At 70.1% G+C, this 115,343-nt stretch carries 86 protein-coding genes and 2 tRNA genes; 43 read left to right on the forward strand and 45 right to left on the reverse strand.

Annotated features, from left to right (window positions below; all coding sequences use genetic code 11):
* The 3 genes from K8556_RS20235 to K8556_RS20245 all read left to right on the forward strand — a co-directional run.
* On the forward strand, positions 1 to 756 hold a 756-nt coding region (locus K8556_RS20235), incomplete at its 5' end, for a hypothetical protein (RefSeq protein WP_223741719.1).
* Positions 757 to 758: 2 nt separating this feature from the next.
* Entirely contained in the window at positions 759 to 998 is a 240-nt protein-coding gene (locus tag K8556_RS20240) for a hypothetical protein (protein WP_223741720.1), read from the forward strand.
* Positions 995 to 1,330: a hypothetical protein gene (locus K8556_RS20245; protein WP_223741721.1), complete on the forward strand. Its 336-nt coding sequence runs from the start codon at positions 995 to 997 to the stop codon at positions 1,328 to 1,330. The genes K8556_RS20240 and K8556_RS20245 overlap by 4 nt, the downstream gene beginning before the upstream one ends.
* A 2-nt stretch (positions 1,331 to 1,332) precedes the next feature.
* Here K8556_RS20245 and K8556_RS20250 read toward each other — a convergent pair.
* Positions 1,333 to 1,418, reverse strand: a tRNA-Leu gene (locus tag K8556_RS20250).
* A 143-nt stretch (positions 1,419 to 1,561) separates the two neighbouring features.
* On the opposite strand from K8556_RS20250, the gene pabB reads away from it, so the two are divergent.
* The 3 genes from pabB to K8556_RS20265 all read left to right on the forward strand — a co-directional run bounded on the left by pabB (position 1,562) and on the right by K8556_RS20265 (position 7,782).
* Positions 1,562 to 3,676 (forward strand): aminodeoxychorismate synthase component I, encoded by a 2,115-nt coding sequence (gene pabB / locus K8556_RS20255; protein WP_223741722.1) that lies wholly within the window; start codon positions 1,562 to 1,564, stop codon positions 3,674 to 3,676.
* Between the two features lie 154 nt (positions 3,677 to 3,830).
* Positions 3,831 to 5,477 (forward strand): signal recognition particle protein, encoded by a 1,647-nt coding sequence (gene ffh, locus K8556_RS20260; RefSeq protein WP_223741723.1) that lies wholly within the window; start codon positions 3,831 to 3,833, stop codon positions 5,475 to 5,477.
* Between the two features lie 175 nt (positions 5,478 to 5,652).
* Positions 5,653 to 7,782 (forward strand): Ig-like domain-containing protein, encoded by a 2,130-nt coding sequence (locus K8556_RS20265; protein WP_223741724.1) that lies wholly within the window; start codon positions 5,653 to 5,655, stop codon positions 7,780 to 7,782.
* Between the two features lie 63 nt (positions 7,783 to 7,845).
* Here K8556_RS20265 and K8556_RS20270 read toward each other — a convergent pair whose 3' ends face one another.
* From K8556_RS20270 to K8556_RS20320, 11 genes are all read right to left on the reverse strand, one after another.
* The gene (locus tag K8556_RS20270) at positions 7,846 to 8,946 is read right to left on the reverse strand and encodes a TIGR04552 family protein (protein ID WP_223741725.1); all 1,101 of its coding nucleotides are present in this window, start codon (positions 8,944 to 8,946) and stop codon (positions 7,846 to 7,848) included.
* Between the two features lie 102 nt (positions 8,947 to 9,048).
* Positions 9,049 to 9,531, reverse strand: a complete 483-nt coding sequence (locus K8556_RS20275; protein WP_223741726.1) for a toxin-antitoxin system YwqK family antitoxin — start codon at positions 9,529 to 9,531, stop codon at positions 9,049 to 9,051.
* Between the two features lie 229 nt (positions 9,532 to 9,760).
* Complete coding sequence (locus tag K8556_RS20280) at positions 9,761 to 10,645, reverse strand: hypothetical protein (protein ID WP_223741727.1); 885 nt, start codon at positions 10,643 to 10,645, stop codon at positions 9,761 to 9,763.
* 237 nt (positions 10,646 to 10,882) lie between these two features.
* The gene (gene gltJ, locus K8556_RS20285) at positions 10,883 to 13,024 is read right to left on the reverse strand and encodes an adventurous gliding motility protein GltJ (RefSeq protein WP_223741728.1); all 2,142 of its coding nucleotides are present in this window, start codon (positions 13,022 to 13,024) and stop codon (positions 10,883 to 10,885) included.
* Between the two features lie 136 nt (positions 13,025 to 13,160).
* The gene (locus tag K8556_RS20290; protein ID WP_223741729.1) at positions 13,161 to 25,436 is read right to left on the reverse strand and encodes a tetratricopeptide repeat protein; all 12,276 of its coding nucleotides are present in this window, start codon (positions 25,434 to 25,436) and stop codon (positions 13,161 to 13,163) included.
* 106 nt (positions 25,437 to 25,542) lie between these two features.
* Entirely contained in the window at positions 25,543 to 27,276 is a 1,734-nt protein-coding gene (locus K8556_RS20295) for a DEAD/DEAH box helicase (protein WP_223741730.1), read from the reverse strand.
* Between the two features lie 198 nt (positions 27,277 to 27,474).
* Entirely contained in the window at positions 27,475 to 28,113 is a 639-nt protein-coding gene (gene cglE, locus K8556_RS20300) for an adventurous gliding motility protein CglE (RefSeq protein WP_223741731.1), read from the reverse strand.
* Between the two features lie 114 nt (positions 28,114 to 28,227).
* On the reverse strand, positions 28,228 to 30,207 hold the full coding sequence (gene gltG / locus K8556_RS20305) for an adventurous gliding motility protein GltG (protein WP_223741732.1): 1,980 nt from the start codon (positions 30,205 to 30,207) through the stop codon (positions 28,228 to 28,230).
* Between the two features lie 85 nt (positions 30,208 to 30,292).
* Positions 30,293 to 30,559, reverse strand: a complete 267-nt coding sequence (gene cglF / locus K8556_RS20310) for an adventurous gliding motility protein CglF (RefSeq protein ID WP_223741733.1) — start codon at positions 30,557 to 30,559, stop codon at positions 30,293 to 30,295.
* Between the two features lie 142 nt (positions 30,560 to 30,701).
* Positions 30,702 to 32,141, reverse strand: a complete 1,440-nt coding sequence (gltE, locus tag K8556_RS20315; RefSeq protein ID WP_223741734.1) for an adventurous gliding motility TPR repeat lipoprotein GltE — start codon at positions 32,139 to 32,141, stop codon at positions 30,702 to 30,704.
* Positions 32,141 to 35,734 carry a tetratricopeptide repeat protein gene (locus tag K8556_RS20320; protein ID WP_223741735.1) on the reverse strand — a complete coding sequence of 1,198 codons (3,594 nt, stop codon included), beginning with the start codon at positions 35,732 to 35,734 and terminating at the stop codon, positions 32,141 to 32,143. The genes gltE and K8556_RS20320 overlap by 1 nt, the downstream gene beginning before the upstream one ends.
* A 294-nt stretch (positions 35,735 to 36,028) precedes the next feature.
* Here K8556_RS20320 and K8556_RS20325 point away from each other — a divergent pair, with 294 nt between their 5' ends.
* On the forward strand, positions 36,029 to 36,682 hold the full coding sequence (locus K8556_RS20325; RefSeq protein WP_223741736.1) for a hypothetical protein: 654 nt from the start codon (positions 36,029 to 36,031) through the stop codon (positions 36,680 to 36,682).
* 80 nt (positions 36,683 to 36,762) lie between these two features.
* Positions 36,763 to 37,704 (forward strand): ATP-binding protein, encoded by a 942-nt coding sequence (locus tag K8556_RS20330; RefSeq protein ID WP_223741737.1) that lies wholly within the window; start codon positions 36,763 to 36,765, stop codon positions 37,702 to 37,704.
* Here K8556_RS20330 and K8556_RS20335 read toward each other — a convergent pair whose 3' ends face one another.
* Together K8556_RS20335 and K8556_RS20340 are read right to left on the reverse strand one after the other, a co-directional pair.
* The gene (locus K8556_RS20335) at positions 37,705 to 40,290 is read right to left on the reverse strand and encodes a N,N-dimethylformamidase beta subunit family domain-containing protein (RefSeq protein WP_223741738.1); all 2,586 of its coding nucleotides are present in this window, start codon (positions 40,288 to 40,290) and stop codon (positions 37,705 to 37,707) included.
* Between the two features lie 164 nt (positions 40,291 to 40,454).
* A complete protein-coding gene (locus tag K8556_RS20340) occupies positions 40,455 to 41,648 on the reverse strand; it encodes an aspartate kinase (protein WP_223741739.1) in 1,194 nt (397 codons plus the stop codon).
* Between the two features lie 42 nt (positions 41,649 to 41,690).
* Between K8556_RS20340 and K8556_RS20345 the strand changes: the two genes are divergently transcribed.
* Genes K8556_RS20345 through K8556_RS20360 form a run of 4 tightly spaced genes read left to right on the forward strand, consistent with a single transcriptional unit; the run spans position 41,691 to position 46,268 of the window.
* Positions 41,691 to 42,434, forward strand: a complete 744-nt coding sequence (locus K8556_RS20345; protein WP_223741740.1) for an ABC transporter ATP-binding protein — start codon at positions 41,691 to 41,693, stop codon at positions 42,432 to 42,434.
* 17 nt (positions 42,435 to 42,451) lie between these two features.
* Positions 42,452 to 43,255, forward strand: a complete 804-nt coding sequence (locus K8556_RS20350) for an ABC transporter permease (protein WP_223741741.1) — start codon at positions 42,452 to 42,454, stop codon at positions 43,253 to 43,255.
* 2 nt (positions 43,256 to 43,257) lie between these two features.
* Complete coding sequence (locus tag K8556_RS20355; protein ID WP_223741885.1) at positions 43,258 to 44,811, forward strand: GldG family protein; 1,554 nt, start codon at positions 43,258 to 43,260, stop codon at positions 44,809 to 44,811.
* Positions 44,808 to 46,268 (forward strand): DUF4340 domain-containing protein, encoded by a 1,461-nt coding sequence (locus K8556_RS20360; RefSeq protein ID WP_223741742.1) that lies wholly within the window; start codon positions 44,808 to 44,810, stop codon positions 46,266 to 46,268. Before K8556_RS20355 ends, K8556_RS20360 begins: the two co-directional genes overlap by 4 nt.
* 7 nt (positions 46,269 to 46,275) lie before the next feature.
* On the opposite strand, the gene K8556_RS20365 is transcribed toward K8556_RS20360, so the two are convergent.
* Together K8556_RS20365 and K8556_RS20370 are read right to left on the reverse strand one after the other, a co-directional pair.
* Positions 46,276 to 46,980 (reverse strand): metallophosphoesterase, encoded by a 705-nt coding sequence (locus tag K8556_RS20365; protein WP_223741886.1) that lies wholly within the window; start codon positions 46,978 to 46,980, stop codon positions 46,276 to 46,278.
* The gene (locus tag K8556_RS20370; protein ID WP_223741743.1) at positions 46,964 to 47,788 is read right to left on the reverse strand and encodes a nucleotidyltransferase; all 825 of its coding nucleotides are present in this window, start codon (positions 47,786 to 47,788) and stop codon (positions 46,964 to 46,966) included. Before K8556_RS20370 ends, K8556_RS20365 begins: the two co-directional genes overlap by 17 nt.
* Positions 47,789 to 48,031: 243 nt before the next feature.
* Here K8556_RS20370 and K8556_RS20375 point away from each other — a divergent pair, with 243 nt between their 5' ends.
* The 8 genes from K8556_RS20375 (at position 48,032) to K8556_RS20410 (ending at position 56,683) form a co-directional block, all read left to right on the forward strand.
* Complete coding sequence (locus K8556_RS20375) at positions 48,032 to 49,027, forward strand: hypothetical protein (protein ID WP_223741744.1); 996 nt, start codon at positions 48,032 to 48,034, stop codon at positions 49,025 to 49,027.
* A gap of 28 nt (positions 49,028 to 49,055) precedes the next feature.
* Positions 49,056 to 49,598, forward strand: coding sequence for a sigma-70 family RNA polymerase sigma factor (locus tag K8556_RS20380; protein ID WP_223741745.1), 543 nt, complete (start codon positions 49,056 to 49,058; stop codon positions 49,596 to 49,598).
* The gene (locus K8556_RS20385; protein WP_223741746.1) at positions 49,595 to 50,383 is read left to right on the forward strand and encodes a zf-HC2 domain-containing protein; all 789 of its coding nucleotides are present in this window, start codon (positions 49,595 to 49,597) and stop codon (positions 50,381 to 50,383) included. The genes K8556_RS20380 and K8556_RS20385 overlap by 4 nt, the downstream gene beginning before the upstream one ends.
* A gap of 176 nt (positions 50,384 to 50,559) precedes the next feature.
* Positions 50,560 to 52,110 carry a caspase domain-containing protein gene (locus K8556_RS20390; protein ID WP_370639951.1) on the forward strand — a complete coding sequence of 517 codons (1,551 nt, stop codon included), beginning with the start codon at positions 50,560 to 50,562 and terminating at the stop codon, positions 52,108 to 52,110.
* A gap of 11 nt (positions 52,111 to 52,121) precedes the next feature.
* Positions 52,122 to 53,087, forward strand: coding sequence for a hypothetical protein (locus K8556_RS20395; protein WP_223741748.1), 966 nt, complete (start codon positions 52,122 to 52,124; stop codon positions 53,085 to 53,087).
* A 112-nt stretch (positions 53,088 to 53,199) separates the two neighbouring features.
* Positions 53,200 to 54,489, forward strand: a complete 1,290-nt coding sequence (locus K8556_RS20400) for an MFS transporter (protein ID WP_223741749.1) — start codon at positions 53,200 to 53,202, stop codon at positions 54,487 to 54,489.
* Between the two features lie 142 nt (positions 54,490 to 54,631).
* Positions 54,632 to 56,269: a phosphoglucomutase (alpha-D-glucose-1,6-bisphosphate-dependent) gene (gene pgm / locus K8556_RS20405; RefSeq protein WP_223741750.1), complete on the forward strand. Its 1,638-nt coding sequence runs from the start codon at positions 54,632 to 54,634 to the stop codon at positions 56,267 to 56,269.
* 57 nt (positions 56,270 to 56,326) lie between these two features.
* Positions 56,327 to 56,683 carry a DoxX family protein gene (locus tag K8556_RS20410; RefSeq protein ID WP_223741751.1) on the forward strand — a complete coding sequence of 119 codons (357 nt, stop codon included), beginning with the start codon at positions 56,327 to 56,329 and terminating at the stop codon, positions 56,681 to 56,683.
* 6 nt (positions 56,684 to 56,689) lie between these two features.
* On the opposite strand, the gene K8556_RS20415 is transcribed toward K8556_RS20410, so the two are convergent.
* Positions 56,690 to 57,565 carry an SDR family oxidoreductase gene (locus K8556_RS20415; protein ID WP_223741752.1) on the reverse strand — a complete coding sequence of 292 codons (876 nt, stop codon included), beginning with the start codon at positions 57,563 to 57,565 and terminating at the stop codon, positions 56,690 to 56,692.
* Between the two features lie 362 nt (positions 57,566 to 57,927).
* Here K8556_RS20415 and rpoZ point away from each other — a divergent pair, with 362 nt between their 5' ends.
* Positions 57,928 to 58,167, forward strand: a complete 240-nt coding sequence (gene rpoZ / locus K8556_RS20420) for a DNA-directed RNA polymerase subunit omega (RefSeq protein ID WP_014395366.1) — start codon at positions 57,928 to 57,930, stop codon at positions 58,165 to 58,167.
* Between the two features lie 7 nt (positions 58,168 to 58,174).
* On the opposite strand, the gene K8556_RS20425 is transcribed toward rpoZ, so the two are convergent.
* The 3 genes from K8556_RS20425 to K8556_RS20435 are packed head-to-tail and all read right to left on the reverse strand — an operon-like array spanning position 58,175 to position 59,951.
* Complete coding sequence (locus tag K8556_RS20425; protein ID WP_223741753.1) at positions 58,175 to 58,651, reverse strand: NUDIX hydrolase; 477 nt, start codon at positions 58,649 to 58,651, stop codon at positions 58,175 to 58,177.
* Positions 58,652 to 58,690: 39 nt separating this feature from the next.
* Positions 58,691 to 59,362, reverse strand: a complete 672-nt coding sequence (locus K8556_RS20430; protein WP_223741754.1) for a hypothetical protein — start codon at positions 59,360 to 59,362, stop codon at positions 58,691 to 58,693.
* Positions 59,352 to 59,951, reverse strand: coding sequence for a hypothetical protein (locus K8556_RS20435; protein ID WP_223741755.1), 600 nt, complete (start codon positions 59,949 to 59,951; stop codon positions 59,352 to 59,354). The genes K8556_RS20430 and K8556_RS20435 overlap by 11 nt, the downstream gene beginning before the upstream one ends.
* Before the next feature lie 440 nt (positions 59,952 to 60,391).
* On the opposite strand from K8556_RS20435, the gene groES reads away from it, so the two are divergent.
* From groES to K8556_RS20465, 6 genes are all read left to right on the forward strand, one after another.
* Positions 60,392 to 60,682 carry a co-chaperone GroES gene (gene groES / locus K8556_RS20440; protein ID WP_014395362.1) on the forward strand — a complete coding sequence of 97 codons (291 nt, stop codon included), beginning with the start codon at positions 60,392 to 60,394 and terminating at the stop codon, positions 60,680 to 60,682.
* A gap of 47 nt (positions 60,683 to 60,729) precedes the next feature.
* Positions 60,730 to 62,382 carry a chaperonin GroEL gene (groL, locus tag K8556_RS20445; protein WP_120591818.1) on the forward strand — a complete coding sequence of 551 codons (1,653 nt, stop codon included), beginning with the start codon at positions 60,730 to 60,732 and terminating at the stop codon, positions 62,380 to 62,382.
* Positions 62,383 to 62,549: 167 nt separating this feature from the next.
* Positions 62,550 to 62,807 (forward strand): glutaredoxin 3, encoded by a 258-nt coding sequence (gene grxC / locus K8556_RS20450; protein WP_223741756.1) that lies wholly within the window; start codon positions 62,550 to 62,552, stop codon positions 62,805 to 62,807.
* Between the two features lie 98 nt (positions 62,808 to 62,905).
* A complete protein-coding gene (locus K8556_RS20455; protein ID WP_223741757.1) occupies positions 62,906 to 63,331 on the forward strand; it encodes a hypothetical protein in 426 nt (141 codons plus the stop codon).
* 201 nt (positions 63,332 to 63,532) lie between these two features.
* The gene (locus K8556_RS20460; protein WP_223741758.1) at positions 63,533 to 64,915 is read left to right on the forward strand and encodes a sigma 54-interacting transcriptional regulator; all 1,383 of its coding nucleotides are present in this window, start codon (positions 63,533 to 63,535) and stop codon (positions 64,913 to 64,915) included.
* A gap of 44 nt (positions 64,916 to 64,959) precedes the next feature.
* The gene (locus K8556_RS20465) at positions 64,960 to 66,168 is read left to right on the forward strand and encodes a hypothetical protein (RefSeq protein ID WP_223741759.1); all 1,209 of its coding nucleotides are present in this window, start codon (positions 64,960 to 64,962) and stop codon (positions 66,166 to 66,168) included.
* A 94-nt stretch (positions 66,169 to 66,262) separates the two neighbouring features.
* On the opposite strand, the gene smc is transcribed toward K8556_RS20465, so the two are convergent.
* The gene (gene smc / locus K8556_RS20470; protein ID WP_223741760.1) at positions 66,263 to 69,871 is read right to left on the reverse strand and encodes a chromosome segregation protein SMC; all 3,609 of its coding nucleotides are present in this window, start codon (positions 69,869 to 69,871) and stop codon (positions 66,263 to 66,265) included.
* Between the two features lie 312 nt (positions 69,872 to 70,183).
* Between smc and K8556_RS20475 the strand changes: the two genes are divergently transcribed.
* On the forward strand, positions 70,184 to 70,888 hold the full coding sequence (locus tag K8556_RS20475; RefSeq protein WP_223741761.1) for a hypothetical protein: 705 nt from the start codon (positions 70,184 to 70,186) through the stop codon (positions 70,886 to 70,888).
* A gap of 4 nt (positions 70,889 to 70,892) precedes the next feature.
* On the opposite strand, the gene K8556_RS20480 is transcribed toward K8556_RS20475, so the two are convergent.
* The gene (locus K8556_RS20480) at positions 70,893 to 72,269 is read right to left on the reverse strand and encodes a hemolysin family protein (protein ID WP_223741762.1); all 1,377 of its coding nucleotides are present in this window, start codon (positions 72,267 to 72,269) and stop codon (positions 70,893 to 70,895) included.
* A gap of 11 nt (positions 72,270 to 72,280) precedes the next feature.
* Positions 72,281 to 73,096: a lipopolysaccharide assembly protein LapB gene (locus K8556_RS20485; RefSeq protein ID WP_120552107.1), complete on the reverse strand. Its 816-nt coding sequence runs from the start codon at positions 73,094 to 73,096 to the stop codon at positions 72,281 to 72,283.
* A 61-nt stretch (positions 73,097 to 73,157) separates the two neighbouring features.
* Here K8556_RS20485 and K8556_RS20490 point away from each other — a divergent pair, with 61 nt between their 5' ends.
* From K8556_RS20490 to K8556_RS20510, 5 genes are all read left to right on the forward strand, one after another.
* On the forward strand, positions 73,158 to 74,414 hold the full coding sequence (locus K8556_RS20490; RefSeq protein ID WP_223741763.1) for a CapA family protein: 1,257 nt from the start codon (positions 73,158 to 73,160) through the stop codon (positions 74,412 to 74,414).
* A gap of 284 nt (positions 74,415 to 74,698) precedes the next feature.
* Positions 74,699 to 75,790 (forward strand): peptide chain release factor 1, encoded by a 1,092-nt coding sequence (prfA, locus tag K8556_RS20495; protein WP_206798041.1) that lies wholly within the window; start codon positions 74,699 to 74,701, stop codon positions 75,788 to 75,790.
* Entirely contained in the window at positions 75,787 to 76,650 is an 864-nt protein-coding gene (gene prmC / locus K8556_RS20500; RefSeq protein ID WP_223741764.1) for a peptide chain release factor N(5)-glutamine methyltransferase, read from the forward strand. Before prfA ends, prmC begins: the two co-directional genes overlap by 4 nt.
* 51 nt (positions 76,651 to 76,701) lie before the next feature.
* The gene (gene murA / locus K8556_RS20505) at positions 76,702 to 77,973 is read left to right on the forward strand and encodes a UDP-N-acetylglucosamine 1-carboxyvinyltransferase (protein ID WP_223741765.1); all 1,272 of its coding nucleotides are present in this window, start codon (positions 76,702 to 76,704) and stop codon (positions 77,971 to 77,973) included.
* Between the two features lie 162 nt (positions 77,974 to 78,135).
* Positions 78,136 to 78,528 carry a zf-TFIIB domain-containing protein gene (locus K8556_RS20510; RefSeq protein ID WP_223741766.1) on the forward strand — a complete coding sequence of 131 codons (393 nt, stop codon included), beginning with the start codon at positions 78,136 to 78,138 and terminating at the stop codon, positions 78,526 to 78,528.
* A gap of 54 nt (positions 78,529 to 78,582) precedes the next feature.
* Here the strand turns inward: K8556_RS20510 and K8556_RS20515 are convergent, their stop codons facing one another.
* Positions 78,583 to 79,428, reverse strand: a complete 846-nt coding sequence (locus K8556_RS20515; RefSeq protein WP_223741767.1) for a discoidin domain-containing protein — start codon at positions 79,426 to 79,428, stop codon at positions 78,583 to 78,585.
* Positions 79,429 to 79,618: 190 nt separating this feature from the next.
* Between K8556_RS20515 and K8556_RS20520 the strand changes: the two genes are divergently transcribed.
* From K8556_RS20520 to K8556_RS20535, 4 genes are all read left to right on the forward strand, one after another.
* Complete coding sequence (locus K8556_RS20520) at positions 79,619 to 81,580, forward strand: ABC transporter substrate-binding protein (protein ID WP_223741887.1); 1,962 nt, start codon at positions 79,619 to 79,621, stop codon at positions 81,578 to 81,580.
* A gap of 65 nt (positions 81,581 to 81,645) precedes the next feature.
* Positions 81,646 to 81,718 (forward strand) — tRNA-Gly (locus K8556_RS20525).
* Between the two features lie 47 nt (positions 81,719 to 81,765).
* Positions 81,766 to 82,311, forward strand: a complete 546-nt coding sequence (locus tag K8556_RS20530; RefSeq protein ID WP_223741768.1) for a hypothetical protein — start codon at positions 81,766 to 81,768, stop codon at positions 82,309 to 82,311.
* A gap of 143 nt (positions 82,312 to 82,454) precedes the next feature.
* A complete protein-coding gene (locus K8556_RS20535; RefSeq protein WP_223741769.1) occupies positions 82,455 to 84,113 on the forward strand; it encodes a type 2 lantipeptide synthetase LanM in 1,659 nt (552 codons plus the stop codon).
* A 6-nt stretch (positions 84,114 to 84,119) separates the two neighbouring features.
* On the opposite strand, the gene K8556_RS20540 is transcribed toward K8556_RS20535, so the two are convergent.
* Positions 84,120 to 85,331 (reverse strand): hypothetical protein, encoded by a 1,212-nt coding sequence (locus K8556_RS20540; RefSeq protein ID WP_223741770.1) that lies wholly within the window; start codon positions 85,329 to 85,331, stop codon positions 84,120 to 84,122.
* 689 nt (positions 85,332 to 86,020) lie between these two features.
* A complete protein-coding gene (locus tag K8556_RS20545; RefSeq protein WP_223741771.1) occupies positions 86,021 to 87,370 on the reverse strand; it encodes a hypothetical protein in 1,350 nt (449 codons plus the stop codon).
* A 244-nt stretch (positions 87,371 to 87,614) separates the two neighbouring features.
* Between K8556_RS20545 and K8556_RS20550 the strand changes: the two genes are divergently transcribed.
* Positions 87,615 to 88,649 carry a PA0069 family radical SAM protein gene (locus tag K8556_RS20550; RefSeq protein ID WP_223741772.1) on the forward strand — a complete coding sequence of 345 codons (1,035 nt, stop codon included), beginning with the start codon at positions 87,615 to 87,617 and terminating at the stop codon, positions 88,647 to 88,649.
* Between the two features lie 28 nt (positions 88,650 to 88,677).
* Here the strand turns inward: K8556_RS20550 and K8556_RS20555 are convergent, their stop codons facing one another.
* From K8556_RS20555 to K8556_RS20595, 9 genes are all read right to left on the reverse strand, one after another.
* On the reverse strand, positions 88,678 to 88,926 hold the full coding sequence (locus K8556_RS20555; protein WP_223741773.1) for a GlsB/YeaQ/YmgE family stress response membrane protein: 249 nt from the start codon (positions 88,924 to 88,926) through the stop codon (positions 88,678 to 88,680).
* Positions 88,927 to 88,955: 29 nt separating this feature from the next.
* A complete protein-coding gene (locus K8556_RS20560; protein ID WP_223741774.1) occupies positions 88,956 to 91,091 on the reverse strand; it encodes a M13 family metallopeptidase in 2,136 nt (711 codons plus the stop codon).
* A 229-nt stretch (positions 91,092 to 91,320) separates the two neighbouring features.
* Positions 91,321 to 91,884 (reverse strand): chalcone isomerase family protein, encoded by a 564-nt coding sequence (locus K8556_RS20565; protein ID WP_223741775.1) that lies wholly within the window; start codon positions 91,882 to 91,884, stop codon positions 91,321 to 91,323.
* A gap of 131 nt (positions 91,885 to 92,015) precedes the next feature.
* Complete coding sequence (locus K8556_RS20570; protein WP_223741776.1) at positions 92,016 to 92,753, reverse strand: DUF2063 domain-containing protein; 738 nt, start codon at positions 92,751 to 92,753, stop codon at positions 92,016 to 92,018.
* Positions 92,750 to 93,598 carry a DUF692 domain-containing protein gene (locus tag K8556_RS20575; RefSeq protein WP_223741777.1) on the reverse strand — a complete coding sequence of 283 codons (849 nt, stop codon included), beginning with the start codon at positions 93,596 to 93,598 and terminating at the stop codon, positions 92,750 to 92,752. The genes K8556_RS20570 and K8556_RS20575 overlap by 4 nt, the downstream gene beginning before the upstream one ends.
* 106 nt (positions 93,599 to 93,704) lie before the next feature.
* Positions 93,705 to 93,971: a hypothetical protein gene (locus K8556_RS20580; protein WP_128796035.1), complete on the reverse strand. Its 267-nt coding sequence runs from the start codon at positions 93,969 to 93,971 to the stop codon at positions 93,705 to 93,707.
* Between the two features lie 60 nt (positions 93,972 to 94,031).
* Complete coding sequence (locus tag K8556_RS20585; RefSeq protein WP_223741778.1) at positions 94,032 to 94,655, reverse strand: YceI family protein; 624 nt, start codon at positions 94,653 to 94,655, stop codon at positions 94,032 to 94,034.
* Between the two features lie 94 nt (positions 94,656 to 94,749).
* Positions 94,750 to 96,156, reverse strand: a complete 1,407-nt coding sequence (locus tag K8556_RS20590; RefSeq protein ID WP_223741779.1) for a hypothetical protein — start codon at positions 96,154 to 96,156, stop codon at positions 94,750 to 94,752.
* Between the two features lie 116 nt (positions 96,157 to 96,272).
* Entirely contained in the window at positions 96,273 to 97,001 is a 729-nt protein-coding gene (locus tag K8556_RS20595) for a TetR/AcrR family transcriptional regulator (RefSeq protein ID WP_223741780.1), read from the reverse strand.
* Between the two features lie 109 nt (positions 97,002 to 97,110).
* On the opposite strand from K8556_RS20595, the gene fabF reads away from it, so the two are divergent.
* From fabF to K8556_RS20610, 3 genes are all read left to right on the forward strand, one after another.
* Positions 97,111 to 98,361: a beta-ketoacyl-ACP synthase II gene (gene fabF, locus K8556_RS20600; protein WP_223741781.1), complete on the forward strand. Its 1,251-nt coding sequence runs from the start codon at positions 97,111 to 97,113 to the stop codon at positions 98,359 to 98,361.
* Between the two features lie 315 nt (positions 98,362 to 98,676).
* Positions 98,677 to 100,284, forward strand: a complete 1,608-nt coding sequence (locus K8556_RS20605; protein ID WP_223741782.1) for a short-chain fatty acyl-CoA regulator family protein — start codon at positions 98,677 to 98,679, stop codon at positions 100,282 to 100,284.
* Between the two features lies 1 nt (position 100,285).
* On the forward strand, positions 100,286 to 101,155 hold the full coding sequence (locus K8556_RS20610; RefSeq protein WP_223741783.1) for a tetratricopeptide repeat protein: 870 nt from the start codon (positions 100,286 to 100,288) through the stop codon (positions 101,153 to 101,155).
* Between the two features lie 24 nt (positions 101,156 to 101,179).
* Here the strand turns inward: K8556_RS20610 and K8556_RS20615 are convergent, their stop codons facing one another.
* The 3 genes from K8556_RS20615 to K8556_RS20625 all read right to left on the reverse strand — a co-directional run bounded on the left by K8556_RS20615 (position 101,180) and on the right by K8556_RS20625 (position 103,463).
* Positions 101,180 to 101,617: a hypothetical protein gene (locus K8556_RS20615; RefSeq protein WP_223741888.1), complete on the reverse strand. Its 438-nt coding sequence runs from the start codon at positions 101,615 to 101,617 to the stop codon at positions 101,180 to 101,182.
* Positions 101,618 to 101,655: 38 nt separating this feature from the next.
* On the reverse strand, positions 101,656 to 102,438 hold the full coding sequence (locus K8556_RS20620) for a sulfite exporter TauE/SafE family protein (protein WP_223741784.1): 783 nt from the start codon (positions 102,436 to 102,438) through the stop codon (positions 101,656 to 101,658).
* A gap of 128 nt (positions 102,439 to 102,566) precedes the next feature.
* Positions 102,567 to 103,463 (reverse strand): hypothetical protein, encoded by an 897-nt coding sequence (locus K8556_RS20625; protein ID WP_223741785.1) that lies wholly within the window; start codon positions 103,461 to 103,463, stop codon positions 102,567 to 102,569.
* 138 nt (positions 103,464 to 103,601) lie between these two features.
* Between K8556_RS20625 and K8556_RS20630 the strand changes: the two genes are divergently transcribed.
* The gene (locus K8556_RS20630) at positions 103,602 to 105,218 is read left to right on the forward strand and encodes a leucyl aminopeptidase (RefSeq protein WP_223741786.1); all 1,617 of its coding nucleotides are present in this window, start codon (positions 103,602 to 103,604) and stop codon (positions 105,216 to 105,218) included.
* 85 nt (positions 105,219 to 105,303) lie between these two features.
* Here the strand turns inward: K8556_RS20630 and K8556_RS20635 are convergent, their stop codons facing one another.
* The 6 genes from K8556_RS20635 to ruvB all read right to left on the reverse strand — a co-directional run bounded on the left by K8556_RS20635 (position 105,304) and on the right by ruvB (position 112,397).
* Positions 105,304 to 105,921, reverse strand: a complete 618-nt coding sequence (locus K8556_RS20635) for a hypothetical protein (protein ID WP_223741889.1) — start codon at positions 105,919 to 105,921, stop codon at positions 105,304 to 105,306.
* A gap of 124 nt (positions 105,922 to 106,045) precedes the next feature.
* The gene (locus K8556_RS20640) at positions 106,046 to 107,284 is read right to left on the reverse strand and encodes a DUF4388 domain-containing protein (RefSeq protein WP_223741787.1); all 1,239 of its coding nucleotides are present in this window, start codon (positions 107,282 to 107,284) and stop codon (positions 106,046 to 106,048) included.
* Positions 107,285 to 107,312: 28 nt separating this feature from the next.
* Positions 107,313 to 108,407, reverse strand: a complete 1,095-nt coding sequence (locus tag K8556_RS20645) for a thioredoxin domain-containing protein (protein ID WP_223741788.1) — start codon at positions 108,405 to 108,407, stop codon at positions 107,313 to 107,315.
* A gap of 56 nt (positions 108,408 to 108,463) precedes the next feature.
* Positions 108,464 to 109,408 carry a UDP-3-O-acyl-N-acetylglucosamine deacetylase gene (gene lpxC / locus K8556_RS20650; RefSeq protein WP_223741789.1) on the reverse strand — a complete coding sequence of 315 codons (945 nt, stop codon included), beginning with the start codon at positions 109,406 to 109,408 and terminating at the stop codon, positions 108,464 to 108,466.
* Positions 109,409 to 109,856: 448 nt separating this feature from the next.
* Complete coding sequence (locus K8556_RS20655; protein ID WP_223741790.1) at positions 109,857 to 111,341, reverse strand: hypothetical protein; 1,485 nt, start codon at positions 111,339 to 111,341, stop codon at positions 109,857 to 109,859.
* Positions 111,342 to 111,359: 18 nt separating this feature from the next.
* Positions 111,360 to 112,397: a Holliday junction branch migration DNA helicase RuvB gene (gene ruvB / locus K8556_RS20660; protein WP_223741791.1), complete on the reverse strand. Its 1,038-nt coding sequence runs from the start codon at positions 112,395 to 112,397 to the stop codon at positions 111,360 to 111,362.
* A gap of 119 nt (positions 112,398 to 112,516) precedes the next feature.
* Between ruvB and K8556_RS20665 the strand changes: the two genes are divergently transcribed.
* Positions 112,517 to 113,602, forward strand: a complete 1,086-nt coding sequence (locus tag K8556_RS20665; protein WP_223741792.1) for a hypothetical protein — start codon at positions 112,517 to 112,519, stop codon at positions 113,600 to 113,602.
* 9 nt (positions 113,603 to 113,611) lie between these two features.
* Here K8556_RS20665 and K8556_RS20670 read toward each other — a convergent pair whose 3' ends face one another.
* Complete coding sequence (locus tag K8556_RS20670; protein ID WP_223741793.1) at positions 113,612 to 115,096, reverse strand: ELWxxDGT repeat protein; 1,485 nt, start codon at positions 115,094 to 115,096, stop codon at positions 113,612 to 113,614.
* Positions 115,097 to 115,343: the final 247 nt, after the last annotated feature.

Consider the following 115,343-nt stretch of genomic DNA (forward strand, 5'->3'; position numbering starts at 1 on the left):
CCCGGCCTCGTTTCGGTGGTGCTCACCGGGGATCGTTACGTCGCCTTTCTCGTTTCCACACCCTCTGTGACTACCTCACGTCCCGCGGCCGATGGCGTTGCCCGCTTGGTAACCGGGGCCGTCCAATCAGCCGACATTCATTTCTGGCCGCGCGTCCGCACGCGGGAACTGGATGTGCTGGTCCTGCTGCGCGGACAGCAGGGGCTGCATGTCATCGGAATTGAGTGCAAGTACGCAGAGGGCAAGAGCAATAGGCCCGGGGACGCCGCAGAAGACGATGAGCACGACACCAAGGGGAGTAGCGACCAGCTTGCCTATTACATGGACGCGCTCGCGGCGGATGCCCTGCCATCCAGGCCCTACCGGCCCAAGGAGGTCCATCGTCGCAGTCTCGTCTACCTGACGGCGCATGCCGCGATGCCGCGAGAAGACCTGGAAGCCAGTTTGAGGGCACGTCGCGAGCACGCTGCCATCGAATTGCATTGGTTGCCCTGGCGAGAGCTGACACCGCTGTTGCCTCAGGACAGCCGGGCTCCTGGCCTGCCGCGCCTGCTCGCGGAGCTCCGGCAGGTGCTCGAGCGTCGCGGGCTTGCCACCTTCACGGGCTGGACAGACACCTCGCCCCAGTGGAGCCGTCCCGCGCATGCGCAATTCTTCCGCTCCCCCAGGAAGCGGACCTTCTTTGCTGGAATGACAGCCCCAAGCCTGCCGACGGACAAGACTTTCTGGCACAGCCCACTGCAGCGAGGAGCCTGAACGTGGAAGAGAATCTGGGAGAGAAAATCTACGAGGCGTCATGCTTCATCAACGACATCTATCAGCAGGTGCAGATTCTCCTCCTCGCCTGTGATGCCGCCTTCGATCGAGCCGGGCTCGTGCCCGCCAACGGAAACGAAGTCGAACTCCACCGAGCCCGGAATCTCTACGCGGTGGGGGCTTGGAGCCAACGGGCCGTGGGACGCGTCTACGTACCAAGTCAGCACGCCGGAAGGGATTGAACGCATTCGTCGCGGTGGAGGTGCATTTGCGGCCCAGAAGCGCGACGCATGCGCGGTTGGTGCTCGCCTACGCCGAAGCCACCAAGGAAGCCACACCGCAAGCGCTCACCCGGCAATACCGCGATGGAGAGTGGCTGGAAGACCTGCTGGGCCCGCCGTCTCCCGGTCTGAACGAATGGCGAGGCGGACAGGCAGAGCACCCCAGGCACATCCCTCTCGCGGACGAGCTGAAGCTCAAGTCCTGGCCGCTGACAGACATCACGGATGAGAGAGCCATCGAGCAACGTCTCATCTCGCAACTGCGCGAGTGGACATCGCCACAATCCAAGTGAAGTGCACGAGCCGGGGATCGAACCCGGACGACCCTTGCGAGTCAGCGGATTTTAAGTCCGCTGCGTCTGCCAGTTCCGCCACTCGTGCGATGGACGGAAAGATAGCAGACCCGGCAGCTCAAGCGAGGCGCCTGCGCACGCCCCCTTCATCCTTGGACCTCCAGGTACGGTCGCCCGGCAGCCGTGCGCGAACCGTCTCCGTGTCGCGCCTCCCACGGTAAGGTGCGCGCCGTGCGGCAGCGGACGCTCATCATCGACAACCACGACTCGTTCACGTTCAACCTCTTCCAGTTGCTGGCGGAGGTCGGGGGGACAGCGCCCCTCGTCGTGCGCAACGACGAGCGGCCGTGGCGGGAGCTGCGCGAGCTCGCGTTCGACAACATCGTCATCTCCCCGGGTCCCGGGCGTCCCGACCACCCAGCGGACTTCGGCGTCTGCCGCGATGCGCTCCTCGAAGCGGACGTCCCCATCCTCGGCGTATGCCTGGGGCATCAAGGCCTGGGCCACGTCCACGGCGCGCGCATCCAGCACGCACCGGAGGTCATGCACGGGCGGCTGAGCCCGGTGCGCCACACGGGGACGGACCTCTTCCAGGGCCTTCCGCAGGACTTCCAGGTGGTGCGCTACCACTCGCTCTGCCTCACCCGGCCCCTGCCCGAGGACCTGGTGGAGACCGCCTGGGCCCCCGACGGCGTCCTCATGGCCCTGCGACACGCCTCGCTCCCACGCTGGGGCGTCCAGTTCCATCCAGAGTCCATCGCCACCACCCACGGCCGTCAGCTCCTCGCCAACTTCGTCCGCCTGAGCCGCGAGCACCAGGCCCCCCGCCCAAGTCGCCGTCCCGAAGCGCCCCAGCGGAGAACGCCCCTCCCCCCGCCTGGAGTCTTCCAGGTCCATTACCGGAAGCTGCGGCTGGATGCCGACCCGGAGCAGGCCTTCGTCGCGCTCCTCGGAGGCAAGGAGCACGCGTTCTGGTTGGACAGCAGCCGCGTCGAAGCCGGCCTGTCCCGCTTCTCCTTCATGGGGGACGCCACCGGCCCCCACAGCGCCGTCATCCACTACCAGGTGAATCCACGCCGGCTCACCGTGCGCCGGAGCCAGGGAACCGAGGAGCACGCCACCGGGCTGTTCGACTTCCTCCAGCAGGAGCTGGCGCGGCTGCGAGTCCCTCCCTCTGGGCTGCCCTTCGACTTCCAGGGCGGCTTCGTGGGCCACCTCGGCTACGAGCTGAAGCACGACTGCGGCGCGAGCGCCCCGCATGCCTCACCGGCTCCAGACGCCAGCCTCATCCTGGCGGACCGGTTGCTCGCCTGGGACCACCTCGAACGCACGGTCTATCTCGTCGCGCTCGCCCCCGAAGACGAGTCGGCCCAGGTCCAGGCCTGGTTCGACGCCACGGAATCCAGCCTGCGCGCCCTCCCCCCGCTGGCCCCCTTCGAGCCAGGCCCCGGAGCCCCCTTCCCGGTTCGCCTCGCCAGGGACCGCGAGACCTACCTGGCCGACATCCAGCGCTGCCTGGAACAGCTCCACGAAGGCGAGACCTACGAGGTCTGCCTCACCAACAAGCTCCTCGCCCGGACGCAGGTCGAGCCCCTGGACCTGTACCGGAGCCTGCGCAGGCTGAACCCAGCCCCTTACGCCGCCTACCTCCGCATGGGAGCGCTGGGCATCGCCTGCTCCTCCCCCGAGCGCTTCCTGCGCGTGGACGCCGAGCGCTGGGTCGAGTCGAAGCCCATCAAGGGCACCCTGCGCCGCGGCTCCACGCCTGCCGAGGACGAACGCCTGCGCCAGCAACTGGGCTCCCAGGAGAAGGACCGGGCGGAGAACCTGATGATCGTGGACCTCGTGCGCAACGACCTCGGGCGCGTGTGCGAGGTGGGCTCGGTCCACGTCCCCCGGCTCATGCACGTGGAGTCGTATGCCACGGTGCACCAACTGGTGAGCACCATCCGGGGCCACCTGCGCCCGGGGCTCACCGCGGTGGACGCGGTGCGCGCCGCCTTCCCGGGAGGCTCCATGACGGGGGCCCCCAAGGAGCGCACGATGGAGCTCATCGACCGCCTGGAGGGGGAGGCCCGGGGGGTGTACTCGGGCGCCATCGGGTACCTCTCCGCCACCGGCGCCGCGGACCTGAACATCGTCATCCGCACGGCGGTGGTCCGTCCCGGCGAGGTGAGCATCGGTGCGGGCGGAGCCATCGTGGCGCTCTCCGACCCGGCGGCGGAACTGGAGGAGATGCTCCTCAAGTCGCGGGTGGTGCTGAAGGCGCTGTGCACGGCGCTCGGGCGCCCGGACGGACTGCCCGGGCCCGGAGCCGATTCCAGGGCCTGGACGGCGGCGGACTGAGCCCGGGAAGGGGCGAAAAGGGCCTTCCGGGGTGGGGCTCCCGGGGCAGTGGCATCCCGGGTGGTGGGGAAAGCCCCTCGATTCCTCCACTGCTGGACGACCGGGGCTTCCGTGACCGTCGCATCCGGCGGGACGCTGTTATAAAGCGCCCCCCATGCTTGAGACCGTCACCAAGGGCTTCCGGGCCGCCAAGAACCGCCTCGCCGGCAAGAGCGAACTCACCCCCGAGCTGGTGGACGAGTCGCTGCGAGACATCCGCGTCTCCCTGCTGGAGGCCGACGTCGCCTTCGACGTGGTGAAGAAGTTCGTCGCCCGCGTCCGCGAGAAGGCCGTGGGCGAGGTGGTGCAGACGACCGTCACGGACGCGGGGGGCCAGAAGCGCAAGGTCAGCGCGATGGACCACTTCATCAAGATCTGCCACGACGAGCTGGAGGCCCTGATGGGCCCGGTGGACACGAGCCTCCACCTGAAGCCCAAGGGCCAGCTCTCCGGCATCATGATGGTGGGCCTCCAGGGCTCCGGTAAGACGACGACCACGGGCAAGCTCGCCAGCCGGCTCCTCGCGGAGGGGCGCAAGCCGTTGCTGGTCGCGGCGGACATCTACCGCCCGGCCGCCGTGGATCAGCTCAAGGTCCTGGGCGAGCGGCTGAAGGTCCCCGTCTACCACGAGCCCGGCGTGCAGCCGCCCGAGCTGGCGAAGCGGGGCTACGCGGCCGCGCGCGAGCAGAAGTGCGACGTGGTGCTCATCGACACGGCGGGCCGGCTCGCCATCGACGAGACGCTGATGACGGAGCTGGAGTCCATCAAGTCCAACGTGCAGCCGGACACCATCCTGCTGGTGTGCGACGCGATGATCGGCCAGGACTCGGTGCGCACGGCCGCCGAGTTCGACCGGCGCCTGACGCTGGACGGCTTCATCCTGACGAAGCTGGACGGTGACGCGCGCGGCGGCGCGGCGCTGTCCATCAAGGAAGTGACGGGCAAGCCCATCAAGTTCCTCGGCATGGGCGAGTCGATGGACAAGCTGGAGGAGTTCCGCCCGGAGGGCCTCGCGGGCCGCATCCTGGGCTTCGGCGACATCGTCGGCCTGATGAAGGACTTCGAGAAGGTCGTCGACGAGAAGAAGGCCGAGGACGACGCGCGCAAGCTGCTCTCCGGCCAGTTCTCGATGAAGGACTTCGTCGAGCAGATCCGCATGGTCCGCAAGATGGGCCCGCTGAAGGACCTGCTGGAAAAGTTCCCCCTCTTCGGCGACCTCACCGAGCACCTGAACCCGGACGAGAAGGAGCTCACGAAGATCGAGGCGATGTACGACTCGATGACGCAGAAGGAGCGCCTGCGTCCGGACATCATCAACGCCAGCCGCATCAACCGCATCTCCAAGGGCAGTGGCCGCAAGCCGGAGGAGGTGCGCGAGCTCCTGCAGAAGTTCGGGATGATGCAGCAGGTGATGGGCACCATCGGCCAGAACCCGGGCCTGCTGGGCCGCATCCCCGGCTTCAAGCAGTTGGGGCAGTTGGGCCAGATGAAGAACATGGACCTGGGCAGCATGTTCGGGAAGGACCCGAAGGCGCTGGAGAAGGCCATGTCGGCGATGGGCGGAGGCATGGGCGGTATGCCCATGCAACTGCCGCAGATCGCCCCGGGCTACACGCCGCCCATGGGTCAGGCCGCGATGGCCAAGGCCCGCCTGATGGGCTACGCGCCACCGTCCGTGAGCAAGCCGGACGACCGCGACGCCATCAAGGAGCGGCGCAAGAAGGAGAAGGAGAACAAGAAGAAGAACCGCAAGAAGAAGTAGTCAGCGGTCTTCAGCAGTCCCCCCTGCCCGCGCGTCCCCACCTGAAGTCCAGGGGGCGGCGGGCAGTCGTGTTTCCGGGGCCTCCGGATCCGGACGTCTGTCCTGTTCCCCGGACGGGCATGGCAGTGTTCGCCCTCGGGACCGGACCGGTCCTGACCTTGCAGAACGCGCCCCCATGCCCAACCTGAAACACCTGTTGCTGTTGAGCTGCATCGGCCTGAGCCCCGCATGCATCGACGTCCCCCCGCTGGATGACCCGCCCAAGGAGGATCCGCGGTCGACCCCCGACGCGGACTTCACCTTCACGGCGACGCCCGCCCAGGAGCAGGTCCTCCCGGGAGGAACCCTGGACTGCGGCGTCCAGCTCGCCTGGACAGAAGCCGCAGGAGGCGCGGTCACCTGGAGCCTCGTGTCCCCACCCGCGGGCATCGAACTCCAATCGTACACCCTGCCCAAGGGAGAAACGCGAGCCACCCTGAGCATCCGCGTGGGAGCGGGCACGGTGCCCGGGGCCTATACGCTGACGCTTCAGGGCAAGAGCGGCTCGGTCACGAAGCAGGCCACGCTGTCGGTGACGGTCGGAAAGCCCGGTGTCCTGGTGGTGAACTGGGTCGTGCCCACGCCCGGACAGGCGTACACGCGAGGCCCCTTGCTCCTCCAGTTCACGGTGGAAGGAGGCGCGGCGGAGCAGGTGGAGATCCTGAAGAACGCCACGGTGCTCGTGAAGCCCACGGGGAGCCCCTATTCGTTCACCTGGGACACAACCTCGGAGGCGGAGGGCACGTACCAACTGTCCATCCGCGCGACCCGCGGCGGAGCGGTCTTCACCAGCGCGCCGAGGACGGTCATCGTCGACCGGACCGCGCCGACCGTGGCGTCCTTCCTGCCGGCCAAGGACGCGGCCACCGTGGGGGTCCACGACTCCATCCAGGTCACCTTCAGTGAGCCCATGAACCCGCTCTCGGTAACGGAGGCGGCGGTGGGGCTCAAGACGGGCACCGGGGACACCATCGCGAAGTCCGTGGCGCTCTCTGCGGACAGCAAGACGCTGACCGTGACGCCGCTGAGTGCCCTGACGACGCCCAGCACCGTTCAGGTCGACCTCAGTGCTGCTGCGAGCGCCCTCACGGATCTGGCGGGGAATGGGGTGGTGAGTGCTCCGGCGTGGTCCTTCGCCGTGCCCACCTGGCTGCCATTGGGAGGAGCCATCAGCGCAGAGGGCGGAGCAACGCCTGCGAATGAAGTCGTACTCAAGCTCGACCTTGAAGATCAGCCCGTCATTGCCTGGACGGAATCAGATGGCACGGCCCGAAATGTCTATGTCTCACGATGGACGGGGACCTCATGGATCATCTTGGGAGGCGCCCTGAATGGTTTGGGTGCAGCAGGAACCGATGCGGGGCACCCCACCCTGGTCATCGACAGTTCAAATCGACCTATTGTCGCATGGCATGAAAGCGCGGGAAACGGCCAGATCAAAAGCATTTTTTCCCGCAGATGGAATGGCACCACGTGGGAGACACTTCCATCTTTGACTCTTCCTTTTTACGAGGGCTATGAGCAACTGAACTTGCCCACTCTAGGTCTTGAGGGAACAGGCGCGCTGAGCCTGTATGCCAACTACGCCAATGAGGGCGAAGCCACTGTCAGACACTACAGGCTCACGAGCGGTGCTGCTTCCTGGTCACTTTCGACACTACCAACCCCTAGCGGGTATGCCCGGGCGCAATCCCCTACCGCTCTAATTTCAGGCACGCAAACTTTCGCTGCCTATAGCATTTTTGACTTCAACGGCGAAGGCGATGGCATTCGAGGAATCGCCGTCAGCGAAAACGATGGATTTCCCCTCGGCAATCGACTCCTGGGGACAGCCGCAATGTCACCAGCGCTCTCGATCGATGGCAACGGGCGCCCATGGATCGCATGGGTAGAATCACCTTCCAGCCAGCCATCGTCCGATGGACAAGTTTACTGGGCTCGATGGGAAGGCAACGTGTGGAGTGCACCGTCACTCGTCAGCGTTTCTTCTACGGGTAATAGCGCACCGGTCATGAGCATGAAGAAGGGAGTGCCTCACGCGATTGCATGGAGCGGGATCATCGCATCCGAACGATACATCCTTCTCAATCGCTGGATTTCCAATCAGTGGCAGTCAATCGGGTATCCACTGACGGCATTGCCGGGCACCAGTACGCCCGCCACATCACCATCACTGGAACTGCGCGCCACTGGCACTCCGATTGTTGCCTTTATTGAAGAGGCTGCGTCTTCCGCGAGCGTCTACACATTCAGACTCAACGACTGATCTTCGGGCTCCCGCCCCGCGCTTCGCGTCACGACATGTGATGGCCAGTTGCTTCGGGCCGCTTCACCCCTGTCGCTTGGGAACAACAAGGCCTCGACTCAACCGATTGAGGACTCGTCGTTTCTGACGACGCTTGTAGCTTTCGTGAGCGTTATCTCCGAGTTCATTGCGACGCGCGGTCTCCTCATCCGCCATTTGAAACTCGACAAGCGAGAAGGTGACCCGCCCCTTTCGAGGGCGGGTATCACTTTCGGGCGGTGGCAGGTACGAGTCCATCCGCAGGGGCAGGTCCACGACGAAGTTGAGGACCCGGTAGGAATCCCCAGAGAAGGCGTTCCCTGTCCGGTCCTCGCGGTCCTCGAAGTCTCGGTCCAAGTGGAGCTGGGGGATGAACTGCTCGAAGTGAGGGTTCTCCTCCAGGAGCCCCTTGAACGGCAGCAGCGAGTTCTCCGTCTGCCCCGGGACGACGAAGTTGAAGGGGAACAGACGCTGCGTCAGGAAGTAGAGGACCGGTAGCAGGTCCTCCCGCTTGCGGGTGATGACGCGAAAGCGCGTGCGGTCGTAGACCTGCGCCGCCACGGTCTCCTTCTTCGCGATCAGCTTCGTGACCAGGGAGTCCCGCGTCTTGATGGAGTGGGCGAACTCCACGATGGGCAGGCCCATCTCCTTCATCTCACGAGCAACACCCAGCACCTTCTCCGTCACCATCTCCGCCAGTTCGGCCTCGGAGGCAGCCAACCGGAAGAGCAGATCGCGCCCTTCAATGTGCTGGATGACGTGCATCACCTTCAGAACGATGCAGGCGATCCGCCGGTAGCGAGCAAGGCCCTTCGCCCCCGAGGCGAAAAGGAAGAGGTCGTGGAGTTCTTCCGGCTGGGCCACCGCGTCCGCGACCCGATAGTCGAAGGTCTTGCGCAGGTACTCCACGGCATCGGCGAGCACCACCCGGCCCCAGGCATCGTCATAGGGCCGCGACACGTCCAACTGACAGAGGCGCAGGAACCGGTCCACTTCCTCCCGCGTCTGGAAGTGCATGCGCCGCCAGTCAATGACCGAGCCCCCCCTCAGGATGAGCCGGATGCGCTCAAGTTCACGAAGTCCCATCTGCGGCACCGTGCAGACAGGGACAGCGGAGAGGACTGGAACGAGAGAGGGGGGCTTCACAGCGTTGTTCCTATCCGGCTGGAGCCCCAAGGGAAAGCCCCGCAATGCGAAGGGCCCCGGCCTGGAAAGCAGGCTGGGGCCCTCTTGACCACGTCCGCCTGGTTACTTGGCGGCGACTTCCTTGCCCTTCTCGAAGCGGCTCTCACGGACGACCTTGCCGTCCTCGCTCAGCTCCTGAACCACGCCGTCCTTCAGCCCATTCTGGTACTGCTCGATGAAATGGGGCTTGCCGTTGGCGAAGTAGAGCGTCCGGGTGCCGTGGTAGTTGTTCTCGCGGAACTCCGTCTTGCCGTACTGGTTACCGGCCTCGTCGTAGAAGTACCAGGTCCCAGACTTGAAACCGTTCGCGTACTGCCCGACCGCTGCCTTCTTGCCGTTGGCATGAAACGAGCGGTAGGGGCCATCCGCCACGAAGTTCCCACCGACGAGCGCTTGCTTACGGCAGAACAGCCCCTCCGCCTTGGAGCCAGATTGCTTGGTGCCTTCCGGGCAGGTCAGCTCGGCTTTCGCATCGCCAGCGAAGGCGACAGGAGAAGCGAGAGCGAGGCCCAGGGTGAACATCCGCATCAGCTTCTTGGACTGCATGGAGTCTCCTTTTGAAGTCGCCGGAACGCCCGTGCGTGCATCTGACAAGACGGAGCAGGACTGACTGAAATTCATGGGACTTCCCCGGCCAATTGCATGCCCGGCCCAAGGGTCAGACGTCCTGGAGTCATGTGAAACGAAGAGCCCTGCCCCAGGATTCCTCGGGCAGGGCTCCAAACTCGTTCGACTGTAAAGCAGCCCTAAACCTCAGGGCCCCTTCCACCAAGCCTTAGTAGTTGGCCTGGTAGCAGAAGAAGTTGCCGCCCGTGAAGTAGTAGCCCAGGGAGGCCGTGTTGGACGTCGACGCCACGCAGAGGTTGGCAACGATGTCCGCACGCTGACCAGAGACGGTGTAGTTGCCGGAGGACGAACTGATGGACGGAGCCTTCGGGGTGCCGTCGACGACGACATAGAAGAGCCCATTGAGCTCGGCGGACGTAGCAGGCCACGCCGTGTCGGAGTAAGCGGAGATATTGATCTTCACGCGCTTGGGCGTGGCGGCCGTGCAGAAAGTCGTGTCGGTCGTGACGGTGCCGGTCGCGACCTTGAAGATGATCGGGCCCGTGGTGCCCAGCGCGGCCTTGTTGCTGAAGTTCTGGTAGTTCTCGCAGGTCGGGGCCGGGGGCGCCGAGCAGGTGCCGCTGTAGCAGGCCGAGCCGTACGCGCAGGTCGCCTTGCCCTCACCGGTGCAGGTCGTCGCGGCAGGGCTGCACACGCCCGTGGCGGTGTTGCAGGTGTTGCCGGCGCCGCAGTCAGCGTCCTTGGTGCAGGCCGCGGGAGTGGAGCCGGGCTCCTCGCAGCGCTTGGACGTGGTGCCGCAGACCAGGTCCGTGGAGTCACCCGAGTTGCACAACTGGTTGGTCTGGCACTGGCAGACCTTCTGCGTCTTGCCCGAGCCGGCCAGCACGTCGCAGTTCTTCTCGGTGTCCGGGCAGTCAGAGCCGCTCTCGCAGGTGTCCATGCACACGCCAGCGGCCGTGTTGCAGAAACCGGAGGAGCAGTCGGTGTCCGACGTACAGGACTCGACCGTCGTCGCGTCATCGCCACAGGCCGTCAGGGCCAGGCTCATCGAGCTCACCGCGGCGAGCATCACCATCATCTTACGCAGCTGCATTCGGAACATCCTCCTGGATGGGGTACGTCGCCCGGCGTCTCCGGCCACCTGACTCCAGACACCGGGGTTTGAAGTCGAGCGGGCTTTAGTCCTCTCGCTCCAGACGTGTCAACGAGTGTTGACCGACCTTCCCACGGCCCCTCCCCAAGGAAATTCACTGTTCACGAAAGCGCACAATCCGGGTGCGCGTCACAGCGACATCGCCGTCATACGTGACGGCGATGTCGCTGCTGGACTTCAGAACGTGAACGGGAAGTCGATGGGCTCGCCCTGCTTCTGGTGCTTCGGGAACGACCAGCTCTTGATGAGGCCCGTGATGCACGTGGCCATGTAGCTCGAGCGGAACTCGTCCGTGCGGCACGACACGTTGCTCGTCTTGCCGCTCGTCTGGACCGTCCAGCGCATCACCAGCTTGCCGCTGAGCGACGGGTCCTTCTGCTTCTGCTCGTTCACGCACTTCACGATGGCCGGCTTGTTGCTCAGCACCACCTGCATGATGTCCGACTGCTGCAGGCGATCCAGCGTGCCGCCTCCCGGCTCGGGCGGGATGTACGCCGTCGCCGTCGGCTTGCTGGCGGGCTTCGCGGGCGCCGCCTTCTTCGTACCGAACAGCTCGTCGAAGTCGTCATCCCCGCCACCGGAGCTGGACGACGAAGACGACGACGAGGAGGGCTTCGACACGGTGATGGCGTCGCCCTCGTCGTCCTCCCGCGAGGAGCCCCGGCTCCCGCTGGAGCCCGACTTGCGATGGTTGCGCGAATCCACGCGCGCCACCGCCGTGCCCATGTTCGGCGTCGTGGAGGCAGGCTGCACCGCCGCCGGAGGAGGCGTCGGCGTGGCGGCCGGAGCCGTGGCCACGGCGGGCGCGGCGGCGGGCGGCGTTGCCCCCGCGACGGGCGGCGTGCCAGCAGCGGCAGGCGTCCCCGCGGCAGCGGTCGCCGTGCCTTCCGTGGGCGTCGCGGCGGGCGCGGTCGGCGTCGCCGCCGGCTGTACCGCCGCCGGAGGAGGCGTCTGCACCGCCGCGGGAGGCGGCGGCATGGGCGGCAGCTCCGCCTTGGGGGTCGGCGCGGCCGCGACCTGGGCCGGCTGCTCCGCGGGACGCTCGGACGAATTGCCGCGCGCGACGAAGACGACCGCGGAGCCCGCCATCACCAGCACGCCCGCCGTCAGCGCGACCATCATTCCGACGCGGCCCTTGCCGCCCGCCGGTGCCGCCGCGGGCGGAGGATAGGCCGCCGGATACCCCGGAGGCGGATAGCCCTGCGGCTGCTGCCCGTACGGCATCTGGGGCTGCTGCGGCGCATAGGCAGCGGGCGGCTGCTGCGGGTACTGCTGCTGCACCGGCGGCTGCGGCGCGTAGCCCTGCGGCTGCGGCTGCGCGTAGGGCGCGGGCGCGGCCATGCCCGGCGCGGCGGCCATCATGGCCCCGGGCATCGCCGGAGAGGACACCGGCTCCGGCGGCGGCATGGGCACATCCAGCAGGCGCGACTGTGACAGCGGCTCGCGCTCCAGCGACGGCGCCGGACGCGGCGGCGGCTTGCTGAGGGCGTCGTTCTCCTCCTTCACCAGCGAGGCCAGGACGCTCGCGGCCGAGGGCTTCCAGCCCACCGGCTCCTCGGCGACGGCCGAGTTGCCACCCGCGCCCGGACGGGAGGCGCCCGCGCTGAAGGCGGACTCCACCGGACCGGCGGGAAGCGTGGGCGACGACGTGGACACCGGCGCGGGCGCGACGATGACCGGCTTGGCCGGACGCGGCGCCAGCACCGACGCAAGCTCCGCCGTCTCCGACAGGGGAATCCAGTCGCTGAAGCCCGAACGCCAGCAGAGGTTGTCCGGGCCCACCTCGCCACGGTCCCAGGCGTCCTTCACCTTCTCCACCGTCCAGGGCCCCACCTGCTTCTCGTCGATGGCGACGTACCACTCGTGCGACGCGGTGGCGGCCTTCTCCTCCGCGGTCGGCTCGGCGGCTTCGGCCTCGGCGAGCTTGCGCACGGCCTCCGCCTTCGCGGCCTTGGCCTCCGCTTCCGCCTCCGCGGCCTTGAGCTTCTGCGAGCCCGTGCTCAGGACCTGGTCGAAGACGGCGCCAATCTCATCCTCTTCCACGTCCGTGAAGAGGCCCCCCTCCGGCGGCGTGCCCAGCGTGGCGGGCAGCCCCGTGCCGGACGACTCCACGATGCGTGGCGCGTTCGCATCCGCGCTGCTCTTGGTCTCGGTGGACGCGGAGGCCTCCGCCCCGCCCTCCTTCGCCGCCGATGCACCGGCGGGCCTCACCAGAATGGTGTGACCGCACTTCTTGCAACGCAGCTTGACCCCCTTCGGGCCAACCTTGTCGTCGCTGATCATGTACTGCGCGCGGCAGCTGTCGCAGACGAAACGCATCGTTCCCGTAAGCCTCAGAAATGACGGGCGAAATCCCGTCGGAATCGTAGAAGTGGCTACCGGCGGAGATCAAGGACACCCGCCTTGAACGCCCGCCTGCTTTCAACGCGTGAACCCTCGTCGCGGTCTGAGGGCCTTACTTTCGCACCTGGACCTCGACGTGTGTGCCAACGGCCACACGCAGCTCGTGCAGGTCCTCGGAGGTGGCGAACACCAGCAACTCCCGCAGCTTGGTGCGCGGGGCGACGCGGAAGGCGGACCCCGTCTCGCCCTGCACCATGCGGCGCACGGGCTCCAGCTCGCCCGCGGCGAAGAGGCCCGCGCGCGACGCGGTGAGCTCCGCGCCCTCCAGCCACGTGCGCACGTCCTGCGGCGTCGCCGTGGGCAGGTAGGCCCTCGCCACCTTCGCCAGGGCGGCCCGGTCCGGCTCGCTCAGGCTCTTCTGGAGCAACTGCCGCTCCACGTCCACCAGCCGCGGATCCACCGTGTAGCGCACGTTGCCCACCACCAGGCTGAGCGCGGCCTGCACCACGGCCTCCAGCCGCTCGGGTGCGACGCGCTGGCTGAACGCCAGCTCCGGACGCGCCAGCGCCAGGGTGCGACCCAGGAGGTAGTACACCTCCTTCTGTCCCTGCTCCGCGAAGTACTTGCCGCCCACACGCACACACGCGGGATGCGTCTGGAGCAGATCCACGTTCACGAGCGGCTCGGGGGCCGGTTCGTTGGAGCGCTTCGCCAGCCGCTCGCGCGTGGCCACGAGGAAGGGCGAGTACAGCTCCACCGCCTCCATGCCGAAGAGCCGCGCGACGTAGCGGTAGTGGTTGACGTGGTACTCCTGCGCCGTCGCCACGTCGATGCGGTGGCGCTTGGGCACCAGTTGGTACTGCGGGAAGGGCACCGCGTACAGGTGCCCCGCCTTCTCGAAGAGCAGGCCCAGCAGTTCCGACAGCGGCCCGCGCACCTTCGGGTGGAAGAGCGCGGTCTGCCACAGCCGGTCGGTCAGCGGACGCTGCGCCAGCTCCTTCTTCTTCGCGTAGGGCCCCAGCTTGGTGAGGATCTCCTGCTCGTCCTCGCCCGCCTCGCCCAGGAGGCCGGACACCGCCTGCGCGGCGAGCCACGCGGCGTCGTAGTCCTTGCGCACCGCGGACAGGCGCACCAGGTGGCCCACCACCTTGCGCGGGTTCTCCGTGTTCGGCAGCGCGCGGCGCAGCGCCACGATGGCCTCTTCCTCGCGGCCCGGCATCTGGCCCGCGACCTCCGCGAACGTCTCCTGGATGGACGCGTCGTCCGGCAGGCCCTTCGCCGCGACGCCGTAGGCGGCCACCGCGCCTTCCGGGTGCTTGAGCACCTGGAGGTACAGGTCGCCCAGCGCGCGCCACAGCGTCATGCGCGCCGGGTGCGTGTCCGGCGTCTTGGGCAGACGCGCGAGCATGCGCGTGTAGTTCTCCTCCAGCGTCTTCCACTGGCGCGCGCCGCCGAGCATCGCCTCCAGCGCGCTGAAGGCCTCCACGAAGCGGTGGTCCAGGTCGAGCGCGGCGTTGAAGGCCTGCGCCGCGCCCTCCACGTCCTTCAGCTCGTCCCGGCGGATCTCTCCGAGCGCGAACCACACGCGCTTGGCCTTGTGCGGCTCCAGGGCGAGCGCGGGCAGCGCCAGCATGCGGCCCAGCACGTCCGCGGCCTTCTGGCCCTGACGCGTCTCGCGCAGCAGCCGGTAGAGCGCGTCCATCACCTCCGGCGCGTCCGGCTGCGTCTTGAGGGCGCCGGTGAACGCGTCGATGGCCATGTACGGGTCGTGCAGCTCGTCGCGCGCGATGCGGCCCAGCTCCAGGTAGACCTTGACCTTGGCCTCGCCCTCCAGGCTGTTGACGAGCTCCTGGCGCAGCTCCGCGGATTTGTCGAAGTTGCCCGCCTTGTCCATCAGCGTCACCAGCGCGCGCAGCGTCTGCTCGTGCTGCGGGTCGATGGCGAGCGCCTTCTCGAAGTGGTTCTGCGCGCGGTCCGTCTGGCCGAGCGCGGCGTGCACGTCACCCAGTTGCCAGTAGACCTCCACGACCTCCAGGTCCGTCAGCTCCTCGCGGTGGTGGATGAGGATGGTCTGGAAGACCTTGAGCGCGTCCTCGTACCGCTTCGCCTGCACCAGCAGGTTGCCGTAGCCCTCGAGCGCGGGCAGGTACGTGGCGTCCAGGCCGTAGGCCTTCTCGTACGAGGCCAGGGCCTTGTCGCGGCGGCCCAGTTTCTCCGTCACGTAGCCCAGCCGGTAGAGCTGGCGGCAGAGGTCCTGCGCGATGGCGGGGTCCTTCTCCGCCATGGCCTTCTCCGCCATCTTGCGCGTGACGATGTCCAGCATCCGCTCCGCGGACGCCCAGTCCTCGCGCGCGATGTAGACGTCCGCCAGCGGGCGCGCCGCCTCCAGGCTGTCCGGGATGTGCTTGAGCGTCTCCTCCCAGTAGGGCGTGGCCGTGTCGCGGTCGTCGCGCGTCTCCGCGTGGTAGCGCGCGACGTCCAGCAGGGCCTTGCCCTTGGCGGCCGGATCATCCGTCTGCTGCGCCTCCTGCAGCAGCGTCTGCTCGTAGCCGCTCCAGTCCTGCTCCTGCTCCTGGATGCCCTTGAGGGCGCGGATGGTGGGCAGGTGGCCCGGGTCGATGGCGAGCGCCTGCTGGTACGCGTTCCGCGCGCTCGCCATGTCCGCGAGCATGTCCTCGTTGATCTTCCCCAGGCGGTGCCACAGCTCCACCGCCTTGGGGTCGCTGCCCACGACCTGCGCTTCCTTCTGGAGCATCTCCAGCGCGAAGGGCCAGTTGCCGCTGCGCTCGTAGAGGTTGCCCAGGGCGTGCAGCGCGGGACGGGACTCGGGGTCGGTGGCGAGCGCCGCGTGGTAGCTGTTCACCGCGCGGTCCACGGCCTTGAGGTTCTGGTACTGGACGTTGCCGATCTCCACGTACAGCTCCGCCTGCTCCTGCGGGCTGGTGGCGAGCGCGAGCTGCCGCTCGTACGCGAGGATGAGGTCCTCCCAGCGGGACTGCGCGCGGCGCAGGCGGATGAGGGACTTGATGGCCGGCACGTTCTGCGGGTCGATGGAGAGCACGCCCTCCACGCACGCGTCGGCGTTGGCCGGGTTCTGGTACGTGTCCTCCCAGATGGTCGCGCTGCGGAAGAGGACGCGGACCTTCTCGCGGTAGTCCTGCGACAGCTCCAGCATCCGCTCGTAGATGGCGAGCAGGTCCGCCGGCTGGTCCAACCGCGTGTGCAGCCGCTCCAGCGACTCCAGCGCCTCGCGGTTGTAGGGGTCGAACTCCAGCGCCATGCGGAACGCGGAGACCGCGGACTCGTCGTCCTTGAGGTCGCGCTCGTAGACGGTCGCCACCTCCACCTGGATGCGCGCGCGCTCCTCGTTGGACGCCGCCAGGTCGCGGGCCCGCAGCAGCGTGGTGGCCACGTCGCGGAACGCGTTCCCGCGCCGGTAGAGGTTCGTGAGGACGCCGAGCGTCTCCAGGTCCGGCTCCAGCTCCAGCGCGCGCAACAGCGCGCTGGCGGCCTCCGTGGGGTCGTCCAGCGTCTCGTCCCAGACGCGGGCGATCTCCTTGAGGATGCCCTTGCGCGCCTCGATGGAGCCCGCCGCCTCCAGCTTCTGCTCCAGCGCGACGACGTACTCGCGGTCGCGGCCGCGCCGCTGGAACACCGCCGCCAGCCCGTCCAGCGCGGTGGCGTTGGTGGGGTCGAACTCGAGGATCTTCCGGAACGCGGCCTCGGCCGCCTGCGGATCATCCAGCCGCGAGTCGTGGATGCGCGCGAGCGTGGCGTAGATGCGCTCCGCGAGCGGGCCGCGCGGCAGCTCGTCCGCGACCTCCTCGTAGACCGCCGCCAGCTCCTCGTGGCTGCCCGTCTCGTCCGCGAGGCGCTCCACCTCTTCGCGCAGCGCGTCCTCGGCCGCGTCCAGTTGCAGCGCGCGGCAGAGCGCCAGGAAGGCCACGTCCTTCTGGCCCAGGCGCTCCTCCTGCACCCGGGCGATCTCCCGCAGCGCCGCCATCTTCTCCTCGTCCGTGACGAGGTGGGGCATGTAGCGGTCCATCACCGTGGCGTAGGCGCGCCAGTCGTTGTTCGCGCGGTACAGCGTGCACACGCGCTCGTAGGCGGTGCGGTTGGCGGGGTCGAGCTCCAGCACCTTCTCCAGCGCGCCGGCGGACAGCTCCGGCTTGCCGCCCTGCCCTTCCCACAGGTCCGCGACCGTGAAGTACGCGGCGATGGCCGGGTCGCGCTCCTCGGACGCCAGGTGCACCTGCACCTTGAGCTCCAGGGCGCGCACGGCGTCGTTCCACGCGCGCAGCGACACGGACAGCGCGTACACGCGCTCCAGGTCGGAGACGGCGTGCGGCTCCACCTCCAGCGCGCGGCGGGCCGCGTCCAGCGACTCCTCGCGCCGGCCCATGCCCGCGAGCACCTCCGCCATGCGCAGGCGGAGCGCCTTCACGCCGTCGCTGCTGTCCTGCAGCGGGATGAGGCGGCGCAGCACACCCACCAGCTCCTCGCGCTGGCCCGTCTCGTCGTACAGCTCGCGCAGCGTGTCCAGCACGCCGCGGTGGCGGGCGTCGCGGTCCAGCGCCGCCTTGAAGTACGGCACCGCCGCTTCCGGCTGCTTGAGCAGGCGGTACACCACGCGGCCCAGCCGCTCGTTGAGGCGCACCACCTCACGCGGATCCAGCGTGATGGCCAGGCGGCCCTCGAGCATCTCGCGCAGGTCCTGCGGACGGCCCGCGCGCTCGTACAGCGACTCCAGCGCGCTGAAGACCTGCTCGTTGCGCGGGTTCTTCGCCAGCAGCTCGCGGTACAGGTCGATGGAGCGGCCCAGGTCCGACAGCCCCTCGGCCGACACCTGCGCCATCTTGCCCAGGACGCGGTCCCGCTCGCTGCCGGTGACCTTGTCCGCCTGGAGCTTCAGGATGGCGTAGAGCTTCTCGGACGCGCCCGCGCCCTCGTAGATGCCCTCCAGGAGCCGCGCCGAGGCGAGGTGCGACGGATCCAGCGCGAGGATGGCCTCGTAGGCCCCCGCGGCGCGGTCCGGGCTGTCCATCCGCTCCTGGTAGAGCTGCCCCAGGCGGAAGAGGAAGCCGATCTTGTCCGCGGGTTGGGTCGCGCCCGTGGCCAGCGCCTCCAGCACGCCGGCCAGCTCCGGCCACGCCTCCAGGTGCAGGTAGAGCCGGTCCAACGCGACGAGCGAGCTCTGCTGCACCGACGCGTGCAGCGTGCGCGCGCGCTCGAAGTAGGACACCGCGCGGTCCGGGTCGCGCAGGCGCGTCTCCAGCAACTGGCCCAGCTTGAGGCACACCTGGGCCGCGTCGGCGGCCTCGGCGATGCGCGGCAGGGCCTCCTCGTAGAGCACCACCAGCTCGTCGTAGCTGCCCGCGACGTCGGTGGCGTTCTCCAGGCGGCTGCGGACCTCGCTGTCGTTCGGGTCTTCCTTGAAGCCGCGGTAGAGCGCGAGGAAGGCCAGCTCGCCCTCGCCCTGCGTCTCGCGCAGCGTGGCCAGCTCCCCGAGCAACTGCTTGCGCTCGATGGCGTCCGGCGACACGCCCACGCGCGTTTCAATCAACTGCGCCAGCCGCATGACGTCGCCGCTCGCGCGGAAGGCGCGCAGCAGCGTCTCCACCGCCAGCAGGTTCTGCGGCTCGCGCGCCACGATGGCTTCCATGCGGCCCACCGCGCCCGGGTGGTTGGGCTGCATGGACAGCACCTCGCCGTACAGCGACAGCGCGCCCGACTTGTCGAGCAGCTTGGACTCGCGCACCGTCGCCAGGCGGAACTTCAGCTCCAGGCCCTCTTCCGGCGGCATCAGCGCGATGCGCCGCGCGAGGACGTCCGCGAGCTCCGGCCAGCGCTCCTGCTTCTGGCAGAGGCTGTCCATGCGCGCGAGCGCGACCGCGTCGTCCGGCTGCAGCTCCAGGAGCCGGCGGAACGTGGCCAGCGCGCCCAGCGGATCCTTGAGCTGCTCCTCCTGCAACGCGCCAATCTGGTGGAGCACCGCCGCGCGCCGCGCCGGCTCCTCCGACAGCGCGAGCTGACGGCGCAGCACCTCCAGCAGCTCCGAGGGACGGCCCTGCGAGGCCACCAGCCGCGCGGTGCCATCCAGCGCCTCGGTGTCCGTGGGCTTGAGCTCCAGCACGCGCTTCCACGACTGGAGCGCCTCCGCCGGCTCACCCAGGTCCACCTGCATCCGGGCGAGCGCGCGGTACAGCTCCGCGCGGGCCGCGTCGCTGGCCTTGGGGGCCACCTCCGTCAGCACCGCGCACAGCTCCTCGGGCGCCTCCGCCTTGTCCACCAGTTGGATGCACAGCTCCAGCGAGCGCGGGTCCTCCGGCAGCTCGCGCAGCGCGCGCGTGGCGGAGAGGAACGCCATCTCCGCGTTCTCCAGCGCGGAGGCGTAGATCTCCGCGATGCGGCGCAGGAGCGCGGCCCGCTCCTGCGGCACGGCCTCCGCGGAGGCGCGCGACTCCAGCATCTCCACCTGCTTCAGGTGGTTGCCCACCGAGGCGAAGATGGGCTCCAGGGCGCTCGCCGCCGCGCCACGCAGCGGGCTCTCCGAACGCGCCAGCTCCTCCAGCGCGCCCACCGCGCCCGGGTGTCCCGCGCGCCGCGCGAGCACCGCCTGGTACAGCTCCAGCGCGCCGCGCGGATCATCCAGGCGCGACACCTTCAGCCGGCCCAGGCGCACGCGCAGGTCGGACGCCTCTTCCTGCGCGTCGCGTGCGTCCGCCATCTGGATTTCACGCTCGACGTGCTGCGCGAGTTCCGCCCAGCGCTCCATGTCCGCGAGCACGCGGCCCAGGAGCTTCAGCGCGTTGGCGTTCTCCGGCCGGCGCTCCAGCACCTCGCGGTACGCCTGCGCCGCCAGCGACTTGTCCGCCAGCGTCTCCTCGGCCAGGTGCGCCAGCTCGAAGAGCAGGTTGATCTGCGAGGACGGGTTCGTCTCCGCGGCCACCTGCCGGCGCATGACGAGCGCCAGCTCGCGGTGCGCGCCCGTGCGGCGGTGCACGCGGGCGAGCGACTCCAGCACCGGCTTGTTCATCGGGTCGCGCCGGCTCACCTGCTCCAGCGCGCGCACCGCCAGGTCGTAGCGCTTCAGGCGGTTGTCGTAGATGGCCGCCAGCCGCCGCCACAGGTCGCCCGCCAGGGGCTCCGCGGGGTCGCGCTCCAGTTGGTCCTCGTAGGCCGCCGCCACCTCCTCGAAGGAGCCCGAGTCCGCCGCGAGCCGCTCCAGCTCGTCGCGCACGCCGGCTTCCGCGGGCAGCTCGTTGAACGCGCGCAGGCGCGCGACGAAGGCCAGCGACGTCTGGCCCAGGCCCTCGCGCAGGACGGCGATCTCCTGCAGCCGCTCCAGGCGCTGCTCCGGCGGGACGCCCGGCAGGAGCACCTCCAGCACGTCCACCAGCTTCCGCGTGTCGTTGAGGCCGCGGTAGACGGGCTCCAGCAGCCGCGCCGCCTCCAGGCGGGGGCCGTCGTGCGCGAGCAGGCGCTCCAGGCCCGCCACCACCTGGCCGTCGCCCGGCGACAGCTCCAGCAGCCGGCGGTACACCGGCAGCGCCTCCGTGGGGCCGACCTCCTTCTCCAGCAACTGCGCGCGGCGCAGCAGGTACGCGCGGCGCCCGGGCTCGTCCGGCGCGAGCTCCGCGAGCTGATCCAACACGTCCGCCTGCTCCACGAAGTGACGCGTCTTCGCGTACAGCTTGTCGAGCGCCAGCAGCCCCTCGGGCACCTTGCGGATGGCCAGCGCGGAGCGGAGCACCTCGATGGCCTTCGCGTCCTCGCCCGCGCTCGCGTAGGCCTCGCCGGCCTTGAGCAGCAGGCCCAGCCGCGCCTCCGGGTCGGTGGAGAGCTGCGCCTGACGCGCGTAGACCTCCGACAGGCTCTTGGCGTTCTGGCCCTTCTCGTAGAGCCGGGACAGCGCCTCCAGCGCCTGGCGGTCCTGCGGCGCGTCCGCCAGCAGGTTCTTCCAGAGGCGCGTGGCCTCCTCGGGCTGATCCAGGCTCTCACGCAGCTCCGCCGCGCGGCGCAGCAGGTCCAGCGTCGCCGGGTCTCCCGCGGTGAGATCCACCGCGGCGCTCTCGTAGATCTCCGCCAGCACCTCGTGGCTGCCCGTGTCGCGGGCCAGCCGCTCCAGGTCCGGACGCACGCCCTCGCGGTCCAGGTCGTTGGCGAACGCCTTCACCGCCGCCATGAACGCGAGCGACGGCTGCTGCATGTCGCGCTCGTAGATGCGGCGGACCTCGCCAGCGAGGATGATCTTCTCCACCGTGAGCGCGGACTCCATCCGCGTCTCGCGCAGCGCCACGCGGCGGGCATGGTCGCCCACCTGCGCGAGCACCTTGTCCAGCACCTCCAGCGCCGCGCCGCTCATGGGCACGGCCGCCTTCACCCAGGCCTCCAGCGCGGCCCTCGCGCCCGGGTGGCCGGGGTCCTCGGTGAGGATGCGCTTGTAGAGGCCCAGCGCCGCGTTGGCGTCGTCCAGCACCGTGCGCAGCAGCTCCGCCAGGCGGAAGGACACCTCGCGCCCCTGCGGGCTCTGGCCCTCCTGGTTGCGCCGCAGCGTGAGCGTCCACGCCAGGTCCTTGGGACGGTTGAGCTCCGTGTAGAGGCGGTCCAGCGCCGTGGCGGCCTCGCGCTGCGCCGGGTCGCGCTCCGCGATGGCGCGCCACGCGGACGCCGCGCTCTCCTTGTCGGTGAGCTTCGCCTCGTGCAGCAGCGCGGCCTCGCGCAGGCACACGAGCTGATCCGCGGGCTCCTGGATGGCCGCCGCCAGCTTCTCCAGCACCTCCGCCAGCGCCGCCCACTCCTCGCCCGCGCGGTGCAACCGCTGCAAGGCCCGCAGGCTGTCGAGGTTGCCCGGCTCCAGCTCCAACAGCGCGCGCAGCGCCTTCACCGCGCCGGGCCGGTCGTCGAGCTTCTTCTCCTGCACCTCCGCCAGCTCGCGCAGCAGCGCCGCGCGCGCGGGGCCCACGTCGCCCTCCTCCGTCAGCTCGGAGAGGATCTCCGCGAAGCTGTCGAGCGCGTCCGCGTCCTCCGCGGCCTGACGCGCGGCGGCCCGCAGGCCCCCGTCCGCCGGGGCCAGGCGCATCGCCCTCGCGAGCGACGCGAACGCCAGCTCCGGCTGCCGCAGGTGCGCCAGGTGCACCTGGGCCGCGTGACGCAGCGCCTGCACCCGGCCGGCGTCGTCGCGAGCCACCTCCGCGAGCACGTCCAGCGTCGCCACCAGCTTGCGGTGCTCCTTCGTGCGCTCGTACGCCGGAATCAGCGCGCGCGCCGCCGCCTCGCGCGACGGGCCCGAGGCCAGCATCGCCTCCAGCGCCGAGAGCGCGTCCGGATCCGACGGGCGCTGCCGCAGCAGGTCCGCGTAGCTCTGCACCGCCTCCGCGCTGCCGTCCTGCGAGCCCTGCAGCAACTGCGCGCGGCGCAGCTTCAGCCGCGACACGTGGTCCGCGTCACCGGCCGTCTCCGCCAGGCCGATCATCCGCGCCAGGGTGTCCCCCAGCTCGCGCTGCATGCCGGCCTTCTCGTAGAGCTCCGCGAGGCGCGGCAGGTGCCGGCCCTCCTCGCCCCCATGCGTGATGGCGGACTGGAGCGCTTCGGCGGCCTGCTGCGGACGGCCCAGCTCCACGTTCAGGTCCACGAGCCGCAGGAGCAGGTCCAACCGCTCCGGCCCGCGCGTGGCGTGGATGCGCTTGCGCAGCAGCGTCTCCGCGTCCGCGGAGCGGCCCGCGCGCCCGTACAGCCGCACCAGCCGCTGGAGCACCTGCGGCGACTCGGGCGAGCGCGACAGCGCGGCCTCCAGCGCCGTGATGGCCTCCGCCGCCATCCCGCCCTCTTCGGCCAGCACCGACGCCTCGGAGAGCAACTGCACGGCGAGGAGGGGATCCTCGGACTCTGTGGCGAGCGTGCGCAGCACGCGGCCCAGCTCCGCGTGCGCGGACAGGTCTCGCGCCAGGCGCGCCGTCTCCGCGCGTCCCGACTCGTCCTTCGGCTCCTCGCGCACCATGCGCAGCCGCGTGTCGAACGCCGCGCGGCTGTCCGCGAGCTGCTTCTCGTGGATGCTGGCCAGCACCGTCAGGAGCCGCTTGCGCGTGGGCGCGTCCGTCGTGGAGTCCAGTTGCTGCTGGAGCGCCGCCACCTGCCGCTGGTGGTCACCCGTGCGGCCGTAGTGGTTCGCCAGGGCCTCGGTCAGCGCGGCCGTGCGCACGCCTCCGGCCGCCAGCCGCTCCAGGCCGCCCACCACCACGCCGGTGGAGACGTTCTCCGCCAGCAGCGCGAGGAACAGGTCCGCCGCGTCCTCCTGGCGGTTCAGCCGCTCCGCGTACAGCTTCGCCTGCCGCGCGGTCCACTCGTTGCGCTCGAGCTGCGTCTCGGAGAGCGTCGCCAGCTTCCCCGCCAGCGTCGCCGCCTCCTCGAACTTCGACAGCGCCACGCACAGCGCCTGGAGCCGCTGCACCGCCTGCGAGTCCTCGGGCGCCAGTTGCACCCACTGACGCACGAGCGGCTCCAGCTCCACGGGCGAGGCACCGGCCGCCTCGCGCCGGGCGATGTCCGTCTCCAGCCGCGTCTTCGGATCATCCGCCAGCGCCGCGGCGGCCTGCAGCGACTTCACCGCCTCGCTCGCCGCGGTGTCGCCCGGCGCGCGCGCGAGCACCTCGCGCCACGCCGCCTCCGCCCGCACGGGGTCCGCCAGCGGGCCCTGGAGCAGTTGCGCCAGGTGCCGCCACAGCGCCACCGCCACGGCCGGAGGCGTCGCCCCCTGCGCCGCGCGCAGGAGCGCGTGCGCCAGCGCCGGCTGCGCGTTGGCCTTCTCCGCGTGCTCCACCACCGTGTCGAGCAGCAGCGGCCGCCCCGGCTCCAGCTCCAGCGCGCGCGCCAGCACCTCGAAGGCGCCGCGCGCGTTCTCCTGCTCCTCGAACATCAGCGCCAGCGCTTCGCAGAACGCCACGCGCTCGGCGCGCGGACGCGGGGCGAGCATGGCCAGCTCCAGGAGCGGCAGCACCTCGTCCAGCTTCTCGTCCTCCGCCAGCAGGCGCGACAACTGGAAGGCCGCGAGCGCGTTGGTGGGCTCCAGCTTGAGCGCCGCCTCCAGGTGCGCGCGCGCCGCGTCCGCGTCCTGCAACTGCTGCATGCACAGGTCCGCCAGCCGCAGCCGCAGGCTGGCCTGCTGCGCGCGGTCCTTCACCGTGCCCAGGTAGCGCTCCAGCGTGGCCACCGCGTCCGCGTAGCGCTCCTGGCCGAGCATCAGCTCCGCCGCCAGGCTGGCCGCGTCCGCGCGCGACGCATCCGCCGCCACGGCCTTCTCGAAGGCGGCGAGCGCTCCGGGCGCGTCGTTCATCCGCCCCAGCTTCAGCGTGCCCACGCGCAGCCACAGGTCCACCTGCGCCGTGCGGTCGCGCGCCTCGCCCGCCATGGCCTCCAACTGCGTGATGGCCGGCCCGTAGTCTCCCGCGCGCCCCGCCATCCGCTCGATGAGCGTGAGCGCCTCGGGCATGCCCGGCCACAGGAGGAAGCAGCGGTCCAACGCCTCCTTCACCTTGGCGGCGGAGCCCGGGTCGTACCAGGCGAACAGCTTCGCCACGAGCAGCGACAGGCGCGCGGCGCTCTTGCGGTCGCGCTCCTCCAGCGACATGCCGCGCAGCATGCGGACCTTGTCGCGCCACACCTGCTCGAAGCGCTGCATCGCGCGGGCGGCCTTGTCCGCGCGCGCGTTCTGCGGATCCAGCTCCCGCGCCACGTCCAGCACCTGCTGCGCCAGCGTGTGCTCGGTGGGGTCGTCCACCAGCCGCTCCGCGAGCGCGGCGTACTCCTCCGCCATGCCCGCGTCGCCCAGCGCGGCGCGCTCGCGCTGCAGCGCCTCGAACGCCGGCTGGAAGCGCTCCTCGGACAGCAGCAGTTGGCGCACGCGCCGGAACGTCGCGCGGTCCGGCTTCACCCGCGCCGCGCGCTGCAGGCACAGCACCGCGCGGTCGCGCCGGAAGAGCTTCTGCTCGTAGAGGTCCGCGGCCTTCAGGTAGTGGCCCGCGCTCTCCTCGCCCTGCGTCGCGGCGCCCAGCCGCTCCAGCACGTCCACCAGCGACGAGGAGTCCTGGCGGATCTCATGCAGTCGCTTGAGACCGCGCAGCGCGGGCATCGGGTCCTTCGCGACCAGCAGCGCGCGCTTGAGCAGGTCCTCCGCGCGCGGCGCGTTGCGCTGACGCTCGTGGGCCAGCTCCGCGGCGCGGCACAGCAGGCGCGCCGCCTCCTCCGTGGGAACGTCCCGCGAGCGCCCCTCGTACAGGCGGATCAGCTCCTCGACCCGGCCCGTCTTCTCCAGGGCCGCTTCGGTTTCAACGAAGGAGCGGTCATCGGTCACACGCAGCGTGGGACGCGCAGGGGTGGAAGGCTGTTCCATGATGCTCGTTGGCCAAAGGGGGAATGAAACGAGGGCGCCAGCGGCCGGAGTGTACCGGCCGCGGGCGCCCCCGGGCAATCATGCAAAACCCGTCAACCGGCGGGAATTATTGGCTTTCTTGCTCGCCAGCCGAGGAAGCATTTTCCGCCGGTGACGCCGCGGATTCAGCGTCGTCAGCGGCGTCCGCCTTGCTGTCCGCGGGGGGCGTCGCGGGGGCCTCGGGGAGGGCCTTCGCGCGCTCCAGACCGGCGCTGTCGTTGAGCTGCGTGTACAGGGCGATGGCCTTGTCACGCTGCTGCAGCTCCTCCGCGAGCTGCGCGGCGCGGGGCAGGTGCTCCCCACCGAGCTTCTCGTAGAGAGGCAGCGCCTTGTCCTTGCGGCCCGCCTGCGTCCACGTCTCCGCGGCGGCGGTGATGTCGCCCAGCAGCTCCAGCCACCGGGCGCGGCCGGCGGGCTTCTGCTCCTGTTCGGCGCGGGCCAGCTCGCGCTGCGCGAGCTCCTTGGCCTCGTCCTCCAGGGTGAGCCGCTGCATGAAGTGGAACGCCTTGGGAGGAGGCAGGGGGCTCAGCACCTCCACCGCCTCGCGCCGCTGGCCCACGGCCACCAGCAGGGTCGCCGCGCCCAGACGGTCGCCGCGCTCCACCAGGGCCTTCACCTCCAGGCCCCGGATGCGGTTGGCGCTGGCCAGGTCCCGGGCGCGCTCGTACGCCTTGCGCGCCAGGGTCAGCTTGTTCGCGCGCTCGTACGCGAGGGCCGCCTGGTCGAACTGCCGCGCGCGCTCGTAGAGGCGGGCGACGTTCTCGAAGTCGGCCTTGGCGACGTAGTGCTCCATGAGCAGCTCGTACGCGCCGGCCTTCTCCAGCGTGGGGCCGATCTGCTCCGCGGGCAGCGTGCCCACGAGGCGACGGGCCGCGTCGTTGTCCTGGCCGGACAGCGCCGTGCGCAGTGCGCTCTTCAGGTCACCGCCCGCCTCGAACAGCCGGGTGGCCTCCGCGAAGCTGTTGTTGCGCTCGTGCATGCGCGCCGCGTCGCGCGTGCGGCCCATGCCTTCCAGTTGGGTCGCCTGTTCCTTCCAGTCGCCCGTCAGCTCCGGCATCGGCGCGCGCTCGGGGCGCTCACCGCGGGCAGGACGCTCGCCACGCTCGGGGCGCTCGCCCCGGGGAGGACGCTCGCGCCGCTCACCGGCCGCGCCGCGCTCCGGACGCTCGCCACGGGGAGGACGCTCACCGCGCTCACCCCGGTCCCGGCGCTCGCCGCGCTCCGGACGGTCGCCGCGCGGAGGACGCTCGGCGCGCTCCTCGCGGGCCGGGGCCGAGGGCTCCGGCGTCGGCTCGCGGCCGCTCAGCGCGAAGGCCGCCTGGGAACGGTCCGCGTCGCCCGCGGCGCGCCAGACGCGGCCCACCAGCGACATCACGTCCACCCAGCCGTCGAACTTCTCCTTCGCGGGGTCCACCGCCGGCTTCGCGGGGGCGGCCTCGGCGGGCGCGCCTCCCTCGGCCGGAGCAGCGCCCTCGGCGGGAGCTGCACCCTCGGCGGGAGCTGCACCCTCGGCGGCCGGAGCCTCCGCGGGCGCGGCTTCAGTCGACGCACCCGCCTCCGGCGCCGCGGCTTCCGCACCGGCCTCCGGCTGGGGCGGCTTGGACTGACGCTGCACGCGCAGGAGCGTGGTGATGAGGCGGCCGCGCGTGTTGAGGTCCAGGTCCTCGAGCGACTTGAGGTTCATGGTCCGCAGCGAGCGGACGATGGCCTCCAGCGGCCCCTTCTCCGCCGCGAAGTCGTTCTTCGAGAGCGCCTTCTCCAGGACGCTCAGCTCGGCGATGACCCGCTGGCCGGGCCCCACCGGGCCGGCGTCGCGATCACGGCCACGGCCTTCACCCCGGCCGCGCCCTTCACCCCGGCCACCGCCAGGACCGCCACGACCGCCGAAGCCTCCCGGTCCGTCACGACGGGGCCCCTGGCCCGGCGCGCCCCCGTTCGGACCGCGTCCACCCGGACGCGATCCACCGCTTCCATTCTCCTGAGCCACGTGAATCTCCCGCTAGAACGCGTAGCGAATGTTGGGCGCCACCGCGAACCCGAAGGCGCCCTTGGAGGCGAGGTAGTTCCCCATGACCTCCAGCCCCACCGAGAAGTGGCGCAGCCGCGTGTAGTACTCCACTCCGGGCCCGGCAAACACAAGAATGTCGGATTCGGGGAGGAGCTTCTTGGGAGAGAACATCGCGTAGCCCGCGCCGGCGCGGGCGTAGATCCAGGTGCGCTTGACCTCCTGGCTGTCGGCGAAGCCCACCAGGCGGGCGCGCAGCACGGCGCCGGGCACCAGCATGGTGAAGTCACCGGACGCGGCGCCCTGCGAGTAGCCGACGTATTCCGCGCCCGCGCGGTTGGCGGAGCCCATGAAGAAGACGCCCAGGGACAGGCGCTCGCCCAGGTCCACGCCCAGCTCCACCTGGGCCATCTGGCCGGAGGAGAAGGGCCGCGGGCCGGAGTCCGCAGGCGGGTTGGTGATCCACGAGGGACCGCCGTACACGCCGAAGTACACACCGCGCTCGACCTCGTTGAAGGTCACCGCGGGCCGGTCCTGCATCGCGGAACCGGCGCTGGGGGTGTCCTGGGCGCCCGCCATCGCGGGAAGGAGGAGCGCGGCGCTCAGGGCAAGAGGAGCAAGGACTTTCTGCATGGAGGCAGCCTGGTGGGGGGCAGGCCTCCCGCGGGGGCGGGAGGTTGAAGTGAAGAAGCGGGCAGCCCTGGGAACAGGGCCGCCCGCGCGAACGACGGATGTGTTGATTCTACGTCAGTCACCGGCCTGCTTGAAGATGAACGGGTAGGTGACGATCACGGAGCCTCCACCCTTGGGCTCCGGGAACTTCCAGGTGCGCACGCGGCCGGCCACGCACGTCTCCAGGTCCGAGTTGCCCGCCGTGGACTGCGCGACGTTGGACGTGGCCACCGAGCCGTTGGCGCTGATGACGAACTTCACGGAGACCTTGCCGCCCAGCTTGGGGAAGCGGTTGAGCAGGCTCTCGTAGCAGTAGCGGATCTGCCCGCGGTTGCGCTGGATGACCTGGCGGATGAGCTCTTTGTCCAGCGAGCCCATCACCTCCGGATCCGACGAGGTGATGCCCACGTCCACGCTCTGCTTGCCGCCGAGCGTCCCCACGCCGGTGCCGTAGCTGCCGCTGCCGCCGCCACGGCCCTTGGTGCCGATGCCGCCGATGCCGATGCTGTCACCGGTGCCGCCGCCACCGCCGCCGCTGCCGCGAAGCCCCATGCCGCCGAAGCCGCCCGCGTCGCCCGCCTTGGCGCCGAACATGTTGCCCATGGCGCTCTTGAGCTCGCCGCCCAGGCCCGCCTTGCCGAAGATGGTGGAGATGCCGCCCTTGCCGCCGCCGAAGATCTTCGCGGTGAGCGCGCGCGCCTCGTCCTTCTTGTTCGGGTCGCCCTTGGGCGCGGTGCGGTTGTTGGTCTTGGGCGCGTCCTTCTTGCCCATCTGACCTTCGTCGCCGCGCTGCTTCTGGGCCATCTCGCCCGACTTCTTCTCCTTCTGCTGGTTCAGCTTCTCCAGGAACTTGTTCTTCTGGGTCTCCGGAGGCTTGATGATCAGCTTCGCGATGCGCGCGTCGTTGCCCGCGAGCTCATCCGCGTACTCGTCCCCCTCCCCCGTCTGGTTCATGGAGTGGATGACGAACGCGGTGCCGATGAAGAACATCACCAGGAAGATGTTGAGCGCCGTGTAGTCGATGTTCTCGCCCATGGGCACGACGACGCGCTTGGGCACCGGCTGGAACTGCGCCTCCAGCGTGAGGCCGCCCAGGTCCACCCAGACGAAGTCGTCCGCTTCCAGCGTGAGGCCGTAGGCGTCGCCGTCCTGGGAGGCCTTGCCGGACTCCATCACCGCTTCCAGGTCCAGCGTCTCGCCCTTGCGGGTGAGCTCGCCCTTCATCTTGCGCGCGAAGCGCACGGTGAAGGACTGACCGTCCGTGCGCAGCACCTCGAACGTGGGGCCGCCCAGCTTGGCGTCGCCCATCACGAAGTCCACGCCCTTGGCGCTGCCCACCGTGAAGGCCTTCTTGGCGCCGGGGGGCACGAAGAACTCGCCCACGCGCTGGTCGCCCCAGAGCAGGCGCAGCGACACGCCCTGCGGGCCGTTGGACTTCGTCTTGCGCACGGTGCGCACGCGCGGCGCGGCGTCCTGCTCCTCGTGCGCGTCGTCGTCCGCCACGGGGGCCTTGGGGGCCCGCGCGGGCGCCACGGCGTTCTTCTGCGTGGGCGCGACGGACGCGTCCAGCGCGGCGGCGGGGGCCACCGGCGCGGCGGGCGCGGGCGCCGCGGCCACGGGGGCGGGCGCGGCGACAGGCGCGGACACGGCCTGCGCGATGGCGGCGGCGGGGGCCACCGGCGCGACGGTGGGGTTCTTGTCCGTGGGCGCGTCCGCCTGCGCGACGGCGGCGGCCAGGTTCACCGCGGCGACAGCGGCCGGGTTCTCCAGGCGGATGGTGGTGCCACCCACGCGGACCTCGTCACCGAAGGAGACCTGCCCCTTGTTGACGCGCTTTCCGTTGACGTAGGTGCCCTCGACGCTGCCCATGTCGATGATGGACATGGAGCCGTCGGCGGCGACCTCGATGACGGAGTGGATGCGGCTGACCTTGTCGTCCTCCAGGCACAGGTGCGCGGAGGAGAGACGACCAATCTTGATGATGTCGCGCTCGTAGTCCTTGGAGGCGACCAGCGTGTCGCCCTTGAAGACCTTGAGTGTCAGGGGTACGGCCATGGAGGGCTCCCGGTAGGCTTTGGCGCTCTTGGACAACGGTGCCGGCGGAAGGTTCCCGCCGCCGGTTCAATCCGTGGTGGGGGGATTACAGCTCGCCCACGGACTGCATCACCTTGTCCTCGAAGTCTTCGCGGATGCGGATGAGGTTGGAGTGCTTCACGGTCTTGCGCGCCTCGACGTACTCGCCGTCCGGCTTCGTGAGGTCACCCTCGATGGTGTCGTCCTCGAAGTCGACGCTGGTCGTCTTCTGCATCCTGGCGCCACCACCCTCACCCTGCGCCTTGCCGCCCTCGTCCTGGGCGAAGGCCGGGGCCACCGACAGCGTCACGCACAGCATCAGCCACTTCCGCATCCTGCCTCCACGTGGGGCCTTCCCAAGGCCCACTGGTGTTTCCGCATGGTGGGCCCCCGCCTGGAAAAGCGAGGGGCTCACAAGGTTCGCATCTTCCCGAGCCGCGCCGCCAGCGTGAAGCCACTGGCGGGCGTCTCCCACATCACAGCAGGTCGTCCGTCGGCTCGTCGGAGTCCGCCGGTGCTGCATTCTTCTGGGCAGGGGCCGTCTGCGCGCCACCCGCCGGGGTGGCGGCCGGCTGCTGCGCGCCCGTGGCGGAGGCCGGAGTGGCCTGCGGGGCGGTGCCGGTGCCGGACGCGGGCGTCGCTCCACCCGGAGGCGTCTGGCCCTTCTGCTTGGCCTCTTCCGCCTTCATCGCGGCCTGCTGCTGGGCCTGGAGCGCCTCCATCTGCTTCGCCTGGGCCTCGGCGGCCTGCGCCTCGCGCTTGGCCTGCACGATGCTCTCCGCCTCGCGCAGGAGCCCGAAGACGGGCGCTTCGGCGTTGAGCGCGACCTCGCCGCCGGCCAGCGCGACGTACTTCTTGTAGAGCTCCACGGCGCGCTCGGGGGCGTCCTTCACCTTGTGCAGGATGATGCCGCGGTTGAGGTACGTGGCGCCCAGTTCGGGGTTGAGCTTCTCCGCCTCGTCGTACTCCTGCATGGCCTTGTCGTACTGGCCCTGGCCCTTGAGCGCGATGCCCAGGTCCACGTGCGCGGCGGCGTTCTTGCCGTCCGCCTGCAGGATGCGGCGCAGGTGCTCCTCCGCGCCGGGGAAGTCCTCCGCGGCGAGCGCGAGCTGGGCCAGCTCCACGTGCGCGGGCACGTAGTCCGCCTTCGCCTCCAGGGCGCTCTTGAACTGCAGGCGCGCGCCCTCCGCGTCGCCCTCCTTCAGGAGGATGAGGCCCACGGCCTGGTGCAGCTCCGGATCCGTGCTGTCCAGCTTCACCGCGCGCAGCGCGACGAGCTTCGCCATGGCCAGTTGCTTGCGGTCCAGGTAGCTGCGGATCATCACCTTGAGGGCGTTGGTGTTCATCGGGTCGCGCATGAGCGCGGCGCGAGACAGCTCCATCGCCTTGTCGTGGTCGTTGTTCTGCCGGTAGATCTCCGCGAGCCGCGCGCGCGAGCCCGCGTCGTCCGGGTAGCGCGTGAGCACGTCCTGGTAGAGCGCCACGGCGCCGGCCACGTCGCCGCCGTTCTGCTTCATGATGGCCAGGTTGTCGGACGCCTGCCGCAGGGACGGCTTCTTGGTGAGCGCGGCCGCGTAGCGGGCCTTGGCCTCGTCGGGCTTGCCCATGCGCTCGGCGATGACGCCCAGGTTGTACTCGGCCTCCGCCAGGTTCTGGTCCGCCTCCAGGGCGGCCTTGAACTTGCGCTCCAGCGACGGGTAGTCGAAGGCCTTCGCCTTCTTCTGCGCGTCGAAGGACTTCACCGCGTCATCGAACAGCAGCATGGCGCGGTTGGAGATGGACACCGGGCCCGTGGGGGCTGCCGCCGGCTTGGCGGCAGCCGCCGGGGTGTTGGTCTGCGTGGTGGAGCAACCGACGGCGGTCAGCGCCAGCGTGGCCAGCAGGAGGGGGCGGAACGGGTGCATGCGGCGATTCATTAGAGGAAGTCCTCCGGCTCCTGATCATCAACGGTCTTCTTGGGGGCGCCGTCCTTGGACGCGGCGGCGGGCTTGGCGACCTCGGACTCGGTCTGCTGGCGAAGCGCGTTCGTCAGCGCGGACAGGTCCTCGTTGAGCGCCTCGCTCTTGGCCTGCTTCTCCGGTTCCACCTTGGTGACCGGGGGCGGGATGTCCTGCACGGCGGCCAGCAGGTCGCCGCCCAGCACCAGCTCCTTGTTCTTCAGCGCCAGCTTCTCCTCCAGCACCTCCGGGTAGCGGTCCGGCGCGTAGGTGGTGCGGAGGATCTTCAGGCTCGCCGCGGCGCAGTCGTTGAACACGCCCAGCTCGCGGCTCTTGGCCACCGCGCTGGAGAAGGCCTCCGTGGCCTTGTCCTTGAGCGGCTGGGCCTGGTTGGCGAACTCGTCGCGCAGGGCCTGCTGCGACTCCTCGTCCAGGCCGCGCGGCATGGGCGCGTTCACCACCAGCTCCGCCATGTGATCATACGCGAGGCCGATGCGCTGCAGCGCGCAGATGGCCGGCTCCGGGGCGCCCAGGGCCACGGTCTGCACGTACTTCTTCTGCACGACCTCCAGCGCGCGGCCCTTGTCGGCCAGCGAGCCCTTGAAGCGCTCCGGCGACGGCGGCACGCCCCAGTACAGCTTCAGGCGGCGGAACTCGTTCCAGTCCGGCTCGATGGCCAGCAGGTTCGCCTGCGCGGCGGCGGCCAGCGCGGGCTTCTCCAGCGCGGTCTGCTGACGGCGGGGAAGCTGGTCGAAGTACTCGAAGATGCGCTTGTTCATGCGGCGCACGTCGTTCGTCTTCTTCATCTTCGCGTAGATGTCGACGATGCGGCCCTCGGCCATGAGGAACTTGCTCTGGGAGCGCATGTTGTCGCGCTCGTACTCCTCCAGCAGCTTGATGGCCTTCATGTACGCGCCCTGCTTCACGTGCAGGTCCACGACGGACAGGAAGGCGGCCTCGGCGTCCTTCGACTTGGGCCACAGCTCGATGTAGTGCTCGCGGTTCTTGAGCGCGGCCTTGAGCTGGCCCAGGCCCTCGCGGTAGGTGGCCGCGTTGAACAGGGCGATCTGCGCCTTGGACTCGTCCCACTTCTGCACCACCGCGGGCTTCGCGGGCGCGTCGTCGTTGGAGGCCTGCTTCGCGCGGCCCTTGGCCTTGCTCTTCGCCCGGGCCTTCGCCGCCGGGGCGCCGCCCTTCTCGTTCAGGTTGCGCTCGTAGCCGCGCACGTAGAGCTCGTAGGTGCCCGCGGCCTCCTCGAAGTCACCGATGGCCTCCAGCGCCTCCGCGTTCGCGTAGATGGAGTCCGGCACGTACTTGGACCGGGGGTACTCCGCGAACAGGCGCTTGCGGACCTCGATGGCCTTATCCAGGCTCTTCGCCTTGTAGTAGTCGACGGACGCGTTGTAGAGCGCCAGGTCCGCGATCTCCGTCTGCGGGAAGTCGTGGACGAAGTTCAGGTACGCCTCGGCCGCCTTGGAGAACTCCTTCTTCTCCTCGAGCTGGCTGACCAGCTTGAACGACGACTGCTCAATCAGCTTCGCCAGGTCGTCGCGGAACTTGCCGGTGGCCAGCTTGTCGTTGGCGTAGAAGCGGCGGGCCCACTCGTTGACCTTCGCGAAGTCGCCCAGCAGGTTGTACGAGTCCAGGATGAGGTTGGCGGCGATCTCCGCCGCGCGCTGCCCGTCCTCGAACTTGTACTCGGGGTAGCCGAGCGCGATCTCGGAGAAGCGCAGCACCGCTTCGTCGAAGTGGTTGTGGCGGTAGTAGATGTTCGCCGCCTTGAAGGCGATCTCCACGCGCTTGTCGCCCTTGGGGACGTACTTGAGGTAGCGCTCGCACGCGTCGAGCAGCGACTTCTTCAGCGTGGGGATGGCGATCTTCTTCTGGATGTCCGTCCCGGCGGACTCGCTCTTCGCCTCGCCGCGCGCCTCCGCCGCCTTGACGACTTCGTCATAGGCGAGCACGGCGTTGTAGGAGGCGTTGGTCAGCCACTTGCCCGGCTTGCCCGGCTTGGGCTTGCCCTTGTCGTCCTTGGCCTCCAGCACCTTGGCGTCCTGGAGGACGACGAGCGTGTAGTTGGCGGCGGCCTTCTCGAAGTTCTGGAGGTTGTCGTTGAGGAGCTCCGCCCAGAAGAAGCGCAGGTCGTACGCCTTGGGGTTCTCCGGGAAGAGCGTGAGGTAGTCGCTGTACACGGCGTCCGCGTACTTGAAGGTCTCCTCGCTGCGCGTCTTCTTGCCCTCGTTGTGCCAGGTGACGGCGAGGTTGGAGAGCGTGCGCTCGGACAGCTCCTTCGCCTCCGCGAGCGCCTTCTTGTCCTTGTCGTCCTTGATGACGCCGGAGGACTCGACGTCCTTCATGATCTTCACGAGCCGGCGCACCTGGGCCACGGTGCGCTCCTTGTTGCCCATGCGCAGGATGCAGTCGACGATCTTGCCCTGGAAGCCGGGGGCCTCCGGAGACAGCGGCTTCTCCTTGATCAGCGCGTTGAAGGTGATGGCCGCTTCGCGGTCCTTGCCGTCGCCGTAGTACAGGTTCGCGAGCTGCTTCATCATCGCGAAGCGGTCTTCCGGATTGGTGGCGACCTTGCCGAAGTCCGCGCGGGCCTGCGTGACGTCACCCTCGCGGGCGAAGGCGCGCACGTAGTCGCCGCGCGCTTCACGCACCAGCGAGCCCTTCGCCTTGGCCTTGCCGTCCTTCTCCACGGCGCCGGCGCCGGCCAGCTCGCCGTAGAGGACCACGGTCTTGTACTTGTCCTTCGCGGACTCGTACTCGCCCATGTTGAAGTAGCACCAGCCCTGCTTGTAGAGGGCGAAGGCGTAGACTTGGTTCTCCGGGTACTCCGCCGCCTTCTTGTAGGCCGCGAGCGCCTTCTCCAGCTCCGGGCGCTTGCCCTTGGAGTTGTTGAAGTAGTACTCGCCGAAGGCGAAGTACGCGTCCGGGATGTACTTGGACTGCGGGTACTTCTCAATCAGGCGCTTGAACGCGACGAGCGCCTTCTTGTCCTGGCCGTCCTCCATCAGGTACTGGCCGAGGAAGAAGAGCACCTCGTCCGTGCGCTCGAACTTCGGGTACTCCTGGACGATCTTCGTGTACTGCTCGACGGCGTACTTGCCGTTCTCCTTCACCTTCGCCATCAGCTCCGCCTTCTCCGCCTTGGCCTTCTGCTGGCCCGCGGCGTCGTTGCGGTTCATGGCGACGATGAGCTCGTCGTCCTTCCGGTTGGCCTCGAAGAAGAAGAACTTCGACTCCTCCCAGTAGAGCTCGCCCAGGCGGAACAGCAGGCTGGGGGCCTCCTTCTGATCAGGAGACAGCGAGATGATCTTCCTCAGCGATTCGATCTGTTCGCGGCGCTTGGAGGCGACCTGCACCTCCACGCCCAGGCGGAACTGATCATATTGAAGCGCGGGAGCGGCCTGCTGGGCTTCCTTCGGGCGCGTGATGTCGCCTGCGAGGGACTTGTCCACGGTGGTGGTGGACTTCTTGCCCAGGTCAGCGTCGCGCAGTGCTTTCTTCTCCTGGGCCGAAGCCATGGAAGTCAGGAGAACGAGGCAAACGAGTAGCGAGCGGCGCATGGTCTTCCTAGGAGCGGGGAACCGGCGTCCACGGACGCCTGCTTGCTTGGCAAGTGTCCGGGAATCTTCGGGAATTTCCATGAGGGGACCCGTACTATGCGCGGTTTGCGCAAGGCGGGTCAACTCAGACGACGGGACGTCCGGTCCGTCGGATAGCAAGCGGGAAAACTTCAATTTCGCTGTGCGCCAACACCCTTCCGGACAGCGACAGGAAGGTTGCACGGCAGGCCCCAACAGGTATGGGAGGCTGGCGGCTGTTCGTCTGGCCGCCCTGCCTGGAGTGGTTGTCGGATCATGAGTCTTCTGCCGGAGAGCGCCAGCTTCGAGGAGCTGGTGCAGGACTACTTCCTCGCGGTGCGCGGCGCGGGCCTGATGTTGTCCGCGCTGGACACCGAGCTCGTCACCGCGTGGGCGCGGGAGGGCGTGCCCTTCGAGGTCGTGGCGCGGGGCATCTCGCGTTCGGCGGAGAAGGCGCTGTGGGACGCGCGGCCCGGCGAGCCGGTGCTGCGCTCGCTGCGCGCGTGCCGGCGCCAGGTGGAGACGGAGATCCGCAAGTACCGCGACCTGTCCGCGGGCCAGGGCGAAGAAGCCCCTCCGGCGTCCTCGAAGAAGCGCCCTGCCCGTTCGTGGGAGGAGGTCCGGCACGCGCGGCTGTGCGCGGCGCTGCGGGCGCTGACGGAGCGAGAGGCCGCGCTGGCGCCGCGGGTGCACCGGCTGCTGGACACGGTGCTCGCGTGCGTGCCGCGCGAGCCCGCGGCCATGGATCAGCAGGAGGCGTGGGCGCTGCTGGCGCTTTTGCGCGCCCTGCCCTTCGCGGAGCGACGCACGGTGTGGCGGGATGCGCGCACCGGTGAACAACAGTTGATGACGGCCCGCGCGCGGCGGGTGGCCCGGCGCTTCCGGCTCCAGGCGGCCGTCAGACGGCGGCTGGACATGAAGGAGACCTGAAGGGTTGTCCCCCTTCCGGGCGCCTGAACGAAGGTTCAGCGTGCTGACGGCCAAGGGGGACGGTGTTATGGCTGGGCGCGATGGCTGCCAAGGCGAACGGCGAGGCGTGTGGGCAGTGCGGTGGGCGGACGTACCTCATCGAGCGGCGCGGAGAGCTCGCGACCGCGCGGGTGTGTCCGTGCTCGGTGGACTGCCCGATGTGCGGTGGACGCGGGCACAGGCTGGTGGAGAAGGAAGGCACCTTCAGCGCGAAGGTGGGCCCCCGGACGTATGAGGTCCTGGAGCCGTGCGTGTGCACGCTCCGGCGCACGCGGGTGGCGCTCTACAACGACGTGCAGATGCCGGGCGTCATGGCGCACGCGTCGTTCGACAACTACCGGCCCTTCAACGAGGCGCAGGACCGCGGCCGCGGCGTGGCGATGCACTTCGCCAATCAGTACGTGAAGGGCGCGACGAACAAGGGCTTCGTGCTGAGCGGGCCTGTGGGCACGGGCAAGACGCACCTCATGGCCGCGACGCTCGGGCACCTGGTGCTGGAGATGGGCGTGAAGTCCCGCTACGTCGAGATCTCCCTCCTCTACGCGACCATCCGGCGCGGCTTCCAGGACGGCAAGAGCGGCGGGGAGATCATCGGGCCCCTGTCGGAGGTGGAGGTGCTCGCCATCGACGAGCTGGGCAAGGGGCGCGGCAGTCCCTTCGAGATGGAGACGCTCGATGAGCTGATCGCCCGGCGCTACAACGCGGGGCGCACCACGCTCTTCGCCACGAACTACTCGCTGGAGCCGGAGCGCAAGGGCGCGCGGAGCAGCGCGCCTTCGGGCTACCGCACCACGGACGACGCCCGCTCCGCCATGAAGGACGCGGAGCTGCTGCGCGAGCGCGTGGGCGAGCGCATCTACAGCCGCCTCTGCGAGATGTGCACCTTCGTGGAGCTGCCGCGCGACACCCCGGACCGGCGGCGCACGCGGCAGGAGATGGACGCGCCGCCGCCCATGGGCGGCATGCGCAACCCGGGCCGGTAGTCAGCGCTGGATGGCGCGCACCAGCGAGTTGCCCGCGTCCGCCACGTAGAGGGTGCCATCCGGCCCCACCGCGAGCCCGGCGGGCAGCACCAACTGGGCCTCCCTGCCGGTGCCGTCGTCCGCGCCATAGCGGCCGCTGCCCGCGAGCGTGGTCAGCTTCTCCGGCTCGCCGGACGCGTTGAAGGTCAGCCGGCGCACGCGGTAGTTGCCGGGGTCGGAGATGGCGAGCGAGCCGTCCTGCAGCAGCGCCAGTCCCAGGTACGGCAGCATCTGGCCCTCCTTCGGGTCTCCGTCGCGGAAGCCGGGCGTGGAGCCCGCCACCACGGTGGTGACGCCGTCGCGCACGCGCACCACGCGCGCCATGCCGCTCTCCACCACGTAGGTGGTGCCGTCCGCGGCCTGGGCCACGGCGGAGGGACGGTAGAGCCAGTCCCCCTGGAGCGTCGTCACCGGGTGGCCGGGCGTCACCATGTCGATGCGGCGGATGACGCTGTTGTTCAGGTCCGCCACGAGCAGCCCCGTGCCGTCCGGGGTGAGGGCCAGGCCCGCCGGCTGGTTGAAGGCCGCGGACAGCGCGGGGCCATCCAGATAGCCCCACGTGGTGCCCGCGAACACCTCCGCCTTGCCCTCCGGGGAGATGCGGCGGATGAGCGCGTTCTCGGTGTCGGACACGTAGAGGTTGCCCAGCGCGTCCGCGGCGATGCCCATGGGGCCCGCGAGGTTGGTGAGCACCGTGCGGATCTTCCCGTCCGGCGACACGCGCTTCACCGTGTTGCCCAGCGAGTCCGCCACCGCCCAGCCGCCGTCCGGCAGCACGGCGACCGCGAGCGGCGCGCCCAGCTCATCCGGCGCCACCTTGGCGCCCGCGTGGCAGCGCTTGCCGGGCTGCCCCGCCACCGTCGTCACGGACGCGGCGAAGGGCCCCATGGGTGAGGGCGCCGCCGGGGGCTGGAACTTCACCAGGTCGCCCGGCAGCTTCCGGCCCAGCGCCTTGTAGAGCACGTTGGCCACGATGCGGCCCGCGCGAGGATCCGCCACGCGGTCCCCCACCCCGGCCAGCTTCTGCACGAAGTCGATGCCGCCCGAGGAGAAGACGTACGCGTCCCCCTGCTTGCGCACCACCATGTGCGCGAAGCCGAAGCCGCCCTGGAGCGACAGCGCGGGGGACTCCGCGAGCACCTCCACGTTGGAGGGCTGGCGGCCGTTGGACACCAGTTGATCCACCTCATAGCCGTTCGCCATCCACAGCGTGTCACCGGACTTCAGGCCCGTGCCGCTGAAGGCCCAGTGGTCCGGGTTGGTGATGACGGTCGGGAAGGGCCACTGGTGCCAGCGCGCGGCGAACTGCACGCCCAGCAGCGCGTTCTCCGGACGGGGCGCGGGCAGGTCGCGGAACTTCACGGTCCTGCGCTGGTCCTTGTACGGGTCCTCGGCCGCGCCCTTGTAACAGGTGACGACGCGGCGCGGCCGGCCGTCCGCGGAGGGATCCATCCGCACCTGCCAGTACGCGTTGTTCGCGCCCAGGTTGATGATGGACCGCCCTTCCGACAGCGCGCGGTCCGCGTGGTCGCGCTGCTTGGAGGACCAGTACTCGTCGTGGCCGGACATGACGAACACCTTCGCGCCACGCAGGAAGTCGTAGCTTTCGTCCATGTCCTCGTCGGTGAAGTAGCCCACGTCCAGGTCTTGCGACTCCAGCCACGTCACCAGGCTCAGGTCGTCCGTCATCAGGTGCCCGGAGCCCTGGCCCCGGTAGTAGGGCCGGTCATAGGAGGACTGGAAGGCGCGTGAGACGCCGTGCGCCTTCATCACGCCCTTCTGATCATCGTAGAGGCTGGTGCCGCCCCAGGTGTTGTACGCCGCCCAGTTCGAGGTGGGGATGAGCACCGCGACCTCCGCGCGCGGGTTGGCGTCCCGCACGAAGAAGGGCACGTAGCGCGCCGGGCGGTCGTCACGCACGAGCTTCACCACGTACACGCCGCGCACCCAGTCCTCGCCGATGGGGATCTCCAGCGTCGGAGACCAGGCGCAGGCGATGACGCCCGTGGACGGATCCGCCGGGCAGTCCGCCTGCCGCGTGCCCTGCACCGGGCCGCCGCGCGCCAGCTCGCGGGCCCCGGCGCCGCCGTAGTAGCCCAGGCGGTAGACGAACCAACTGAACTTGCGCTCCTCGGACAGGGACACCGCCACGCGCAGCGACTCGCCCTGCGTCAGGGTGGCCTTGAGCGGGTAGCCTTCGATTTCACGGCTGTTGGCGTTCTTGTCGATGCGCCAGCCCGTGGTGCCCTTCTTCTGGTTCTCCTTGTGGACGGCGTCCGGGTCGCGCTCGGGCAGCGCGCTGCCGCCATCGGGCAGCGTGCCCGCGTCCGGCTCGTCGTCCGGAATGCCCGCGTCATATTCGGGGACGACGATGCCGCCGTCCGGACCGATGACGCCCGCGTCGTCGTTGCTCAGCGGCGGATCATCATGGCGGTCCCCCGGGGGAGGCGTGCCAGGCGCCGGACCCGCGTCCTTGCAGCCCGAGGCCCCCGTCACCAGGAGCGCCAGCACCACCCCCAGTCCCATCCAGCGCCGCCCGTGAGCCATGCCGCCCCTCCAAGGTATTCAGGGGGAGAGGGTAGGCATCAGGTTCTCAGAGGGAAGCACCCTGCCCCTATTGGGAAAGGAAGTTCGACAGCGGATGTCGGGTCGTCCCCAGGGACAGCACGTAAATCCTCGGATCAACGCGGGTTGCGAGGGCGAGGAGCGTGTCAGCTACCGAGCAGTTCGCGGTGCAACCGGGCCGTGAGGGTCTTCAGGTGCGCCTTGTCCACCAGGAGGGTCACCTGAAGAGGCGAGGTGCTCACCGCATGGACCCGGGCGGACAGGGCTTCCGCGGCGGAGAGGGCCTTGCGCAGCGGCACCCAGTCCGCGTTGAGGCCCACGCCCACACAGGTGACCGTGCCCCAGCCGTCCTGCCAGTCCACGCCCGCGCCGAAGCGCGTGGCCAGCTCGCGCCGGAGGGCCTCCGGGCCGTGGATGTCCGCGAGCGGCACCGCGAGGTACGTGCGCCCCGGCGCGCCCGGCAGCCCGTCATGGGCGAGCGTGCGGCCTCGGACGGCGCGCGCGTCCAGGAACTCCAGCAGCTCCTGGAGGGGCACGCTGGCGTGCGCGACGAGCACGGCCATCTCCGCGTCCGCCGTCACGCCCTTCACGCGGCTGTCGGTGGGCACGGCGAGCTCCTGCACGCTGGTGCCGGTGCCCTGGCCGTGCGCGGTGCGCGCGAGGATGGTGATGCCGCGCGCCTTGGCCCACTCCACGGCCTGGGCGTTGAGCACCTTGGCGCCGGCGCTCGCCAGCTCCTGCATCTCGTCGTAGCTCAGCGACTCCAGCTTGCGCGCGTCCGGCACCACGCGCGGGTCCGCGCTGAAGACGCCGTCCACGTCCGAGTAGATTTCGCACGCCTCCGCGTCCAGCGCCGCCGCCAGCGCGACCGCGGTGGTGTCCGAGCCGCCGCGCCCCAGCGTCGTCACCTCCTTCTTGTAGGAGACGCCCTGGTAGCCCGCGACGATGACGACCTTGCCGTGCGCGAGCTCGTCCTGGATGCGGTAGGGCCGCACCTCCACGATGCGCGCCTGGGCGTGGGCGTCGTTGGTGATGATGCCGCTCTGGCTGCCGGTGAAGCTGATGGCCGGGACGCCCTGCTCCTGGAGCGCCATGGACAGGAGCGCCATGGAGATGCGCTCGCCACAGGTGAGGAGCATGTCCAGTTCGCGCCGGGGCGGGTCCTGGGACACGCTCTTGGCCAGCGACAGCAGGTCATCCGTGGTGTCGCCCATGGCGCTCACGACGACGACCACCTGATAGCCCGCGTCCCGCTTCTGCTTCACGCGCCGAGCGACCTTGCCGAGCTTCTCCGCGTCAGCGACCGATGAGCCGCCGTACTTCTGCACCACGATTGGCATCCACGCCTCGCTTCCCGGGCAGTGTAGAGTTCGCCCCCGCGCATGCCAATCACCGAGAAGCCCATCATCGAGGTGCGCAACCTCACCCGGCGCTACCGCGATCGCGTGGCCATCGAGGACCTGTCCTTCACGGTCGGTGAGGGGGAGCTGCTGGGCTTCCTGGGCCCCAACGGCGCGGGCAAGTCCACCACGATGAAGATCCTCACCGGCTTCCTGCCCCCCTCCGAGGGCAGCGCCAGGGTGGCGGGCTTCGACGTGGCCACGCACCCCATGGAGGTCAAACGGCGCATCGGCTACCTGCCGGAGACGCCGCCCTTGTACCCGGAGCTGACGGTGCACGGCTACCTGGCGTTCGTCGCGGCGCTCAAGCAGGTGCCCGGCCGCGCGGTGAAGGCGGAGGTGGAGCGGGTGGCGGGGCTCACCGGGGTGAGCGACGTGATGGGCCGCGTGCTCCAGAACCTGTCCAAGGGCTACCAGCAGCGCGTGGGCATCGCGCAGGCGCTCATCGGTTCGCCGCCGGTGCTCATCCTGGACGAGCCCACCGAAGGCCTGGACCCCGCGCAGCGCGCGGACCTGCGCGCGTTGATCCGCGGCCTCTCCGGGAAGCACACGGTGTTGTTGTCCACGCACATCCTCCCGGAGGTCACGGTGACGTGCGAGAAGGTCCTCATCCTCCACCAGGGCCGCGTGGTGGCCCATGACGCCATCGACCGGTTGGCGAAGGCCCACGGACAGGCCGAGCACGCGTCGTTGGAAGAAGTCTTCATCAAGCTGACCGCCGCCTGAACAGGACCCCCAAGCGCATGCGCACTGCCCTGGCCATTGCCCGCAAGGAGCTGGCCGTCGCCTTCACCACCCCGTGGGCCTACGCCGTGTTCACGGCGATGGCGGCGCTCTCGTCGTTCTTCTTCGTCAGCCTGCTGGAGCAGTTCCAGCAGGTGCAGTCCCTGGCGCGCGAGCACGGCTGGAGCAAGCTGCCGCCGGACTCCATCGTCTACCGCAACCTCACGGACGGCGTGGTGGTGCAGTTGTGGGGCGTGGTGTTGATCCTCACGCTCTTCGTCGCGCCCTTCCTGTCCATGCGGCTGTTCGCGGAGGAGAAGCGCCAGAAGACGTTCGCGCTGCTGCTCACGACGCCGGTGCGGCCGGTGGACATCGTGCTGGGCAAGTACCTGGGCGGCCTGGGCCTCATCTTCGTCACGCTGGGGCTGACGCTGGTGTTCCCGGTGCTGCTGTCCGTGGTGGGCACGGGCCCGTCGGGCTCCGCGCTGGAGTGGCCCACGGTGCTGCTGGGCTACGGCGCGGTGCTGCTGTGGGGCGCGACGTGCATGGCGGTGGGGCTGTTCATCTCCGCGCTGACGGAGAGCCAGATGCTGGCGGCGTTCCTCACCTTCTCCGTGCTGCTGCCGTGGATGCTCCTGCGGGGCGTGGCCCAGTCCACCGCGGAGCCGCTGCGCTCGTTCCTGAACTACCTGTCCTTCGACACGCAGTTGCAGGGGATGATCCAGGGCGTCCTGGAGGTGCAGGCGCTGGTGTTCTTCGCGTCCGTCATCCTCTTCTCGCTGCTGCTCACCCACCGCGCGGTGGAAGCGCAGCGCTACGCATGACCATGAGAGCGACCCACGTCTCCCGGGTGCTGGGGGCCTTCGGCCTGCTGCTGCTCGCGTCCAGCCCCTTCACGCTGTTCCTCACCTCCGGCAGCGTGGCGCTCGCCGCGGGCAAGGCGGTGCTGGGCGCGGCGATGCTCGCGGCCTACGTCGTCACGCACCGGCAGGAGCTGGGGCGCGCGGGCACGCGCCGCACGGGGCGGTTCCTCGCGTCCTCCGTGCTCACCACGCTGGCGGTGCTGGGCGCGCTGGTGGCGCTCAACGTGCTCGCGTTCCGCGAGAACCGGCGGTGGGACTTGACGCAGGCGCGCATCTTCTCGCTCGCGCCGCAGACGGTGCAGACGCTGGCGGGGCTGAAGGAGAAGGCGCACGCGCTGGCGCTCATCCCGCCCACGCATCCGTCCTATGGGGAGCTGGAGGAGCTGTTCCGGCGCTACCACGAGGCGGCGCCAGAGTCCTTCGACTACGCCTTCGTGGATCCGCGCCGCGACCCGTCCCTGGCCGCGAAGTACCAGCTCAAGGACGGGCAGACCCTGGTCGTGGTCTCCCGCGGAGAAGGCGACGCCGCGCCCCACACCACCCTGCCCGTCCCCGCCGAGCAGGAGCTGACCAACGCCCTGCTCCAGTTGAGCGCGACGGGCGAGCAGAAGGTGTACGTCCTCGAAGGCCACGGCGAGTGGTCCATGGAGACGCCGGGTGAGGGGCTGACGGAGCTGCGGCGCCAGTTGCTGCGCGAGGGCTACCGCCCCGAGCCGCTCAACCTCCTGGGCCGTCAGGAGGTGCCTCGCGACGCGGGCCTGTTGATCATCGCGGGCGCGAAGCAGGCGTACACGGCGCCGGAGGTGGCGGCGCTGCGCACCTACCTGGGTGAAGGCGGCCGGCTGCTCTACTTCACCGACGCGAACACGGACGACGGGCTGGGCCTGTTCCTCGCGGACTACGGCGTGCAGGTGGACGACGGCGTGGCGGCGGATCCGCAATTCAACTCGGGCAACCCGTTCGTCCTGGTGTCGAACTTCTACGGCAAGCACCCCATCACGCGTCCGTTGCAGGAGCGCGGCTTCAACATCCAGCTCCCCACGCCGCGCAGCTTCACGCTCGTCCGCGAGGGCTTCCTGCTGCCCGGCGTGACGGTGGAGCCCGTGCTGCTGAGCTCCCCCTATGCGTGGGTGGAGTCGCGCCCCCTGGAGGACACCACGCCCTCCAGCGGCGAGAAGATGGGGCAGCTCACGCTGGTGGCCGCCGCGTCCCGGGACACGCGCGCGGCGGAGCACAAGCGCTACGACGAGGCGCGGCTGGTGGCCGTGGGGGACTCGGAGCTGCTGCTGGATCCGAACTGGGGCTACGAGGCGAACCGCAACCTGGTGATGAACGCCCTGGGCTGGGCGTCCCATCAGGCGGAGAAGGTCACCCTGCGGCCTCCGGACCGGGAGACGTCCACCCTGGAGCTTAGCGCGGACCAGATGCGGACCCTGCGCTTCGTGTCCACCGACCTGCTGCCCCTGTCGCTGCTGGGCGTGGGGCTCGCGGTCTGGCTGTCTCGGAGGAACCGGTGAGGACCTGCACCGCCGTGATGCTGGGGTTGCTGGCGCTGGGCTGCTCGCGCGACGCGGAGAAGCCCCCTGCCCCGCCGAAGCTCTTCGCGACGGAGCCCGCCGAGCCACGGCGTGGCGCGGCTCCGGCCCCGGCGCCCGTCTTCACGCACCTGACGGTGAAGGCCCGCGGCGCCACCACGGAGCTGGCGCGGACGCCAGAGGGCTGGCGGCTCGTCTCTCCCGTGGAGGCGAAGGCGGATCCGTACGCGGTGGAGGCCCTGGTGCAGCAGCTCACCTCGGCGAAGTTCAAGGCCACGGTGAACGCCTCGCCGACGGACGCGGACCTGAGGAAGTACGGGCTCACGTCCCCGTCGTTCACCGTCACGGCGCGGGCCTTCCTGCCGGATGCCAACGGAGAAGGCGCGGCGGATCCGTCCCGCCAGCGCACCGTGACGCTGGCCGGTGGCGATGAGAACCCCTTCGATGGCTCCGTCTACGTGCGCCGTGAAGGCGACGCGACCGTGTACGCGGCCGACGGCGCCGTGCGGTACTCGCTGGACAAGGGCCCCTTCGAGCTGCGCGCCAAGGAGTTCCTGGGCCCGCTGGACCTCGCGTCGCTCCAGTCCATCGAAGTGAAGGCGAAGGACCACGCGTACACGCTGACGCGCGAGGCGGACGGCAAGTCGTGGCGGATGGAGAAGCCGGAGCCCACCCGCGCGAACGCCAGCCGGCTGACGGACCTGCTCAAGGCCTTCGAGGGCCAGCAGGCCCTGTCCTTCCCGCAAGACACCGCAGCCCTGCGCAAGGCCCTGGGGCTGGACACGCCCGTCGTGGACGCGCGCTTCGTGCCGGCCTCCGGTGAGCCCATCCGCGTCCGGCTGGCGCAGGTGACCCGCGACGGCGCGACCGTCGTCCATGCGCTGCGCGAACAGGGCTCCCGGTCCACGCTGGCGGAGGTGGAGCCCCGCGCGCTGACGACGCTGGACGTGGGCGTGCAGGAGTTGAGGGACCGGCGGGTGCTGTCGTTCCCGCGCGACGACGTGCGGCGCCTGGAGTTCCTCCCCGGCGGCAAGGCCGCGCCCGTGGCGGTGACGCGCGGCGCGGGCAGCGGCGATGCGTGGCAGGTGGAGGGCCCTGGCGGTGGACGCGCGCTGCACTTCCGCGTGGTGAAGCTGCTGGGCCGGCTGGAGGCGCTGAAGGCCGCCGCGTTCGGCGAGGCGAAGGTGAAGCACTGGGAGCGCTACGGCATCAGCGACGCGTCCCGGGGCGTCGTGCTGCGCGACGCGGACGGACGCGAGCTGGCGCGGCTGTGGCTGGGTGACGCCGTGCCGGACACGGAGGACCGGCTCTACGCCCGGGGCTCCGGGCCGGACCTGGTGGAGGTGTCCATGGGCGCGGTGGCGGACCTGCCCACGCGCGCCGCGGACCTCCAGGAGGCGCCGCCCGAAGCTCCGGACGGCGGGGCTCCCGCGCCCTGAACCCGCGCTACACCTCCATCAGGGCGAAGCGCTGCTCGGGCGTGAACCGGGTGAGCAGCGGCATGGCGACGTTGAACACCGGGATGCCGCTCTTCGTCTTCCCCTCGAGCGCGCCGTGGTGCGCGTGGCCGTGGAAGACGTAGGCCGCGCCGTAGTGGTCGATGGGCATCGACAGGCGGCTCGTCCCCAGGAAGGGACGGATCTCGATGTTCTCCCCCTCCAGCGTCTCCGGGATGGGGGCGTAGTGCATGATCACGACCTTCTTGGGCGTATCCAGGTGACTGAGCGCGGCCTCCAGCTTGAGCGACTCCGTGACGGCCTCCTGCACGAAGGACTTCGTCTGGCCCTCGCCGAACGCCTGCAACGTCGCGTTGCCGAAGCCGCCCCCGAAGCCCTTCACCCCCGCGACGCCCAGCACCTTCTCGAAGATGAAGTGGTCCCCGTCGAGGATGTGCACGCCGACCTTGGAGAGCTCCGCGCAGATGTCCTTCACCTGCCCGTGCTCGTAGTCGTGATTGCCCAGCACCGCGGCGCACGGGACGCGCAAGGCCGAGAGCTCCTCGGCCAGCACCTTGCCTTCTTCAATCATCCCGCGGTCCGTCAAATCCCCGCACAGGAGCAGCACGTCCGCGGAGGCATTCACCTGTTTGACGAGCTGACGGAAGCGCCCGTGCTGGTCCTCGCGGCAGTGCAGGTCACCGACCGCTGCCAGCCGAATCTTCGAGCTCGGATCTCGCGCCACGGCTCCCCCCCTCGGGTCTGTCCTGTTCGTCCCACGCCCTGCCGTCCCCAAAGCCCCAGTGGTGGATGTCCACGTGGTAGTTCACCTTGGACACCAGGTTGCCCCGGCACAGCTTCTCGTCCCAACTGCCGTCGCGCACCGTCTGGAGCGTGCGGCTCATCAGCTCCGTCATCACGTAGTTGGGCACGATGTCGCGCTCGCTGGGGTACGCGAAGCGGAACATCATCAGGTGGCTGAGCAGCACCTCCCAGTAGCGGTCGAAGCGCCGGAGGATGCGGTCCCAGTCCATCTCCCGCCCCGCCTTGAGGATGAGGTGGTTGATGTCCGCGCCGTCATAGCGCTCGCGCTCGGTGACGAAGGCCTTGGACCAGATCATCTCCTCGGCCGGCGCGATGAGGCACTCGTAGCCGAAGATGGTGGCCTTCCTGGCGTTGGTGAACCACTCGTCGTCCACCGTCGCCACGCCGTTGCCGGAGGAGAAGATGAAGTCGACGAAGTAGTCACCCTTGTAGGCCTTGTAGAGCCAGACCTCGTCGGGCCGTTCCGTGCGCCAGCCATCCTTCTCCAGCACGTCCAGGGCGCGGATGGCGTCCTGCTTGCGCGGGAACAGGTCCAGGTCCTTGGTGTCGCGGTAGATGCCGGTATAGGTGGCGTAGGCGTACGCCCCCCCCACCACGAACGGCACCCCGGCCTCATGGAGCAGACCGACGGCTCTGGCGCGGGCGTTGATCTCGTCCGGCGCACGCTCCCGCTCGGCCAGCGTGGCGTCCGTACCCATCTCCCCGGGATGGTTCGGGTGTCGTTTTTCCATGGGCGAAAGGTAGGGATGGCCCATTTCAACCGTCGGGCAGGCGGGCGCGGGTGCCCGGAGAGCAGGCAGCCAGACGCCAAGCGCTTGGTTTCACTGTCCTTTTCAGCCTTGAGCGAGCGCCTTTTCTGTTTTTCGGCCGGCCTGTGTCCATAGGGGCGAGTTCACCGCCGCACGGCCCGCACGAGACGGGCCCTGAAAGGACCCCCGACCATGTTCCGCAAGAGCCTGCTGTGTGCCTCCCTGTTGTTCGCCGGTTGCGACGCGGGCCAGCCCGACGAGGCGACGTTCCGGGACGGCCTGCCCTCCAAGGAGATGATGGAGGTGAACGCGCCGAAGCAGAACGGCCAGGGATTGACGGCCGAGGGCCCGTCCGTGGCGGCCATCCAGGGTCAGACGGCTGACTATTTCAAGGCCACCGTGGCGGCCACGGTGGTGGTGAACGGCGGCACGCTCTGGGTGCTGAACCTCATCGAGCAGATCACCAAGTACCCGCCGACGACGCTGGAAGCGGACAAGGCCGTGTGGGGACCGAGCACGGGCCCGATGGAGCTCACGACGTGGCGCCTGACGGTGACGAAGTCGGGGGATGCGTCGTTCTCCTGGGTGCTGGAGGGCAAGCCGAAGGCGGAGGAGGACAGCGCGTTCCGGGCGGTGCTGTCCGGCACGCAGACGGTGGAAGTGAACGCGGACGGAGAGCGCATGCGGGGCTTCGGCTCCGGAGAGCTGCTCATCGACTGGGACGCGGCGTTCACCCTGCCGGGCGCGGATGACAACCTGGGCACGGCGGACATCCGCTACGCGCGCGCCAGCGCCACGTCGCAAGTGACGGTGGACGCGGACTTCCACCAGGTGCGTGACGAGGAGGACGCCGGCCAGCGCGTGGACGCGAAGTACCACTTCCAGGCGTCGCCCACGGCGGGGGGCGACTTCGACTTCGTGACGTACAAGAACATCGACCTGGGAGACCTGACGCGCCTGAAGAAGGAGAAGCTGAGCATCAAGAGCCGCTGGACGGCGTCGGGGGCGGGGCGCTCGGACGTCAAGGTGTCGGGCGGCGACCTGATGGGCGAGGCGACGGTGAACGAGTGCTGGGACGCGCACTTCCTCAGCACCTACTTCCGCGTCAGCCTGGACCCGCGCCAGGGCTACGGGGAGGAAGGGACCTCCTGCGGCGGGTTCACGGCGGCGGCGTACTCGTCGCTGTGAGCCGTGTCGCGGTAGGCTTGCGCCGCGCGTGACCGGACCGACCCCGCTGGCCCTGAAGGTGGTGCCTCCCCGTCCCACCGAGGACCGGCGGGCCGTCCTGCGCGAGCTGTATGTGAAGTACGGCGGCAGCGTGCGTGAGCGCTGCCGCTACCTGCTGAAGGACGCGAGCCGGGCGGAGGACGCGATGCATGACGTCTTCGCCCGCGCGCTCGTGCACGGGGAGTCGTTCCGGGCGGAGGCGTCTCCGCTGACGTGGCTGATGAAGATCGCCACGCACCACTGCCTCAACCAACTGCGCGCGGAAGGGGCGGCGTGGCGGAGGTGGTTCGCGCGGGACGAGGCGGCCCGCTCGGAGGGCCATGGCGGCTCGGAGGCGATGGAGACGCGCGACCTGGTGCGAAAGCTGCTGGCCCGGGTGGACGCGGAGACGCAGGCGGCGGCGATCCACTACCACGTGGATGGGATGACCCTGGAAGAGGTGGCCGCGGTGCTGGGACGTTCGGTGCCCACGGTGCGCAAGCGGCTGGAGCAGTTCGCCAAGCTGGGTGGAGAGGAGCTGAGCGTCCGATGAGCGCGCACGAGTCGAGCTGGACATTGCGCCGCCTGCACGCCGGTGAGCTGCCCCCCCCGGAAGCGAACCGCGTCCGCGAGCACGCGGAGACGTGCGAGGCGTGCGGCGCGGCGCTGAGGTCCTTCGCGGACGCGCAGGCCGCGTTCGAGGCGGAGGTGCCCTTCGAGGGCTTCGAGGCCGGCGTGGAGCGGGCCCGCGCGAGGCAGGCATCGAGAGAGCCCGCGACGCGCACGCAGTGGGTCCGGCCGCTGATGGCGGTGGCGGCCTCCGTGCTGGTGCTGGTGCTGGCGCGTCCGCTGCTGGAGACCGGAGGGAGGACGGAGCCGGTCCCACCGCCCGTCGCGGGCAATCGCATCAAGGGCGGCGCGGGCGCGGAGCTGCGAATCGGTGGAGGCGTGGAGCCGCAGCGGGTGGCGAGCACGGAGGCACCGGAGGCGCTGCGACCCGGTGAGCGCGTGCGCCTGGGCTACACGGCGGACGCGTACAGCTACGTGGCGGCGCTGTCGGTGGACGCGCGGGGCGAGGTGACGCCGCTGTATCCGGAGTCCGGGGACAGCCTCGCGGTGGAGCCGGGCGCGGGGCAGCACTGGCTGCCGGAGAGCGTGGAGTTCACCGGCGCGGGGGCGGAGCGCGTGGTGCTGGTGCTGACGGACGCGCCCCTGTCCATGGAAGCGCTGAGCGACGCGGCCCGGAAGGCCTTCGACGCGGCGGGCCGGGACGTCACGCGCATGGCCCCGCTGGACGTGGCGGGGGCGCAGACGCAGTGGATCCTGCTGAAGCCATGAGCGACGGCCCCGTGAGACAGGTGCTTGCTCCCGTGGCGGCCTGGGCACGGGCCACGTTCACGCGCATCCTCGGACAGGACGCGTGGCGTGCGCCGTGGAGCACCTCTTCAGCGAGCGCAGGGCCTGCCCGCGCGGCGGGGCGCGGACGTTCGTGGGGCGCGGCGATTCCCGCGCTGATGCTGCTCTCCACCGCCGCGCACGCGGACACCCTGCACCGCTTCGCGCTCATCGCGGGCAATGACACGGGCGGCGCGGACACGCGTCCCTTGAGCTACGCGCGCGACGATGCGCGCAAGATGCACGACCTGCTCACGCGGCTGGGCGGTGTGTCCCCGGCCGACGCGAAGCTCCTCCTGGACGACGATGCCAAGGACTTCCTCGTCGCGCTGTCGGAGCTGGAGCAACGGGCCCGCGAGGCGCAGGCTCGCGGCGAGCGCACCGCGCTGTTCGTCTACTACTCCGGCCACGCGAAGGACGGCGCGCTGCGGATGGGGGCCTCACGGCTCGCCTTCGACGCGCTCAAGCGCCGGCTGGCGGACGCGCCCGTGGATATCCGCATCGCCATCCTCGACTCCTGCCGCTCCGGTGCGCTCACCCGCACCAAGGGCGCGCGCAAGGCCCCGGCCTTCGACGTGGAGTCCGGCGCGGCCCGCGATGCCCGGGGCGTCGTCATCCTCACCTCCAGCGCCGCGGACGAGGACTCGCAGGAGTCGGATGCGCTGGGCGGCAGCTACTTCTCCCATCACCTGGCCAGCGGCCTGCTGGGAGACGCGGACCGCAGCGGCGACGGACGCGTGACGCTCTTCGAGGCGTATTCGCACGCCTACGCCCGCACCGTCGCGGACACGGCCGACAGCAGCGCGGGCCCGCAGCATCCGACGTTCAGCTACGACCTGGCGGGCAACGGCGACCTGGTGCTCACCGACCTGCGCGCGAGCGCCGAAGGCCTGGTGGTCCCCGGCAACGCCCCCGCGGGCTCCTACTACTTCGTGGATCCGGGCGGCCTGGTGGTGGCGGAGCTGGACAAGGCCTCGGACGCGGAGCGCCGCGTGGCCCTGGCCCCCGGCACCTACCGCGTGAAGCGCCGGCTCAGCGACCGGCTGCGCATCGGCGAGGTCGAGGTCGCGCGTGGACGCACGACCATCCTGCAGGAGCCGCGCTTCAAGGACGCGCCCTTCTCCGACGACCCCGTGAAGGGGGCGATGCTGGACAGGGGCGCGTGGTGGACGTTCGGCCTCACCGGCGGCTTCCAGTCCTTCTTCGACCCCCAGACGCGCCAGTCCCTCTTCCTCTCCGTGCCCCTCTTCGGCGCGGAGGCCGAGCTGCACGACTACTTCCGCCGCGACTGGGTCTGGGGCTTCGACGCGGCGGTGGGCGGCACGGAGGGCGTGCTGTCCCTGCCCACGCTGGCGGGCCCGGCGTACCGCTACTCGGTGGTGAACGTGGGCACCAGCCTCACCGCCGAGTGGCCCGTGGGGCGCTTCTCCCCCTTCGTGGGCGTGCGCGTCGCGTACCTCGTCATGGGCCGCAAGTTCGATGACGCGGCGTTCCCGGATCAACGCTTCGCCATGGTGTCACCGGGCCTGGCGACGGGCGCGCGCTTCCGGCTCACGCGCCGGTTGAACCTCACCGCGCGCAGCCGCCTGCAGTACCTCCAATACACCGTCGACGCGCAGCGCTCCCTGGGGTTCTGGGAGCTGGCCGCGCTCCTCACGTACGAGCCATGAGGGAGCACGTGATGCGAACCCCTGCCCTGACCCTCTGCTGCCTCCTCGCGGTCGCGTGCGGCGGCGACTTCTCCAACGACGACCTGGAGTTCCAGAACGCCCTGCCCCAGCGCGAGGACCTGGCCGCGAAGCTGCCGGACAGCGCCCGCTCCAGCCAGGGCGTGCGCACGCGGGGCCAGGCCTTGAGCCGGGCGCAGGTGCTGGGCGGGCCGTCGGAGCTCGCCCTCCAGGCCTACGCGGCGGGCACGCAGTTCAACACCGACGTGGACGGCCTGCTCGCCCTGCTGGAGGTGTTCCGCCACGTCCCCCCCACCACGCGGGAGCCGGACCGGCGCGTCTGGGGGCCATTCCCCGCGGACGGCCACCCGGGCCACGAGCTGCGCTTCGTGATGGAGCGCCAGGGCAGCGACTTCGGCTACCTCCTCCAGGTCCGGCCCACGGGCGGCGGCGAGGCCGCGTGGTGGACCTACGTGCCCGGCACCTTCAAGGCGGATGGCGGCATCCGCAAGGGAGAGGGCTCGCTCGCCATGGACCTCAAGGAGGCCCGCGCGCGCGGGTTCGAGCCGCAGGACGCGAACCTGGTGGAGCGGCTGGACATCCGCTACCAGACGAAGGTGCTGCCCTCGAGCGTGGAGCTGCTCGTCTCCAGCCTGGGGGGCGCGCTGCCGCTGGCGCGCTACGCGTCGCGCCGGACGCCGGAGGGGTTGGGGGAGATGTCCTTCCGGCTGCCGGGGGAGGACCTGATTCCCGGCGGGCTGCTGGAGACGCTGGACATCGTGGCGCGCTGGACGCCGGACGGCCGGGGCGTGCTGGTGCTCAACATCCTGGACGGGGACGCGAAGGGCGCGCAGTACACGGAGTGCTGGGACACCCGGACGCGCATCACCTTCATGCAGCGCAACTGGGACTTCATCACCCCCACCGAGGGCGACCGCCGCACCTGCCCGGACGTGTCCGCGCTGGCCCCTCAACCCTGAAGAGGCCGCCCGGGCTCAGGGCCGGACAGCAGCCGGGCGGACATTCTCCAGGCCGTGGAAGGTGACGCGCGGGGTGGATTCTCTATGCTGGCGGCTGTTTCCCCGCGCCCCCATGCCCAACTCCTCGCTTCTCACCGTCTTGAAGAGCCGGCGCGTCTGGCTCCTGATGGCCGTCGGCTTCGCGTCCGGCCTCCCCCTGTGGCTGACCGGCGTCACGCTGTCCGCGTGGATGAAGAACGAGGGGGTCAATCTCAAGACGATTGGCATCTTCAGCCTGGTGGCGCTGCCCTACACCTTCAAGGTGCTGTGGGCGCCGCTGATGGACCGCTACACCCTGCCCTTCCTGGGCCGGCGGCGCGGCTGGATGCTGCTCACGCAGGTGCTGCTCATGGGCGCCATCTCCGCCATGGGCCTGGTGAACCCGAAGGACGCCCCGCTGGCCATGGCGTGCATGGCGGTGGTGGTGACGTTCCTGTCCGCCAGCCAGGACATCGTCGCGGACGCGTGGCGCACGGACATCCTCCCCATGGAGGAGCGCGGGCTGGGCAACTCGCTGTACGTCACCGGCTACCGGCTGGGCATGCTCGTGGCGGGCGGGCTCGCGTTCATCCTGTCGGACCACCTGGGCTGGTCGCGGACGTACTACGTGATGGGCCTGCTCATGGGCGTGGGCGTGGTGGCCACGCTGGTGGCCCCGGAGCCCCAGAGCGTGCGGCCTCCGCGCAACCTGGGGGACGCGGTGGTGCGGCCCTTCGTGGACTACTTCCGCCGCAAGTACGCGCTGGGGGTGCTGGCGTTCCTGGTGCTCTACAAGCTGGGGGACGCCATCGCCGCCAGCATGGTGACGCCCTTCTACATCGAGCTGGGGTTCTCCAACACGGAGATTGGCACGCTCAGCAAGACGCTGGGCATGGTGGCCACCATCGGCGGAGGCCTCCTGGGCGGCGTGCTGATGGTGAAGCTCAGCATGCGCCGCGCGCTGTTCATCTTCGGCGCCGCGCAGGGGCTCACCAACCTGGCCTTCATGGCCCTGGCGATGGTGGGCAAGAACGACCTGATGCTCGCGAGCACCATCGCCGTGGACAACGTGTGCACGGGCCTGGGCGTCACCGCGTTCGCGGCCTTCGTGATGTCGCTGTGCCACAAGAGCTTCAGCGCCACGCAGTACGCGCTCCTGTCCGCGCTGGGCACCATCGCCAACCGGCTCATCGGCTCCGTGTCCGGCTACCTGGCCACGTGGATGGGCTGGCCCACCTTCTTCGCCTTCACCGCCGCGGCGGCCATCCCCGCGCTGGTGCTGCTGACGTTCCTGCCAGAGGACGCCGCCCAGCCGCAGGAGGACGAGCCCCCCGCGCCGGAGGCCCTCCCGCCCGCAGAGTCCTCCGTCGCCGTGGCGCGCTGACGGCTTCCGGACACGCGTCCCCGTCCCCACAGCCCGCGCCCCGCCCGCTACTGGACGGAGCGCGTCAGGACGGGTGAGGCGCGCGACAGGGCCGCGACTTCGCCTCCCCTCCGAAGGCGCGCGCGGCTAGGGTTGCCCCGTCATGGCACACCCTTCCGCTGGCAAGCCCCTCTCGCGCGACCTGCTGATCAACCCCGACACGCTGCGCGCGCAGTACTACGACGACACGCCCGACGCGTCCGTGGCCGAGCAGCGCGTGGCCTTCGGCACCTCCGGTCACCGGGGGAGCGCCGCGCGCCGGAGCTTCAACGAGGCGCACATCCTCGCGGTGGCGCAGGCCCTGTGCGAGTACCGCAAGCAGCAGGGCTACGACGGCCCGCTGTTCCTGGGCATGGACACGCACGCGCTCTCCGAGCCCGCCCAGCGCACCACGCTGGAGGTGCTGGCCGCCCACGGCGTGGAGGTCCGCTACACGGACGGCGCCACGCCCACGCCGGTCATCTCCCACGCCATCCTCACGTACAACCGGGGCCGCACGAGCGGGCTCGCGGACGGCATCGTCATCACCCCGTCCCACAACCCGCCGGAGGACGGCGGCATCAAGTACAACCCGCCCAACGGCGGCCCCGCCGACACGAACGTCACGTCCCTGGTGGAGAAGCGCGCCAACGAGCTGATGGCCGCGGGCAACAAGGGCGTGCAGCGCGTCCCCTACGAGAAGGCGCGCGCGAGCGCCACGGTGAAGGCGTACGACTTCATCACCCCGTACGTGGCGGACCTGGCGAACGTGGTGGACCTGGACGTCATCCGGGGCGCGAAGCTGAAGCTGGGCGCGGATCCGCTGGGCGGCTCCAACCTGCACTACTGGGCGCCGCTCGCCGCCAGGTACGGCCTGGACCTCACGGTGGTGAACCCCACCGTGGACCCCACCTTCGGCTTCATGCCCGCGGACCATGACGGGAAGATCCGCATGGACTGCTCGTCGCCGTACGCGATGGCGAACCTGGTGAAGCTCAAGGACCAGTACGCGCTCGCGTTCGGCAACGACACGGACGCCGACCGCCACGGCATCGTCACCCGCAGCATGGGGTTGATGAACCCGAACCACTACCTCGCGGTCGCCATCCACTACCTCTTCCGCAACCGCCCGGGCTGGAGGGCGGACGCGGCGGTGGGCAAGACGCTGGTGAGCAGCAGCCTCATCGACCGCGTGGGCAAGGACCTGGGCCGCCGCGTGGTGGAGGTGCCGGTGGGCTTCAAGTGGTTCGTGGACGGACTGCTGGACGGCTCGCTGGGCTTCGGCGGCGAGGAGAGCGCGGGCGCGTCCTTCCTGCGCAAGGACGGCACCGTGTGGACCACGGACAAGGACGGCATCATCCTGGACCTGCTCGCGGCGGAAGTCCTCGCGCGCACCGGCAAGGACCCCGGCGAGCACTACCAGGAGCTGGCCAGGAGGTTCGGCGCGCCGCTGTACACGCGCATCGACCAGCCGGCCACGTCCGCGCAGAAGGCCGCGCTGAAGAAGCTGTCGCCGGAGGCGGTGAAGGCCACGTCGCTCGCGGGCGAGCCCATCCTCCAGCGCCTCACGCGCGCGCCGGGCAACAACGCGGACCTGGGCGGCCTCAAGGTGACGACGGAGAACGGCTGGTTCGCCGCGCGCCCGTCCGGCACGGAGGACGTGTACAAAATCTACGCGGAGAGCTTCCGCGACCAGGCGCACCTGGACGCCATCGTCCAGGAGGCGCGCGCCATCGTCGGAGACGCGTTCGCCGGAAAGTAGGCGTGGACGCAGGCGCCTCGCGCGGGGTTCGATGCCGCGCGAGGAGCCCCACCCCCCATGGACGTGAAAACCATCCTGCAGTACGTGCTCGCGCTGTTCATGGTCGCCGCGGGGGTGAACCACTTCCTCAAGCCCCGCATGTACATGCGCATCATGCCGCCGTACCTGCCCCGGCCCCGGGAGCTGGTGCTCATCAGCGGCGTGGCGGAGGTGCTGCTGGGCATCTTCCTGCTGGTGCCCGCCACCACGCGGCTCGCGGCGTGGGGCCTGGTCGCGCTGTTCGTGGCGGTGTTCCCCGCGAACCTCCACATGGCCCGGCACCCGGAGCAGTTCCGGAAGATTCCCCCGGCCCTGCTCTGGGCGCGGCTGCCGCTCCAGGCCGTGCTCATCGCCTGGGCGCTCTGGTACGCCTGAGCCTGCTCAGCGCCAGAGCGGCGCGTGGTCCTCGATGTACTGGCGCACCGTGCGCGTGGGCCGGCCCAGCAGGTGGGTGAGCGTGGGGTCCACCTTCTCCGCCTTCCCGAAGCGAAGCCCCACGTGCAGCAGCGTCTGCATGCCCAACTGGCCCCAGGACAGCCGGCGCTGGTGCAGGTGGCGCACGTAGCCGGGCACCGACGCGGGCACGTAGCGGATGGGCCGGCCCAGCACCTCCGACAGCACGGACGCCACCTCGTCGAACGTCACCGCCTCCAGCCCGGTGAGCGTGAAGGCGCGGTTGCGCAGCGACGTGTCCAGGAGCGCCCGCGCCGCCACCTCGCCCACGTCGCGCACGTCCACGAAGGCCACCTTGCCGTGGCCCGCGGGCATGTAGAGCCGGCCGTCCTGGCGGATGTCCTCGCGGTACGCGTCCCCCAGGTTCTGCGCGAAGAACGCCGGGCGCAGCAGCGTCCACCCCACGTTGGCGCGCATCAGGTGCTCCTCCACCGCGTGGTGCGGTGCCCACGCGCGCGTCTCCGCGCCCGCCATGGACAGGAACACCACCTGCTTCACGCCCTGCGTGGCGGCCGCGTCGATGAACGCGTGGAGCGCCCCTTCCGCGTGGGCGAGGGCCGGCGGGCGCATCAGGAACACGCCCCGCACGCCCTCCAGCGCGGGGAGGAACGTCTCCGGCCGCAGGAAGTCCAGCGGCGCCGGCATCACGTCCCCGTCCATCTCCTTGAGCAGCGACACCGTGTGCTCCGGCGACTTCACCGCCGCGCGCACCGCCACCCCCTCGGACAGGAGCGCGCGCACCACCGCGCGCCCCACGTTGCCCGTGGGCCCCGTGACGAGCACCGGCCCACTCACCACGGCCACCCCTCCGCCAACCGCCGGACCCGCCCGGCGCCAGACGACGCTCCTGCGCTCATGAGGAACCTCCTCCCGCGAACCCGCCCCCTCCGGAAACCGGCGGATGGCGGGGTGATTCAGACCCACCCTGGCGTCCCATTCCCTACTCCGGAAGAACGCACCCCTCCTGATCCGTTGAGGCCTGCGCTCTCAAATTCCGGAGGTTGAGAATGGAGCGTACGTCAGCCAACACCTCGCGTGTGGGAGGGCCGGCTGCCGGGCGCCCGGCGGACCTTTGGGCCCGCCATCCTTCCTTGACTGATCCGAACCCGCTCTTTAGGTTGAGAGGCTTCCACCGGCTCTGAGTCCAGAGCCAAGAAGGATGTTCCATGGCCCGCGTTACCGTTGAAGACTGCCTTCCCTACGTGGACAACCGGTTCGCGCTGGTGCTCCTGGGCGCCAAGCGCGCGCGCCAGCTCATGGCCGGCGCCCGGCCCATCATCGAGACCTCGAAGAACAAGCCGCCCGTGCTCGCCCTGCGCGAGGTCGCCACCCAGCGCGTGAAGTTCGACCGCGACGTGCGCGAGGCGCTGTCCGGCAAGTACGTGGGCGAGGAAGCCAAGAAGTAGCTTCGCGTCACCCCGGCTCCTTCCCCTCCATGGGGGGAGGAGTCCCGGGCGCCAGGCCCTGGGCGCGCATCCACCGCAGCGCCCGGCCGGCGACGGCCTTCTCACCCTTGTAGCCCAGCGCCGGAATCAGCCCCTCGAGCGGCATCCAGCGCACCTCGTCCACCTCCACGCGCGGCCCCGGCAGCGGCCCCAACTCCCCCGCCTCGTAGCGGAAGAGGAAGAAGTGGACGCGCTTGAAGATGCGCTGCCCCCGGAACTGGTAGACGTAGCGGATCTCCCCCAGGGGCGCGAGCAGCGCCACCGCGGACAGCCCCGTCTCCTCCTTCACCTCACGCCGCGCGGTCTGCTCCGGCGTCTCGCCCGGATCCACGTGGCCCTTGGGCAGCGCCCACAGGTGACGCCCGTGGGGACGGATGACGGCCACCTCCCAGGTCCCGTCCTGGAAGCGGATGACAATGCCTCCTGAGGACGCCTCGCGCGGCATGGGCTCCACCCTACCCGATGCAGGCGGCGGCCGGGACCCTCAACCGCCGTGCGCGAAGTGGCGCAGCTTGGCCTCCGCCCCCAGCCGGTAGGCATAACGCAGGTCGCCGAGGAGCCGATCCAACCGCCGGCTCAGGACGTGCCCCATGAGCCGCGCGCAGAAGCGCCGGGACAGCCGGTTCGCCTCCTCGTAGCGCCAGCGCTCCTCCACGGACAGCAGGGGCTGGTAGGTCACGCGGTCGAAGAGGCGGCCCAACAGCTCCCGCGCCCACCCGGCCACGCCCTCGCCCCAGCGGTGCAGGAGGCACACGACGAACTTGTCCACCTCCGCCTGGGCCTCCAGCTCCAGCAGCGACACCGTGCGCTCGTAGTGCGCCGTGTGCGCGACGTAGAGGAAGTGGCTGACGCCCTCCGTCACCTGGCAGTAGCCGTCCAGGTCGCCCTCCAGCACGGAGGCCAGCGGGCTGGCCGCGTAGCGCGCCATGCGCTCGCGCAAGGCGGGGTCCAGGTAGAGCGCCACCTCCAGGTCGCCCCGGGCCTCCAGGACGAGCAGCTCCTCCGGCGCGCGCCCGGTGCCGCCCAGGAGCGCGGCGACCTGCGCGTCCACCACCACGAAGGCCTCCGCGCGGGCCTCGCACTGGAAGCCGTAGATGGCCTCCAGGTGGGCCTGGAGGCGCCCCACGAGCGGGAAGTCCCCGGCGTCAGTTGGCAAGCGGCCCCTTGCGCGGGACCCAGCCCGCGTCCACCAGCACGCGCTCCAGCTTGTCGTTGCCCGTGCGCACCCAGGACTCGTAGACGCGCAGCGCGCCCGCGGGCCCCGCGCTCACCAGGCCGCGCGCGCTGATCTCCTCCAGCAGCTCCGCGAGCGAGCGGAACTTGTCGCACAGCTCGCGGTACACGCCGGTGAAGCCGCCCGGGGGCACCAGCTCCGCCACCTGCCCGTACGCCGCGCCGCCCATCTGGATGTAGTAGTCCGGGCCCACCATCCCCTGCTGCAGCGCGCCGGAGAAGAAGCCGACCTTGTAGAGCGACACGTCGCCCAGCCGCCGCAGCGTGCGGATGCGCTCCTCGCGCTCCTGCTGCAGCGAGCGGTGGTACAGCTCCGCCAGCGGCTCGTGGTCCCGCCGGCCCTCCGCGTCACGGCTGAACAGCTTGTCCGTGGCCGCGAACTCCGCCAGCAGGTTCACCAGGTAGAACTCGGTGGACTCGCCCAGCGCCACCCGCTGCCGGGCCGCGACCTCCAAGAGGAGCTCCCGGAAGAACTCCTTCAGCGAGGAAGAGGACGTCACCAGTCCGCTCATCGACCACACCTCCCGGATGAAGCCTGGAAGGCCCCCGGGCCAGCGCCCGGACCCTCCAGGACACGCTCAGGCAAGCGTAGTCACGTCTCAAGGCGCCGGCAAAAGGCACTTGAGTCTTATCAAGCACTTACGCTGGCACTCAGCCGCGGCGAGTGCCAACGTCCGGACACCCGGCACGGCCTTGCGGGCAGGTGCGACCCGCGGGAATCTTTTTCGGAAAAGCCCAATCAGGACGGGAGTTTAGCGGCATCCGGACAGATGGCCCGACGTCGCTTGACGGGGTGAAGTCCCTGGTTATTATCCGCCGCGCCTGGGCGTTAGCACTCAGCGGGTGCGAGTGCCAACGCCGGGGCCCACAGGCCCTTTTTCAACAACCCCTGCGGCATCCCGGTCCGGACCTTCCGTCCGCCTCCGGCCGCCGCGATTCACAGGAGCAAGCCATGAAGATTCGTCCCCTGCAGGATCGGCTCATCATCAAGCGCGTCGCCGAGGAGAACAAGACCAAGGGCGGCCTCTTCATCCCCGACACGGCGAAGGAGAAGCCGCTCGAGGGCAAGGTGATCGCCGTCGGCAACGGCAAGGTGCTGGAGGACGGCAAGGTGCGCGCCATGGACATCAAGGCCGGCGACACCATCCTCTTCAGCAAGTACGCGGGCACGGAGATCAAGCTGGACGGCGAGGATCACCTGATCCTCCGCGAAGAGGACGTGCTGGGCATCATCGAGAAGTGAAGCCCGCCGTCTCTCTTCCCACCCACAACTTCTAGAGGATTCAGACCATGGCGAAGGACATCATTTTCGAAGTGCGCGCGCGTGACGCCATCCTGCGCGGCGTGAACATCCTGGCCGACGCGGTCAAGGTGACCCTGGGGCCCAAGGGCCGCAACGTCGTCATCGAGAAGAGCTTCGGCTCCCCCACCATCACGAAGGACGGCGTGACGGTGGCGAAGGAAATCGAGCTGGAGAACAAGTTCGAGAACATGGGCGCCCAGATGGTCAAGGAGGTCGCCTCCAAGACCTCCGACGTCGCGGGTGACGGCACCACCACGGCCACCGTGCTGGCGCAGGCCATCTTCCGCGAGGGCGCGAAGCTGGTCGCCGCGGGCCACAACCCGATGGACATCAAGCGCGGCATCGACAAGGCCGTCGCCGCCATCACCGCCGAGCTGAAGACGCTGGCGAAGCCGACCAAGGGCAACAAGGAGATCGCCCAGGTCGGCACCATCTCCGCGAACGGTGACACCACCATCGGCCAGATCATCGCGGACGCGATGGAGAAGGTCGGCAAGGAGGGCGTCATCACGGTGGAAGAGGCCAAGGGCCTGGACACCACCCTGGACGTCGTCGAGGGCATGCAGTTCGACCGCGGCTACCTGTCCCCGTACTTCGTGACGGATCCGGAGCGCATGGAGGTCGTGCTGAACGACGCCCTCATCCTCATCCACGAGAAGAAGATCTCGTCGATGAAGGACCTGCTCCCCATCCTGGAGCAGGTGGCGCGCGCTGGTAAGCCCCTGCTGATCATCGCCGAGGAGGTCGAGGGCGAGGCCCTGGCCACCCTGGTGGTGAACAAGATCCGCGGCGTGCTGAACGTGGCGGCGGTGAAGGCGCCGGGCTTCGGCGACCGCCGCAAGGCCATGCTGGAGGACATCGCGGTCCTCACCGGCGGCCGGATGATCGCCGAGGACCTGGGCATCAAGCTGGACACGCTGACGCTCCAGGACCTGGGCCGCGCCAAGCGCGTCACCATCGACAAGGACAACACCACGGTCGTCGACGGCGCGGGCAGCCAGTCGGAGATCGAGGCGCGCGTGAAGCAGATCCGCGCCCAGGTGGAGGAGACCTCCAGCGACTACGACCGTGAGAAGCTCCAGGAGCGCCTCGCGAAGCTCGTGGGCGGCGTGGCCGTCATCAACGTGGGCGCCGCGACCGAGACGGAGATGAAGGAGAAGAAGGCCCGCGTGGAGGACGCGCTCAACGCGACCCGAGCGGCCGTGGAAGAGGGCGTCGTCCCCGGCGGCGGCGTGGCCTACATCCGCTGCCTCAAGGCCCTGGAGACCCTGAAGGTCGCCGACGGTGAGAAGTCCGGCGTGGACATCATCCGTCGCTCCGTCGAGGAGCCGCTGCGTCAGATCGTCGGCAACGGCGGCCTGGAGGGCAGCGTGGTGGTGAACAAGGTCAAGGAGGGCACGGGCGCCTTCGGCTTCAACGCCGCCACGGGCACCTACGAGGACCTGCTGGCCGCGGGCGTCATCGACCCGGCCAAGGTGAGCCGCACCGCGCTGCAGAACGCCGCGTCGGTCGCCTCGCTGATGCTCACCACGGAGGCCATGGTCGCCGAGCGCCCGAAGGCGGACGACGACAAGGGCGCCGCGGGCGGTGGCATGGGCGGCATGGGCGGCATGGGCGGTATGGGCGGCATGGGCATGTAGTCGCCCCACCCGTCCCCCAGCAGTCCCGGGGATGGACCTGACGGCCTCCGGCGCCCACCTGGGCTCCGGGGGCCGTCGTGTTTCAAGGGGCCAGGCACGCGCGAAGGCGATGGCCTCCCGTGCAACGGCCCCTTAGGTTTGGCATCAAGAGAGCCAGGAGGAATTCCATGAAGCCCGTGAAGATCTACACGACGACCTACTGTGGCTTTTGCGTGCGCGCGAAGGACCTGCTCAAGCGCAAGGGCGTGGCCTACGAAGAGGTGGACGTCACCGGGGACGACGACGCCCGCGCGAAGCTGGTGGAGATGAGCAACGGTCAGCGCACCGTGCCGCAGATCTTCATCGGCGACACGCACGTGGGCGGCTACTCCGACATGGCCGCGCTCGACCGCGAGGGCAAGCTGGACGGCATGCTCCACGCTTGAGCAGCCGGGCGGCCGGGCCCCGTGCCCGGACGCCACCCGCGTCCCCGCGTGCCTACCTTCTTCGCCAAGGCATTCACCCCTTTCACGGGAGGAACACCATGGCGGGCGGACAGGAAGTCACGGGGACCCGGGATGAGCACCACGACCTCATCAGCACGCTCTACCACCTGCTCAAGGGCGCGTCGGTGAGCGCGCAGTACCTGCGCGACGCGCAGGCCGCGGGAGATCAGGAGCTGGCGCAGCTCTTCCGCGACTGGCAGGACGAGCAGCGTAACCTGGCCGAGCGCGCCAAGAACCTGCTGGGCGCGCGCATGATGAACGCGCAGGCCGGCACGGGCCGTGCGGCCGCGTCAGGCGCGGAGTCCAAGAGCACGAAGCGCAGGACGAACGCGGAGGTGCCGACGCGCGAGGTGAAGGGCCCCACCAACGCGAGCGTGCGCTCCGGCGGAAGCCCCGGCGACGACGAGGTGGACGAGCAGTCCAAGGAGTCGTTCCCCGCGAGCGACGCACCCGCGAAGTACTGAGGCGAGGGGAAATCCGGATGGCAGGCCCGACGTCCCCGGTAGGGGCGGACGGGCCCCTTCTGTCTTCATCTTCAACGGACGTTTCCGCGTCTACTTGTTCCGCTTGCCCCGTGTGTGCAGTCCCCCCTAAAGAGGCGGGATTCAGGGCGACGAGGGGTGTTTTTGCCCCCCACGCCCCGTTGCGACCAGGGGTTCGTGACCATGATTGACAGACCGGATGTCACCGAAACCGTCCACGCGGAGCGCGAAGGCCAGGCCACGCGCGTCCCCCTTCAGGAGTGGACGGTCGAGGTGGTGAGCGGTCCGGACAAGGGCAAGAAGGTCACCACCCAGGACTCGCTGGTGCGCGTGGGCTCCGACGCCGCGGGCGACCTGGTGCTGAGCGACCCGACGGTGAGCCGCCGTCACCTGGAGGTGGAGCGGCTGCCGCAGGGGCTGTTGCTGCGCGACACCGGCAGCCGCAACGGGACGTTCCTCGACGGGCGCCGCGTCCTCCAGGCCTTCGTCTCCAGCGGCGACAAGGTGGAGCTGGGCAAGACGAAGCTCGCGGTGAAGGTGGCCGCCCGCGCGACGGAGGTGGAGGTCGCGGGCGCGGAGTCCTTCGGGCAGCTCGTGGGCAGCTCGGAGAAGATGCGCTGGGTCTTCACGGAGCTGCGCCGCATCGCGCGCGAGGACATGAACCTGCTCGTCGAGGGTGAGACGGGCACGGGCAAGGAGCTGGCCGCGCGCGCGGTGCACCAGCACTCGCTGCGCCGCCACGGCGCCTTCAAGGTCGTGGACTGCAACCTCATCTCCGAGGAGAAGGCGGAGCGCGAGCTGTTCGGGGGCCTGCGCGCCGGGGAGAACGAGGACAAGGGCGCGCGCGGCATCTTCGAGGCGGCGCGCGGCGGCACCCTCTTCCTGGACGAGGTGGGCGAATTGCCCCTGTCCGTGCAGGGCAAGCTCCTGCGCGTGCTGGAGACGCGCGAGGTGCCGTCGCTGGACGGGCAGCCGGTGGCGGTGGACGTGCGCGTCATCGCCTCCACGCACCGCAACCTGGAGGAGGACGTGCGCCAGGGCCGCTTCCGCGCGGACCTCTACTTCCGGCTCGCGGTGGCGCGCGTGAGGCTGCCGCCCCTGCGCACCCGCCGCGACGACATCCCCACGCTGGCGCAGGCCCTGTCGCGCGGCATGAAGGCCGCGCTGGAACTGACGCCGCAGACGCTGGCCCTCTTCGAGGGCTACGACTGGCCGGGCAACGTGCGCGAGTTGCGCAACGTGCTGGAGCGCGGCGCGCTGATGCAGGAGACGGGCAACACCAGTTGGCTGGACTTCCTGGCGCACGCGCCCAAGCGCACGGAGGGCACGGAGCCCGCCACCAACGTGGCCGCCATCGTCACCGGCATGCCGTACCACGAAGCGAAGGACCGGGTGCTCGCGGACTTCGAGCGGCTGTACTTCGCGGAGGTGATGCGCGAGGTGTCCTTCGACATGAAGGCCGCGGAGCAGCGCACCGGCCTGTCCATGCAGAGCCTCTACCGCCTGTTGAAGAAGAACGGGCTCCGCCTCAAGGACCTCAAGAACGCCGAGGGCCTGGAGAAGTGAGCGCCCGACCGCAGTCCCCACCCCAACCGGGAGAAAGCCTCACCATGCTGAAGCGTCTCGCCGTCGCCTCCGTCATCCTCACCGCCGCCTGTGCGGGCCAGCAGAAGACCGAAGCCACCGAAGGTCAGAAGCAGATGACCAAGGAAGAGCGGCTGCGCATCACCAACCAGCCCCCGTTCGACCTGGCGACCTGCTTCCCCCACGAGCAGACCCTGCCCTCCCCCGCCAACGAGGGTGTCCTCGTGGGCGCGCTCCTGAGCGTCCGCCCGGACGTGCTGGAGTGCCTGGTGGATCCGGCCAACCGCGGCGCGGCGGCCAGCACCAAGGTGACGGTGAAGTCCACCGTCAACGCCCAGGGCGTCACGCACGCCGTCACTAGCGACAACCTCACCCCGGCCGGCATCGGCTGCGTCCAGCAGGTGCTGGACACGCACGTGAAGCCCGCGCCGCTGGCGGCGGACGCGAAGCCGGTGGAGGCCTCGTACGAGTACGACCACGCCACCGCCAACAACCCCTCCGTCACCATGGGCATCAACGAGGGCTCGGACTTCTCCGGCGCGGTGCGCCTGGCGGAGAAGAGCTGGTGTGACTGCTTCGCCGGCTTCAAGACGTCCACGCCGCCGGTGCTGACGTCCGACATCCACATCGTGAAGGGCCAGCCCAACCCGACGGAGGTCGTCTTCAAGCCCTCCGGCAGCACGGAGGGCGACCAGTTGGCGTCCTGCCTCCAGGCGAAGGTGGCCGCCATGCCGGCGACGACGACGGGCGAGCTGAAGTTCCCGTTCCGCTTCGTGTTCTTCAACTCGCAGGCCCCGGTGGAGGCCTCCGCGAGCATGCCGCCGGAGCTGCGCTTCTTCCAGTTGGAGCTGGCGCGCACCCAGTCGGCCGCCGCGTCCGCCATCGCCTTCGGCGCGCGCACCAACGCGGCGGACACGTATGACGCCGTCGTGCAGAAGTACACCAAGACGAAGGACTACCGGCTCTTCGACGAGCTGTCCTCCAAGTGCCAGGCGCTGGTGGACTCGGCCACCAGGTGGGTGGACGCGCTCAAGGCGCAGGAGACGGTGGACCAGACGACCCTGACGCTGGTGCAGGAGCTCAAGGCCCAGAAGGAGGATTGGGCCCCGGTGGAGACCGCCAGCCAGGAGGCCCTGGCCAACACCCAGAAGGACCTCGCCGCCGCCCAGCAGCGTCTGGCCGCGGACCAGGGCGCCTGCCCGAAGAAGAGCTACGCGCCGGCGAAGAAGAAGTAGTCCTTCGACGCCGAGCCGCTGAAATGACGACGGGCGCTCCGGGGAACATCCCGGGGCGCCCGTCTTCTTTCCAGCGCGCGGCCCTGCCCCGCGGCTACGACGCGGCGGGGACCTTGTCGTCGTTGTGCGCGGAGGCCTCGCGCATCTTCACGCTGACGAGCTTGGAGATGCCGGGCTCCTCCATGGTGACGCCGTAGAGCGTGTCGGCGATCTCCATGGTGCGCTTGTTGTGGGTGATGAGGATGAACTGCGACTGGCGGCTCATCTCCTTCACCATGTCGTTGTAGCGGCCCACGTTGCCCTCATCCAGCGGGGCGTCGACCTCGTCCAGGAGGCAGAAGGGGGTGGGCTTGATGAGGAAGATGCCGAAGATGAGCGCCACGGCGGTGAGGGCCTTCTCGCCACCGGAGAGCAGGTTGACGCTCTGGAGCTTCTTGCCCGGCGGCTGGGCGACGATCTCCACGCCCGGCTCACCGTTGGGGCCCTCCTGCGTGAGGATGAGGCTGGCCCGGCCGCCGCCGAACAGGCGCGGGAAGATGGCCTGGAACTTGTCGTTCACCACGTCGAAGGTCTGCTTGAAGCGCTCGCGGCTCGTCGCGTCGATGCGGACGATGGCTTCCTTGAGCTGGCTGATGGACGCCTGGAGGTCCTGGCGCTGGGCGGAGAGGAACTCGAAGCGCTTGGACAGCTCCGCGTGCTCGTCGATGGCGGTGAGGTTGATCTCCCCCATCTTCTCCACCTGCGCGCGCAGGTCCTTGAGCTCGCTCTCCACTTCCGGAGAGAGCGGCGCCAGCAGGTGGTAGTTGTGCAGCTCCGCGGCCAGCTCCAACTGGTAGCGCTCGCGGATGCCGGCGGCCAGGTGCTCCAGCTCCAGGCCGATCTCCTTCTCGCGCAGGGTGATTTGGGACAGGCCCTGCATGAGTTCGTCCAGCCGGCCGCGCAGCTCGCGGAAGGCGGTGTCCTGCTCGCGCACCTCGGCGGTGGCGGTGGTGTGCGCGGTGCGGCGGGCCTCCAGGGCCTCCGCGGCCACGCGGTGCTCCTCCGCCCGCTGCTCCCGGGTGGACTCCAGCTCCGCGAGCCGGCCCTGGAGCTGCTCCACCTTGGCGCGGCCCTCCGTCACCGTGGCCTGCAGGCGGCTGACGCGCGCCTCCATGTCCCGGCGCTGCGCCACCAGGCTCTCCAGCTCCTTGCGCGCGGACTCGCCGCGCTCGCTGCCGGCGGCCACCTTCACGCGCAGGCCCATCAGGTCCGAGGACGCCGTGTCCGCGCGCTGGCGCAGCCCCTCCAGCTCGCCCGCGTACTGGCGCACGCGCTCCTCGCGCGCCTCGCGGTCCGCCTGGCCGTGGGCCACCTCGCCGCGGCTGGACTCCTCCTCGTTGGCGAGCGCGGTGTGGCTCCGCGCGAGCTGGCCCTCCTCGCCCTCCAGCGAGCGCAGCCGCTCGCGCACGCGGGCCAGGTCCTCGCTCGCCTTGTGGAGGTCCTTCTCCTGGCTGGCCAGGTTGACCTCCTCCGCGTGCTGCTCCTTGCCCAGGCCCTTGAGGACGGCCTCCGCCTGCCCCATCTGCTTCTGGAGCGTGTAGTGGCGGGTCAGGATTTCGTTGTAGCGCTCCTCCACCCGGGCCACTTCGGCCGCCAGCTCCGCGATCTCACGCTTCTTCTGGAGCGCGCCCACGGCCGCGCCCTCGCGCTCGCCGCCGGTGATGGAGCCGTCCGCGCGGAACACCTCACCGTCCAGCGTGACGAGCGTGACGGGCACGGGGGTGGCTTCCGCGTACTCGCGCGCGGCGGCCATGTCCTGGACGATGACCACGTCGCCCAACAGCAGCTTGAGCACCGGCTCCAGCGCGGGCTCGCAGGACACTTCCTTGAGCGCGTGCGCCAGCACGCCCGGGCGGGTGAGGTCCGGCTCCACGTAGGCCCGGGCCTGCTCGCCGGAGGGCACCGGCAGGAAGGTGCCGCGCCCTTCGGCGTGGCCCTTGAGGTACTCCACCAGCTCCACGCCCTTCTCGCGGCTGTCCACGATGACGTGCTGGAGCCGCTCGCCCAGGGCGGCCTCCACCGCGCGCTCGTAGCGGGCGGAGTTCACCGTGAGGACGTCCGCCACCAGGCCGAAGATGCCCTGCTCGCGGGCCGCCTCCGCCGCGCGCACCATGACGGCGCGCACGCCCCGGTCGAAGCCGTCGTAGTTCTTCTGGATGTCCTCCAGGGAGGACAGGCGGCTGCGCTTGTCGCTCAGCTCCTCGCGCAGCGCGATGACCTGGACCTCGTTCTCCGTGAAGGCCTCGCGCGTGCGGGTGAGGGCCTCCTCCTCCTGGCCGCGGCGCTCGGCCAGCTCGGAGGCCAGGTGGCGGGTGTCCTCCACGTGCCGGGCCGCCTGGGTGCGCACGGCGTCCAGCTCCTGCTCCTGGGCGCGCAGGGACTCCAGCTCACCGGCCAGCTTCGCGCGGCGGGCCTCCAGGTCCGCGCGCTGGCGCGCGAGGTTGACCAGGTTGCTCTCGTGGTTCGCCAGGCGCGTGGCCACGGCGACCAGCCCCGCCCGCTCCTGCTCCAGGCGCAGGGAGATTTCCGTCTGGAGCACGGAGACGCGCCGCTGCTCCTCCAGGGCCACCTGCATGGCCACTTCGTCTTCCTTGTACGAGCCGGCGATGCCCGACAGCTCCGCCTCGCGGGCCGTCATGGTCTGCACGACCTCCGCCTGCCGCGCGAGCAGCGCGTCCAGCTCCGCCTGCGCGGACTCCACGCGCGTGCCGGTCTCCTCGAAGTCGCGCCGGCCGTACGCCAGCTCCTGCGCCTCGCGCTGCAGGGCGCTCTCCAGCGCGTGCACCTCTCCGGCGTACTGCTGGAGCGCCGCCCCTTCCGCGTCCAGCTCCGCGCGGCGCCGGGTGATGGCCTCCTCCAGCTCCTTCACCTTGTCCAGGCCCTCGCGCTCCTCGCCGCCCAGGTTCTCCAGGCGCGACTGGAGCACGCGCTTCTCCGCCATCAGCTCCAGCGAGCGGTGGCTGGCGGAGTGCAAATCAATCTCCCGCATGCGCGCCTTGAGCTTGCGGTACTTCTCCGCCTTCTTCGCCTGGCGCGACAGCGTGTCGAGCCGCTTCTCCAGCTCGTTGGTGATGTCGTTGACGCGCAGGAGGTTGGCCTCGGTGGCCTCCATCTTGCGCTCGGCGGCCTTGCGGCGGGCCTTGTACTTGGTGACGCCCGCGGCCTCCTCCAGCAGGTGCCGGCGGTCCTCCGGCTTGCTGGAGACGATGAGGCCCACGCGGCCCTGCTCGATGATGGAGTAGGCCTTGGTGCCCACGCCCGTGCCGAGGAACAGCTCGGTGATGTCCAGCAGGCGGCAGACGGTCTTGTTGATGAGGTACTCGGAGTCGCCGTTGCGGAACAGCCGGCGCGTCACCGTAATCTCGCTGAAGCCCTGGTACTGGGGCGCCAGCGTGTCCGTGTCGTCCACGAGGAAGGTGAGCGACACCTCCGCCATGGACAGGGGCGGCTTGTTCTCCGAGCCGTTGAAGATGACGTCTTCCATGCCGCGGCCGCGCAGGTTCTTCGCGCTCTGCTCGCCCATCACCCAGCGGATGGCGTCCACGACGTTGGATTTGCCACACCCGTTGGGGCCGACGACGCCCGTGACGCCCTCGTCGAAGGAGAAGACGCTCCGCTCCATGAACGACTTGAAGCCGGTGATGTCCAGGCGCTTGATTCGCATGCCAGCGGTTCTCCCTGCGGCCGTCGTCATGACGGGGTGAAAACGCGCGCGAGGCCGGAAAATCGGCTCCGCAGCGTTCGGCAGGAGTACCAACGCACCCCACCGCGGATCAAGCGTGACCATGCCACGCATGACCCTATGTCAAGTGCTACAGGCCGGTAGGTGAGCGGTCCTGCGTCGCCCTTGCAAAGCAGCCCGCCCACCCTACCTTCCTCCTGATCTTTCCGGAGGCGTCCTACGTTTCAGCCCTTGCTTGCCATGTCGCTCCTCGTCGGTGCGTCCCCGACGTCCCAGGTAGCACCCCGGTCTGACATGGTGGCGGCGGCGGCGCCGGCCCCCTGTCCGAACCCCTGGTTCCCCATGGAGGAAGGCCTGTCGCTGACCTACCGGGCGGGCCGCTCGTCGGAGCTGGTGCTGGCGACGAAGGACGTCGCGCCCAACCCGGACGGGACGGTGAAGGCCACGCTGGCGGTGAGCCTCAAGGGGCGCAGCGGTCAGACGGACCTGACCTGCGACGAGAACGGCGTCCGTACGGGCCTGGGCGGCCTGGAGGGCACGCTCCTGTCCGCGTCCGGCATGGACGTGCAGGTGGTCAACGCGGAGGGCGCGGCCGTGCCGGCGCCGTCCGTGATGGTCCCCGGGGGCACCTGGAAGAACAGCCTGTCGGTGAAGCTCCAGCCGCCGGCCAGGAAGGGCGGCCTGCGCCCCACCATCGCCACGACCTTCGACAAGGAGGCCACGGTGGTGGGCGAGGAGGAGATCACCGTCGCGGCGGGCACCTTCAAGGCGCTGAAGATCAAGAACATCACCACGGCCCGCGCCAGCCGCCCCGGCGCGGAGGGGCGCTCCATGGAGAGCTTCATGTGGTTCGCGCCGGACGTGGGCATCCTGAAGCTGACCACGGACGGAGAGACGAACCTGGAGCTGCTCAAGGTGGACCGGCCCAACGCCAAGGTGAAGCCGGCGGCCGTCCAGGGCGGCGCGAAGAAGAAGGCCGTGAAGCCCACCAAGAGCTAGGGCTTCACCCCGTCTCGCCGGAGGGCACGGGCGGCTCCGGGGCGCGGCCGCCGTCCTTGGGCACCGCCGTGGGGCGCGACTGCGGCTCCACGGTGACGCGCACCACGCGGGGGCCGTCCACCTCCTCCACGAGGATGCGCCACATGTCGAGCTTGAGGCTGTCGCCCTTCTCCGGCACCCGGCCCAGCTTCGTCATCAGGTAGCCGGCGATGGTCGTCACCTCGCCCTTCTCGTCGTCGCTCAGGTCGAAGGTGACGTCCAGTTGGGCCTCCAGGTCGTCCAACTGCGCGGTGCCGGGCAGCTCGAAGCGGCCCCCGGGCAGCGCCCGCACCTCCTCCACGCGCCGGCCCAGCTCCGCCACGTCGCCCACCACCTCCGCCACCACGTCCGCGATGGTGACCAGGCCGGACGTGCCGCCGTGCTCGTCCACCACCATGGCGATCTGCCGGCGCCTGCGGCGGAACTCCGCGAGCAACTGCTCCAGCGTCGCGTTCTCCGGGATGAAGAGCACCGGGCGCTGCACCTGCGACAGGCTGCGCAGCTCGCCTCGCGACAGGAGGAAGAACAGGTCCTTCACGTTCACCACGCCCTCGACCTCGTCGAGGTTGCCCCGGCACACCGGCAGCCACGTGTGCCCGGACGCGCGCGCGTCGATGACGTTCCTGTCCAGCGCCTCCTCCACGTCCAGGTAGCGCATCTGGTTGCGGGGCACCATCACCTGCCGCGCCGTCTTCTGCGCCATCTCCAGCGCGCGCTCCAGGAGCTCCGCCCGCGCCGTGGTGATGGCGCCGGCCTGCGCGGAGCTGTGCAGGATGACGCGCAGCTCGTCCTCGTTGGTGGCCTCGTGCGACTCGCTGGCGGAGTGCAGGCCGAAGGCCTTGAGCACCAGCCCCGCCAGCCCGTTGAGCAGCCGGATGGCCGGGTAGAAGAGGAAGTAGAACGCGCGCATGGGCAGCGCCACCGCGAGCGTCGTCTGCTCCGCGCGCTGGATGGCGACGCTCTTGGGCGCCAGCTCCCCCAGCACGATGTGCAGGAAGGTGATGATGCTGAAGCCGATGATGCCCGCGGCGGTGGAGCCGTACTTCTGCGCCATCGCCTCGGGCAGCACGCTGGCCACCACCGGGTGCAGCAGGTGTTCGAAGGCGGGCTCACCCAGCCAGCCCAGGCCCAGCGACGCGAGCGTGATGCCGAACTGCGTGGCGGACAGGTAGGCGTCCAGCTCGCCCACCATCTTCAGGGCCGTGGCCGCGCCGGGCGTGCCCTCGTCCACCAGGGACTGAAGGCGCGTGGCGCGGATCTTCACGATGGCGAACTCCGTCGCCACGAAGAAGCCGTTCGCGACGACCAGCAGCAGCGCCAGCCCCAGGAAAACCCATTCCATGTGTGATTCCCTCAGAAGAGGGCTTCGAAGTCCGGATCGCCCTTGAGCACGTCGAACATGGGGTCCGCGGACAGCCACCCCAGGACCTTCTGCCGGTCCGACGCCAGAGCCTTCTGCAGGTACTGGACGGCGTCCTTCGGGCGGCCCCACAGCGCGTACAGCGCCGCCAGGTTGTAGTTGAGCAGCAGGTCGTCCGGGTTGAGCGCCCGGGCGCGCTCGTAGGCGCGCTCCGCCTCCGCGTAGAAGCCCTTCTGCGCGTAGCAGATGCCCAGGTCCAACTGCGCCTCGAAGTTGTCCGGCTCCAGCCGCACCACTTCCTTCAACTGGGTGATGGAGGAGCGGTAGTCCCCCTCGTCCATCATCAGCGCCGCCAGCTCATGCCGGGGGAAGGCGTCCTGCGGGTCCAGCTCGATGGCGGAGTGCAGCTCCCGCATCGCCTCCTCCACCCGGCCCTGGTCCGCGTAGGTGAGCCCCAGGTTCAGGTGGGCGTCCGGGTACTCCGGATCCAGCTCGATGGCTTCCTTGTACTCCTCCACGGCCATCTCGCTGGCGTGGGTGGAGAGGAAGCAGGCCAGGTTGTAGTGCGCGGTGGCGCTCTCCGGCTCCAGCTTGAGCGCGGTGAGGTACTCGCCCAGCGCCTCGCGGAACTGCTTCTTCTCCGCGTAGACCGTGGCCAGGTTGTCGTGCGCGTGCGCGGACGTGGGGTCCAGGTCGATGGCCTTCCGGAACTCCTTGATGGCCTCGTCCAGCCAGCCCCGGTCCGCCAGCTCGATGCCGCGGGTGTTGTGCTCATCGGACAGAGCGATGTTGTCCTTTTCCCGGGCCATGGGCGCGCGGCAATCTACGCGTCGCGCGTTTCCCCGTGCAAGGTAGAGTTTCCCCTTGCCCATGCGCCACGCCGCCCTGCTGCTCCTGCTGTCGCTCGCCGCCTGTCATCCCCGCCCCGTGACGCCCGCCTCCCCTCCCCCGGGGCTGGAGCCTGGCGCCGCCACGACCGCGCCGCCGCCTGGGGCCGCGCCCGCCCCGGCGGCCGGGTCCGAAACCGGACACCCCGCCGGCCAGCCGGCCTCTCCAGCCCCTGCCCGCCCGGTGACGCTGGTGGTGGGCGGCGACGTGACGGTGGGCTACCACTACGAGGAGTACTTCGACGATCAGGTGGCCAAGGGGAGGTCGCGCGAGGAGATGTTCGCCTACGGCTTCCGCGAGGTGCGCCCCATCGTGGACTCCGGCGACCTGTTCGTCGTGAACCTGGAGTGCCCGTACACGGACAGCACGCAGAAGCTGCCCAAGAACTTCAACTTCCGCGCGCGGCCGGAGCTGGTGAACGTGCTCACCGCGGGCCGCGTGGGCGTGGTCAGCCTGGCCAACAACCACCTGATGGACTACGGCGCGCAGGGGCTGCTGGACACGCTTGCCGCCCTGGAGGCAGCGCGCATCCCCTACTTCGGCGCCGGCCGCACCCTGGCGGAGGCGCGCCGCCCGGCCGTCCTCACCGTGGGGGACCTGCGGGTGGCGTTCCTGGGCTACTTCTTCCTGGGCACGCGCAACATCGAGCCCCGGGAGGTCTACGCCACGGACACCACGCCGGGCGTGGCGGGGCACTTCTCCGACGTGGAGGAGATGGAGCGGATGCTGCGCGAGGACATCGCCGCGGCGAAGGCCCAGGCGGACCTCGTCCTGCCCTTCTTCCACTGGGGCATCGAGGGCAACACCACCCCGGAGCCCTACCAGGTGCGCCTGGCGCACGCGGCCATCGACGCGGGGGCGGCGGGGGTGCTGGGCAGCCACCCGCACGTGCTCCAGTCCATGGAGCTGTACCGGGGCAGGCCGGTGCTCTACTCGCTGGGCAACTTCGTGTTCGGCGGGAACTGGAACCCCCGGGACAAGCGCAGCGTCCTGTGGCGGGCGCGCTTCGACTCCACGGGTTATGTGTCCAGTGACGTGCTGCCCCTCAGGACCGACCGCTACCCCGAGTTCCCCGTCCAGCCGGTGCCCGTCACGGGTGCCGAGGCCGAAGGGGTGATGACGCTGCTGCGCACCGCGTCGAAGGGGACGCCGGGGCTGGAGCGGATGCTCCCTGCGTTGGAAGAAGGGGGAGCAGGGAGCCCACCGCCCCCCTCCTCCAGCGTGAGAGGGGGGCAGTAGCTTCCAGGACTACTTGTTGTTGCGCTGGCCGCGCTTGAAGCGCGTGCGGCGGCGCTTGAGCTGCGCCTTCCGGGTCTTGGCGCGGTTCTTCAGCTTCTTCTTGGAACGATTCCCCTTCTGTGCGGCCATGTGGAAGGACTCCGTGTTGAGCGTGATTCAAGCCGCACCGGGCGGCGACGGGGGCCGTTCTTACATGCCGCTGCCCATACGGCCAAGGTTTTCCTTGACGCCCTCGGCCCTTGCCACGGGGCGCCCAACGGGGCAAGACGCCCCGGGAACCACGCATGATTGACAAACTGGAAGAGGTCGAGCGCCGCTTCGAGCGGCTCACGGCCGACCTGTCGAACCCCGATATCCTCGCCGACACGGCGAAGCTCCAGAAGGTGTCCAAGGAGCGCGCCGGGCTGGAGAAGCTCGTCGAGACCTTCCGCGCCTACCGCAAGGTGCTGGCGGATCTGGACGAGGTGGAGGCGTGGCTGTCCAGCGCCGACCCCGACGAGAAGGCCTACGCCAAGGAGGCCCTGCCCGGCCTGAAGGCGCAGCGCGACGAGTTGGAAGCGTCGCTGAAGATCCTCCTGCTGCCCAAGGACCCCAATGACGAGAAGAACGTCATCCTGGAGATCCGCGCGGGCGCGGGCGGCGACGAGGCGGCCCTCTTCGCCGAAGAGGTCATGCAGATGTACCTGCGCTACGCGGACCGCCGGGGCTGGAAGGCGGACATCCTGGACATGAGCGCGGGCAACGCCGGCGGCGTGAAGGACGCCACGGTGACGCTGTCCGGCGACGCGGTGTTCAGCAACCTGAAGTACGAGTCCGGCGTCCACCGGGTCCAGCGCGTGCCGGCCACGGAGACCCAGGGCCGCATCCACACCTCCACCATCACCGTGTCGGTGATGCCGGAGGCGGAGGACGTGGACGTGCAGGTGAACCCGGCGGACATCGAGATGCAGGTGATGCGCTCCACGGGCTCCGGCGGCCAGAGCGTCAACACCACGGACTCCGCGGTGCGCCTCATCCACAAGCCGTCCGGCATCGTGGTGAAGTGCCAGCAGGAGAAGAGCCAGGGGAAGAACCGCGCCATGGCCATGCGCATGCTGCGCGCGAAGCTCTACGAAATCGAGCAGGAGCGCATCCGCAACGAGCGCGACTCCATGCGCCGCGGCCAGGTGGGCACGGGCGACCGCAGCGAGAAGATCCGCACCTACAACTTCCCGCAGGACCGGCTCACCGACCACCGCATCGGCCTCACGGTGCACAACCTGCCGGCCATCATGGTGGGCAACGTGGACGAGGTCATCACCGCCTGCCGCACCCACTACCAGGCCGAGGCCCTCAAGGCGCAGACGGGTGGCGGGCGGCCCCCCAGCGAGTCATGAGCGACGTCTGGACCATCCGCCGGATCCTCACCTGGACGACGGGCCACTTCGAGAAGCGCGGAGTGGACGCGCCCCGGCTCACGGCGGAGATCCTCCTGGCGCACGTGCTCAAGACGGGCCGGGTGCGCCTGTACGTGGACCTGGACCGGCCGCTGTCCAAGGACGAGCTGGCCGCCTTCAAGGCGCTCATCGAGCGCAGGCTCGCGGGCGAGCCCACGAACTACCTGACGGGCACGAAGGAGTTCTACAACCGCCCCTTCAAGGTGGACGCGCGCGTGCTCATCCCCCGGCCGGAGACGGAGCTGCTGGTGGAGGCGGTGCTGCACGCGGTGCCGAAGGACGCGCACTCCCGCGTGCTGGACGTGTGCACGGGCTCCGGCTGCATCGCCATCAGCGTGGCGGCGGAGCGGCCCCAGGCCACGGTGCTGGCCACGGACCTGTCCAAGGACGCGTGCGCGCTGGCGCGGGAGAACGCGCAGGCCCTGGGCGTCTCCGAGCGCGTGAGCGTGCTGGAGGGCGACCTGTTCGCGCCCCTGCCCCCGGACGCGACGTTCCGGGTGGTGGTGTCCAACCCGCCGTACATCGACTCGGGCGACATCGCCGGGCTGTCCGCCGAGGTGCGGCGCGAGCCCCGGCTGGCGCTGGACGGCGGGCCGGACGGGCTGGTGGCGCTCCGGCGGGTGATTCAGGGGGCCCGGCGGGTGCTGGAGCCTGGCGGACTGCTTGCATTGGAGATGGGTGAGACCCAGGGCAGCGCCGTCCTGGAGCTCCTGCGGGCCGCGGGCTACTCGGACGCGCGCGTGGAGAAGGACCTGGAGCGGCGTGAACGCATGGCGTTCGGGACACAGCCCGCGGCCTGACGGCCACGGGACGCGCGGCCCGGCTGCCGCAAGAGAAGGCACGTAAAAGACATGGACAAGATCGTCATGAAGGGCGGCACCGCGCTGCACGGCGAGGTGGAGGTCTCCGGCGCGAAGAACGCGGCGCTGCCCATCCTGGCCTCCGCGCTGCTGGCGGACGGCACCACCACCTTCCGCAACGTGCCGGACCTGGCGGACGTGGCCACGATGCTGGCGGTGCTGCGCACCATGGGCTGCGAGGCCACGCGGCTCACCGGCAAGAAGGCGGACACGTGTGAGATCCGCATCGCGGGGGACGTCACCCCGGAGGCCCCCTACGACCTGGTGAAGACCATGCGCGCCAGCGTGCTGGTGCTGGGGCCGCTCGTCGCGCGCTTCGGCCGGGCGCGCGTGTCCATGCCGGGCGGGTGCGCCATTGGCGCGCGGCCCATCGATCAGCACCTCAAGGGCCTCAAGGCGCTGGGCGCGGACATCCACCTGACGGAAGGCTACGTGGAGGCCCGGGCCAAACAGCTCAAGGGCGGCATGGTGAACTTCGACGTCATCACCGTCACCGGCACGGAGAACGTGATGATGGCGGCGGTGCTCGCCAAGGGCCGCACGGTGATGGAGAACTGCGCGCGCGAGCCGGAGGTGGAGGAGCTGGCGCGCGTCCTCAACAAGATGGGCGCGAAGGTGGAGGGGGCGGGCACGTCCGTCATCACCATCGAGGGCGTGGAGTCGTTGAACCCGGTGGACCACGCCATCCTGCCGGACCGCATCGAGGCGGGCACGCTGCTGGTGGCGGCGGCCATCAGCGGGGGCAACGTGCTGGTGAAGCACGCACGCGCGGAGCACCTGGACGCGGTGATGGACAAGCTGCGCGAGGCGGGCTGCACCCTCACCGTGGAGGACGGCGGCATCCGCTGCAAGGCGCCCCGGTCCCTCAAGTCGGTGAACATCACCACCACGGAGCACCCGGGCTTCCCCACGGACATGCAGGCGCAGTTGATGGCGCTGATGACGGTGAGCCACGGCACGTCCGTCATCTCCGAGAACATCTTCGAGAACCGCTTCATGCACGTGCCGGAGCTGCACCGGCTGGGCGCGGACATCACCATCCAGGGGCACACGGCGGTGGTGAAGGGCGTGAAGGCGCTCAGCGGGGCGCCCGTCATGGCCACCGACCTGCGCGCCAGCGCGTCGCTCATCCTGGCCGGTCTGGTGGCCGACGGGCAGACGGAGGTCAGCCGCGTCTACCACCTGGACCGTGGGTATGAGCGGCTGGAGCGCAAACTGCGGGGCCTGGGCGCGGACATCCGGAGGGTGAAGGAGCGGGCCTGAGCGCCGGCCCGAGCACCGGCCTGCGCCCCGGGGGGCCGGCTGACGGCACGTTGCCAACAGAAGCCGCCGCACGGGTTGCATCCCAATTTTTGGGCGACTTATCATTCTCCATTCACTGGGGAGCACCATCCGCTCCCCCCTTTCAGGAGAACGAGCCGCCCCATGAATTGCCCCGGTTGCAGCGTCGAGATGACTGATCTCGAAGGAGATCACGAGACGTTGCGGAAGTGTGGAGATTGCGGAGGCCTGTGGACCGACGTTTCGGACCTGCGCCGCATCCTCCTTCACAACAACCTGCCCGGTCTGGAGCAACTCGGGGGCAAGGTCGACACGGAGGCCCTGACAGGGCAGTGCCCGGACTGCCAGGTGGACTTCGTACGCATCGACGGTGGCGACCGGCAGCACCCGCTGCACTACGACACCTGCGAGTCCTGCGGCGGCATCTTCCTGGAGTCGGAGTTCGCGGACGCCGCGGACGCCAAGGCCGCCGAGCAGGAGATCGTCACCTTCTTCCGCAACTTCGACGCGAAGCGGAAGGCCAAGGCCGCCATCTAGGCCCCTGGCTCCAGGCACGGTGGGCGCCCGGGTCTCCCAGGCGCCCGCGTGTCCTCAAGGCTGGCCGCGGAAGGTGCTCCCCCACTCCTCGGGGAGCGCCCCGTCCAGCGACAGCGCGGCGGCCGCCTTCGGTCCGTCGCCAGCGGGGGTCCGCTCGAAGCGGGCCGCCACCTTGCCCTTCTTGGGGATGTCCAACGTCACCTTGTTGCCGGACACCGTGTAGGTGCCGGTGACGACGGTGGTGGGCTCGGGCGTCTCCAGGGGCTCCAGCGAGAAGCGCCAGGTGCCGTCCACGAAGAAGGACAGGAAGCGCTCCGGGGCGCCCTCATGGCCGCCGAACCAGGTGCCCACGAGCGGGGCCACGCGCGCGTCGTACTTGTACCGGGTGGCGAGCGCGGGGCCGTTGAGGGGCTTTCCGCCCGAGTAGAGGACCAGGTCGGTGAGGCACACCGGGCTGTCCTCGCGGGCGCCGGGGAAGCGGTCCGCGACCTCCAGGATGAAGCGCGCGCCGAACAGCGGCTGGGTCAGGGGCACGGCCTGCATGCCGCGCTTGTCCTGCACGGTGACGCTGCGGGACGCGTCCACGCTGGTGAGGGTGAACTTGCGCACGCGGCCGTTGGCCTTGAAGGCCTCGCGGGACGTGCCGTCGCCCGTGTAGACGCGCACCTCGTCCAGGGTGACGGGCTCCTTGAAGCCGATGAAGACGTGGGAGGGCTTCTCCCCTTCCGCGCACCAGGCGGTGGTGTCCCGGCCGTCCAGCAGGTTGAGGGGCACGTAGTGGTCCGGGCGCGCCTCCTTCTCCAGCCAGGCCTCCGCCTGGGCATAGCCGGGCGCGGCGGGCGCGGCGGCGAGGACGGACGGGGACACGAGGAGCAGGGAGACGAGGGACAGGCGGCGCATGGGGCGCATCTTGGATCGTCCGCCCCCCGTGGCTCCAGTCCGGGTGCGTGCCTTCCGCCGCCACCGGACACGGCGTTCTCCAGGTGACGGGCGGCGGGCGCGGATGAAACCGGCCCGCCGGGGGTTGGGGGTGCTTGACACCCGGACACGCCCAGGCCGACAAGGCGGACCGACCGAGGAGGAAGACGTGATGCGACGTTGGGGCTGGGTCTGTGTCCTGGGGCTGATGGGGGTGGCCTCCTGCAAGAAGGACGTGCCGGAAGAAGCGCCGGACGCGGGCGTCGTGGAGACGGGCCCCGCCGCCCTCACGGAGAAGGAGCCCAACGAGCGGCCCGACCAGGCGCTGGCCATCACCCGCGACAGCGTGGTGACGGGCGGCCTGGCGGCGGAGCCCAACAAGCTGGACGAGGACTGGTACCGGCTGGCGCCGGGCACCCCGCGCATCGCGGACGTGACGGTGACGGGCCTGCCCGGCGGGGACGTGAAGCTGGACGTCTACGACCAGGACCGCAACCGGCTGGTCGGCGTGAACAGCGAGGGCGAGGGCAAGGGGGAGCGCCTCCCGAACCTCTACGTGGAGAAGGAGCGCTGGCTGGTGGTGTCGCCCGCGCGCAAGGGCATGGGCGGGGCGTACACGCTGGAGGTGAAGTACCGCCAGCCCAACGACGGCGAGGAGCGCGAGCCCAACGACCGCGCCGTGGACGCCGCCGCGCTGCCGCTGGGGCAGACGGTGACGGCGTTCCTGGGGCACTCCGGCGACGAGGACTGGTACCGGGTGGAGCTGCCCGCGCCCGCCACGCCCGGGGGTGAAGTCCCCGAGGCCCAGGGCAGCGCAGCACCCGCGCCGGGCGCGGCGCCCGAGGCCCCGGGTGCGCCGGCTCCGGGTTCGACGCCCGCGGCCGTGCCGCCGCCCTCCGTGCCGGACGAGACGCCGGTCATGGACGACACCGCGGCGCCCTCCCCGGAGGGCACGTTCGGAGGCGGAGAGCCGCCCGCGCCGCCGGCCGAGGGCGCGACGCCCACGGCGCCCGGGGAGCTGGGCGGGGCGATGGCGGCGCAGGCGGTGGACGCGGGCCTCCCGCCTCCCGAGCCGGAGGTGCCGTCGGTGGCGCTGAAGATCGAGTTGTCCGCCGTGGAGGGCGTGCGGCCGGAGGTTTCGGTGCTGTCCGCCGCGGAGGCGCCGCTCTTCACCCTGCAGGGCAAGGAGGGCGAGCCGCTCGCGCTGCGCAACATCGGCGTGAGGGCCACGGACCGGGTGGTCTACGTGGTGGTGAAGGGCGGCTGGACGGGGACGGGCAAGGCGCAGCGGCGCACGTACAACGCGCAGGTGCCCTACACGCTGACGGTGTCCCAGGAGGAGGCGGGGGCGCACGCGGAGCTGGAGCCCAACGACGAGTTGCTCAAGGCCACGCCGCTGACGGGCGCGGGCTACCGCGAGGGCTTCCTGTCGCCCAAGTCGGACGTGGACCACTACGTGCTGACGACGCGCGAGCCGGTGCTGGCGAAGGTGGAGCTGTCGGGCGTGGACCGGCTGGACCTGACGCTGTCGATGGTGGAGCCGCCGCAGGGTGACGGGCAGAAGGAGACGGTGCTGCTCAAGGCCAACGACGGCGCCCTCAAGGAGCCGGAGCGGCTGAACAACGTGGCGTGCAACGGCACCTGCTACTTCCGGGTGGAGGGGTCGTTCCGGAAGGTGAACGGCAAGTTCGTGAAGGACTTCGAGAACGCGGACCAGCCCTACCGCATCAGCGTGACGACGGTGCCGGACAACGGCAGCGAGGAGCGTGAGCCGAACAACACCGCGGACCGCGCGCAGGACCTGACGCCGGGCAAGGCGGTGCGCGGCACGGTGTACCCGGCGAAGGACGTGGACTACTTCCGGGTGGACCTGTCCGACCGGCCGGTGCGCACGGCCATCACCGCGACGCTGCTGGGCATCCTCAAGGTGGACGTGGGGCTGTACCTGCACCGCGTGCAGCCGGACGGGAAGCTGACGCTCGTGCAGACGTCCGACCGGGCCAAGGGAGACCAGCCGGAGACCATCCGCTACAGCGCGGAGCCGGGCGTCTACGTCTTCGAGGTGCGCGACGCGAAGAACCGCGAGGCGAACTTCCAGGACTCGTACCAGCTCACCGTCGAGGAGGGGGAGTAGCCCCGACTTCTGATTGACAAGGCAGGGCCCCGCCCCTACTTTGGGCCCTGCATCACGCAGCGCCTGCGGTGGTAGCTCAGTTGGTAGAGCACGAGCTTCCCAAGCTCGGGGTCGAGGGTTCGAATCCCTTCCGCCGCTCTGAAGAGACACGGGCCGGTGGTTCCTTCTCGGGACCACCGGCCTTCGTGTTTCCGGGCCGCCCTCCCGCCGGTAGATTCCGGCGCATCCACTTCGCGTTGCGCGAAGGCGACCTGGAGATTGACGGCGACTTCGCGCTGGAGGCCAACGAGGTCCTCATCGTCGTGGGCAACCTGACGGTGAAGGGCTGCCTGTCGGATGCGTTCCAGAACGAGGACGACTGCTCCAAGCTCTACGTGCTGGGCGACCTGCACGCACGAGACCTGGTCTGCGGCTCGGAGGTCCGGGTGACGGGCAACCTGACCGTGGCGAATGTCCTGTATGCCAACTCGTTCGACATGGACACGCTCGCCGTGGGCCAGAAGCTGAGCGCCAGGGTCTTCATCGAGGAAGGCCACCAGGTGGAGTTCAAGTCGCTCGCGGTCGACACGCTCATCACGGACGACGAGACCTGGCGTGAGGTGGTGCCGGCGGCCGTCGTCGGCGACTTCGCGTCGGTGCTCCCGGACCACCTGCTCGGACAGGACGGCCGGTTCATCTTGAGCGAAGCGCTGCACCAGGACCTGCTCACGGGCAGGCCCGTCCTGCGCTGAGAACAGGGGCTGTCTCCGCTGACCCGGGATGGGTCACGCGAAGCCGTGCACGTGCCGGGTGAAGGGCGCTGGAGGGGCTGTACTGAAGGGCAGCTAGACTGCCCGACAGTGAACGTTGCCGTCCCTCCCCTGGGCCCTCCGCCATGTACGACGCCGAGATCGACGACGCGCTGAACGAAGTGACGACGTTCATGGGGACGGCGGTCATCCAGGGCGCGCCCCCGCACGTGAACGCGGTCAAGCCGTTCATCAAGGACGCCCTCAAGCAGGTCGTGAACCAGTTGGCGGGCGTGCTCAAGCTGGCGGGGTTCCAGAACCTGACGGGCACCCTGCTGGCGAACAACTTCCTCCACCGCACGGCCATGGACCTGTACGGCCCCTGCTCCGCCGCCGCGGGGCTGTCCGCGCGCAGGGAGTGGGGCGCGATGGACAACGCCTGGAACCTGCGCCCGCTCAGCTTCGCCTGGAGCCTGGGCCGCAACGCGCTGGGGACGGTGAAGACGCTCTCGGAGACTCCGGCGGACCGCGTCTGGCGGATGATCCAGGACATGGTGCGGGCGCACGTGGACTTCGGCGCCTCGCTGGTGGGCCGCATCATGGGGGACCGGGCCCTGCTGCGGAGCGCCTTCGGCATCACCGGGGGCCTCGCCGACGTGGACGTCACCGGCAGCGATCCCCACCACACGGGCCACCGCGTCGCGCTGCTGCGGTTCTCCTGCGGAGGGCGGGTCGTCTACAAGCCGTCGGACCTCACCTTCCAGTTGCTGCTCATGGGCGACCCGCAGTCGTACCAGCTCTGCCGGATGCACTACCCCGCCCTGCTGCCGTACACCGACAGCCTCTTCACCACGCTCGACGCGGCGCTCCCGGCGATCCGCATCGTCGCGTTCCCGCACGCGCGCGGTGAGTACGGCTACATGCAGATGGTCGCGAAGGCGCGGCAGATTCCCCTGGTGGATCAGCCCACGTACTTCCGGAAGCTGGGCCGGATCATCACGGTGTCGGCGGTGTTCGGCATCACCGACCTGCATCACGAGAACGTGATGGCCACCGCGCAGGGGCCCCACCTCATCGACGCGGAGATGGGCTTCAACTACGCGGGGCCGCACGGCAACCCCATCGCCCACGCCGCGCTGTCCCAGGTGCTCCACATCGCCCCGCCGCCGCACAGCATGGTGGGCGGCGTCTTCACCACCGACCTCTACCGGGGACAGTGGCAGGCCAGCAACGTGTCCGCGCCCTACAACCAGCAGGAGGTCAACGCGGGGTTCAGCACCGCGCCCCACGGCGCCTGGGTCCAGGCCTCCGCGTACCCGAACGAAATCCTGGCCGGCATCCGCGAGGAGGTGGACCGCATCGTCACCGCCCTCAACACGGGCCGGGTGGACGCCTGGCTCAACCAGTTCCAGAACGTCGCCCCCATGGCGCGCGTGCTCCTGATGACGACGGACATGTGCCGCGCGCACGCGGAGGGCATGACCCAGAACATGAACGGCACCCTGAGCACGGAGGCCCATGCCATCGGCCAGGGCCTGTTCGACTGGCTGACGTGGTACGGCGGCCAGCACAACGCGGTCCCCGGGGCCCTGTTCGAACCCCACAACCGCCAGCACTTCTTCACGCCCCTGCGCACCCAGGGCGTCACCTACCTCGCCGCGACCGCGCAGGGCGTGACGGTGGCGAACCTCACGGAGGTGCGCAACACGCTGAACCCGCTCCGGGGCGCCATGGGCCGGCCGCAGCTCAAGACGAAGCTGCGCACGGCGCTGGAGACGACGCTCGGGTGTGGCCCGCTGCTCTGACGGGCCTCAGCGGTCGTCCGGCTCGCAGACGTAGTCGTACTCGTACGTCGTCGTGATCCGGCCGCTGGAGGCGTCACGGTCCTCCCGCCGGAGGATGCGGCCGTCCTCGGCGTACCGGTACTCCGAGACGGTCCGCGTCTCCCCGGAGGCGCCATTCTGGGACACCATCGTCCGCAAGGCGCTCAACACCCTGCCGTCCTCGCCGTACTGGTACTCGGTCCGCAGCGAGTCGAACCAGGCCGTGGGCCGACCGTGCTCGTAGCGCAGCAGCACCCCGTCGGGCCCGTAGTGCCAGCGCTGCTCGGTGCCCGTCGAGGTGACGTGACGGACCAGCCGCCCCTCGAAGAACGCCTTGAGCTCCTGTAGCGCCCCGGTGGGTGAACGGCGGACGACCTCCGTCAGGGCTCCGGCCGCGTCATGGGTCCGCTCCTCGCGCCACTGCAGCCCCTGCTCGGGGTCCGGGGACCAGCCCTCGGCGCTCAGGATGCGGCCCTGCGCGTCCAGGATGTACCGCTGCGTCAGGGCCGTGTGCGTGAAGCCCGAATGGCTCCGCGTCGTCGTGGCGCCGAGCAGCCACCCCCGCGCATCGCGCTCCATGACTGCCTCGGTGAGCGCATTGAAGTACGTGTGCTCCCACCGCAAGAGCTGTCCATCCGCCGCGCGCCTCCAGACGTCGTCGTAGTTGGCCATGGACTCGGCTGGCGACTTGTCGTGGGCCACCAGCCGGTGACACGCGTCGTAGCTGAAGGCCTCGTACCAGTCGTTGGACGTCTCGAACGAGTCCAGGCGCCCGAGCGCATCGTGATCCAGGCGATAGTCCTCGGAGCTGTACGGCGTCGTGCTCCAGACACGGCAGGGACGCGGAATCGCGCGCCGCGCATGGCCGGGACGCAAGGCGTCACAGGCGTCGGGAGACAGCTCGCAGAACAGCTCCGGGGGCCGGTCCTCGATGAGCCCTTCGTTCGGCATGCGCCCCAGGTCCAGCGGAGGACAAGACGCCTGCTGGGGTGGCCGAGGCGGCACGTCTTCCTCCGTGGGCTCCGTGAGCGGGGGCGGCTTCACCTCCGGGTCCTGCGAGGGCCCCGGCCCCGGTGGTGGCTCCACCTCTGCGGGAGGGACGTCCACCGGCGGCCCTTCGTTCACTTCCGTCTGGGAGCCACATCCCACCGCCCCCAGCCACATCGCCACGCCCAACGACGCCCACGTCCACCGGACCATCCCGCTTCCCTCCTGTCGCGGATTGGCGCGAAGCTGCGGACGGTCCACCATGGATTCAAGTCCCGTGCGACGGTGAGTATCGGCAGTTCAGCCCGGCCATTCCTCGCTCCGCTCGGACGGAGAGAGCCGACATGACTTTGAGTCCGTCTGGGTTCGACCCTGCGAATCACTCTCCTCAGCGTGGTCCGTAACGGAGCAGCCCCCAGGAAAGACACCTGAGGCAGGGGCCGTTTCCCTTCGAAGCGCACGTCTTTGAGCTACACCTCGGTCATGAGTAACCGTTCACCGGCACAGGGCGCGTTCGCGAGCTGAAGCGTTCCCGGAGCGGGCCGCAGCATAGTCAACCTGTCCACGAAAGCGGCTCACGCCCAATGCGGCTGACGCTCCACGCGACGGCAGTGCTCCAGTTCGCCGGAGCGACCGGCCGAGTGCTGCCGCGCAACGGGTACCCCCAGTTCATCCGCAACCACGCGACAGCCTTCCACGAGAACGGCGGCTCCTTCACCAATCTGCCATCGGCGTGTCGGGCGCCTTCGAGGTCTTCCGCAACACGCGGCTCTCCATGGCGCAGCACCTGCCCTCACCCCTGGGCGCGGCCGTCGACCCTCTAGGAGACCGCGACACCCGCACCGCCGCGCCCGAGCGCAGGTCATCGACGGCCGCTGAAGGCCCGGAGGCGCCGGCTCGCCTCATCGATAGACATAGCCTCGGCTCAACGAGCGCTCGAGGTCGGAGAGCGCCTTCACCATTCCGTAACGGATCTGTTCGAGGGGATCTCCCACGTACGTGCGCAGCCCCTTCTTCAGGTCGTCGCTCCACCCGAACTTCTCGTCGAACGTGTCGAGCGCCCAGCCGACGAGGAGCCCCACCGCGATGGTCCCGGCGACGACAAGCCACAAAGGCGCTGCCGCCAGCCCCAGGAACGCGGCTCCCGCTCCCAGGAATGCCATGAGGCCCGAAGCGATGGCGCTTCCAACGACGGCCTTGGCGACGTCCATGCCCAGGTCCGCCAGCAGATCTGTAAATGGCTTGTCGCCGTCGGACATCCAACTGGCGATATCGACGACCCCCGTGAAGGCGATGTTCAGAAGCGAGGGCGCGGACTTGAGTTCCTTGAGCCCCGCGACCACCGCCTTGGGGACGCTCGAAAACGACAGAATCATGGGGTGACGCTGCCGCAGGTAGCGTGTGTAATGCATCAACTCGCGCAGAGCGGGATTGCCTCGGATGACAGCAAAGGCTTTCTTGCCCGCGCTTCTGCGGATGTAGATTCGGGTCGCCAGGATGCCGCGAAACTCCCGGCCGTCGTAGATCCCCTTGCCAAGCTCCGCGGCCGTCTTGGCTGCTTTTTCCGGAGTGATGCCGCAAATCCATTCCATCATTGAAGCAAGACAGCCCTCATTGAGTTCTTCGAGCGCATAGACGCCCTCCTTGCATTTCTTCGTCGCGGTAACGGGAACCACGTGGACATCGTCCGCCATCAGGGGCGCGACGTGTGTGTGGACTCGACGAAGCTCATCGATCTCCACCGTCCCCCGCGTCAGGTCCCGGGAGACAAGGGCGGGATCCGGCTGCCGGAGGAGGGCTGCATTCCTGGGCAGGCCCTGAATCGGTTGAAACACCTTCTGCGGCCGTGAGCCTTCGTACCGGAGCTTGTCGAGCTTCACCGTCCCCCGCGTCATCTCCCGCAGGGCCGACGCGGAGGAATCCGGGCTCGTGAGGAGCGACCGATTCGCCGGAAGTGCACTGTGGATCCGGAGATTGACCGGATCCTCGGCCTGAGGCTTGGGGACGATGGCCTTCAGGTCGATCCGCGTCACAGTCCGCCCGTTCTTCTGAATCAGGACGGGGCCCAGATACTCCCGGGGAAGCCGGATCTTCAGAGGAGTGCCATCATGGAAGGAGGCCGTCTGCATCAGCGCTTCCTTCCCCGCGATCTGGAAGCGCGTGCCGCCGCTCTTCGCGCCAGGCCGGGTATCCACCGTCAGCAGGCTTCCAGTCCCAAGGCTGATATCCAGATTCAGGTCGCGAAACAGCACGGGGAGTTCCCTTCTCGTGGAGCACCGGAACCAATGGCAGTCATGCAACGCACGTCCCTGCGGGACTGCATCATCCCGGCGAATGAACTGACAAGACAACCGGTCCTCATCGACTCAACATGGCAGGTTGGCTTTGGAGGGGATGCCACGCGTTGCCAGCAGCACACGTGGCCGGACCGTGCGGCACGGACGCCGCGGCCATCCAAGCCTTGACTGAACGGGCTTTCAGCCGCACCCTTGCCGGGTGAAGGCCCGCCCTGTCGACAATCCGCCCAACCCCTGGGCGAGCACCGCGGTGGAGTACCTGGACGAGATTCCCCCCGCGCGCCTGGAGGTCTGGGAGGACCACAGCCGCTCCATCATCGCGACCAACGACAGCCCCGACGTGTGCTTCTCCTGGAGCGTCAACCCGTACCGGGGCTGCCTCCACGCCTGCGCCTACTGCTACGCGCGCCCCACGCACCAGTACCTGGACTTCGGCGCGGGCACCGACTTCGAGACGCGCCTCGTCGTCAAGCCCAACGCCCCGGAGCTGCTGCGCGAAGCCTTCGACCGTCCGTCGTGGAAGGGAGAGACGGTCGTCTTCAGCGGCGTCACGGACTGCTACCAGCCCCTGGAGGCCTCGCTCCGGCTCACCCGCCAGTGCCTGGAGGTCTGCGCCGAGTACCGAAACCCCGTGGGCATCGTCACCAAGGGCGTGCTGATTGAGCGCGACCTGGACGTGCTCCAGCGGCTGGCGGCGGAGACACGGCTGTTCGTGAGCATCAGCCTCCCCTTCCACAACGAGGAGCTGGCGCGCGCCATGGAGCCGCTCGTCGCCACGCCCAAGCGGCGCCTGGCCGCCATCCGCAAGCTCACCGAGGCCGGCATCGACGTGGCCGTGTCCGTGGCCCCCATCATCCCCGGCCTCAACGACGAGGACATCGCGCGGGTGCTCACCGCCGCGCGTGAGGCCGGCGCCACGAGAGCGCACTACACGCTCCTGCGGCTCCCCGGCCCCGTGCAGGCCGTCTTCGAGGAGCGCCTGCGCGCGAAGCTGCCCCTGCGCGCGGACCGGGTGCTGCACCGCATCCGCGAGACGCGCGGCGGGGAGCTCACCGACAGCCGCTTCAAGCACCGCATGCGCGGCGAAGGGCTCTACGCCCAGACCATCCACCAGCTCTTCGCGACGGCGGCGCGCAAGGTGGGCATGCGCGCGTCGTCCATCACGGAGGCCGCGCCGGACACCTTCCGGCGCCCCGCGCGGCCCTCCACCTCACCCCAACTGTCGCTCTTCTAGGCAGCGAAGGGCGCGACAGCCGGGGGCGCTATTTCCGGATGGCTTGCAGGATGGACAGCAGGATGACGGCGCCCACCGTGGCCACCAGCAGCGAGTACAGGTTGAAGCCCGTCACGCCGCTGCCTCCGAAGAAGCTGAACACCCAGCCGCCCAGCATGGCACCCACGATGCCGGCGAAGATGTTGGCGAACATCCCCATCCGGGCGTTGGTGCCCTTGATGATGCTGGCCAGCCAGCCCGCGATACCGCCCAACACCAACCACGAGCAGATTCCCATGCCGTCCTCCCACAAGTAGGGCCGAAGCCTTACCAGACCTCACAGCGGTTCGCAGCGGGCGCCACCATCGGCGAGCCCGCGGGGCAGGAGAAGGCCTGCTGGAACTGCGGCAGGTTCACGTCCGGCCCCTTCACGCGCAGGAACGCCGGCGAGTGCGAATCCGTCAGCGCCCGCTGCCGCGCAGCCTCATTACGAATCTTCGAGCACCACGATTGCGCGTGCGCGAGGAAGAACTGCTGCCCCGGCGTGAAGCGGTAGGAGTTCGCCTTCGCCGCCTGGTCCGGGTGCTTGGCCAGGTAGGCCTCCATGGCCGCGTACGCCAGCTTGAGGCCGCCCAGGTCCGCGACGTTCTCGCCCAGGGTGAGCTTGCCGTTCACCTTCACGTCGTCCACGGCGGTGTACCCGTCGTACTGGTTCTTCACGCACGACACGCGCTCGCGGAAGGCCTTGTCCGACGCCGGGGTCCACCACGTGCGCAGGTTGCCGTCCGCGTCGAACTGGCGGCCCTCGTCGTCGAAGCCGTGGGTGATTTCGTGGCCCACCACCATGCCCATGGCGCCGAAGTTCACCGCCGCGGACGCGTCCCGCCCGAAGAACGGCGGCTGGAGGATGCCCGCCGGGAAGACAATCTCGTTGGTGGCCGCGTTGTAGTAGGCGTTCACCGTGGGCGGCGACATGAACCACTCCTGCCGGTCCACCGGCTGGCCCACCTTGCGGAGCTGGCGCGCCTGCTCGAAGGCGTCCGCCGCCAGCAGGTTGTCCAGGAACGAGTCGCGCGTCACCGTCAGCCCCTCGTAGGTGCGCCACTGGTCCGGGTAGCCGATCTTGTTGGTGATCTTCTTCACCTTCACCAGCGCCTGCGCCTTGGTCTCCGCGTCCATCCAGGACAGCGTGTCCAGGTTGCGCTCGAAGGACTGCTCAATCTGCTGGACCATGTCCAGCGTGGTGGCCTTGCCGTCCGCGCCGAAGGTGCGCGCGATGAAGGGCTTGGCCAGCGCGTGCGGCAGCGCGTCGTCCGTGGCGTCCACGCACTTCTTCCAGCGCGCCAGGTCCGCCTTCGCGCCGGTGAGCACCGAGGACTCGAAGCGGAAGAACTCGTCGCGCAGCGCCTTGGGCAGCGCCGTCTGCACGCTCTTCACCAGGTGGTAGGAGAGGTACGGCCCCATGTCCGTCGGCCGCTGCTGACGCACCAGCGCGGACACCTCCGAGAAGAACTTCGGCTCCGTCACGTTGAGCGCTTCACCGGCGGGCAGCCCCACCTGCGCGAAGTACGTGTCCCACTGGAACGCGGGCGCCAGTTGCTTCAGGCCCTGACGCTCCAGGCGGTGGTAGACCTTCTCCGGCTCGCGGCGGTCCTCCTTGGGCAGCCGCGCGTTGGCCAGGCGCGTCTCGATGGCGAGGATGCCAATGGCCTTGCGGCTGGCCACGAAGGGCGCGTCGCCCAACAGCTCGAACACCTTCTGCACGTGCGCCTGGTAGGCGTTGCGCGCCTCGCGCATCTTCACGTCGGGCTTGAGGTAGTAGTCGCGGTCCGGCAGGCCCAGGCCCCCGGCGTCCACCACGGCGATGACCTGCGTGGCGTCCTTCTGGTCCTGATCCGAGCCCACGCGGAACAGCGCGTTCACGTCGCGCGCGTGCAGCCACGCCACCGCGCCGGCCACCGCCTGCGGGCTCTTCAGGCCGTTGAGCTTCGCCAGGTACGTGCGCAGCGTGGGCAGCGACTGCTCCAGCTTCGCCTCGTCCATGCAGGAGCCGTAGAAGTCCCCCAGCTTCTTCTCCTCCGGGGTGCCCTCGCCCTGCCCTTCCGCGGCCTTCGTGAGGATGTCGCGCAGCACGGTCTGGTTGCGCTCGGCCACGGTCTCGAAGCCGCGGCTCCAGCGCGCGCGCTCGGCGGGGATCTCCGTGGTCTTCAGCCAGCCGCCACACGCGTACTGGTAGAAGTCGTCACAGGGGTTCACGGACGGGTCCATCACCGCGGCGTCCAGGCCCGGCGGCATGGGGCGCTCGGACATGGGCACGGCGGGGGCCGGCTGCGCGGGCGCGGCCGGCGCGGCGGCGGCCACGGGGGCCGGGGGGGTGGCCTGGGGCGGCTCGGGGGTGGGCTCCGCCGTCTTGCAGGCGGCGCCAAGGACACAGGAGGCGGCGAAGAGGGCCAGTCGCTTCAAAGCGTTCTCCAGCACGGACAAGGGTGAGAATCCGGCGCGCATCAACCCCTGATGCGCGGGGGCATTCCAGCTTCAACTCATGCGCGTGTGACAGGGGCGCCATCCGCTGTCCACCATTGAAGCAATGGCGCCGCCTCCGGAAACGGCCGCGCCCCGCGAAACGCCCCTTGCGTGAAGAAGGGGCGCTCCGGGGGCGCGAAGGACTCCGGGTGAAGCGTGGGGGGGAGCGTCAGTCCTCCTTGCCGAGGATGGCCTCCTTGAGGCCGCTGTCCACGGGGTCCTTGCCCAGCCACACGGAGAAGAGCGCGTCCGCGAAGTCCTTGCCCTCCACGTCGATGGACTGGCCGCCCGTCACCTGCACGGTGGTGCCCTTGCCCGGCACGTAGGTGAGGTTGAGCTCCTGGCCCTCCTTCACCTCCGCGGGGATGGCGGCCTTGAAGGCGTCCAGGCGCGCCTGGAGCTTGGGCATGTTCGCGCCCGCGCTCTTCTTGAAGCCGTTCTCGATGGCCTCGGTGATCTGCTCCTTCTTGAGGTCGCGCTTCATGAACATGCGCACGCGCTTGACCTCGTCCGCGTTGAGCAGCGCGGTGGCGTCCTGCGTGGGGTTCTCCACGTAGAGGCCCAGCGTGTAGACCTTGAAGATGGCCTTCTTGCGCAGGCCCACGCCGTTGAGCTTCAGCTCCTTGCCGGCCACGGTGGCGGTGTCCGGGTACTTCACACCCGCGATGTCCTTGGCCATGACGGGCGCGGCGAGGGTCAGCGACAGCAGCACGGCGGTCAGCGTCTTCTTCATGGGAAAACCTCCGGGTGGGTTCCTGCGCGATGTTGGACGCAAACCTACCCATGCGTCTTCACGAAAGGAGCCACGAAGGCCCTCCGCGTCTTGACGTACCGCGGCGAAGCGCCCGGAAGACAACAGGTTCTTCAATGAATGCGGGATGCCGGCGCCAGCACCAGGCCGTCCTTCGCGAAGCGCGCCACCTCCGCGTGGAGGTCCGCGGCGGACATGCCCGTGGCCTGGACGACGGCCTCTTCCGACAGGCCCTCCACGGCCATCTTCAGCACCAGCAGCGCGGGCGGCGTGGCCTCCATGTAGAAGGTCACCAGCCGCTCCGGGTGACGCCAGAGCAGCGCCAGCTCCTCCCCTTCCGCCGGCGCGGCCTCCGCGCCCCGGGCCCGCATGAAGGCGCAGAGCCGGTAGGGCTGCTCCAGCACCGTGAGCGTGGGGTTGGGCGTCAGGCGCTCCACGGCGTCAGGGATGGCCTCCTCGGAGGCGAACACGGCGAAGTCCGTCCACTCGAAGCGCGCGAGCGCGGGCAGGAACGGCGGCAGCCCCTTCGCGGCGGCGGCGTCCGCGACGAAGGGCGCGAAGCCCTCGCCCAGGCGGTTGAGCTCGTAGTGCCGCGCGGGGCGCGTGCGGGTGTAGCCGTCCACCAGCGCGTCCCACGCCTCCGGCGACACCGCCTTGCGCGTCAGCGGGAAGAGCTTCTCCAGCGTGGAGCGCACGTGGCCGCGCACGAACTGGCCGTAGAGCGCCATGCGCTCCGGATCCACGTCCCAGCCCGGGTGCGACGCGGACAGCTTCAACAGCCCCTCCGCGCCGGGCGGCCCGGCGAGGTACGCGTCCATGCTGTCGAAGAAGTGCTTCAGCGACGGCTTCATCGCGCCCCCTCCGCGAGCACGGCGCGCGCCCGGTCCGCCTCGTCCAGCACGGCGTCCAGGGACGGGATGGCCTGGTCCCATTCAATCAACGTGGACACCGGGCCGGTGCGCTCCAGCGTGTAGCGGTACAGCGCCCAGACGTCGTCGCAGACGCGGTCGCCGTGCGTGTCGATGAGGACCGTCTCGCGCACGTCGTGGCCGGCCAGGTGCACCTGCACCACGCGCTCCAGGGGCAGCGCGTCCACGAAGGCGCGCGGGTCGTAGCCGTGGTTGCGCGCGTTGACCCAGACGTTGTTCACGTCCAGGAGCAGCCCGCAGTCCGCGGCCTCCACCACCTGGCGCAGGAAGTCCGCCTCCTTCAGCGTGCCGCCCGGCATGGCCGCGTAGTAGCTGGGGTTCTCCAGCAGGAAGGGGCGCTCCACGCGCGCCATGACCTCGCGCACGCGCGGCACCACGTGCTCCACCGCGGCCTCCGTGAAGGGCAGCGGCAACAGGTCGTGCAGGTGGACCCCACCCAGTCGCGAGTAGCACAGGTGATCCGAGAAGAACGGCGCGTCCAGCCGCTTCACCAGCGCGGCCAGGCGGGTGACGTAGTCGTCATCCAGCGCGTCCGGCCCGCCGATGTTGAGCCCCACGCCGTGCGGCAGGAGCGTCCAGCGCTCGCGGCACGCGTCCAGGGCGCGCTGGGAGCGGCCGCCCAGCGTGAGGAAGTTCTCCGGGATGAGCTCCACCCAGTCCAGCGCGCGCGGCGTGCGCGGCAGCGCTTCGTAGAAGTCGCGGCGCAACCCGATGCCCGCGCCCAGCGGCTTCAATCCATGGCGGTCTGCGTAGCGGGCGGACGGCATGCGGGGCTCCTCCTGGGGGTGAAACAACACGGGCGGCAGGAAGGACCCTTCCCGCCGCCCGCGCGCCTGGGAGGAGACCTGTCACGCAGGCCCTCCCGAGGGGTGACTACTTCTTGCCGCTGCAGGAGCCAGCGCCGCAGGAGCCGGCGCCACAGCTACCCTCGGCGCCCTTCTCCGGGGTCGCGGCGGGAGCGGCGGCGGGGGCGGCGGCGTCGGCGGGCTTGTTGCTGCAGCTCGCCTCGGCGCCCTCGGCCGCGCCCGGCGAGGCGGCGTGCACCTTGCTGCCCTCCGCCGCCTTGTTGGACGCGCAGCCGGTGGCCAGCGCGCCGAGGGACAGGGTGCCGACAACCGCCGCAAGAGCCTTGACGTTCATGTGTTGCTTCCTTTCGTACCGCGTGGGGTGTGACTACGGGGGAATGGATGACGACAACCGCTACGGCTTGAACTGCGTGGAGCCCCAGGCGTCGACCGTGACGTCGGCCCGCTCGCCCACCTTCAGCAGCAGCGCCTCGGTGCGCTTGATGCCATAGGCCTCCAGGGGAATCTGGAACTTCGCGCGCACGCGCAGCAGCTCGCCCGCGGCGCGGTTCTTCGTCTCGGCGGTCTCCTGGAGGTACGTGGCCGTCACCTCCACGGGCTCCTCGCGCGTGACGCCGTGGATGGTGAAGGTGCCCTTCGTCTTCAGCACCACGGGCTTCGCGTTGGCGAGCGGCGCGGGCAGGGCCACATCCTTGAACTCGAAGACGATGTCCGGGTGCTTCGCCGCGTCCAGCCAGCGGTCGTTCTGGAGGTGGCCGTCGCGCGTCTCGTTGCCCGTCTTGATGGACTTCACCGGCACCTGGAAGCGGCCGCTGGCCTTCTGCCCCTTCACGTCCACGCGGCCCGTCACCTGGTTGGACAGGCCGTTGATGACCTCCAGCGGCGCGTCCAGCACGAACATCACCGTGTCGCGGCTGTTCGGATCATGGAAGACGAACTGCTTGTCGGCCGGAGCGGGCTCCGCGGCGGACGCGGACAACGACAGGGTGGCGGCGAGCATCAGGACGCTGCGGAACATGGCGGACCTCATCTACGGATGCCGCGAACCTCGCGGATGCATGCGATACGCGACACCCGGGAATCAGTTACGGCCCCTTTTCATTTCCGGGTGTTCACCCCGCGTCGTCCGGGGCCCGCCCGCCGTCCAGTGACTCACGCAACCCACTGCCCGGCGCAGCATGGAGCTTGACGCCGCCTGGGTCAATTCGGACGCCCAGGTCTTCCAGCAATGGGGTCAATTCAGCGAAGGCGGGCCTTGGGAGGTGACGGGCGAGCAGCGCGTCGAACAGCGGCTGGCCCGCGACGGTGTCCACGGCGTCACCGAAACTTTCGAGTGTCGCGGTGGGTCCGCGCGTGGCGAGCAGCTCCAGCACGTCCTCCAGGCGGGCGCGGCCGTGCGTCACGCGGCGCAGCTCCACGTCCAGGTGGAGCGCGAAGAGCGCGCCGGTCCAGTAGATGCCCATGAAGTTCCGCTCCTCGGCGACGGCCTCTTGCATGGTGCGTGAGCGCGAGGCGGCCTGGCCCCGCGCGAAGCCCTTCGTCAGCTCCTGCCAGGCCTGCTGGGCCGTCTGGCGTCCGGAGCGCGCGCGGGCGAGCTCCGTGTAGTAGGTGGCCAGGCCTTCGGTGAGCCAGGCCACCCGCGGCACCAGGGTCGGATGCGTCAGGTGCAGCATCTCGTGGACGGCGACCCAGTCACGCGCGAAGGACGCGGCGGTGGCGTCCTGCCCCACGAGCAGGGAGATGCTGGGCGGCGAGCTCCACAGGGTCATCCCGAAGACGCCGGGCGTGTCGTCGCCGGGCACGGGCACGACGCGCACGGTGATGCGCGGGTACGGGAAGGCCTTGCGCACGGTGAGCACCTCCCGCCCGGCCTGCTCGAGCCACGCGCGGAGGTCCGCGTCCGTCAGGTGCGTGAAGCGGCCCAGCAGCGCGACGTCCATCACGGAGGCGCCGACGCGCGCCTCGAGCCGCCTGCCGCCGAAGGCATGGAAGCCCGCGTCGATGAGGTCCTCGCCGCGCAGGTGGTAGACGCCGCGCGCGTCGGGAGTCCATGGCAGGAGCGCGTCCGCGCCGGACACGGTGAGCTCCACGCGCAGGCCGGGCGTCACGCGGCTGGGGGTCAGCAGGTAGGCCTTGCCGGCCACGTGCCACGTGTCCCCTTCCCCCATGCCCCCGAACAGGTGCCCGCCGCCCCCTCGCGAAGAGGAGGCCAACAGGTAGTGATAGCGGAGGATGCGCGCCCCTTCAGGCACCCGCACCACGCCGTCCCGGGGGAAAAGCTCGGCGCTGCTCCCGTCCCCGAACGTCGCCACCACGGAGCTCTCGCGCCCCGGCTGCCGGAAGAGGAACGCGCCAGGAGGCGACGGTGGCAGGGCGATCTCCACATCCAGCCGTGGCGAGGGGTCGCGCGTGTACGTGATGCCGTAGCGAAGGGGCTCGTCCTCCCTGGGAGGCGCGAGCGGCACGGAGGCGCACGCCCCCAGCGTGAGCGCGAGCCCCACCAGCCACACGAGGGCCACCGTCGTCTTCCTTGCGTCCACCCTGCCCCCACGGTCCGCGGTCCGCGAGAAAGGACTCCACGACGGCCCCCATGCCGTCCAGCCCGGAATGTCGACGAGGGGGGACGCGCGCCCGCTCAGAGGGGCTTCTTGCGAGCACGGCGCGCGGGAGCGCTCCCCGCGAGGGAGCCCACCCGGCGCTTCCGGGAGGGCGCCTTCTTGCGCGAGGCGGGACTCCTCCTCGGCGTCGCGTGCGCGCGAGGCGCCTCACTCCCGGAGCCCCCCTCCACGGGAGCCCCCGCGACGAGCAGCGCGCGCGCCGCGTCCAATATCTCCCCCGCCAGCGGCTGCGACGCGGTGGCCCGGGCGAGCGTCATGGCGCCGAAGCACAGCGTCACCGTCGCCAGCATCTGCTGCCGGGGCGTGGCGCCCTCGCGCGCGGGCAGGTGTGTCTGGGCCTGACCCACCAGGTCCTCCAGCCCCTGGGCGAACGCGGCCTGCACCTCCGGCGCCGCGCGCGTCAGGTCCGACAGGAGCGACGGCATCATGCAGGCCGTGTCGCCCGTGTGCCGGTCGTACTGGTCCAGGTAGCGCCGCGCGAAGCGCTCCAGGAACGCCGGGCCCCGCATCCCCTCCAGCCCCGCGAGCCAGGGCGTCCGGCGCGCCGTCATGAAGGCGCGCAGCGACTCCGCGAGCAGCGACTCCTTGGAGGTGAAGTGGGCGTAGAAGCCGCCCACCGTCAGGCCCGCGGCCCGCATCACCCGCTCCACGCTCGCACCGCTGAAGCCCTCCGCGCGGAACAACTTCTCCGCCGCCGCGAGGATGCGCGCGTGCGTGGCCTGCTTGTGTTCAGCGGTGTAGCGCATCGCCCCCACTCCCTGCCTGCTCGCTCATCGGGGCTCCCTTGGACTTGAACTGATGGAAGGATGGTCATAATACCATCCCGGTCCAACGAACAGGGTCAGGGAGTGCGCGATGGAACAGCGGCGCGTCGTGGTGACGGGAATGGGGCTCATCAGCCCTTGTGGCATCGGCGTGGAGACGAGCTGGGACGCGCTGGTGAACGGCAAGAGCGGCGTGGGGCCCATCACCCTGTTCGACGCGAGCGCGCTGGACTGCCGCTTCGCCGGTGAGGTGAAGGGCTTCAACCCGGAGGACTACCTGGAACGGCGCGAGGTGCGCCGCATGGACCGCTTCGCGCAGTTCGCGGTGGCCGCGTCGGACATGGCCCTCGCGGACTCCGGCCTGGTCATCACCGAGGAGAACGCGGAGCGCGTGGCGGCCGTCATCGGCTCCGGCATCGGCGGCATCGGCAGCCTGGAGGAGACCCACCGCAAGGCGCTGGAGAAGGGGCCGGACCGCATCAGCTCCTTCTTCATCCTCCAGATGATCATCAACATGGCGCCCGGCTACATCTCCATGCGCCACGGCATCAAGGGCCCGTCCTGGTCCACCAACTCCGCGTGCTCCACCAGCGCGCACGCCATCGGTGAAGCGATGCGCGGCATCCAGCGCGGCGAGTTCGACGTGGCGCTGGCCGGCGGCGCGGAGGCCCCCATCTCCATGCTGGGCGTGGGCGGCTTCGCCGCGATGAAGGCCCTGTCCAACCGCAACGACGCGCCCCAGGCGGCCAGCCGCCCGTTCGACAGGGACCGCGACGGCTTCGTGCTCGCGGAGGGCGCGGGCATCCTCGTCCTGGAGGAGTACGAGCACGCCCGCGCGCGGGGCGCCCGCATCCTCGCGGAGCTGACGGGCTATGGCTCCAGCTCCGACGCCTACCACGTCACCTCGCCCGCGCCCGGCCACGCGGGCGCCCAGCGCGCGATGAAGGCCTCGCTGAAGGACGCGCGCCTCGACCCCGCGGACATCGGCTACCTCAACGCCCACGGCACCTCGACGGACATCGGCGACCTGCTGGAGATGGAGGGCATCGCGAAGGTGTTCGGCGACGCGGCCAGGTCGCTCGCCATCTCCTCCACCAAGTCGATGACGGGCCACATGAACGGCGCGGCCGGCGCCGCCGAGGCCGTCATCAGCATCCTCGCCCTCACCCGCGGCGTGCTGCCCCCCACCATCAACCTGGAGAACCAGGACCCGCGCATCCCGCTGGACTGCGTGCCCAACACCGCCCGGGAGACGCGCGTGAACGCCGTGATGAGCAACTCCTTCGGCTTCGGCGGCACCAACGTCGCCCTCGTGTTCCAGCGGCTCCCGGAGACGCGCTGAGGCGCTGTAAAAAATCTGGCGCCCGTTTACTGACTTTTCCCCAGTCCTGTCGCGCCGCGTCAGTCAAGCGTTCACAGCGCGGTGGACGGGCGCCGCCGCCGCACACCGGAACCGCCTGAAAGCCGTGTGATTACATGGGATTACGTCCCTGTAAGGCCAGGGTGGGGGCAGTCAACCCTTCGCGCGTCGCCTGCGGGACAGCGCTGCGGCGATCCGAAAACGTTCATTGCAAATCGGTAAATCGGTTTGCAGAGTGGATCCAGAGACCCGGTGTCGGAGCGTGGCTCCTGACGCGGCCCACCGGGGGTTGGAGCCATGAACAACGACAACGCTCTGAATGCGAACGTGGGGCTGAAGCTTCGCGGCCTGCGCTTGCAACGAAACATCAAGCAGGCGGATGCAGCGAAGGACCTGGGGGTCTCGCCCGCGTACTTGAACCTCATCGAGAAGGGCAAGCGCGTGATGCCCTTCCCGCTCCTGTGGAAGGCGCTGCGCTACTTCGAGCAGGACCCCGAGCAGTTCATGTCCACGCTGGGCGAGGGCCGCGTGGACGAGGCCCTGGCGAAGCTCCTGGATGAACCGCTGCTCAAGAGCCTGGACATCGACTCGGAGTCGCTCCAGTCGCTGTCCGCGGAGCCGAAGCTGGCCGGCACCGTGGCCGCGCTGTTCAACCTCTACAAGAACACGCGCACGCAGTTGGAGAACGTGCTCGCGCAGCTCAACGTGGAGGAGCGCACGCGCACGCAGGGCTCCACCTCGGGGCTGGGCGGCACGACGCCGGGCGTCCGCTTCGACTACTCGCCCTTCGACGAGGTCAGCGACTTCCTGGAGAAGCACCGCAACTACTTCCCGGAGCTGGAGGAGCAGGCGGAGGGCCTGCGCCGCGACTTCCGCCTGGAGCAGCAGCTCACCAGCAGCCAGCTCATCCGCATGCTGGAGGAGCGGTTCGACTTCAAGGTGCAGATTGAACGCGCGGCCAGCGGTTCTTCCGTGGTGCGCCGGCTGGACCTGGACGCGCGCACGCTCACGCTGTCGCCGGACCTCACGGAGCAGCCGCTGAAGTTCCAGGTGGCCGCGTCCATTGGCCTGATGGTGATGGACCGCGAGAAGCTGGTGGAGCGCATCCTGGGCGCGGGCCGCATGCGCCACGGGGAGACGGAGCGCCTCATCAAGGTCAACCTGGCGAACTACTTCGCCGGCGCGCTGATGCTGCCCTACGGCGAGTTCTTCAAGGAGGTGCAGCGCACGCGCTACGACGTGGAGCTGCTCTCCAACGTCTTCGGCACCACCTACGAGACGGTGGCCCACCGCATCTGCAACCTGTCCGACCCCAAGCGCCAGGGCCTGCCCTTCCACTTCCTGCGCGCGGACATCGCGGGGAACATCTCCAAGCGCTACAGCGGCACCGGCATCCGCTTCGCGTCCGGCGGCGGCTCCTGCGCGAAGTGGGCGGTGCACCTGGCGTTCCTCAACCCGTCCCAGATCACGCGCCAGTACTCCATCATGCCGGACGGCACGACGTACTTCTGCTTCGCGAAGGTGCAGTTGCAGCCGATTGAAGGCTCCATCGTGAAGGGGACGGCGTACTCCATCGGCCTGGGCACGCACGCGGAGAACGCGAAGTACCTGGCGTACGGCCTGCCCACCAACGACCTGCGCAAGGACGCCATCCCCAGCGGCATCTCCTGCCGCTTCTGCGAGCGCACGGACTGCAACCAGCGCGCGGCGGCCAGCTACCGCTTCGCGTTCGCCTTCGACGAGTACACGAAGAAGGACTGCTTCTTCTCCCCGCTGCTGGTCCACGAGAAGGAGAAGGCCGAGCGCAACGGAAACGCCGAGCCCGATGGCAACGGCCCTGAAGGCGCCGAGAAGCACGATTCGCTGGACAGGGGCGCCCGCCGCCGCAAGGTTCACGAGAACTGACATGCACCCGTCCGACAACGAACGCGCCCACATCGCCGACGCCATCCAGAAGCAGAAGAACGCGCTCGCCCCGCTGCGCATCACCGGCTCGCCCTCGGAGGTGGGCCAGGGGCTGGTCGCGCTGGCGGAGCTGTACGGCATGCTGGAGGACCACGCGGCCAGCCGCGAGCACTACGAGGAGGCCTTCGGCCTCTTCAAGACCGCGGGCAACAAGCCCGGCCAGGCGCAGGCGCTCTTCGGCCTGGGCGTGGTGAAGGCCCACTTCGAGGATCACAAGGGCGCCATCGAGCACATGGCCACCGCCGCCCTGCTCTTCAACGAGGCGCGCGACCGCGAGGGCGAGGCGCTCACCCGCGCCTGCATCGGCGAGTCCCTGCGCGCCATGGGCGAGGTCGACGGCGCCGAGGAGAAGTACCAGGAGGCGCTCATCCTCTACCGCCAGACGCGCAACACCGAGCGCATCGCGCGGCTGCTGCTGGACATTGGCGACCTGCGCATGGCCCGGGGCGAGTACGAGCCCGCCCGCAAGCGCTTCCTGGAGGCCGTGCCGCTCCTGGAGCAGGGCGAGGACCCGGAGGCGCTCGCGCTGGGGCACCTGCTGCTGGGCGAGTCCGAGGGCCTGATGGGTCACCACGACAACGCGCGCCCGCACCTGTTGCGCGCGGTGGACGTGTACGGCGAGCTGCACGACCACGTCTACGAGGCCCGCGCGCGCTGGGACCTGGGGCTGTCCTGCTACTACCTCCAGGACTTCGCCGCGTCCCGCGAGCAGTTCGAGGCGGTGCTGCCCATGTACGAGGACCTCCAGCAGCACGATGAGGTGGCGAAGGTGAAGAACGTCCTCGCGCACTTCGCCGCGCGCGGCGTGTAGCCCCGCGCGCGGTCCAACTCCGGTTCAGGCCTGGAAGCCCGCGCCCACCGCCAGCGCGAGCAACCCGATGACGCCCGCGGCGATGGCGGCGTAACGCCACTCGCCGCGCAGGCCCAGGAGCGTGCCCGCCATCGCCAGCCGCGCCACCGGCGTCACCAGCAGCATGGACGCCGCGCCCTTGCGCAACAGGTCGATGGCCACGTGCACGGACTCGTCGCGCGGCAGCAGCTCCAGCGCGAGCGACGTGACGAACATGCAGCCGCTGGTGATGGCCCCGGTGCGCAGCATGCGGGCAATCCACCGTTCCCCGGCGGCGAGCCTCCGGGCCCCCCGGCGCTCGCGTGGGAGCACCTCCGGCTGGGTGATGGGTTCCCTCGGGAGCTCCTCGTGGAACTCCGCGTCCAACGCCACCGACGTCGCCTGCGTGTTGCGACGTGGGGGTCCTGCCTCCGGCACCCGCATCGACGGATGGACACCGGGTAGTTCAGGCTCCGCTTCACTCATTTCCATACGCTCGGCCACAGCCCCTCCCCTCCCTTCCACAACATCTGTCCGGCCACGATCAACAGGACCGCCGCGAAGAGCTTCTTGAGCACCGCGGTCGGGGTCCTCAGCATCAGCTTGCTGCCCACGGACGCGCCGCCCAGCACCCCTACGACCAACGGCGCCACGAGCCCGAGATTCAATTGGCCGCGCCACGCGTACGCCGCGACGCTGGCGGCGCCGGTGACGCCCACCATCAGGTTGCTGGTGGCGCTGGCGACCTTGAAGGGCACGCGCATGCCGTAGGTCATCAGCGGCACCTTCAGCGGACCGCCGCCCACGCCCAGCAGCGCGGACAGGCCGCCCGCCACGAAGGAGCCGGAGATGCCCAGCGGGTAGTTGCCGGGCTCGTAGTTGGCCGCCGTCGCCGGCTCCTGGACGGGGCGGCGCAGGAGCAGCATCTGCAGCGCCACGAAGAGCGTGAAGAGGCCGAACACCACGGCCACCATCGCCTCCGCGACGAAGGCCGCGACGAGCCCCCCGACGATGGCCCCCATCACCGTGGCCAGCTCCAGGGTGAGCCCCAACCGCAAATCACTCAGCTTGTTCTCCACGTAGCTGGCGGCGGCGGCGCAGGAGTTGGCCACCACGCACATCAGGCTCGCGGGGACGGCCTGCTCCAGCGGGATTCCGAAACCCAACACCAGCACGGGCACCAGGACGATGCCGCCCCCGATGCCCAGGAGCGCCCCCAGCCCACCCGCCAACACACCCGCCGCCATGAGGAGCAAGACCGTCATTCCCTATCGAGGATAGGAGGCACTCCCCGCTTCGGATAGCGCCACGCCCCGGGGGGCAACCTGCTCGATCGGTTGGATGCCCTGCACGCGGACACGACCCCGCGACGCGGGCCGTGTGGCTCCGTTCACTACGCGGCGGTGGCGCCCAGCGTCCCCTCCGGGAACTCCTCCAGGAACCGCGCGCGCGTGCGCGGCGTGTAGGTGCCGCGCGCCATGTAGCCGTGCAGTCTGCGAATCAAACCGCGCGTCACCTCCAGCGCGGCGTCCAGCTCCGCCGCGAAGTCGAAGTGATCATTGCGGTACAGCTCCTGGTAGGAGAGCTGCGAGTACGCCGGGAGCGCCCGCATGCGGCCCAGCGGGCTGGAGAGGAAGAGCCCGGAGACGTAGAGCCCGCGCACCCAGCCGTCCAGCTCCGCCTTGGTGGGGGCCTGCCCCACGCGGTCCTGCGACGCCAGGCGCACCAGTTCATAGATGCCCCGGCCAATGCCCCGCAGCGGGATGCCGGAGGTCTTCACCACCTGGAACTTCTCGCGGATGCGGGCGGTGCCCACCCCGTCCGTGCCGTCCTGCTGGCGCAGGAAGAAGAGCGTCTGGGCCCACTCCACCTGACGCCGTGCGTCCCAGGCCCGCTCGCCCTTGCGGCGGTGGCGCAGCACCAGTTGGTCCACCAGCGGGTGGAGGCGCCGGTCCAGGCTCAGGTGCATGAAGTACCCCGCGAGGATGGCCAGGCCCGCCTCGGTGCCCACGAGGGCGCCGGAGGCGACGAGCTCCGCCATCTTCAGGCCCAGGCCCACCGGGGCGCTCTCGTGGTACAGCCGCGCGAAGAGGGGCCAGCCGGCCTCCGGCTGCATCATCACCCCCAGGCCCCCGCGCACGCCTGCGCACAGCGGCAGGTCCGGCAGCGCCGCGCCGAAGCGCGCGTACGGCAGGTCCTCGGACAAGGCGCGCACCCAGTCGGCGGGGAGGCCGTCCGGGTGGGCCGCCAACCGTTCGATGGCCGTCAGATGAAGCAACAGGGTGGGCATTGGGAGTGCACAGCTATCCAGCGCGCCGGGGCATTGCAATGCCTCAGTGGCAACCAGCGCTTTGCGAGCAACACGCGGCGCGTCTACAGTCGCGCCCCTCGGATCACCCCCTCCCTCAGCCCAGGAGTCCAAGTCGCCATGCAATTCAGTCTCGTCTCCGGTGAAGCCGCGCCGGTGAGCGGTGAGCTGCTCGTCATCCCCCTCTTCGAGGGCGAGCTGGGTGATTCCGCCCCCGCGCCGCTGACGGCCGCGGACGCGGCGCTGGACGGCAAGCTGCGCGCCGCCGCCACCCAGGAGGGCTTCAAGGGCAAGGTGGACCAGTCCTTCGTCGTGCACACGCTGGGGAAGCTGGGCGCGGACCGCGTCCTGCTCCTGGGCCTGGGCAACCGCGCGCGCTTCCAGCCGGAGGTGCTGCGGCTGGCCGCAGGCCGCGCGGCGAAGACGGCGCAGCGGCTGAAGGCCACCGCCATCGGGTTCCGCGTGCCCGCCACGGACGACGCGGCGATGGCCGTGCGCGCGGTGGTGGAGGGCCTGGAGCTGGGCGTCTACCGCTTCGACAAGTACAAGTCCTCCGCGCGCGAGGACAAGGCCAGCCCCAAGCTGGGCCGCGCCACGCTGTCCCTGCCGCAGGGCACGGAGAAGTCGCGCGCGCTGGAGGACGCGCTCCACCTGGGCCTGAAGCTGGCGGAGGCCGTCAACTGGGCGCGCGACCTGGTCAACGAGCCCCCCAACGTGGTGACGCCCACGAAGCTGGCGCAGGCCGCGCAGCAGGCCGCCAAGGAGGGCGGGCTCACGGCGGAGATTGGCGGGCGCAAGGAGATCGAGCGCCTGAACATGGGCATGTTCCTGGGCGTCACCGCCGGCAGCGTGCAGGAGCCGCGGCTCATCCACCTGGTCTACACGCCGAAGAACGCGAAGGACGCCAGGCGCGCCCCGCTGGCGCTGGTGGGCAAGGCCATCACGTTCGACTCGGGCGGCCTGTCGCTCAAGCCCACCGAGGGCATGGTGGAGATGAAGACGGACATGGCCGGGTCCGCCGCGGTGCTGGCCGCGATGAAGGTCATCGGCTCCGTGGTGAAGCCGCCCTTCCCCGTGCACGCCTTCATCGGCGCGTGCGAGAACATGCCGTCCGGCACGGCGTACAAGCCCGGCGACATCCTCACCGCGCGCTCCGGCAAGACGGTGGAGATCACCAACACGGACGCGGAGGGCCGCCTCGTCCTGGGTGACATGCTCACCTGGGCCGGCGAGCACGAGCCGTCCGCCATCATCGACCTGGCGACGCTCACGGGCGCGTGCATGGTGGCGCTGGGCAGCTACATCGTGGGCGCCTTCGGCGACGACGACGACGCGGTGAACAGCGTGCTCTCCGCCGCGCGCGCCGCGGGCGAGGAGATGTGGCGCCTGCCCGTCAGCGACCTGCAGAAGGACGCGCTGCGCTCGGAAGTGGCGGACATGAAGAACTCCGGCGAGCGCTGGGGCGGCGCCATCAACGCGGCCCTCTTCCTCAAGGAGTTCGTGGGCGACACGCCCTGGGTGCACCTGGACATCGCCGGTCCGTCCAACAGCCCCAAGGAGCGCGGCTACCTCAACAAGGGCGGCACGGGCGTGGGCGCGCGCACGCTGGTGGAGCTGGTGCGCCGCAAGGCTGCGGAAGTCGCCTCGCAGCCGGAGCCCGTGAAGGCCGAGTCCTCCGCGAAGGCCGCCAAGGCGCCGAAGGCCTCCAAGGCCTCCAAGGGCAAGCCGGCCCGCTGACGGTCCCCACGGAGCCTCCGTGCTCCGCGCGCCTGAAGGCCTCGGTCCCACGCATCCATCGCGTGGGGGCCGGGGCCTTCGCGCATCAGGGCGTCCGGGGCGTGGACCGCACCGCCACGCTCGGCTCCGGGAGCGGACGGACGCCCGCCATCAGCGCGTCCACGCTCTCCGTGATGCCCGCGGTGGCCTCCGTGGGCCAGGTGGCCAGCATCATCAGCACGCGGCCGGAGTTGCCCTCGCGCACGGCCACCTTGCCGCGCACGCCCTCCCCCACCTGGAAGTCGAACCCCACCGCGTTGTCCGACAGCGCGATGGGCCGGGGGTCGGTGGTGGTGAAGCCCGGCTGCTGGCGCAGCCCCTGCGTCAGCCGCTCCGCGAACTGCACGGGCGTGGCCACGCCGGGCGCCACCTGGAGCACCACCTGCGCGCCCGTCACGCGGTGGCGCAGGATGACGGGGATGGCCAGCCCCTCCGGGGTGCGCTCGTTCGTCTCATCCAACTGCCACTCCGCCGTGGGCCGGATGATTTCGAAGCCGAGGTCCTCGTCCACGTAGCGCCGCGTGGTGGACGCGACGGCGGACTCGTCCGAGGCCGCGCCGGAGCCGCCCGTGCCGGGCTCCGCCTTCGTCACCGCCGTCCGGGACGCGCCGCATGCCGTGCTCAGCAGAAGCACACCCCAGCCCAACATCCGCATCGCGCCCATGTCGCTCGTCCCCCGCCAGCCACCAGCCGTGGGGAGGAACGTGACCACCCACCTCCGGGCCCGCCAGGGGCACATGGGGGCGGTGTACGCTGTCAGACGGTGGAAACTTCCCGGCGGCCCGGCGCTACGTCAGGCCGCCCTGGAGGGTGCGGTAGGTGTTGGCCAGCCGCTCCGCCACGTCCGCCGGCAGCACGTTGCGCGCGGAGAACAGGGCGTAGGACACGAACGCGTCCAGCGCCTCCAGCGCCATGGCCCGGCCCACCGCCTCGCCGCCGCTGGTGGACACGTTGGCGCGCAGCCGGGCCACGTCCACCCGCCCGTCCGGCCCCAGCGTGACGCCGTGGTAGGCCTCCTCCAGGCCCGGCGGCGGCGACTCCACGAAGCCGCGCAAGAGGTCCACGTCCCGGCCCGCCTCGCGCAGCGCGCGGTGCACCAGCGAAAGGAGGAGGTTGTAGCGCTCCTCCGCGGACAACAGCTCCCAGGCCATGCCCTCCACCGCGGGGCCCGGGGCGGCCTGCGCCTCCGCGGCCCGGACGGCCAGGTGGCCGCCCCGCACCGCCTCCTCCACGCCGCTGTAGAAGGCGTACTGGCTGCCCGCGTAGGCGGCCCGGAGCGCGCCCAGCGTCGCGCCCTCGCCCAGCTTCGCGAACAGGGCCTCCTCGCCGGGCAGCGCGCCCTGGGGGCCGGGCGCCACGCGCATGTCGTCCGGGAAGCGGCGGCGCAGGCGGCCCGTCTCCTCCGCGCGCTTGATGCCGGTGAGCACCAGGTCGCGCGTGCGCTCCGGCAGCTTCACCGCGTCCACCGCCGGGGCCTTCGCCTCCAGGAAGAGGAAGCTGCCCTCCACCATCTCGAAGAGGTTGAGCACCACCTCGCGCACCACGAACGTCATGGCGCTGTAGAGGCTGGCCTCGGAGACGATGCCCTGCGACGTGAGCACCTGGCCGATGCGCCGCGCGGGCGTCACCTGCGCCAAGGCCTGGGTGAGCCGCGCTTCCGTCAGGAGCCCCAGCCGCACCATCACCGCGCCCAGGCGCTCCCAGCGCTCGCTGGAGGTGGCGAACACCACCTGCCCGTCGCGGAAGGCCACGGTGCGGCGCACGGTGCCGTGCTGCACGACGAGCTGGCCGGTGCGGATGCCCGAGAGGATCTGGGCAAAGACCTCCTCGACCGAGAGCGTCCCCAGGCTGCCGGCGAAGAAGCCGGCCGCGCCGTGGGACTCCGGAAGGAGCACCAGCCCCTCCGGCGCCAGGAAGTGCGCCGAGAGGGGCCGGGTGGGAGAGACGACAGCGGCGAGCGGCCGCTCCAGTTCGAGCGAGGCCGCCTCACCGCTCACGCGGGGCGTGGCCCTGGGTTTGGACGCCACCGCATCCCTCCCTGCAGGCGCTTCAGGGCTACTTCGCGCCCTTCAGCTCCGCGTCGATGATGCTCTTGAACTCGTCCAGGGGCTGCGCGCCGGACAGCATGATGCCGTTGATGAAGAACGCCGGCGTGCCGCTGACGCCCACCTTGGCGCCGTCCGCCATGTCCGCCTTCACCTGCGCGGCCTTCTCGCCGGAGTCGAGGCAGGTGTTGAACTTGGCCGTGTCCAGCTTCAGCTCGCCCGCGTACTTCTTCAGGTCATCCACGCCCAGCGCCTTCTGGTTGGCGAAGAGCTTGTCGTGCATCTCCCAGAACTTGCCCTGCTCGTTCGCGCACAGCGAGGCCTCGGCGGCCTTCTGCGCCTGCTGGTGGAAGTCCAGCGGGAACTGGCGGAACACCAGGCGCACCTTGTCGCCGTACTGCTTCGTCACCTCGTCCACCGTGCCGATGGCGCGGCTGCAGAACGGGCACTGGAAGTCGCTGAACTCCACGATGGTGACCGGCGCGCCCTCCGGGCCCTTGGACGGGCCGGTGGCGGCCACCTGCTTGCGCTCCGCGGGCGGGCGCGGGGGCTCGGGCAGCTCGTACTTCACGTTGGCGCCCGCGCGCAGCGAGTCGAAGAACTTCTGGGCCTGCTCCTGCTTCTGCTGGCCGGACAGGAAGTCCACGATCTGCGGCTTCATCTGCTCGTAGGTCGCGCCCGGGGGCAACTGACCCTTGGCGCCCTCGAAGACCTCCTTGATCTTCTCTTCCGGCGGCGCGGGGATCTTGTCGTCGATCTCCGCCTTGAGGAGCTGGTCCTCGGTGAGGCCGCGCTTGGTCGCCTCTTCCTTCACCAGGCGCTCCGTGACGAGCCCCTCCAGGCCGCGCTTGCGCAACTGGTACTTCTGCTTGTCCAGGTTCGCCAGCGGCTCCTTGATGCGCTCGTTGAGCTCACCGAAGGTGACCTTCTGGTTGTTGCCGAAGGTGGCCACCACGGTGTCCGGCGACGGCTCGGCGGCATTGCCAGCCTGGGCCTGCGCGGCGGGCGCCTGGGCATTGGCCGGCGCCTTCTCCTTGTTGCAGCCGGCGGTGAGGGATGCCGCGAGGAGGGCGGCCAGGGCGATGCGAGTAGAGCGCATGGACATAGCCCGCCGACTTAATAGAGGTCCCCGGGACTGGCAAGGAATTGCCAGTCCCGTGTTCAGGCGACCAGGGGCTCCAACTCCAACGCGCCCGCGAGGCTTCCGCGGCCCGGCTCACGCCCCTCCACGTCCCGGCGGCGCGCGGTGACGATGTCGAAGCTGGAGGGGTCCGCCAGCACCTTGCGCACCAGTTTGTGATTGAGCGCGTGGCCCGTCTTGAACGCCGTCATGTGGCCGATGACGGGCCGGCCGAACAGCGACACGTCGCCGATGGCGTCCAGAATCTTGTGGCGCACGAACTCGTCCGGGAAGCGCAGGCCGTCCGGGTTGAGGATGGCGGCCTCGTCCACCACGACGGCGTTCTCCAGCGAGCCGCCGCGCGCCAGGCCCAGCGTCTTGAGCTTCTCCACGTCGCGCAGGAAGCCGAAGGTGCGGGCGCGGGAGATCTCACGCGAGAAGCCCCGGTCGTTCACGTCCACGTCGAAGGACTGGCCCTGGATGACGGGGTGCTCGAAGTCGATGGTGCAACTGATGCGGAAGCGCCGGGCGGGGGTGAGCGAGGCCTGCTTGTCGCCGTCCTGCACCACCACGCTCTTCTTGATGACCAGGTACTCGCGCGGCGCGTCCAGCTCGTGGGAGCCCGCCTCCATGATGGCGTGCGTGAAGGGCGCCGCGCTGCCGTCCATGATGGGCACCTCCGGCCCGTCCAGCTCCGCGCGCACGTTGTCGATGCCCAGCGCCGCCAGCGCGGACATCAGGTGCTCCACCGTGCCCACCTTCACGCCGTCCCGGCCCAGGGTGGTGGCCAGCGACGTATCCACCACGTACTCCGCCAGCGCGGGGATGCTCACCGGGCGCGCCAGGTCCGTGCGCACGAAGACGATGCCATGCCCCGCGGGCGCGGGCTTCAGGGTCAGCGTCACGGGCAACCCGGAGTGGAGCCCCACGCCGCGGCAGACGGCCGGCTGGGAGAGGGTGCGCTGGAAGTCGTTGAGCTGGAGCATGTCGGTGTCGCCTCTAGGGACTGCTTCGTACTGACATACGCGGGGTATGGCCCCGTCAGGCCGTTCCACGGCACTCTGACGCGCTGCACATAGGAGCAATCAACATGCCACGCGGCCGTGACACAAGGATTCCCGGAGGGGGTGGCCCTGCCCTTCCCAACCCCCTGGAACTGCTGGCGCGCCGGGGACCGGAACGGGGGGCGGCGAGGACCGGGGCCCGGACACCCCTCTTGGGAAACCCACCACTGCTCCTCCCACCCTGACAGCGATGTCCGGAATTCATCCTTCGAACCCCAGGGCCCCCGGATGGTTTCGCGCCAACCGGGAGTGCGTGTCACCCACGTGACAGCGGCGCGTCTCTATCGCAGGCGAGTGCCCGGAAGCAAACGCACATCCCGGTCTCACCGGGAGTCCGGGGCTTGACGGGAATCGTGACCGGGAGGGTGGGTCAGCGGGCAGGCGGCAGGAAGCGGTCGCGCAGGGCTTCCGCGTCCGGCCGGTCGAAGCCGCGGCCCTGGAGGAGCGAGCGGCGGCTGACGGCGTGGAAGGTGGTCTCCAGCGTCTGGGAGAAGCGCCGGAGGTCCTCCGCCAGGCGGCTGCGGATGCCGGGGCCCTCCGGGGGCCAGGGCAGCTCCACCAGGAGCGAGGTGAAGCGGTCGAAGGCGTCGTAGTCCGCGTAGCGCAGGAGCTGGTAGCCGCCGTCGTGGAAGTAGTCGAGGAACGACTTGAGGGCCTCCAGCACGCGCTCGGCGGCGGCGACGTCCTCCGCGCGCAGGTGGCTTTCAGCGGCGCGGCACAACTGGGCGTAGACCCACAGGTCCTTGCGCAGGCGCAGCGCGGCGTCCTGGGCGCTGGTGAGGTGGGCGAAGGCCTCCTCCCCCAGCGCGCCGTTGGGGGCCAGCGCGTCCACCAGCGCGACGATCTGCTGGCGCAGGAGCGTGGTGAAGGCCTCCGCGGCGCGCAGGGGGGCGGCGGGGTCGCGGTCCAGGTCCACCAGCACCTCGCGGGAGATGCGGTCCGTCTCGCGGGCCAGGTCGCGCGCGGCGCGCAGCGTGGCGGCCTGCAGGTGCTTGGGCCCGGCCTTGGGGGACAGCTCCGTGTGCAGGTAGCTGGCCACGGCGGAGACCTCGCCGCGCACCAGGGACAGGAGCACGCGCACGCGGCGCGGCACGGGCGGCTGCGCCTCCGGGTCCACGTGCGTCAGGTAGTGCAGCACGCGGAACAGGCCCAGGAACGCGGTGGTGAAGAGGGGCCGCGTGTCCGGAGGCAGCGTGCCCAGCACGTCCAGCAGGCGCACGGAGCGCAGCCGGTCGTACTCGACGCGGAACTCCAGCGGGCGGAAGGGGCGGAAGTAGCGGTTGAGGACGATCTCCCGCAGCGTCAGCTTGCCCACGTCCTGGAACAGCGACAGGCCGATGAGCGGCAACTGGAGCAGGTTGTCGAGCAGGTTCTTCAGCGCGTCGAACGCCTCGCGCACGACGAAGAGGCTCTCCGGCGGGGTCTCCTGATCCAGCTCCTCTTCAATCAGCAGCCGGCGCACGCGGTCGTCCGCGAGCTGGGTCTCCACGTACTTGCGGAAGACCATCTTCGGGTCGCTGTCCGGGTCCTGCAGGTGCCGGGCGACGCGCACGGCGCGCTCCATGGCGTCGCGCACGTCCACCAGCTCCTCGTGGAAGTCGCGCGTGACGAGCGGCCGGGCGCGTGCGTCCACCACGGAGTTGTGGAGGTTGAGGTAGCGCTCCACGGCGCGCAGCCACATCTCGAACTCGAAGAGCAGCTCCTCGCGGCCCTCCACCGGGACGCCGCGCAGCCAGCGCTCGCGCTCCGCGAGGAAGCCCGCGCGCGTGGCCTGGGAGGCGCGCATCAGGTCGCCGTAGTAGTCGCGGGAACCGGGGAGGACCGTGGGCACGGCGGGCGCGGAGGCTTGGCTCATGGCGGAACGGGGTACAGGCTAGAAGAGCGCCCCTTGCGGGGAGCTGGGAGGCGGCGTCTTCTTGAAGTACTGGTAGGTGCGCAGCGTGGCGGTGCGGCCCCGGGGCGTGCGCATGAGGAAGCCCTCCTGCATGAGGAAGGGCTCGTAGACGTCCTCGAGGGTGTCGCGCTGCTCGCCCACGCTCGCGGCGATGGTCTCCACGCCCACCGGGCCGCCGCCGAACTTCTCCAGGATGGTCAGGAGGATCTTCCGGTCCATCGCGTCCAGGCCGCTGGCGTCCACGCCCAGGCGGCTCAGCGAATCATGCGCCAGGTCGTAGGTGATGCGGCCGTTGCCCTCCACCTGGGCGAAGTCGCGCAGGCGGCGCAAGAGCCGGTTGGCGATGCGGGGCGTGCCGCGCGAGCGGGTGGAGATTTCGCGGCTGGCGGCGCGGTCCATGGGCACGCCGAGGATGCGCGCGGAGCGGTCCAATATCTGCTCCAGGAACTTCGGCTCGTAGTACTCCAGGCGCTCTTGAATCTGGAAGCGGTCGCGCAGGGGGGAGGTCAACAGGCCCGTGCGCGTGGTGGCGCCCACCAGGGTGAAGGGCGGCAAATCAATCTTCATCGCGCGGGCGGCGGGCCCGGTGTCGATGGTGATGTCCAGCCGGAAGTCCTCCATCGCCGGGTAGAGGTACTCCTCCACGGCGGCGTTGAGGCGGTGGATTTCGTCGATGAAGAGGATGTCCCGCTCGTTGAGGTTGGTGAGCAGGCCCGCCAGGTCGCCCTTGCGCTCCAGCGCGGGGCCGCTGGTGACGTGGATGCCCACGCCCAGCTCGTTCGCGATGAGGTGCGCGAGCGACGTCTTGCCCAGGCCGGGAGGGCCGGAGAACAGACAGTGGTCCAGCGCGTCACCCCGGCTCTTCGCCGCGGCCACGTACACCTTGAGCTTCTCGACGACCGCCCCCTGCCCCACGTACTCGTCGAAGGTGCGTGGGCGCAGGGAGGCCTCCAACCGGATGTCTTCCGGCTGAACATCTCCCGAGAGGGTGTCGTCGGACTTCCTCGCCATCGCCATTGTGACCCTATACAGCGAAGGGGGCGCGTGTCGCTGCCCTTCTGGCGGCGCTAGACTCGGAGTGGCACGCCGACCGGCCAGCCAGGGGGCACGTCCCCCTGCCCGAAGGGAGTCGCGTCATGATTTCCGCTTCCGCCCCGTTCCGTCCCCTGCCCCTGCTGCCCGAGGCCCGCGCCGAGCGTTCGCCCGGCCCCCGGTTGCAGCAACTGCGCCGCGCCGCGCTGGAGGCCCGCGAGGCCTTCGTCCGGGAGGGCCCGGTGGCGGCGGTGGCCACCTGCGACCTCATCACGTTCCCCTACCCCACGCTGTTCGCCTTCAGCGGGGCGGCGCTGTCACCCGCGCCCTACGTGATGATGACCAACCGGATGCAGGTGGTGCAGTTCGCGGAAGCCGGCACCGGCCAGCGGCGCACGCTGCTCTTCAACCCCACCGATTACGAGCGGGGCCACGCGGCGCCCTTCTACCGCGCGCTGCGCGAGCGCTACGGCGCGTTCCTCTCCGACAAGGTGATGTCCACCCGCCACGGCACGGTGCAGGGGTACCTGGAGCAACTGGGGCTGACGCCGTCGGACGTGGACTACCTGGCCTTCGACCACCTGCACATCCAGGACCTGCGCGGCTGGCTGGGCGGTGACGGCGCCCCGCCGGTGTTCCCCCGGGCGAAGCTGCTGGTGCAGCGCGCGGAGTGGACCATGGTGAAGCACCTGCACCCCATGCAGCACGTGTGGTTCGTGCCCGGCGGCGCGGACATCCCCGAGGAGCGCGTGGTGCTGCTGGACGGCGACACGTGGCTGGGCCAGGGCGCGGCGCTGCTCAGCACGCCCGGCCACACGCAGGGGAACATGTCCCTGGCGGTGGCCACCGCGAACGAGGTCTTCGTGGTGAGCGAGAACGGCGTGAGCACGGAGAGCTACACGCCGCTCCTGTCGCGCATCCCCGGCGTGCGCCGCTTCGCGGAGCAGATGGGCTGGGAGGTGGTGCTCAACGGCAACACGCGCGAGGACTCGCTGGAGCAGTACGCGTCCATGGTGGTGGAGAAGCTCTTCGCGGGCCCGTCCGCGCATGACGCGTCGTTCGTGAACTTCCACCCGTCCTCGCTGCTCACCGCGCACCTCTTGGCCCCGGGCCTGGGGCCCACCGTGGTGCTGCCCGCGCCGAACACGGGCGGGCTGCACCCCACGCCCGCGGCGCGGCGCGCGGCGTAGGCGCCGCCCTCAGGGCTCCACGAAGGCGCAGCGGGCCGCGGGGAGGAAGGGCAGCGCCCAGGGCTCCTCCCCCTGGCCCGGCTCCGTGGCGAGGAAGAAGACGGAGCTGCCCGCGCGCACGAAGCCGTGGGGGTTCGCGTCCAGCCCGGCGGGGGCGATGTCGCGCATCGGGTCCACGCGGCCCGGTTCGCCGTTGGAGTACCAGCCCTCGCGGCCCCGGCCGGCCGTCGTCGCGGAGAAGAAGAGCCACCCGTCCACCACCGCGAAGGCCATGGGGGCGCTGCCCTCGGGGCCCGGCTCCACGTCCTGCACCAGCACCGTGCCCTGCGCCGTGCCGTTGGAGCGCCACAGCTCGCGGCCGAGCACGCCGTCATCCGCCGCGAAGTACAGCCGCCCGTCCAGCACCGTCAGCCCGGAGGGCTGCGAGCCCTGGGGCCCCGGCCGCACGTCCTTCACCAGGCGGGTGCCCGGGAGCGTGCCGTCGCTCCTCCACAGCTCGCCGCCGTGGGACAGGTCCCCGGGCTCGCCGAAGAAGCCCTCCGCGCCGGCCATGAAGTACACGGCGTTGCCCAGCGGCGTGAGTTCCGACGGGTAGTCCCCCGCGAAGTGCCTGAGCGGGAAGGTGAAGAGGGGCTGGCCCCGCGTCACCCAGAGGTCCGCCTCGCCGAAGCCCGGGTCCACGAGGAAGAAGAGGCGGTCCTTCCCCGCCGGCGTCAGCGAGAAGACGACGGACTGCTCCGGGCCGCGGAAGAACGCCCGGGAGGTGCCGGTGCTCCCGTCCATCACCCACAGCGTCACCGCGTCGCCGTACGCCACCAGCGCCAGCCTCCCGTTCCACTCCGTCAGCTCGTCCAGGAACAGCGAGTTCGGCCCCGGGGCGAACTCCTGCGTGAGCCGCGTGCCCCGCGCCGTGCCGTCCGTGCTCCACAGCTCACGGCCGCGCCCGCCGTCATCCGCGGTGAAGTACAGCCGGCCGCCCACCACCGTCAGCGCGTCCGGCGCGCTGCCCCGCGGCCCGGGCCGGATGTCCGCCACCAGCGCCGTGCCCTGCCCGGTGCCGTCAGACCGCCACAGCTCCGGCCCATGCACGCCGTCATCCGCGACGAAGAACAGCCGCGCGCCCATCCGCGTGAGGAAGCGCGGCGTGCTGCCGTACGCCCCGGGCCGCACGTCCTTCACCCGGCGCGCCTCCGTGGCGCTCCCGTCCGTCACCCACAGCTCGCGGCCGGACACGCCGTCATCCGCGGCGAAGAAGGCCTGCCCGCCCACCTCCACCAGCGCCTCCGGCGCCGAGCCCTCCGCGCCGCGCCGGACGTCCCCCACCGGCCGCGCCGAGGGGCCACACGGCTGCGGACCTCCGGCCGCCTCGGGCTCCAGCGCCGCCGCCACCTCGCCCCCCGCCGGCACGTCCTCGCCTTCCGGCGCGCCGCACCCCACCCCAATGACGCCCGAGAGCAGCACCACGACGATCGGAACACCACGCCACGCCGCCATGACACACGCCTCCTCGGCGCGACGCGGTCCGGGGGGACCACCGCGCCTGAGCTGGAATTTGATATTTGCAGCGGAATGGGCCAGCTCATGGCCGGCCAGGATTGCTCAGGGGTGTCGGACCGTGAGCGGCGTGGATCGCCAGATGATGGCGGACGAACGCCAGGAGCGTTCGCCTCGCGACGACGGCGGATTCCTACTGGAAAAAGCCTTGCGCGTATCTTCCGAGGATTTCCTGCCCTGTGCAGCA

The sequence above is a fragment of the Corallococcus sp. AS-1-12 genome (assembly GCF_020036995.1).
Classification (GTDB): domain Bacteria; phylum Myxococcota; class Myxococcia; order Myxococcales; family Myxococcaceae; genus Corallococcus.

What these genes read in the sequence shown, in the direction of transcription:
- K8556_RS20665 (WP_223741792.1), top strand. Translation starts at nt 112,517, where the DNA reads ATGATTTCCGCTTCCGCCCCGTTCCGTCCCCTGCCCCTGCTGCCCGAG.
- K8556_RS20320 (WP_223741735.1), bottom strand. Translation starts at nt 35,734, where the DNA reads ATGCGCCGCTCGCTACTCGTTTGCCTCGTTCTCCTGACTTCCATGGCT.
- K8556_RS20555 (WP_223741773.1), bottom strand. Translation starts at nt 88,926, where the DNA reads ATGGGAATCTGCTCGTGGTTGGTGTTGGGCGGTATCGCGGGCTGGCTG.
- cglF (WP_223741733.1), bottom strand. Translation starts at nt 30,559, where the DNA reads ATGCGGAAGTGGCTGATGCTGTGCGTGACGCTGTCGGTGGCCCCGGCC.
- K8556_RS20390 (WP_370639951.1), top strand. Translation starts at nt 50,560, where the DNA reads ATGCTGCTCTCCACCGCCGCGCACGCGGACACCCTGCACCGCTTCGCG.
- gltG (WP_223741732.1), bottom strand. Translation starts at nt 30,207, where the DNA reads ATGGCCGTACCCCTGACACTCAAGGTCTTCAAGGGCGACACGCTGGTC.
- prmC (WP_223741764.1), top strand. Translation starts at nt 75,787, where the DNA reads ATGAGCGACGTCTGGACCATCCGCCGGATCCTCACCTGGACGACGGGC.
- smc (WP_223741760.1), bottom strand. Translation starts at nt 69,871, where the DNA reads ATGCGAATCAAGCGCCTGGACATCACCGGCTTCAAGTCGTTCATGGAG.
- K8556_RS20460 (WP_223741758.1), top strand. Translation starts at nt 63,533, where the DNA reads ATGATTGACAGACCGGATGTCACCGAAACCGTCCACGCGGAGCGCGAA.
- K8556_RS20655 (WP_223741790.1), bottom strand. Translation starts at nt 111,341, where the DNA reads ATGAGCCAAGCCTCCGCGCCCGCCGTGCCCACGGTCCTCCCCGGTTCC.
- groES (WP_014395362.1), top strand. Translation starts at nt 60,392, where the DNA reads ATGAAGATTCGTCCCCTGCAGGATCGGCTCATCATCAAGCGCGTCGCC.
- ffh (WP_223741723.1), top strand. Translation starts at nt 3,831, where the DNA reads ATGCTTGAGACCGTCACCAAGGGCTTCCGGGCCGCCAAGAACCGCCTC.
- K8556_RS20595 (WP_223741780.1), bottom strand. Translation starts at nt 97,001, where the DNA reads ATGCGCTACACCGCTGAACACAAGCAGGCCACGCACGCGCGCATCCTC.
- K8556_RS20635 (WP_223741889.1), bottom strand. Translation starts at nt 105,921, where the DNA reads ATGGGCGCGATGCGGATGTTGGGCTGGGGTGTGCTTCTGCTGAGCACG.
- K8556_RS20610 (WP_223741783.1), top strand. Translation starts at nt 100,286, where the DNA reads ATGCACCCGTCCGACAACGAACGCGCCCACATCGCCGACGCCATCCAG.
- gltJ (WP_223741728.1), bottom strand. Translation starts at nt 13,024, where the DNA reads ATGCGTTTCGTCTGCGACAGCTGCCGCGCGCAGTACATGATCAGCGAC.
- K8556_RS20510 (WP_223741766.1), top strand. Translation starts at nt 78,136, where the DNA reads ATGAATTGCCCCGGTTGCAGCGTCGAGATGACTGATCTCGAAGGAGAT.
- K8556_RS20435 (WP_223741755.1), bottom strand. Translation starts at nt 59,951, where the DNA reads ATGAGCGGACTGGTGACGTCCTCTTCCTCGCTGAAGGAGTTCTTCCGG.
- lpxC (WP_223741789.1), bottom strand. Translation starts at nt 109,408, where the DNA reads ATGCTCCAGCTCAACGACTTCCAGCGCACCCTCTCCCAGCCGGCCGTC.
- K8556_RS20490 (WP_223741763.1), top strand. Translation starts at nt 73,158, where the DNA reads ATGCGCCACGCCGCCCTGCTGCTCCTGCTGTCGCTCGCCGCCTGTCAT.
- K8556_RS20475 (WP_223741761.1), top strand. Translation starts at nt 70,184, where the DNA reads ATGGTGGCGGCGGCGGCGCCGGCCCCCTGTCCGAACCCCTGGTTCCCC.
- K8556_RS20575 (WP_223741777.1), bottom strand. Translation starts at nt 93,598, where the DNA reads ATGCCGTCCGCCCGCTACGCAGACCGCCATGGATTGAAGCCGCTGGGC.
- grxC (WP_223741756.1), top strand. Translation starts at nt 62,550, where the DNA reads ATGAAGCCCGTGAAGATCTACACGACGACCTACTGTGGCTTTTGCGTG.
- fabF (WP_223741781.1), top strand. Translation starts at nt 97,111, where the DNA reads ATGGAACAGCGGCGCGTCGTGGTGACGGGAATGGGGCTCATCAGCCCT.
- K8556_RS20265 (WP_223741724.1), top strand. Translation starts at nt 5,653, where the DNA reads ATGCCCAACCTGAAACACCTGTTGCTGTTGAGCTGCATCGGCCTGAGC.
- K8556_RS20370 (WP_223741743.1), bottom strand. Translation starts at nt 47,788, where the DNA reads ATGGGTACGGACGCCACGCTGGCCGAGCGGGAGCGTGCGCCGGACGAG.
- K8556_RS20540 (WP_223741770.1), bottom strand. Translation starts at nt 85,331, where the DNA reads ATGGTCCGGTGGACGTGGGCGTCGTTGGGCGTGGCGATGTGGCTGGGG.
- K8556_RS20585 (WP_223741778.1), bottom strand. Translation starts at nt 94,655, where the DNA reads ATGTTCCGCAGCGTCCTGATGCTCGCCGCCACCCTGTCGTTGTCCGCG.
- K8556_RS20410 (WP_223741751.1), top strand. Translation starts at nt 56,327, where the DNA reads ATGGACGTGAAAACCATCCTGCAGTACGTGCTCGCGCTGTTCATGGTC.
- K8556_RS20340 (WP_223741739.1), bottom strand. Translation starts at nt 41,648, where the DNA reads ATGCCAATCGTGGTGCAGAAGTACGGCGGCTCATCGGTCGCTGACGCG.
- K8556_RS20515 (WP_223741767.1), bottom strand. Translation starts at nt 79,428, where the DNA reads ATGCGCCGCCTGTCCCTCGTCTCCCTGCTCCTCGTGTCCCCGTCCGTC.
- cglE (WP_223741731.1), bottom strand. Translation starts at nt 28,113, where the DNA reads ATGCAGAAAGTCCTTGCTCCTCTTGCCCTGAGCGCCGCGCTCCTCCTT.
- prfA (WP_206798041.1), top strand. Translation starts at nt 74,699, where the DNA reads ATGATTGACAAACTGGAAGAGGTCGAGCGCCGCTTCGAGCGGCTCACG.
- K8556_RS20630 (WP_223741786.1), top strand. Translation starts at nt 103,602, where the DNA reads ATGCAATTCAGTCTCGTCTCCGGTGAAGCCGCGCCGGTGAGCGGTGAG.
- K8556_RS20335 (WP_223741738.1), bottom strand. Translation starts at nt 40,290, where the DNA reads ATGGCTCACGGGCGGCGCTGGATGGGACTGGGGGTGGTGCTGGCGCTC.
- K8556_RS20290 (WP_223741729.1), bottom strand. Translation starts at nt 25,436, where the DNA reads ATGGAACAGCCTTCCACCCCTGCGCGTCCCACGCTGCGTGTGACCGAT.
- K8556_RS20400 (WP_223741749.1), top strand. Translation starts at nt 53,200, where the DNA reads ATGCCCAACTCCTCGCTTCTCACCGTCTTGAAGAGCCGGCGCGTCTGG.
- K8556_RS20280 (WP_223741727.1), bottom strand. Translation starts at nt 10,645, where the DNA reads ATGCAGCTGCGTAAGATGATGGTGATGCTCGCCGCGGTGAGCTCGATG.
- K8556_RS20395 (WP_223741748.1), top strand. Translation starts at nt 52,122, where the DNA reads ATGCGAACCCCTGCCCTGACCCTCTGCTGCCTCCTCGCGGTCGCGTGC.
- K8556_RS20485 (WP_120552107.1), bottom strand. Translation starts at nt 73,096, where the DNA reads ATGGCCCGGGAAAAGGACAACATCGCTCTGTCCGATGAGCACAACACC.
- K8556_RS20275 (WP_223741726.1), bottom strand. Translation starts at nt 9,531, where the DNA reads ATGCAGTCCAAGAAGCTGATGCGGATGTTCACCCTGGGCCTCGCTCTC.
- K8556_RS20325 (WP_223741736.1), top strand. Translation starts at nt 36,029, where the DNA reads ATGAGTCTTCTGCCGGAGAGCGCCAGCTTCGAGGAGCTGGTGCAGGAC.
- K8556_RS20375 (WP_223741744.1), top strand. Translation starts at nt 48,032, where the DNA reads ATGTTCCGCAAGAGCCTGCTGTGTGCCTCCCTGTTGTTCGCCGGTTGC.
- K8556_RS20480 (WP_223741762.1), bottom strand. Translation starts at nt 72,269, where the DNA reads ATGGAATGGGTTTTCCTGGGGCTGGCGCTGCTGCTGGTCGTCGCGAAC.
- groL (WP_120591818.1), top strand. Translation starts at nt 60,730, where the DNA reads ATGGCGAAGGACATCATTTTCGAAGTGCGCGCGCGTGACGCCATCCTG.
- K8556_RS20670 (WP_223741793.1), bottom strand. Translation starts at nt 115,096, where the DNA reads ATGGCGGCGTGGCGTGGTGTTCCGATCGTCGTGGTGCTGCTCTCGGGC.
- K8556_RS20605 (WP_223741782.1), top strand. Translation starts at nt 98,677, where the DNA reads ATGAACAACGACAACGCTCTGAATGCGAACGTGGGGCTGAAGCTTCGC.
- murA (WP_223741765.1), top strand. Translation starts at nt 76,702, where the DNA reads ATGGACAAGATCGTCATGAAGGGCGGCACCGCGCTGCACGGCGAGGTG.
- ruvB (WP_223741791.1), bottom strand. Translation starts at nt 112,397, where the DNA reads ATGGCGATGGCGAGGAAGTCCGACGACACCCTCTCGGGAGATGTTCAG.
- K8556_RS20565 (WP_223741775.1), bottom strand. Translation starts at nt 91,884, where the DNA reads ATGAAGAAGACGCTGACCGCCGTGCTGCTGTCGCTGACCCTCGCCGCG.
- K8556_RS20425 (WP_223741753.1), bottom strand. Translation starts at nt 58,651, where the DNA reads ATGCCGCGCGAGGCGTCCTCAGGAGGCATTGTCATCCGCTTCCAGGAC.
- pgm (WP_223741750.1), top strand. Translation starts at nt 54,632, where the DNA reads ATGGCACACCCTTCCGCTGGCAAGCCCCTCTCGCGCGACCTGCTGATC.
- K8556_RS20520 (WP_223741887.1), top strand. Translation starts at nt 79,619, where the DNA reads ATGCGACGTTGGGGCTGGGTCTGTGTCCTGGGGCTGATGGGGGTGGCC.
- K8556_RS20345 (WP_223741740.1), top strand. Translation starts at nt 41,691, where the DNA reads ATGCCAATCACCGAGAAGCCCATCATCGAGGTGCGCAACCTCACCCGG.
- K8556_RS20330 (WP_223741737.1), top strand. Translation starts at nt 36,763, where the DNA reads ATGGCTGCCAAGGCGAACGGCGAGGCGTGTGGGCAGTGCGGTGGGCGG.
- K8556_RS20455 (WP_223741757.1), top strand. Translation starts at nt 62,906, where the DNA reads ATGGCGGGCGGACAGGAAGTCACGGGGACCCGGGATGAGCACCACGAC.
- K8556_RS20570 (WP_223741776.1), bottom strand. Translation starts at nt 92,753, where the DNA reads ATGAAGCCGTCGCTGAAGCACTTCTTCGACAGCATGGACGCGTACCTC.
- K8556_RS20645 (WP_223741788.1), bottom strand. Translation starts at nt 108,407, where the DNA reads ATGTCCATGCGCTCTACTCGCATCGCCCTGGCCGCCCTCCTCGCGGCA.
- rpoZ (WP_014395366.1), top strand. Translation starts at nt 57,928, where the DNA reads ATGGCCCGCGTTACCGTTGAAGACTGCCTTCCCTACGTGGACAACCGG.
- gltE (WP_223741734.1), bottom strand. Translation starts at nt 32,141, where the DNA reads ATGAATCGCCGCATGCACCCGTTCCGCCCCCTCCTGCTGGCCACGCTG.
- K8556_RS20615 (WP_223741888.1), bottom strand. Translation starts at nt 101,617, where the DNA reads ATGCGGGTGCCGGAGGCAGGACCCCCACGTCGCAACACGCAGGCGACG.
- K8556_RS20580 (WP_128796035.1), bottom strand. Translation starts at nt 93,971, where the DNA reads ATGAACGTCAAGGCTCTTGCGGCGGTTGTCGGCACCCTGTCCCTCGGC.
- K8556_RS20385 (WP_223741746.1), top strand. Translation starts at nt 49,595, where the DNA reads ATGAGCGCGCACGAGTCGAGCTGGACATTGCGCCGCCTGCACGCCGGT.
- K8556_RS20355 (WP_223741885.1), top strand. Translation starts at nt 43,258, where the DNA reads ATGAGAGCGACCCACGTCTCCCGGGTGCTGGGGGCCTTCGGCCTGCTG.
- K8556_RS20350 (WP_223741741.1), top strand. Translation starts at nt 42,452, where the DNA reads ATGCGCACTGCCCTGGCCATTGCCCGCAAGGAGCTGGCCGTCGCCTTC.
- K8556_RS20625 (WP_223741785.1), bottom strand. Translation starts at nt 103,463, where the DNA reads ATGCCCACCCTGTTGCTTCATCTGACGGCCATCGAACGGTTGGCGGCC.
- K8556_RS20620 (WP_223741784.1), bottom strand. Translation starts at nt 102,438, where the DNA reads ATGACGGTCTTGCTCCTCATGGCGGCGGGTGTGTTGGCGGGTGGGCTG.
- K8556_RS20465 (WP_223741759.1), top strand. Translation starts at nt 64,960, where the DNA reads ATGCTGAAGCGTCTCGCCGTCGCCTCCGTCATCCTCACCGCCGCCTGT.
- K8556_RS20535 (WP_223741769.1), top strand. Translation starts at nt 82,455, where the DNA reads ATGTACGACGCCGAGATCGACGACGCGCTGAACGAAGTGACGACGTTC.